This is a genomic window from Vibrio sp. R15-SG3-ISO1A (assembly GCF_059833955.1).
Genome location: NZ_JCBDGH010000083.1, coordinates 1 through 115,343, shown reverse-complemented (window position 1 = coordinate 115,343; position 115,343 = coordinate 1). Strand labels below are relative to the sequence as shown.

Annotated in this window: 99 protein-coding genes, 3 tRNA genes and 1 pseudogene; 56 read left to right on the top strand and 47 right to left on the bottom strand. The window is 49.0% G+C overall.

The window, feature by feature from the left end; genetic code table 11:
• The first annotated feature begins 116 nt into the window (after nucleotides 1-116).
• The 7 genes from AC6R0L_RS14300 to AC6R0L_RS14270 all read left to right on the top strand — a co-directional run bounded on the left by AC6R0L_RS14300 (nucleotide 117) and on the right by AC6R0L_RS14270 (nucleotide 8,624).
• Nucleotides 117-1,127 carry a putative 2-aminoethylphosphonate ABC transporter substrate-binding protein gene (locus AC6R0L_RS14300; protein WP_138955325.1) on the top strand — a complete coding sequence of 337 codons (1,011 nt, stop codon included), beginning with the start codon at nucleotides 117-119 and terminating at the stop codon, nucleotides 1,125-1,127.
• 325 nt (nucleotides 1,128-1,452) lie between these two features.
• Nucleotides 1,453-2,559, top strand: a complete 1,107-nt coding sequence (locus tag AC6R0L_RS14295) for a putative 2-aminoethylphosphonate ABC transporter ATP-binding protein (protein ID WP_500629533.1) — start codon at nucleotides 1,453-1,455, stop codon at nucleotides 2,557-2,559.
• Between the two features lie 8 nt (nucleotides 2,560-2,567).
• A complete protein-coding gene (locus tag AC6R0L_RS14290; protein ID WP_500629532.1) occupies nucleotides 2,568-4,292 on the top strand; it encodes a putative 2-aminoethylphosphonate ABC transporter permease subunit in 1,725 nt (574 codons plus the stop codon).
• A gap of 9 nt (nucleotides 4,293-4,301) precedes the next feature.
• Nucleotides 4,302-5,006: a phosphonate utilization transcriptional regulator PhnR gene (gene phnR, locus AC6R0L_RS14285; protein WP_500629531.1), complete on the top strand. Its 705-nt coding sequence runs from the start codon at nucleotides 4,302-4,304 to the stop codon at nucleotides 5,004-5,006.
• Between the two features lie 66 nt (nucleotides 5,007-5,072).
• Nucleotides 5,073-5,975 (top strand): EamA family transporter, encoded by a 903-nt coding sequence (locus AC6R0L_RS14280; protein ID WP_500629530.1) that lies wholly within the window; start codon nucleotides 5,073-5,075, stop codon nucleotides 5,973-5,975.
• A 16-nt stretch (nucleotides 5,976-5,991) separates the two neighbouring features.
• On the top strand, nucleotides 5,992-6,690 hold the full coding sequence (locus tag AC6R0L_RS14275; protein WP_500629529.1) for an HAD family hydrolase: 699 nt from the start codon (nucleotides 5,992-5,994) through the stop codon (nucleotides 6,688-6,690).
• A gap of 365 nt (nucleotides 6,691-7,055) precedes the next feature.
• Nucleotides 7,056-8,624, top strand: coding sequence for an ABC-F family ATP-binding cassette domain-containing protein (locus AC6R0L_RS14270; RefSeq protein WP_500629528.1), 1,569 nt, complete (start codon nucleotides 7,056-7,058; stop codon nucleotides 8,622-8,624).
• Nucleotides 8,625-8,671: 47 nt separating this feature from the next.
• Here the strand turns inward: AC6R0L_RS14270 and AC6R0L_RS14265 are convergent, their stop codons facing one another.
• Nucleotides 8,672-8,809, bottom strand: a complete 138-nt coding sequence (locus tag AC6R0L_RS14265; RefSeq protein WP_500629527.1) for a hypothetical protein — start codon at nucleotides 8,807-8,809, stop codon at nucleotides 8,672-8,674.
• A gap of 146 nt (nucleotides 8,810-8,955) precedes the next feature.
• Between AC6R0L_RS14265 and yjjG the strand changes: the two genes are divergently transcribed.
• Complete coding sequence (gene yjjG / locus AC6R0L_RS14260; RefSeq protein ID WP_500629526.1) at nucleotides 8,956-9,630, top strand: pyrimidine 5'-nucleotidase; 675 nt, start codon at nucleotides 8,956-8,958, stop codon at nucleotides 9,628-9,630.
• Between the two features lie 33 nt (nucleotides 9,631-9,663).
• On the opposite strand, the gene AC6R0L_RS14255 is transcribed toward yjjG, so the two are convergent.
• Nucleotides 9,664-11,031: an L-serine ammonia-lyase gene (locus tag AC6R0L_RS14255; RefSeq protein WP_500629525.1), complete on the bottom strand. Its 1,368-nt coding sequence runs from the start codon at nucleotides 11,029-11,031 to the stop codon at nucleotides 9,664-9,666.
• A gap of 220 nt (nucleotides 11,032-11,251) precedes the next feature.
• Between AC6R0L_RS14255 and AC6R0L_RS14250 the strand changes: the two genes are divergently transcribed.
• Nucleotides 11,252-12,124, top strand: coding sequence for a YdcF family protein (locus AC6R0L_RS14250; RefSeq protein ID WP_500629524.1), 873 nt, complete (start codon nucleotides 11,252-11,254; stop codon nucleotides 12,122-12,124).
• 86 nt (nucleotides 12,125-12,210) lie between these two features.
• Nucleotides 12,211-12,396: pseudogene (locus AC6R0L_RS14245) on the top strand (UTRA domain-containing protein); the annotation flags it as partial.
• A 44-nt stretch (nucleotides 12,397-12,440) separates the two neighbouring features.
• On the opposite strand, the gene AC6R0L_RS14240 reads toward AC6R0L_RS14245, so the two are convergent.
• The gene (locus tag AC6R0L_RS14240) at nucleotides 12,441-12,698 is read right to left on the bottom strand and encodes a putative hemolysin (RefSeq protein WP_500629523.1); all 258 of its coding nucleotides are present in this window, start codon (nucleotides 12,696-12,698) and stop codon (nucleotides 12,441-12,443) included.
• Between the two features lie 198 nt (nucleotides 12,699-12,896).
• Between AC6R0L_RS14240 and AC6R0L_RS14235 the strand changes: the two genes are divergently transcribed.
• Complete coding sequence (locus AC6R0L_RS14235) at nucleotides 12,897-13,829, top strand: exopolyphosphatase (RefSeq protein ID WP_500629522.1); 933 nt, start codon at nucleotides 12,897-12,899, stop codon at nucleotides 13,827-13,829.
• 152 nt (nucleotides 13,830-13,981) lie between these two features.
• On the opposite strand, the gene AC6R0L_RS14230 is transcribed toward AC6R0L_RS14235, so the two are convergent.
• The gene (locus tag AC6R0L_RS14230; protein ID WP_500629521.1) at nucleotides 13,982-14,998 is read right to left on the bottom strand and encodes a GGDEF domain-containing protein; all 1,017 of its coding nucleotides are present in this window, start codon (nucleotides 14,996-14,998) and stop codon (nucleotides 13,982-13,984) included.
• A 184-nt stretch (nucleotides 14,999-15,182) separates the two neighbouring features.
• Nucleotides 15,183-16,118, bottom strand: coding sequence for a chemotaxis protein (locus tag AC6R0L_RS14225; protein WP_500629520.1), 936 nt, complete (start codon nucleotides 16,116-16,118; stop codon nucleotides 15,183-15,185).
• A gap of 206 nt (nucleotides 16,119-16,324) precedes the next feature.
• On the opposite strand from AC6R0L_RS14225, the gene ppiC reads away from it, so the two are divergent.
• The 4 genes from ppiC to AC6R0L_RS14205 all read left to right on the top strand — a co-directional run bounded on the left by ppiC (nucleotide 16,325) and on the right by AC6R0L_RS14205 (nucleotide 19,643).
• A complete protein-coding gene (gene ppiC, locus AC6R0L_RS14220) occupies nucleotides 16,325-16,603 on the top strand; it encodes a peptidylprolyl isomerase PpiC (RefSeq protein ID WP_334552043.1) in 279 nt (92 codons plus the stop codon).
• Nucleotides 16,604-17,164: 561 nt separating this feature from the next.
• Nucleotides 17,165-17,710 carry a porin family protein gene (locus AC6R0L_RS14215; RefSeq protein ID WP_500629519.1) on the top strand — a complete coding sequence of 182 codons (546 nt, stop codon included), beginning with the start codon at nucleotides 17,165-17,167 and terminating at the stop codon, nucleotides 17,708-17,710.
• A gap of 61 nt (nucleotides 17,711-17,771) precedes the next feature.
• A complete protein-coding gene (locus AC6R0L_RS14210; RefSeq protein WP_500629518.1) occupies nucleotides 17,772-18,827 on the top strand; it encodes an Lcl C-terminal domain-containing protein in 1,056 nt (351 codons plus the stop codon).
• Nucleotides 18,828-18,959: 132 nt separating this feature from the next.
• Complete coding sequence (locus tag AC6R0L_RS14205) at nucleotides 18,960-19,643, top strand: hypothetical protein (protein ID WP_500629517.1); 684 nt, start codon at nucleotides 18,960-18,962, stop codon at nucleotides 19,641-19,643.
• Here the strand turns inward: AC6R0L_RS14205 and AC6R0L_RS14200 are convergent.
• Complete coding sequence (locus AC6R0L_RS14200) at nucleotides 19,636-20,580, bottom strand: LysR family transcriptional regulator (RefSeq protein ID WP_500629516.1); 945 nt, start codon at nucleotides 20,578-20,580, stop codon at nucleotides 19,636-19,638. The two genes, AC6R0L_RS14205 and AC6R0L_RS14200, sit on opposite strands and share 8 nt — an antisense overlap.
• Nucleotides 20,581-20,737: 157 nt before the next feature.
• On the opposite strand from AC6R0L_RS14200, the gene AC6R0L_RS14195 reads away from it, so the two are divergent.
• From AC6R0L_RS14195 to AC6R0L_RS14185, 3 genes are all read left to right on the top strand, one after another.
• Nucleotides 20,738-22,714: an alkyl sulfatase dimerization domain-containing protein gene (locus tag AC6R0L_RS14195; protein ID WP_500629515.1), complete on the top strand. Its 1,977-nt coding sequence runs from the start codon at nucleotides 20,738-20,740 to the stop codon at nucleotides 22,712-22,714.
• Between the two features lie 112 nt (nucleotides 22,715-22,826).
• Nucleotides 22,827-23,366, top strand: coding sequence for a hypothetical protein (locus AC6R0L_RS14190; RefSeq protein WP_500629514.1), 540 nt, complete (start codon nucleotides 22,827-22,829; stop codon nucleotides 23,364-23,366).
• A 64-nt stretch (nucleotides 23,367-23,430) separates the two neighbouring features.
• Nucleotides 23,431-24,114: a glutathione S-transferase family protein gene (locus AC6R0L_RS14185; protein WP_500629513.1), complete on the top strand. Its 684-nt coding sequence runs from the start codon at nucleotides 23,431-23,433 to the stop codon at nucleotides 24,112-24,114.
• A gap of 70 nt (nucleotides 24,115-24,184) precedes the next feature.
• Here the strand turns inward: AC6R0L_RS14185 and AC6R0L_RS14180 are convergent, their stop codons facing one another.
• On the bottom strand, nucleotides 24,185-24,778 hold the full coding sequence (locus tag AC6R0L_RS14180; protein WP_500629512.1) for a TetR/AcrR family transcriptional regulator: 594 nt from the start codon (nucleotides 24,776-24,778) through the stop codon (nucleotides 24,185-24,187).
• Between the two features lie 295 nt (nucleotides 24,779-25,073).
• Between AC6R0L_RS14180 and AC6R0L_RS14175 the strand changes: the two genes are divergently transcribed.
• The gene (locus tag AC6R0L_RS14175) at nucleotides 25,074-25,883 is read left to right on the top strand and encodes a LysR family transcriptional regulator (protein WP_334552034.1); all 810 of its coding nucleotides are present in this window, start codon (nucleotides 25,074-25,076) and stop codon (nucleotides 25,881-25,883) included.
• A gap of 74 nt (nucleotides 25,884-25,957) precedes the next feature.
• On the opposite strand, the gene AC6R0L_RS14170 is transcribed toward AC6R0L_RS14175, so the two are convergent.
• The 9 genes from AC6R0L_RS14170 to AC6R0L_RS14130 all read right to left on the bottom strand — a co-directional run bounded on the left by AC6R0L_RS14170 (nucleotide 25,958) and on the right by AC6R0L_RS14130 (nucleotide 34,029).
• A complete protein-coding gene (locus AC6R0L_RS14170) occupies nucleotides 25,958-26,989 on the bottom strand; it encodes an HlyD family secretion protein (RefSeq protein ID WP_487902282.1) in 1,032 nt (343 codons plus the stop codon).
• A gap of 3 nt (nucleotides 26,990-26,992) precedes the next feature.
• Entirely contained in the window at nucleotides 26,993-27,502 is a 510-nt protein-coding gene (locus AC6R0L_RS14165; protein ID WP_334552032.1) for a magnesium transporter, read from the bottom strand.
• A 160-nt stretch (nucleotides 27,503-27,662) separates the two neighbouring features.
• Nucleotides 27,663-28,295: an esterase/lipase family protein gene (locus AC6R0L_RS14160; protein WP_500629511.1), complete on the bottom strand. Its 633-nt coding sequence runs from the start codon at nucleotides 28,293-28,295 to the stop codon at nucleotides 27,663-27,665.
• A 228-nt stretch (nucleotides 28,296-28,523) separates the two neighbouring features.
• Entirely contained in the window at nucleotides 28,524-29,531 is a 1,008-nt protein-coding gene (proX, locus tag AC6R0L_RS14155) for a glycine betaine/L-proline ABC transporter substrate-binding protein ProX (RefSeq protein ID WP_500629510.1), read from the bottom strand.
• Entirely contained in the window at nucleotides 29,524-30,633 is a 1,110-nt protein-coding gene (gene proW / locus AC6R0L_RS14150) for a glycine betaine/L-proline ABC transporter permease ProW (protein ID WP_500629509.1), read from the bottom strand. The genes proX and proW overlap by 8 nt, the downstream gene beginning before the upstream one ends.
• A 4-nt stretch (nucleotides 30,634-30,637) precedes the next feature.
• Nucleotides 30,638-31,825, bottom strand: coding sequence for a glycine betaine/L-proline ABC transporter ATP-binding protein ProV (gene proV, locus AC6R0L_RS14145; RefSeq protein WP_500629508.1), 1,188 nt, complete (start codon nucleotides 31,823-31,825; stop codon nucleotides 30,638-30,640).
• A 235-nt stretch (nucleotides 31,826-32,060) separates the two neighbouring features.
• Nucleotides 32,061-32,396 carry a c-type cytochrome gene (locus AC6R0L_RS14140; RefSeq protein WP_500626670.1) on the bottom strand — a complete coding sequence of 112 codons (336 nt, stop codon included), beginning with the start codon at nucleotides 32,394-32,396 and terminating at the stop codon, nucleotides 32,061-32,063.
• A gap of 71 nt (nucleotides 32,397-32,467) precedes the next feature.
• Nucleotides 32,468-33,472: a low-specificity L-threonine aldolase gene (ltaE, locus tag AC6R0L_RS14135; RefSeq protein WP_500629507.1), complete on the bottom strand. Its 1,005-nt coding sequence runs from the start codon at nucleotides 33,470-33,472 to the stop codon at nucleotides 32,468-32,470.
• A gap of 32 nt (nucleotides 33,473-33,504) precedes the next feature.
• A complete protein-coding gene (locus AC6R0L_RS14130; RefSeq protein ID WP_500629506.1) occupies nucleotides 33,505-34,029 on the bottom strand; it encodes an NUDIX hydrolase in 525 nt (174 codons plus the stop codon).
• Between the two features lie 272 nt (nucleotides 34,030-34,301).
• On the opposite strand from AC6R0L_RS14130, the gene AC6R0L_RS14125 reads away from it, so the two are divergent.
• The 4 genes from AC6R0L_RS14125 to AC6R0L_RS14110 all read left to right on the top strand — a co-directional run bounded on the left by AC6R0L_RS14125 (nucleotide 34,302) and on the right by AC6R0L_RS14110 (nucleotide 41,020).
• Nucleotides 34,302-35,963 carry an ATPase RavA domain-containing protein gene (locus AC6R0L_RS14125; RefSeq protein WP_500629505.1) on the top strand — a complete coding sequence of 554 codons (1,662 nt, stop codon included), beginning with the start codon at nucleotides 34,302-34,304 and terminating at the stop codon, nucleotides 35,961-35,963.
• A gap of 11 nt (nucleotides 35,964-35,974) precedes the next feature.
• Entirely contained in the window at nucleotides 35,975-37,420 is a 1,446-nt protein-coding gene (gene viaA / locus AC6R0L_RS14120) for an ATPase RavA stimulator ViaA (protein ID WP_500629504.1), read from the top strand.
• 303 nt (nucleotides 37,421-37,723) lie between these two features.
• Nucleotides 37,724-39,778: an EAL domain-containing protein gene (locus tag AC6R0L_RS14115; protein ID WP_500629503.1), complete on the top strand. Its 2,055-nt coding sequence runs from the start codon at nucleotides 37,724-37,726 to the stop codon at nucleotides 39,776-39,778.
• 129 nt (nucleotides 39,779-39,907) lie between these two features.
• Nucleotides 39,908-41,020, top strand: a complete 1,113-nt coding sequence (locus AC6R0L_RS14110) for a GGDEF domain-containing protein (protein WP_500629502.1) — start codon at nucleotides 39,908-39,910, stop codon at nucleotides 41,018-41,020.
• 29 nt (nucleotides 41,021-41,049) lie between these two features.
• Here AC6R0L_RS14110 and AC6R0L_RS14105 read toward each other — a convergent pair whose 3' ends face one another.
• Nucleotides 41,050-42,000 (bottom strand): sensor domain-containing diguanylate cyclase, encoded by a 951-nt coding sequence (locus AC6R0L_RS14105; RefSeq protein WP_334552210.1) that lies wholly within the window; start codon nucleotides 41,998-42,000, stop codon nucleotides 41,050-41,052.
• Between the two features lie 11 nt (nucleotides 42,001-42,011).
• Nucleotides 42,012-42,992, bottom strand: a complete 981-nt coding sequence (locus AC6R0L_RS14100) for a response regulator (protein WP_500629501.1) — start codon at nucleotides 42,990-42,992, stop codon at nucleotides 42,012-42,014.
• A 336-nt stretch (nucleotides 42,993-43,328) separates the two neighbouring features.
• On the opposite strand from AC6R0L_RS14100, the gene AC6R0L_RS14095 reads away from it, so the two are divergent.
• Nucleotides 43,329-43,703, top strand: coding sequence for a HopJ type III effector protein (locus AC6R0L_RS14095; protein ID WP_500629500.1), 375 nt, complete (start codon nucleotides 43,329-43,331; stop codon nucleotides 43,701-43,703).
• A gap of 157 nt (nucleotides 43,704-43,860) precedes the next feature.
• Nucleotides 43,861-43,934: transfer RNA gene (locus tag AC6R0L_RS14090), tRNA-Cys, on the top strand.
• Nucleotides 43,935-43,950: 16 nt separating this feature from the next.
• On the opposite strand, the gene AC6R0L_RS14085 is transcribed toward AC6R0L_RS14090, so the two are convergent.
• The 3 genes from AC6R0L_RS14085 to AC6R0L_RS14075 all read right to left on the bottom strand — a co-directional run bounded on the left by AC6R0L_RS14085 (nucleotide 43,951) and on the right by AC6R0L_RS14075 (nucleotide 46,082).
• The gene (locus AC6R0L_RS14085; RefSeq protein ID WP_500629499.1) at nucleotides 43,951-44,940 is read right to left on the bottom strand and encodes an LLM class flavin-dependent oxidoreductase; all 990 of its coding nucleotides are present in this window, start codon (nucleotides 44,938-44,940) and stop codon (nucleotides 43,951-43,953) included.
• Nucleotides 44,941-45,051: 111 nt separating this feature from the next.
• On the bottom strand, nucleotides 45,052-45,360 hold the full coding sequence (locus AC6R0L_RS14080) for an AzlD family protein (RefSeq protein ID WP_500629498.1): 309 nt from the start codon (nucleotides 45,358-45,360) through the stop codon (nucleotides 45,052-45,054).
• Entirely contained in the window at nucleotides 45,357-46,082 is a 726-nt protein-coding gene (locus tag AC6R0L_RS14075; protein WP_334552013.1) for an AzlC family ABC transporter permease, read from the bottom strand. The genes AC6R0L_RS14080 and AC6R0L_RS14075 overlap by 4 nt, the downstream gene beginning before the upstream one ends.
• A gap of 254 nt (nucleotides 46,083-46,336) precedes the next feature.
• On the opposite strand from AC6R0L_RS14075, the gene AC6R0L_RS14070 reads away from it, so the two are divergent.
• Both AC6R0L_RS14070 and AC6R0L_RS14065 read left to right on the top strand, forming a co-directional pair.
• A tRNA-Leu gene (locus tag AC6R0L_RS14070) sits at nucleotides 46,337-46,423 on the top strand.
• A gap of 41 nt (nucleotides 46,424-46,464) precedes the next feature.
• A tRNA-Cys gene (locus AC6R0L_RS14065) sits at nucleotides 46,465-46,538 on the top strand.
• Nucleotides 46,539-46,760: 222 nt separating this feature from the next.
• On the opposite strand, the gene AC6R0L_RS14060 is transcribed toward AC6R0L_RS14065, so the two are convergent.
• Complete coding sequence (locus AC6R0L_RS14060) at nucleotides 46,761-47,801, bottom strand: alkene reductase (protein ID WP_500629497.1); 1,041 nt, start codon at nucleotides 47,799-47,801, stop codon at nucleotides 46,761-46,763.
• A gap of 129 nt (nucleotides 47,802-47,930) precedes the next feature.
• On the opposite strand from AC6R0L_RS14060, the gene AC6R0L_RS14055 reads away from it, so the two are divergent.
• Nucleotides 47,931-48,509: a TetR/AcrR family transcriptional regulator gene (locus AC6R0L_RS14055; RefSeq protein WP_500629496.1), complete on the top strand. Its 579-nt coding sequence runs from the start codon at nucleotides 47,931-47,933 to the stop codon at nucleotides 48,507-48,509.
• 76 nt (nucleotides 48,510-48,585) lie between these two features.
• On the opposite strand, the gene AC6R0L_RS14050 is transcribed toward AC6R0L_RS14055, so the two are convergent.
• Nucleotides 48,586-49,056: a NanQ anomerase/TabA/YiaL family protein gene (locus tag AC6R0L_RS14050; RefSeq protein ID WP_334552009.1), complete on the bottom strand. Its 471-nt coding sequence runs from the start codon at nucleotides 49,054-49,056 to the stop codon at nucleotides 48,586-48,588.
• Nucleotides 49,057-49,409: 353 nt separating this feature from the next.
• Between AC6R0L_RS14050 and AC6R0L_RS14045 the strand changes: the two genes are divergently transcribed.
• From AC6R0L_RS14045 to nirD, 9 genes are all read left to right on the top strand, one after another.
• On the top strand, nucleotides 49,410-52,106 hold the full coding sequence (locus AC6R0L_RS14045; protein WP_500629495.1) for a nitrate reductase: 2,697 nt from the start codon (nucleotides 49,410-49,412) through the stop codon (nucleotides 52,104-52,106).
• 5 nt (nucleotides 52,107-52,111) lie between these two features.
• Complete coding sequence (cobA, locus tag AC6R0L_RS14040; RefSeq protein ID WP_500629494.1) at nucleotides 52,112-53,005, top strand: uroporphyrinogen-III C-methyltransferase; 894 nt, start codon at nucleotides 52,112-52,114, stop codon at nucleotides 53,003-53,005.
• On the top strand, nucleotides 53,002-53,955 hold the full coding sequence (locus tag AC6R0L_RS14035; protein WP_500629493.1) for a glycosyl transferase family protein: 954 nt from the start codon (nucleotides 53,002-53,004) through the stop codon (nucleotides 53,953-53,955). Before cobA ends, AC6R0L_RS14035 begins: the two co-directional genes overlap by 4 nt.
• A 125-nt stretch (nucleotides 53,956-54,080) precedes the next feature.
• The gene (locus tag AC6R0L_RS14030; RefSeq protein ID WP_500627273.1) at nucleotides 54,081-54,665 is read left to right on the top strand and encodes an ANTAR domain-containing response regulator; all 585 of its coding nucleotides are present in this window, start codon (nucleotides 54,081-54,083) and stop codon (nucleotides 54,663-54,665) included.
• Nucleotides 54,666-54,966: 301 nt separating this feature from the next.
• Nucleotides 54,967-56,358 (top strand): CmpA/NrtA family ABC transporter substrate-binding protein, encoded by a 1,392-nt coding sequence (locus AC6R0L_RS14025; protein WP_500627272.1) that lies wholly within the window; start codon nucleotides 54,967-54,969, stop codon nucleotides 56,356-56,358.
• Nucleotides 56,359-56,478: 120 nt separating this feature from the next.
• A complete protein-coding gene (locus tag AC6R0L_RS14020; RefSeq protein WP_334552004.1) occupies nucleotides 56,479-57,447 on the top strand; it encodes an ABC transporter permease in 969 nt (322 codons plus the stop codon).
• 12 nt (nucleotides 57,448-57,459) lie between these two features.
• On the top strand, nucleotides 57,460-58,335 hold the full coding sequence (locus AC6R0L_RS14015; RefSeq protein WP_500629492.1) for an ABC transporter ATP-binding protein: 876 nt from the start codon (nucleotides 57,460-57,462) through the stop codon (nucleotides 58,333-58,335).
• Between the two features lie 10 nt (nucleotides 58,336-58,345).
• On the top strand, nucleotides 58,346-60,829 hold the full coding sequence (gene nirB / locus AC6R0L_RS14010) for a nitrite reductase large subunit NirB (RefSeq protein ID WP_500629491.1): 2,484 nt from the start codon (nucleotides 58,346-58,348) through the stop codon (nucleotides 60,827-60,829).
• Nucleotides 60,829-61,170, top strand: a complete 342-nt coding sequence (gene nirD / locus AC6R0L_RS14005; RefSeq protein WP_500627269.1) for a nitrite reductase small subunit NirD — start codon at nucleotides 60,829-60,831, stop codon at nucleotides 61,168-61,170. Before nirB ends, nirD begins: the two co-directional genes overlap by 1 nt.
• Before the next feature lie 119 nt (nucleotides 61,171-61,289).
• Here the strand turns inward: nirD and AC6R0L_RS14000 are convergent, their stop codons facing one another.
• Nucleotides 61,290-62,450, bottom strand: coding sequence for an MFS transporter (locus AC6R0L_RS14000; protein WP_500629490.1), 1,161 nt, complete (start codon nucleotides 62,448-62,450; stop codon nucleotides 61,290-61,292).
• 167 nt (nucleotides 62,451-62,617) lie between these two features.
• Nucleotides 62,618-63,052: a thioredoxin TrxC gene (trxC, locus tag AC6R0L_RS13995; RefSeq protein ID WP_487902254.1), complete on the bottom strand. Its 435-nt coding sequence runs from the start codon at nucleotides 63,050-63,052 to the stop codon at nucleotides 62,618-62,620.
• A 95-nt stretch (nucleotides 63,053-63,147) separates the two neighbouring features.
• Here trxC and AC6R0L_RS13990 point away from each other — a divergent pair, with 95 nt between their 5' ends.
• The 4 genes from AC6R0L_RS13990 to AC6R0L_RS13975 all read left to right on the top strand — a co-directional run bounded on the left by AC6R0L_RS13990 (nucleotide 63,148) and on the right by AC6R0L_RS13975 (nucleotide 70,801).
• Entirely contained in the window at nucleotides 63,148-64,233 is a 1,086-nt protein-coding gene (locus AC6R0L_RS13990) for a ketoacyl-ACP synthase III (protein WP_500629489.1), read from the top strand.
• 139 nt (nucleotides 64,234-64,372) lie between these two features.
• Nucleotides 64,373-65,548: an exonuclease SbcCD subunit D gene (locus AC6R0L_RS13985; protein ID WP_500629488.1), complete on the top strand. Its 1,176-nt coding sequence runs from the start codon at nucleotides 64,373-64,375 to the stop codon at nucleotides 65,546-65,548.
• A 9-nt stretch (nucleotides 65,549-65,557) separates the two neighbouring features.
• The gene (locus tag AC6R0L_RS13980; RefSeq protein WP_500629487.1) at nucleotides 65,558-68,608 is read left to right on the top strand and encodes an AAA family ATPase; all 3,051 of its coding nucleotides are present in this window, start codon (nucleotides 65,558-65,560) and stop codon (nucleotides 68,606-68,608) included.
• Between the two features lie 150 nt (nucleotides 68,609-68,758).
• The gene (locus AC6R0L_RS13975; RefSeq protein ID WP_334551995.1) at nucleotides 68,759-70,801 is read left to right on the top strand and encodes an ATP-binding response regulator; all 2,043 of its coding nucleotides are present in this window, start codon (nucleotides 68,759-68,761) and stop codon (nucleotides 70,799-70,801) included.
• Between the two features lie 80 nt (nucleotides 70,802-70,881).
• On the opposite strand, the gene cqsA is transcribed toward AC6R0L_RS13975, so the two are convergent.
• From cqsA to AC6R0L_RS13955, 4 genes are all read right to left on the bottom strand, one after another.
• Nucleotides 70,882-72,063, bottom strand: coding sequence for an alpha-hydroxyketone-type quorum-sensing autoinducer synthase (cqsA, locus tag AC6R0L_RS13970; RefSeq protein ID WP_500629486.1), 1,182 nt, complete (start codon nucleotides 72,061-72,063; stop codon nucleotides 70,882-70,884).
• Between the two features lie 233 nt (nucleotides 72,064-72,296).
• Nucleotides 72,297-73,259: a TDT family transporter gene (locus tag AC6R0L_RS13965; protein ID WP_500629485.1), complete on the bottom strand. Its 963-nt coding sequence runs from the start codon at nucleotides 73,257-73,259 to the stop codon at nucleotides 72,297-72,299.
• A gap of 625 nt (nucleotides 73,260-73,884) precedes the next feature.
• Complete coding sequence (locus AC6R0L_RS13960) at nucleotides 73,885-74,367, bottom strand: CYTH domain-containing protein (RefSeq protein WP_500629484.1); 483 nt, start codon at nucleotides 74,365-74,367, stop codon at nucleotides 73,885-73,887.
• A gap of 10 nt (nucleotides 74,368-74,377) precedes the next feature.
• On the bottom strand, nucleotides 74,378-75,016 hold the full coding sequence (locus AC6R0L_RS13955) for a hypothetical protein (protein WP_500629483.1): 639 nt from the start codon (nucleotides 75,014-75,016) through the stop codon (nucleotides 74,378-74,380).
• 353 nt (nucleotides 75,017-75,369) lie between these two features.
• Between AC6R0L_RS13955 and AC6R0L_RS13950 the strand changes: the two genes are divergently transcribed.
• From AC6R0L_RS13950 to AC6R0L_RS13940, 3 genes are all read left to right on the top strand, one after another.
• A complete protein-coding gene (locus AC6R0L_RS13950) occupies nucleotides 75,370-76,947 on the top strand; it encodes an SLC13 family permease (protein ID WP_500629482.1) in 1,578 nt (525 codons plus the stop codon).
• A 99-nt stretch (nucleotides 76,948-77,046) separates the two neighbouring features.
• Nucleotides 77,047-77,721, top strand: coding sequence for a DUF47 domain-containing protein (locus tag AC6R0L_RS13945; RefSeq protein WP_500629481.1), 675 nt, complete (start codon nucleotides 77,047-77,049; stop codon nucleotides 77,719-77,721).
• A gap of 8 nt (nucleotides 77,722-77,729) precedes the next feature.
• Complete coding sequence (locus tag AC6R0L_RS13940; protein ID WP_500629480.1) at nucleotides 77,730-79,208, top strand: inorganic phosphate transporter; 1,479 nt, start codon at nucleotides 77,730-77,732, stop codon at nucleotides 79,206-79,208.
• 57 nt (nucleotides 79,209-79,265) lie between these two features.
• Here AC6R0L_RS13940 and AC6R0L_RS13935 read toward each other — a convergent pair whose 3' ends face one another.
• From AC6R0L_RS13935 to AC6R0L_RS13915, 5 genes are all read right to left on the bottom strand, one after another.
• Nucleotides 79,266-80,282, bottom strand: a complete 1,017-nt coding sequence (locus AC6R0L_RS13935; protein ID WP_500629479.1) for a helix-turn-helix domain-containing protein — start codon at nucleotides 80,280-80,282, stop codon at nucleotides 79,266-79,268.
• A gap of 141 nt (nucleotides 80,283-80,423) precedes the next feature.
• Nucleotides 80,424-81,101 (bottom strand): adenylate kinase family protein, encoded by a 678-nt coding sequence (locus AC6R0L_RS13930; protein ID WP_500629478.1) that lies wholly within the window; start codon nucleotides 81,099-81,101, stop codon nucleotides 80,424-80,426.
• Between the two features lie 10 nt (nucleotides 81,102-81,111).
• Nucleotides 81,112-81,978, bottom strand: coding sequence for a hypothetical protein (locus AC6R0L_RS13925; RefSeq protein ID WP_500629477.1), 867 nt, complete (start codon nucleotides 81,976-81,978; stop codon nucleotides 81,112-81,114).
• A gap of 179 nt (nucleotides 81,979-82,157) precedes the next feature.
• On the bottom strand, nucleotides 82,158-82,724 hold the full coding sequence (locus AC6R0L_RS13920; RefSeq protein WP_500629476.1) for a mechanosensitive ion channel domain-containing protein: 567 nt from the start codon (nucleotides 82,722-82,724) through the stop codon (nucleotides 82,158-82,160).
• A 200-nt stretch (nucleotides 82,725-82,924) separates the two neighbouring features.
• Nucleotides 82,925-84,463 (bottom strand): GNAT family N-acetyltransferase, encoded by a 1,539-nt coding sequence (locus tag AC6R0L_RS13915; protein ID WP_487901412.1) that lies wholly within the window; start codon nucleotides 84,461-84,463, stop codon nucleotides 82,925-82,927.
• Between the two features lie 301 nt (nucleotides 84,464-84,764).
• On the opposite strand from AC6R0L_RS13915, the gene fusA reads away from it, so the two are divergent.
• Nucleotides 84,765-86,783 (top strand): elongation factor G, encoded by a 2,019-nt coding sequence (fusA, locus tag AC6R0L_RS13910; protein WP_500629475.1) that lies wholly within the window; start codon nucleotides 84,765-84,767, stop codon nucleotides 86,781-86,783.
• Between the two features lie 118 nt (nucleotides 86,784-86,901).
• On the opposite strand, the gene AC6R0L_RS13905 is transcribed toward fusA, so the two are convergent.
• Entirely contained in the window at nucleotides 86,902-87,606 is a 705-nt protein-coding gene (locus AC6R0L_RS13905) for a TetR/AcrR family transcriptional regulator (protein WP_487901414.1), read from the bottom strand.
• A 184-nt stretch (nucleotides 87,607-87,790) separates the two neighbouring features.
• On the opposite strand from AC6R0L_RS13905, the gene AC6R0L_RS13900 reads away from it, so the two are divergent.
• From AC6R0L_RS13900 to AC6R0L_RS13885, 4 genes are all read left to right on the top strand, one after another.
• A complete protein-coding gene (locus tag AC6R0L_RS13900) occupies nucleotides 87,791-88,867 on the top strand; it encodes an efflux RND transporter periplasmic adaptor subunit (RefSeq protein ID WP_500629474.1) in 1,077 nt (358 codons plus the stop codon).
• Nucleotides 88,867-89,922 carry an efflux RND transporter periplasmic adaptor subunit gene (locus AC6R0L_RS13895; protein ID WP_500629473.1) on the top strand — a complete coding sequence of 352 codons (1,056 nt, stop codon included), beginning with the start codon at nucleotides 88,867-88,869 and terminating at the stop codon, nucleotides 89,920-89,922. The genes AC6R0L_RS13900 and AC6R0L_RS13895 overlap by 1 nt, the downstream gene beginning before the upstream one ends.
• The gene (locus tag AC6R0L_RS13890) at nucleotides 89,919-92,978 is read left to right on the top strand and encodes an efflux RND transporter permease subunit (protein WP_500629472.1); all 3,060 of its coding nucleotides are present in this window, start codon (nucleotides 89,919-89,921) and stop codon (nucleotides 92,976-92,978) included. Before AC6R0L_RS13895 ends, AC6R0L_RS13890 begins: the two co-directional genes overlap by 4 nt.
• Nucleotides 92,979-93,147: 169 nt before the next feature.
• The gene (locus tag AC6R0L_RS13885) at nucleotides 93,148-93,852 is read left to right on the top strand and encodes an aspartate/glutamate racemase family protein (protein WP_500629471.1); all 705 of its coding nucleotides are present in this window, start codon (nucleotides 93,148-93,150) and stop codon (nucleotides 93,850-93,852) included.
• Nucleotides 93,853-93,910: 58 nt separating this feature from the next.
• Here AC6R0L_RS13885 and AC6R0L_RS13880 read toward each other — a convergent pair whose 3' ends face one another.
• Both AC6R0L_RS13880 and AC6R0L_RS13875 read right to left on the bottom strand, forming a co-directional pair.
• The gene (locus tag AC6R0L_RS13880) at nucleotides 93,911-95,710 is read right to left on the bottom strand and encodes a choice-of-anchor I family protein (RefSeq protein ID WP_500629470.1); all 1,800 of its coding nucleotides are present in this window, start codon (nucleotides 95,708-95,710) and stop codon (nucleotides 93,911-93,913) included.
• Nucleotides 95,711-95,845: 135 nt separating this feature from the next.
• Nucleotides 95,846-96,031: a hypothetical protein gene (locus AC6R0L_RS13875; protein WP_500629469.1), complete on the bottom strand. Its 186-nt coding sequence runs from the start codon at nucleotides 96,029-96,031 to the stop codon at nucleotides 95,846-95,848.
• Nucleotides 96,032-96,287: 256 nt separating this feature from the next.
• On the opposite strand from AC6R0L_RS13875, the gene AC6R0L_RS13870 reads away from it, so the two are divergent.
• Nucleotides 96,288-99,086: an EAL domain-containing protein gene (locus tag AC6R0L_RS13870; RefSeq protein WP_500629468.1), complete on the top strand. Its 2,799-nt coding sequence runs from the start codon at nucleotides 96,288-96,290 to the stop codon at nucleotides 99,084-99,086.
• Between the two features lie 83 nt (nucleotides 99,087-99,169).
• Here the strand turns inward: AC6R0L_RS13870 and AC6R0L_RS13865 are convergent, their stop codons facing one another.
• The 4 genes from AC6R0L_RS13865 to AC6R0L_RS13850 all read right to left on the bottom strand — a co-directional run bounded on the left by AC6R0L_RS13865 (nucleotide 99,170) and on the right by AC6R0L_RS13850 (nucleotide 103,134).
• Nucleotides 99,170-100,546 carry a nucleobase:cation symporter-2 family protein gene (locus AC6R0L_RS13865; protein WP_500629467.1) on the bottom strand — a complete coding sequence of 459 codons (1,377 nt, stop codon included), beginning with the start codon at nucleotides 100,544-100,546 and terminating at the stop codon, nucleotides 99,170-99,172.
• Nucleotides 100,547-100,770: 224 nt separating this feature from the next.
• Nucleotides 100,771-101,700, bottom strand: coding sequence for an allantoinase PuuE (gene puuE, locus AC6R0L_RS13860; protein ID WP_500629466.1), 930 nt, complete (start codon nucleotides 101,698-101,700; stop codon nucleotides 100,771-100,773).
• 18 nt (nucleotides 101,701-101,718) lie between these two features.
• The gene (locus tag AC6R0L_RS13855; RefSeq protein ID WP_500629465.1) at nucleotides 101,719-102,450 is read right to left on the bottom strand and encodes an aspartate/glutamate racemase family protein; all 732 of its coding nucleotides are present in this window, start codon (nucleotides 102,448-102,450) and stop codon (nucleotides 101,719-101,721) included.
• 9 nt (nucleotides 102,451-102,459) lie between these two features.
• On the bottom strand, nucleotides 102,460-103,134 hold the full coding sequence (locus AC6R0L_RS13850; protein WP_500629464.1) for a GntR family transcriptional regulator: 675 nt from the start codon (nucleotides 103,132-103,134) through the stop codon (nucleotides 102,460-102,462).
• A 274-nt stretch (nucleotides 103,135-103,408) separates the two neighbouring features.
• On the opposite strand from AC6R0L_RS13850, the gene AC6R0L_RS13845 reads away from it, so the two are divergent.
• The 6 genes from AC6R0L_RS13845 to AC6R0L_RS13820 are packed head-to-tail and all read left to right on the top strand — an operon-like array spanning nucleotide 103,409 to nucleotide 111,193.
• A complete protein-coding gene (locus AC6R0L_RS13845; RefSeq protein ID WP_500629463.1) occupies nucleotides 103,409-104,854 on the top strand; it encodes an NCS1 family nucleobase:cation symporter-1 in 1,446 nt (481 codons plus the stop codon).
• A gap of 26 nt (nucleotides 104,855-104,880) precedes the next feature.
• A complete protein-coding gene (locus AC6R0L_RS13840) occupies nucleotides 104,881-105,879 on the top strand; it encodes a bile acid:sodium symporter family protein (RefSeq protein WP_500629462.1) in 999 nt (332 codons plus the stop codon).
• Nucleotides 105,880-105,913: 34 nt separating this feature from the next.
• Complete coding sequence (locus tag AC6R0L_RS13835) at nucleotides 105,914-107,137, top strand: amidase (protein WP_500629461.1); 1,224 nt, start codon at nucleotides 105,914-105,916, stop codon at nucleotides 107,135-107,137.
• On the top strand, nucleotides 107,100-108,668 hold the full coding sequence (locus tag AC6R0L_RS13830) for a gamma-glutamyltransferase family protein (RefSeq protein ID WP_500629460.1): 1,569 nt from the start codon (nucleotides 107,100-107,102) through the stop codon (nucleotides 108,666-108,668). The genes AC6R0L_RS13835 and AC6R0L_RS13830 overlap by 38 nt, the downstream gene beginning before the upstream one ends.
• Nucleotides 108,668-109,918: a pyridoxal-phosphate-dependent aminotransferase family protein gene (locus AC6R0L_RS13825; protein WP_500629459.1), complete on the top strand. Its 1,251-nt coding sequence runs from the start codon at nucleotides 108,668-108,670 to the stop codon at nucleotides 109,916-109,918. Before AC6R0L_RS13830 ends, AC6R0L_RS13825 begins: the two co-directional genes overlap by 1 nt.
• Nucleotides 109,919-109,927: 9 nt before the next feature.
• Nucleotides 109,928-111,193 (top strand): allantoate amidohydrolase, encoded by a 1,266-nt coding sequence (locus tag AC6R0L_RS13820; protein ID WP_500629458.1) that lies wholly within the window; start codon nucleotides 109,928-109,930, stop codon nucleotides 111,191-111,193.
• A gap of 10 nt (nucleotides 111,194-111,203) precedes the next feature.
• Here the strand turns inward: AC6R0L_RS13820 and AC6R0L_RS13815 are convergent, their stop codons facing one another.
• The 6 genes from AC6R0L_RS13815 to AC6R0L_RS13790 form a co-directional block, all read right to left on the bottom strand.
• Entirely contained in the window at nucleotides 111,204-111,482 is a 279-nt protein-coding gene (locus AC6R0L_RS13815; RefSeq protein WP_500629457.1) for a putative quinol monooxygenase, read from the bottom strand.
• Between the two features lie 117 nt (nucleotides 111,483-111,599).
• Complete coding sequence (locus AC6R0L_RS13810) at nucleotides 111,600-111,860, bottom strand: EF-hand domain-containing protein (RefSeq protein WP_500629456.1); 261 nt, start codon at nucleotides 111,858-111,860, stop codon at nucleotides 111,600-111,602.
• 127 nt (nucleotides 111,861-111,987) lie between these two features.
• Nucleotides 111,988-113,289 carry a urate hydroxylase PuuD gene (locus AC6R0L_RS13805; RefSeq protein WP_500629455.1) on the bottom strand — a complete coding sequence of 434 codons (1,302 nt, stop codon included), beginning with the start codon at nucleotides 113,287-113,289 and terminating at the stop codon, nucleotides 111,988-111,990.
• Complete coding sequence (guaD, locus tag AC6R0L_RS13800) at nucleotides 113,235-114,602, bottom strand: guanine deaminase (RefSeq protein ID WP_500629454.1); 1,368 nt, start codon at nucleotides 114,600-114,602, stop codon at nucleotides 113,235-113,237. Before guaD ends, AC6R0L_RS13805 begins: the two co-directional genes overlap by 55 nt.
• 2 nt (nucleotides 114,603-114,604) lie before the next feature.
• A complete protein-coding gene (gene uraH / locus AC6R0L_RS13795; RefSeq protein ID WP_500627880.1) occupies nucleotides 114,605-114,928 on the bottom strand; it encodes a hydroxyisourate hydrolase in 324 nt (107 codons plus the stop codon).
• Entirely contained in the window at nucleotides 114,925-115,299 is a 375-nt protein-coding gene (locus AC6R0L_RS13790) for a 2-oxo-4-hydroxy-4-carboxy-5-ureidoimidazoline decarboxylase (RefSeq protein ID WP_500629558.1), read from the bottom strand. The genes uraH and AC6R0L_RS13790 overlap by 4 nt, the downstream gene beginning before the upstream one ends.
• Nucleotides 115,300-115,343 lie beyond the last annotated feature (44 nt).

The following is a 115,343-nucleotide window of genomic DNA, read 5'->3' as shown; positions in this document are numbered from 1 at the left end:
ATAATTTTCGCAAAACTGCCATTTAATGGTCATGAATTCGTCACAAAGGCTCAGTAGGGTGGTTATCGTCAACTGGTACAGACCAAATTAAAACTTAGCCAAATTAACTGGAGAAAATGATGAAAAACCGTTTGATGAAAGGATCGCTGGCTGCACTTGTCTCTCTGCTAGCTACGAATGCAATGGCAGCACAGGAAGTCACGGTTTACACCGCTTTCGAAACTGACATTCTTGCTAAATACAAGTCTGCGTTTGAGAAAGATAACCCAGATATCAAGATTAAGTGGGTTCGCGATTCAACCGGTATCATGACGGCGAAATTGCTGGCAGAAAAGAACAACCCTCAAGCGGAAGTGGTTTGGGGTCTGGCTGGCTCGTCAATGGCACTTCTTAAAGATGAAGGTCTTCTTAAGCCTTACACACCAAAAGGTTTGGAAGAGCTACATGCGAACCTAAACGACCCTCAATCAAACCAAGCTTGGTTTGGTAACGATGCGTTCTTTAACGCAGTTTGTTTCAATGAAGCGGTAGCGAAACAACTTAACCTGCCTAAGCCAACGTCTTGGGAAGACCTAACAAAGCCGGTTTACAAAGGTCACATTGCAATGCCGAACCCAGCTTCTTCTGGCACTGGCTACATGCAGGTTTCTGCTTGGCTACAAAACATGGGTGAAGATCAGGCATGGAACTACATGCGTGACTTAGACAAGAATATTGCACACTACACGCACTCTGGCTCTAAGCCATGTGTTCAAGCGGGTATGGGTGAAGTGGCTATCGGTATTTCGATGGCGAGCCGCGGCGCGAAGCTAAAAACACAAGGCGCACCACTAGCGGTTATCACACCAAAAGGCATCGGCTGGGAATCAGAAGCCGTTGGTCTAGTAAAAGAGTCTGATGCAGCGAAGCGCGTTGTCGACTGGTCAATCTCTAAAGTAGCAAACGAGCTTTACGTAGAAATGTACCCAGTGGTTGCACATAAAGAAGTTAAAGCGACTGTGTCTAACTTCCCTAATGTTCAAGAGAACATGGCGAAGATGGACTTCGCGCAAATGGGCAGCAAGCGTGCAGAAATCCTAGCTGCATGGTCTGAGAAGTTTGACGCGAAATCAGAGCCAAAGTCTTAATTGAATTTGCTTTGAGTTGAATATTGAAGTCCACCTCGGTTGAGGTGGATTTTTTGTTTTCCCTGTTATTTTAGAGTTTGCGGCAAGTAGATTCCTAGTCTCATCTAGGTTTGCTGGAATGACGGACTTAAGAAAGTTGGGATCTTCTATCCGTACTCATAACGTCATTCTCGAGAGCGACGGAGGAGCGAGTCGGGAATCTCTAATTACCACTTGAACAAACCTCATCGCCCTTCATCTATTTGTCATCTTCTGGCTATAAATTTGTCATTGGAACGTAACAATCCAAAACTAAAGTTGGTATATACCATTTGGAGCGTGTGTTATGTCAACTAACCAACATTACCTAAATATTGAAAATGTAGTGAAGCAGTTCGGACAGTTCACTGCATTAAAGAAAATCTCGCTAGCGATCGAAAAGGGCGAGTTCGTTTGTTTTCTTGGTCCTTCTGGCTGCGGTAAAACCACTCTATTACGTGCCATTGCAGGCTTAGACCTACCAACATCTGGTGCAATCTTTCAAAACGGTCAAGAGACCACATTCCTACCACCAGAGAAGCGCGATTTCGGCATCGTATTCCAATCTTACGCGCTGTTTCCGAACCTAACTGTGCAAGAGAACATTGCAGTGGGTTTGAAGAACCAAGGCATGTCGACCAAAGAAGCGTTAGAGAAGGTGGATTACTGGTTAGAAACCATTGGTCTTCCAACCTCTGGCGAGAAATTCCCCAACCAACTTTCTGGTGGTCAGCAGCAGCGTGTCGCTTTGGCTCGGGCGTTGGCGCTGTCACCTGGTCTACTGTTACTTGACGAGCCGCTGTCAGCGCTGGATGCAAAAGTACGTGTTCACTTACGTGACGAGATTTGTAAGTTGCAACGCAAGCTGGGCATCACCACCATCATGGTTACGCACGATCAGGATGAAGCGTTGTCGATGGCGGATCGTATTGTGGTAATGAACCATGGTGTGATTGAGCAAGTCGGTACGCCTCAAGAGATCTACCAGCAACCAGCCACGCGCTTTGTCGCTGAGTTTGTCGGCAGCATGAACTTTATTGAAACCTCAGTAGCAACGGACTCCCAATTACGAATTGCAGAAACCCTAATGCCAGCGCCAAGCTTGACCAATCGTAAGATACAACGTGGTGACCGCTTTGACCTTGCGGTGCGTCCTGAAAGCATCAAGTTCGTTGAAAACTACAACAACTCTTTACCTGTGCGAGTTACGGCAACCGAGTTTCTAGGGGCGTTTTTCCGCATTGATTGCGTATTGCAAAACGACAGCTCAACGAAAACCATCGTCGTGGATGTGCCTGTAGAAACGCTTCAAAAACTCAATATCAAGGCGGGCGATGTACGTTACATCCAGTTTGCTGAAGAAGGACTGCATGGTTACGCCGTGCCCTCGGTTGATAAAGCGCTAGCAGCGTAGGTGTAAACATGGATGCGAAGACAATGACGATGAATAGCCTGACCACTCAAGACAAAGCAAAATCCCTACTCGGACGTGTCAGCCGCGACAACCTAGTGTTGTTTGGTTTGCTCGCTGGCTTGTCGACCATGATGGTGCTGTTCATCTTAATGCCGCTTTGGGCAATGTTGACCAAGAGTGTGCAAAATGCCAATGGCGAATTTGTTGGATTGGCAAACTTTGCGACGTACTTTTCCTCTTCAAGCTTGTGGGTGTCGGTGGGAAACACCTTCACTTTGGGCGTGATTGTAACCTCGGTGGTGGGTGTACTTGCGTTTGGTTATGCCTACGCGCTGACTCGTTCATGCATGCCGTTTAAAGGTTTGTTCCAAATCTTAGGTACTGCGCCAATCCTTGCGCCTTCGTTGTTACCGGCGATCAGTTTGATCTTCCTTTTCGGTAATCAAGGCATTGCCAAAGAGATGTTGTTAGGAAACTCAGTTTACGGCGTGATTGGTATCTCGATGGGTTTGATTTTCTGGACCTTCCCTCATGCATTGATGATCTTAACCACTTCGCTGCGCACTTCAGATGCCCGTTTGTATGAAGCAGCCCGCGCACTTAAAACCTCACCCATCAAAACCTTCTTTATGGTGACGTTACCTGCGGCGAAATTCGGTTTGATCAGTACGCTTATCGTCGTCTTTACGCTGGTTATCACGGACTTTGGTGTGCCGAAAGTGATTGGGGGCAGCTACAACGTTCTGGCGACTGACATCTTCAAGCAAGTGGTGGGACAGCAAAACTTTGCTATGGGTGCGGTGACCAGCATTATGCTGTTATTCCCAGCGGTAATGGCGTTCGGTGCAGACCGTTGGGTACAGAAAAAACAGAAGAGCTTATTTGACACTCGCTCGGTGCCTTATCAGCCAGAACCCAACAAAGCGCGCGACAGCATTTGTTTGGTTTACTGCAGCATCATTTCTATCGCAGTGTTGGCTGTGCTTGGCATGGCAGTGTATGGCTCGTTAGTTACGTTCTGGCCTTGGAACAAAGCGCTGACGCTAAACAACTACAACTTTGCTGAAATGAGCACTTACGGTTGGAGCCCATTCTTCAACTCGCTAACGCTGGCAGGTTGGACGGCAGTGATCGGCACAGCTATCATCTTTGTCGGTGCATACTGCATTGAGAAAGGGCGTGCGTTTGGTCCAATTCGTCAGGTGATGCAAATGCTTAGCGTGGTGCCAATGGCAGTTCCGGGTATGGTGCTTGGCTTGGGCTACATCTTTTACTTCAATGACGCGAACAATCCCCTGAACGTGCTTTATGGCACCATGGCATTCTTAGTGATTAACACGGTAGTGCATTACTACACAGTGGGTCACATGACTGCACTGACAGCGCTAAAGCAGTTGCCATCGGAGATTGAGGCCACGGCGGCATCGGTGAAGCTTCCTCAATACAAGTTGTTCTTTAAAGTGACATTACCTGTGTGTTTACCTGCGATTTTGGACATTGCGACTTACTTGTTTGTTAATGCATTGACCACCACTTCTGCGGTAGTATTCCTTTACTCAACCGATACGATTCCGGCTTCGGTCTCGATTCTGAATATGGACGATGCAGGTCAAACTGGCGCTGCAGCAGCGATGGCTGTGATGATCATGATGGCTGCCGCAATTGCGAAGATTGTTCAGATGACTTTGGGTAAATTGTTAGAGAATCGCACACAAGCTTGGCGCAAAAGATAAGGACACTTCGTGCAATACGTAAAAATTAAAGATTCGATTGTTGAACAGATTGAAGCGGGCATGCTATCGCCGCGTCAAAAACTGCCAGCAGAGCGTAAGTTGGCGGAGTCGTTCGATACTACACGCGTCACTCTGCGTGAAGCTTTATCACTGCTGGAAGCAGAAGGTCGAATCTATCGCGAAGATCGCCGAGGTTGGTTTATCTCACCCGAGCCATTGCGTTACGACCCAACCCAAACTCTGAACTTCGCGAACATGGCGAAAGCGCAAAATCGCGTGCCAAAAACGGAGTTGGTCGTAGCAAAAGGAACGTTGGCAAACAAACAAGCGGCACGCTTGTTGGACTTGCAACCTTTCACGGACGTGTATCGAGTCGACCGTGTGCGATACCTTGAAGATAGACCTGTAGTATTCGTAACAAACTATATTCGCCCAGAGCTGTTTCCGAATCTGCTGGACTATGATTTGTCAAACTCACTGACGGACATTTACCGCGAGCATTATGGCGTGACGTATCAAAAGATTCGCTACCGCATTTCAACCAGCACTTTGTTGGGTGAAATGGCTCAGGCACTGCGCGCGACAGCCGGTACGCCAGCGATGGTGGTGGAGCGCATCAACTATAACCAGCACGGTGAGTTGATTGATTGCGATATCGAATATTGGCGACACGATGCCATCAGCATTGAATCTCTGGCGGAACTCAATCGTTAAGTGGATTTTCTCATTATCTAAGGCTCCATCTCGGGGCCTTTATTTTATTCAGACAGGAACATTGAAATGGATTTGTTGGCGATTGGTCTCGTCGTTTTTTCTGCTGTTCTCCATGCGGGCTGGAATATCCTTGGTAAAAGTAACTCAGGTTCTGGACTTGCGTTTACGATGGCGGCCAGCTTTTCTGCCTGTGCCATTCTTACCCCTTATCTGATTTGGTATTTGGCGACCATTGGCTGGACATCATTGCAGAGTGAATTTTGGGGATTGCTGTTCATTAGCGGCATTTCACAAATGGTCTATCTGGTCGGTTTGATTGTCGCTTATAAGCACGCAGACGTGGGTGTGGTTTATCCGATTGCTCGGGCACTGCCTGTGATGATGGTCGGCGCAATCAGTGTGGCATTGGGGCATGAATTATCTAGTCAGCAGTGGCTCGGATTCTTGCTGATTACCTTTGGTTGTATGCTGGTACCACTGACAAACTTTCGCCAAATGACGCTGGGCTCTTATTTGAACGTTGGTGTGTTCTGGGCATTGATTGCCGCAATAGGCACAACGGGTTACTCGGTGGTCGACAAAGAAGCGCTGAGTTTACTCACAGAACAAGCATCAGAGATTTTGAATGATCAGTACAGTGCGATCTTTTACTTAGGCGTGCAGTTTTGGGCGATAGGTATTCCTGCCCTTGTGTGGTGCTTGGTTACAGGCAAGCCAGATGAGATTAAGACAGCGTGGCAGATCCGAAAAACAGCCAGCATGGCAGGGGTAATGATGGCATCCACCTACGGCTTGGTGTTGTTTGCGATGACCATGACAGACAATGTGAGTTTAGTGGTGGCACTGAGGCAAATCAGCATTGTGTTTGGACTGTTTATGGGGATCTATATCTTGGGAGAGAGGTGGTATCGAACTCGTTCTGTAGGAATCGTCCTAGTGATAACAGGTTTGATTCATGCTCTGAAATGACTAATTGGAGAAAGAAATGTCTAAACCTTTGTATGTATTTGATTTGGATGAAACTCTCATCAATGCCGACTGCTCTATGATTTGGAACGAGTTTTTAGTCGAGAAAGGTATTGTAACGGATCATAACTTTATTGACGAAGACAAGCGTTTAATGAATCTATATGCGAAAGGAGAGTTAGATATGCAGTGTTACTTAGATTTTTCTTTAGCACCGCTTACGGCTATTCCAAAAGCGCAAGTTAGTGATTGGGTTGAAGAGTGTGTACAACGCTATATTCTTCCCAAGCAGTTTACGCAATCTAAGGTACTAATTGAGAAACTAGTACGCGAACACGCAGAGTTGATCATTATTTCAGCTAGTGTCACTTTTCTAGTCGAAGTTATAGCGCGTTACTTAGGTATTAAAACTGCTCTGGGTATTGATTTGGTAGAGCAGCACGCTTGCTACAGTGCACAAATAAACGGCATAGCGACGTATCGCGAGGGTAAGGTCGCTCGACTAGAGCAGTGGGTGAAGGAAACGAAACAGTCTTTTTCGGAGATTCACTTTTTTACAGACTCCATAAATGACTTGCCATTGTGTGAGTATGCGGACTACACCTACCTTGTTAATCCATGCCCTAAACTAAGAATCATAGGGGCAGAGCGCAATTGGCCCATATTGTGTTGGGGGAGCCAATATGGGCGTAATACTTATGGTGTGGTTGCCAAATAATCGATGAGCGGCTGTAAGCATGCCGCTCATCGAATGGAGAAAAGCGAACCTACTACTCGCTTATTCTCAGTGGTGGCTCACGACTCTTCCAGTGGCTCATTCACAAGGCTTGACCCAACTTTAGTCATTGGGCTACTCTTCCCACATCACTTCTATCGGAGATTGCGCCGCGATGAACAACTAAACCTGCTTCCATATCACATCGGTTTTTTGGATTCACAGGGTTAGTCGGCGTAGCTCACTATCAACTATTTGCTGTTCGTGTCGTTTAGGATTTCTATCCTCAAAGAACGAATTCGCTTATTGCACACATTCGGTTATCTATTGCTGCGGCGAAGGCCCCTGTTACAACAGGAGGCATTGCTATGCCATTTTTACGAGCAAGTTCAGTGAGTTACCAATTTGAAAATGGTGAGCGACTGTTTGATTCTTTAACTTTTTCGATGACCAAATCCCGCGTTGGGCTTGTCGGGCGTAATGGGGTCGGAAAATCCATGTTAGCCTCAATTCTGTTAGGTGAGGTAGCGCCTAGCTCTGGCCATGTGATGTCTCCGCAAAAGACAGCAATCTATCGTCAACACGCGGGCGGACTAGTGAGCGGGGAGCTTACCATTGCCCAATTTTTGGGTAAGCACGCCATTCTCGAGGCGCTTGAGCGGATTGAAAATGGCGAGTGCGACGCACAGTGGTTTGAACAAGTCGGTGAGGAGTGGGACTTGCCGCAGCGCCTATCTGAGCAACTGGTTCTATTGGGCTTGCCACCTAAGCCACAGATGTTATGTGCCCAGCTTAGTGGTGGTCAATTGGCTCGTCTTCAGCTTTGGCAACTTTTTGAATCACAAGCGGAGTTATTGATCCTCGATGAGCCCTCAAATCACCTCGATATCAAGGCAAAGCGATGGCTAATTGAGCAAATCAGGCAGTATTCAGGGGCGGTATTCGTCATCAGTCATGACCGATCGTTATTGCGGGAGATGGATGAAATATGGGCGTTATCAAGCCTAGGGATGAACATCTATGGCGGTAATTACGATCACTATGCCGAGCAGCAACGCGTTGAACAAAGTGCGGTTGAGCGGCAATTAGCCCATCTCAAAAAGCAGCAAAAACAGCTCAAGGAGGAGGCGCAACGTAACCGGGAGAAAGCGGAGCAAAGAGCCGCACAAGGCAATCGGCTTCGCCGCAATGGCAGTCAACCTAAGATTTTGCTCGACGGTAAAAAGGACAAAGCGACGGCGCGCGCCTCCAATCGCAATAAAAATGAGCAGCAGCGACAAACCAATCTCAATAAGACGCAGCAAGCGCTAACTTCAAGGTATGAGGAAAACCGAGCGCAGACATTTTATCTCACCGAGAGAAAGGTTCGCGATAAATCGGTCGTGATGATGGAAAATGGCGTCTTAGTGTATGGTCGCTCAGAGCCGATGACACTGCGCTTAACCGCTAACAATAAGGTGCGGCTAGTTGGCGACAATGGCAGCGGCAAATCAACCTTGCTCAAAACCCTACTCGGTGAGTACGCACTGCGTGAAGGGCAGATTAGAATCAATACTGAGTTCTATTATCTAGACCAGCACTTTGCGGCGTTAAAAGGCGATCGCTCTATGCTTGATAACCTGTTAACACAGTGCCAAGGTATGACGGAAATGGAGGCGCGCACTCTGTTGGCTGGTGTCGGCTTTCGGCGTGACACTGTCTTTCGATTGGCGGATGTATTAAGCGGCGGCGAGAAAATGAAGCTGGCGATGTTAATTGTCAGTCACCAACTTAATCAGCCCTTTCTTCTGCTTGATGAACCTGATAACCATCTTGATCTCGACTCGAAACAAGACTTATCGCGTGCACTCAATGAGTATCCCGGGGGATTTTTATTGGTGACTCACGATGACGATTTTGCTTCGGACGCAGGGGTTGAATGGCAGATTGGTGAGTAGCGCGCCAAGTCAGAGAGCAGCGTCAACTTAACATAGAGGGATGAACGTTAGTCGCTTTCCTCTTTTTGTTCTTCTTGGTTTGTGTTCTCCAGATGGGCGAGGTTTTGATCCTCCTCTTCTTGTGGTTCATAGTATTTAACAACAAACGGAGTAAGCATAACACTGGATGGGAGAAAATGTTTCATACTAGCTGCTCATTTTAATAAAAGGATAGGTCGAGTGTTTACCACACTGAAGGGCGGGGTATTGAGCTAAGTCATAGAAGTCAATTTAGCTGCTGCATTTATGCCAAAGCAATCTACACTAGCGGCCAACGAGAGAGGAGAGAAGAATGAAATACGATTGGATCTTGTTTGATGCCGATGACACCTTGTTCCACTTTGATGCCTTCAAAGGCATGCAGTTGATGTTTTCACGTAAGGGCGTGGTGTTTACCGAGCAGGATTATGACCACTACCAAGCCATCAATAAGCCGCTTTGGGTCAAGTACCAAGAGGGGCAAATTAACGCTGATGAGCTGAAACACAAACGATTTGTTGAGTGGGCGCAAAAGCTGAACACCACTACCGCAGAGCTTAACCGTGCGTTTCTTGAAGCGATGGCAGATATCTGCACATTACTTCCCGGCGCAAAAGAGTTGATGGAAGCGCTGAATGGGCGCGCAAAGCTTGGCATCATCACCAACGGCTTTACCGAGTTGCAAGCGATTCGACTTGAGCGCACTGGCATGAGTGAATACTTTGAACACGTGATCATCTCGGAAGAAGTCGGCGTAGCCAAACCTGATCTGGCGATCTTTGCGCACGCCCATGAAAAAATGGCGCAGCCGTGTAAAAGCAAAGTCCTTATGGTGGGCGATAACCCTCATTCAGACATCTTGGGCGGAATCAATTTTGGTATTGAGACTTGTTGGCTCAACACACATCGCTTACCAAGCGTAGAAGGCATTACGCCAAACTATACCGTAGAGTCTCTGTTTGATCTCAAAGCGATACTGTTGGCGTAATAGGGCGTTCAGAGTAGTGACTTAGTCTTGGGATTATTCACACGGCGCCATGTGAATCACAGCCAAACCACCGAGTGAGGTTTCGCGATATTTACGATTCATGTCTTTACCGGTTTGATACATGGTCGCAATCACCTTATCCAGAGAAATCAGGCATTTGCTGGTTCGCTTGAGCGCCATTCTGGAAGCGTTAATGGCCTTCATTGCGCCCATAGCGTTGCGCTCGATACAAGGGACTTGCACCAAACCGCCAATCGGGTCGCAGGTCATACCCAAGGAGTGTTCCATCGCTATTTCGGCCGCAATGCAAATCTGTTCATTACTGCCTCCTCGAAGTGCGGTCAAGCCCGCTGCCGCCATGGACGACGATACGCCGACTTCACCTTGGCAGCCCACTTCTGCACCTGAAATGGACGCATTGGTTTTATACAAAATGCCGATAGCGCCGGACACCGCCAAGAAGTCTTTGATCTGTTTAAGGTTTAGTTCCTTGATAAAACGGTGGTAGTACATGAGTACGGCGGGAATGACGCCTGCTGCGCCGTTTGTTGGCGATGTCACCACTTGGCCACCGGCGGCGTTTTCTTCACTGACAGCGAAGGCAAACAAGTTGATCCAATCCATGATTTCCATTGGGTCATTTTCCACGGCGGCGTTGGCTTCCAGCTTTTTAAGCAAGTTTGGCGCGCGTCGCGTTACGTTCAGGCCACCTTCAAGGATGCCTTCGGTATCAAAGCCTCGTTGCATGCACAGTGTCATCACTTTCCAAATTTGCTCGGCTTTTTCGTCAATCTCTTGCCCAGAGAAGAAGCACAACTCATTTTGCAGCACCATTCCACCGAGACTCAATCCATGTTGCTCCGCCATCTGGAGCATTTGGTCGGCGCTCTTGAAAGGAAACGGCACGGTAACGGGGGTTGTTTTGCTGCCGTTGGTCAGTTCATCTTCCGTTGCGATAAAGCCACCGCCTATCGAGTAGTAAGTCTCTTTAAGCAGTATGGCGCCCGTTTCATCGAAAGCAGAGATGGTCATGCCATTTTCATGTAAAGGCAGACTGTCATCGTGGAACAGAATATCCCCTTGGTAATGAAACGCGATGGTTTGACGACCCGCAAGTAATAGCTGATCCTCGTCCATCGCTTGTTGCAACAAGGCTTTGGCGCTGGTCATTTTTATGGTGTCGGGGCGGTTACCCAATAAGCCGAGAATGACGGCCTTATCCGTGTGGTGGCCTTTCCCCGTCAGTGATAGTGAGCCATATAAGTCCACTTGCACTCGAGAGGTGTGGTTGAGCTGCTCGTCTAACGCCTGGGTAAATTGATATCCCGCGAGCATGGGGCCGTTGGTGTGTGAGCTCGATGGGCCCACGCCGATTTTAAATATGTCGAAAATTGACAGCATGTTCATCACTTCCTATTGACCTGTGGTTTCAGGCTCTCTTATTGTTGTACTCGTTGTGCCACGTTCTCCAGCGGTGCGCCGTGAGCAAGCTGTACGAGTATCACTGATCTTTACTTATTCTAGCTACTTTTAGAATAGTCTGCTTTACGCTACGTAATGAGCGAAACTTTGTACAGAGATTATTAATATCTAGAATAAAAAGTTGAGAAGTTAACGATTGATGAATATATCTCATGCCGTCATTGTGTTGGGAAAACGCTTGGTCAACAATCAGTTGACGCTCGAAGGGCAATCAAGAGTCGATGCGTTGATCAATCAGGCAGAACGATTGAACCTTGCGCAGAGTGTCGTGGTGCTCTGTGGCGGTCGAACGTCAGGGCAAACGGTCTCAGAGGCGAGCGCGATGTGCGAAGCACTCGGTCAGCGTGCGCCCGATTCGTTTTGGGCCTGCCTACCTAAAGATCGGCTCTTGGTTGAGGACACATCCACCAATACCATCGAAAATGTTGCCAATGCCGCGAACACCTTGGTAAAAAGTGGCTTAGTAGGGGGAAGTACTCCTCTCAACATTTTATTTGTCTCCACCGATTATCACCTCAAGCGAATTTTTGAGATTGAGCACTGGCTCCCTGAGCAGGGTCTGCTAGGCATGATGACGCGAGAGTGTGCTCGGCAAGGACTAAGCATCACTATTTGCCCGCAAGCGGACACTCATGTCTTGGCACCTTACCCATACCCAACACAAGGCATCGGTTTTTTGCTCTGTGATGCGTTGACGACCTACCGTGTTTACTTAGAGGCGGTAGTGGCAGGCAAGATTGATTTTCATCCTTCTCCAAGGCGCCAATATTGTGAGCATCAGGCGCATCACGCGCTCGAACAGCTCCAATCGTTGACGCGAGACAGAGTTGGGGCAGCGCTGTTATCTCAGTTAGAGGAGGCGCTGCGCTTCACGAGAGAGGCGATCTCTATTTTACAGCTTAATGGTGCGTTAAATTGCTTTGATCAGTCCCTTAAAGCGCTCAATCGCCATTGGGATCCAGAACAATCACATGACTTTGGCAAGCTTTCTTTCCCAGACAAGGGCGCGTAAACTGACAGCGAAACGAAGAGGAAGAGGGAGAAGGGAGAGAAAGTGCAGTACGCAACCATTAAGCAGGCGATTGTCCAGCAGGCAGAGAAAGCTACGCCATTCGTATGAGCGCGTTGCATGGTGAGATAGCTCAAGCCCTACGCGCAACGGTTGGTACGTCCGCGTTGGTGTTAGAGAAGGTTTATCTGAATAGTGCAGGAGAGCCGGTTTTCACTGATATTGAGTATTGGCGTCATGATGCGATTGCGATTGAGTCTAGCTTGCCCTATTAAAATAAAAGAGCGCCTAATCTAGCGCTCTTCTCCTAAGGAGGCGTTTACTGGTTTTGCTGTTGCTGACTCTCTCGATAGTATTCCCATTGCTCTTGTCGACTGCCATCTGGCAACACACAGTAGGTAACGCGTTTGTCGTTTTCGCTCACGGTATCTAGTTCACCTTGCTGCTGAACACAGTAGACAGCGGCTGGATTTGCGATGGATGTGTACTCTTTCACTTCATATTCGTCGGGTTCATTGGCACAACCGGTGAGCACAGCGGCGCCAAGCAATGTCAAAAGCAAAGCGGCATTTCTCATTTAATATCTCCAAATTTCAATTAGATGCATATCGAGTATAGAAGATTACCTAAAGAAACGTGTCTTAACTTTGCCAAAAGGATGTTTTACTCCAAATTTTATTGAGTTAACGGTTTTCAACCTTGCTCTGTTGGTACTAAAGTTTAAGAAGCAGCAGGGAAGGTCTTCCCATTTAGACAGTAGGCAAAGGAAACCAAGATGTCCGAACAAACATATCGACTTGTTACTCGCAGTGATTTTGATGGTCTAGTATGCGCGGTGTTATTGAAGCAGCTTAATTTGATTGATGATATCAAGTTCGTACACCCTAAAGACATGCAAGATGGTCTTGTTGAAATAACTCCAAACGATATTGTGACGAACTTGCCCTATGTGGCAGACGCTCATTTGATTTTTGACCACCACTTGTCCGAGACGATTCGCAACGCGGGCGAGCGCCCCAATCACATTATTGACCCTAATGCGCCTTCCGCCGCGCGAGTGGTTTGGGATTACTACGGTGGGGAGGCGGTCTTCCCATCACACTGGACAGATATGATGGAAGCCGTCGATAAGGGTGATTCCGCTCAATTCAATCGAGATGAGGTGTTAGATTCGACCGGATGGAACTTGCTCAATTTCCTCATGGATGCCCGCACGGGCTTAGGCCGTTTTCGCGAGTTTCGCATTTCCAATTACAACCTAATGATGGATCTGATCGAATACTGTAAAAATCACACTATTGAAGACATTCTTGCGCTGCCTGATGTCAAAGAGCGTATTGATTTGTATCGCGAGCACGAAGCCCTGTTCAAAGAGCAGATCATGCGCTGCGCCACGGTTTACGACAACTTGGTGCTGCTTGACCTCACCAATGAAGAGACCATCTATGCGGGCAACCGCTTTATGATTTATGCGCTATTCCCACAATGCAACATCTCGATTCACAAGATGTGGGGATTCAAAAAACAAAACACCGTCTTCGCGACGGGCAAGTCCATTTTTGACCGCAGCTCTAAAACCAATGTCGGTGAACTGATGCTGAAATACGGCGGTGGTGGCCACAAAGCGGCTGGAACTTGCCAAATCGACAACGACAAAGCCGATCAAGTCGAACAGGCACTGATCGCGGCGATCACCGCAGACGGTTAGGGTTAAAGGTTGATCACGATAGGTAGATAATACAAGCCCCGCTACGTAGAGCGGGGCTTGTCATTAGGCGTTGCGTGTTATCGAAAACCCGTTACCAACAAGATGAACAGTGTCAATCAGAAGAAGGGATACGCACACTGATCATCCAGCGCTTAAAGCGGCATCACACGGTTGCGTCCGAGCTGTTTTGCTTCGTAGAGCAGCCCATCGGCTCGGCCAATTAGCGATTCTGCACTTTCACCCACTTCAAACTCTGCAACGCCGAGTGACATGGTAATGTTGCCCACCGGTTTGTTAGAGCGCTTGTCACGGATAGAGAGCTTTTCTACCGCTCGGCGTAGGCTATCGGCGAACTGTCTGGCGATCCTCAGTGACTTATTGGGGACAATCAGGGCAAACTCTTCACCGCCAAAGCGATAGGCATGGATCCCCTCGCGGCAGCTTAATTGGATGCGCTTTGCGATACCTTTGATGACCGTGTCCCCAAACAAGTGGCCGTAGGTGTCGTTATAGCCCTTAAAATGGTCAATATCAGCCAGAATGAGACACATGTTCTGCTCGGAGCGAATAAGGGTACGAAGGTCATTATCAAATGCGCGACGGTTGTAGAGGCTAGTGAGCGAGTCAAACAGGGCGTCTTGCTGAACTTCGGCCAATTGCGCCTTGAGCAAATTGATTTCAGCGGTCGCTGTCTCAAGTTGGCTGTTTAAAAAACGGGTTGAATGACGAATTTCATGGGAGTCCGACACCAGTTGGTGCACCACTTTCATCACTTCGTCGATGGTCATCGAGTTACCATCGACTCGCTCTAAGCTCTCAAAACTTTTATCTATCATCTGCGAGAATTGAGAGGTGTCAGTGAGCGTATCGCTGACTGAGCTCGCTACCTCATTGACCAATATTTCGATGTTGGCTCGCAGGTTGCTCATGTCGGTTTCGACTTGGCCTGCCACATGGGTTTTGTAGAGTTGCTCGCAGGTAGCGGGTGGGCAGATGCCATAGTTTTCTAGCACGGCATCGAGTTCACGATTCAATCTGGGAATCGCATTATCTACATAAGTGTACCAAAGCGCATAGTTTGAGGGCGTGGCCGCAACATGATGTTTCATCATCAGGGGCACCGCTTTTTTCAAATTCGCCGTCGACTTTTTGAAATCTTCGTCTGTCATCGTTGTTGTATAGTTCTTAGCCGTAACAGGAGTCTTAAAATAAGATTAGTGGATATTAACGAATGATGCCTAAATTTATTAAAATTAACGAGTTTTTATTTAGGCCATTCATGCAAATGCGTGATGTATACCGGGTAAAAATAACAGCCGAATTGAGCGCTTGGCGCTTAAAAAATCACTTTGCTCATATGCTGACCGCATCGGAGTTGCGCACGTTTCCTTCTTCCAGTTTGGCCGCCCCGCGCAGCATCGCCTTAATCAGGTCTGCGGCATTGAACTTCTCTAACGCTTCATGGGCGCCGACTTGATGCGCTCTGTCGACACAAATTTCACTCGATAAAGAGGTATGTAAAATGATATACACTCGGCTAAGCTGCTGTTCGCTTTGAGTTTCAAACGCCAGTTCGTAGCCATCTAGGCCCGGCATTTCAATGTCGCTTACCAAGAGTTCAATCGGTTTGCCGCGCGCGGCCTCTTCACGCATCAACTGCAATGCATCAAGTCCATTGTTACAAATCTTGTAAGGGATATTTATGCTGTCGAGCGCATCCCCCAGTTGCTTACGTGCAATGGAAGAGTCATCCACCAACAAAATATTGAGCGCTTTCAGGCGCTCGCGCTCAATGTCTGTGAGCATTGGAATTTTGGTTGATTCGTACTGCGGGTAAATCTTGGCGAGCAGCAGCTCAACATCCAACATCTGCACAATTTTGTCTTGATGGCGTGTGATCCCCGTGACGAACACATTGTTGCCGGCACTTTTGGGTGCCGATTCGATCGCTTTCCAGTCACATTCGATAATTTTTTCAATCGAGCGCACCATAAACGCCACGACAGTACGCAGACAATCGGTCACGATCAGGTAGCAATCGTTGTATTCCTCCGGCTGAATAGGACGAAAGCCAATCGCGGCCGGCATATTAATCACAGGTATGGTCTTGTCGCGAATGGTCACAGTGCCAATCACATGATGATGCGAGTAGGGTATTTGAGTGGTTGGCTGAAAAGGTACGATTTCGCGTACTTTCAGTGTGCCGATCGCAAACAGTTGTTTGTTGCTGGTCAACGTGAACATCAACATGCCTTGTGACTGATTTGCTTTACTCGGAGTTTTCGCCATTTACTTCATACTCTCGTTGGGTCTCTATCTATATTAAAGGGTAATGGATCTTGAGGTAGGTTCAATGATATCGGGCAAATTTAGTCTTACTTGAATGGCATTCGCAGCATTAATGACACTCAAGCTTCAAACATGGGGTGAAGATCTCACTTTGTTTGGTTACAATCACGCTCCGTTGAAATCTACCTAACATTGAGGTTTGTACTATGGCCAACACTGCCGCCGCACTCCATATTCTGGTTAAGCACAAAGAGCAAGCCGAAGACATCATTAAACAGTTGAAAAAAGGCGCGAAATTCCAGACTCTGGCAAAGAAATACTCCACCTGTCCATCTGGCAAACGCGGCGGTGATCTCGGTGAATTCCGTCGCGGTCAGATGGTGCCCCAGTTTGACAAAGTCTGTTTTCAGGGTGAGACACTAGTCCCGCATCTAGTGAAAACCAAGTTTGGTTGGCATGTGGTGAAAGTGCTGTATCGGACTTGATAAAGCTGTTCTGCGAATTATACAACGACCTATCAAGTAAAACGGGCTTTGAGCTCGTTTTTTTAGCTTTGCTATTTGGTGAGTAAAGCCTCATTCAGACACATCAGTTGTTCAGATAAGTTTTTACGCGACGAAACTCTTGCATTATTAGTCAATGTATTCTTGTTGACAGGAATGCTATGGTCCTTGTGAAGGATAACTATTTATTTTCTGGGCGTATTGGAAATGATAGAAAAGCTGTGAATATTCAGTCTTTCATGATCTTCAATATACCGCCTTGCTAAATGTAATTTTAGATCGATTTTTCATTAGTGCGTGACATCGTTCGAAAATAAATAAAATCATCTGGTTTTATTCGTGTAAGTATTTCTCAGTTTACCTAGTAATATTGGGCCTACTCTTAATTCAGGGAATAAAAACAATCAAAATGTGAGCTAATGTCTGTTTTTGTTAATAGTGTGTGTATTTTGGAGGTGATCTGTTGCATTGTTATATTGCGTCTACCACAGCTAAAACGTTGTTAATGATGAGTATATTGTTAATCAGGGAAAGGATAGAGACATGAATAAACTATGGGTGTTAGTGGCGTGCGTGACATTCAATGCTTACGCTGAGGAAGAACGTTCTCAAGATCTCAAACCAGTACTAACAATCAAAACAGGTTACCAGTTCGCAGATGATGACAACTACAGATACATTGACCCAAGAGGTGCAGTATTTGGGGTAAGTGCAGGTCTACAATTTAGTCCGAATTGGAGTGCTGATATAGGTTATCAATACCAAAACGACCTTTATGCAAACAAAACGGGTGTAAACGTCAAGACCTGGTTGGCTGAGGTAGCGGTAAGGTATGACTATGAGGTTAGCAATGATACGACTCTTTTCACTCGCTTTGGTGTCGCTCATTGGGATATGGATAAGTCGTATCGTTCTGAGATGTTTTCGGCGACAGGCCTCTCACCATTAGGTGAGGTCGGTATCGCATATAAACTGACGAGAAATGTTTGGCTATCCACTTCGTATCAGTATGTGTATGAAATCGGAAATACTCACACAGGCGAATACAATAGCCATATGGCGTTATTGTCCGCATCCTATGTTTTTTAACATGACGAGTATCGGTGAATAAATTCTTTGTGAAACGATAACAAGATGTAAGGGATATACTATGTTAGCGAAGCGCCTATTAATTCTACCTTTGGCAATAATTTCAATTTTCATTTCCGGTTGTAAATCTGAACACGCATTTTCTAGCAAAGAAGACGAAGTGGTTTTGGTCCGAATCGAAGTTCAAGCAAGAGAGCCCATCGGGGTGAACACGCTCTCGGCAGCCCCTCTTGCCCTGAAAATTTTCAACGAACAAACGGTTATGGCAATTGGCCACTATAGTGATGGTTCGTCTCGAGATCTCACCGAAGAGGTGTCTTGGCAAATGCTGGACACAGACATAGCTACAATCACAACGGCTTCTTTAGTCCAAGCCGGCATTGTAGGAGAAACGCAATTGATCGCTACACACAACGTGAGTGGATTAAAAAGCGATGACTACCCGGTAATCATAGAAGGCAACTCTCGTGTGTGTGGTAATATTCCCGGCAAAGTACTGAGTACCGAATCTGGTGGCGGCATCAATGACACAGGCGATAACGCCGAAGGGAACTGTATGAAGATAGTAGAGATCATCGATCCAGATGATGGCTATCGGAAGTGGATCACCAACTCACCCTCACAAGCTGTTCTTGATGCATATGGTTACACTCAAGACAACAGCGCGTCCAATACGGGACGTACTTATTCAGTTCTTGGAGCGTCATTGAAACCTGGTGTTCAAATAGCCCGCTTTAATCAAACAGGGCTGGGCGTGGTATTACCGGGTGCTGGTGATGACGCCAATGCTGGGGTGAATGGGCAATATGATCGTTGGTGCCAAGAATTAAATACTGAGGCATTTGGAACAAAGCGCAGTTGGCGCAGAGCAACTCAAGCTGAACTTGGAAATTTAGCGCGATATAACAACCCAAACAACGATACTATGTTTGATAGGTTTGGCTGGTTAGATTCGGGCATCAGTTGGACGAGTACAATTGGTACACTAGGGTTTTCTTCGAATAGATACTTTTACGTAAATCTTAGTATACAACCTTTTCAACCTATTAATGACAACAGTTATACAAGCGAAGCTGGAGGCGAGTCTATGGCTAATTGCGTTTTTGTATTCCAATAAAAGAAAGGAATAAGCCTTATTCCTAAGTGACAATGCGAAGCGAATAGAATACTGCCTATAAGAGGTATGATGAGTGCTCGACAGGACTTTGAGTTGCCCATTATCAGTTCTAGCAACTTACATGAGATGTTTATGCGCAAGTTTTCGTTTTTATTCGCTTCTGTTCTTCTTTCGACCGGGCTTTCTGCTCAAGAGAAGCACCATGAAGATCCAACCAAAATTGTCACCAAAGCTGGTTTTGCCTACAGTGAAGGGCTGAAGTTCTCTGGTTCGATTGGCCTTGATGATGCGCGCATGATCAATGGGCGTATCAACGCGGATGGCGATGAGTGGCGCGTCGGGGGCTCTTGGTTGTTGCCGATGGGTATTCTCAACTTCAACTTTAGCCGTACCGAATTTGATGATGATGCGTACAAAAACAACTACAGTATCGGCACGTTTGTTCCTTTGAGCTATTTTGATATCGAACCAATGGGCTGGCAGATATTCCCAATGGCGGGTTATAGCTACAACGACGGTGAATTTGCCGTGCGTGATGAGAGCGACATTGAGAACGACTACGTCTTAATGCCAGCTTCGAGCCATGGTGGCTACATCGGTGCGTTTGCCCTCAAGCCGTTGACTCAGAAATGGTCGATGATGACGTTTGGCGGTGCATCACGCGGTTCGGACAGTTACTCGGGCTATTGGGGCGGTGCAGGTGCGAGCTACAAAATTTCTGAGGCGCAGTCGTTCAACTTCTTCGGCATCATCGCAGACGATGATTTTGGTAAAACCAACAAACTCGGCGCGTCGTACACTTACGAGTTTAAATAACGCCCGAGCCCATATTCGGGTTAATCAGCTGCTTGGTGTTGTCTAAGCTTTGCATTACTTGTTGGCGAAACCATTGATGCGCCGGGTCTTTACTGTGCTTCTTATTCCATATCAGATAGTTCGACATCTGAGTGTGGGAGAAGGGCGGGTTGATCACTTGCAGTTGCAAACGCGCTTTAAACTGCAAAGCGACCGACAGCGGGACGATGGTGATGATGTCTGACTGGCTGCACAGCATCATATTGTTAAACAACGAACGACCGTGATAGACCACCTTACGTCGAGAAATGTCTATGTTGGTGTAGTGGCCTAAGCTGTAGGTTTGATTACGCGTGCGCTCTAAGACGGCATGGCTCTCTCCAAAATATTGCTCTTGAGTCATGCTGCCTTGAATTCGCGGATGCTGCTCGCGGCAAACAATCACAAAGCGCCCATCGAAAAGGTGGGCGCTTTCAATACTGGGTGACTCAGAAACTAAGATGTCGATCATCGCATCAAACTTTTGCGTCACTAACCCTTCATAACTCTTATCGTCATTATCCGGTTGATCGTAGATCTCAAGGGTCACTTGTGTGTCGCTCAACTTAGAGAAACCATCAAGCAAAACCCACTGCAAGTGCTCTGGCGCGGCCAAGACAAATTTACGCTGTGAGGTGCGTGGATTAAACTGTTCGAGCGCATTAAACACCCCACCGAGTTGCTGGATGGGGTCTCGTACTTGTTCGTAGAGGCTTAACGCATAAGTGGTCGGTACCACCCCTCGACCTTGACGGATAAACAGCTCTTGCCCGAGTTCTTGTTTAAGCCTTGCAATCGCCGTACTGATGGTGGATTGGTTGGTGCTTAAATGATCCGCTGCTCGGCTCAGTGAGCCATGCTCTATCACGGTGGCGAATACAGCCAGCAGGTTGAAATTAGGGATGTCGTTGTTTTTCATGAGCTTACTTACCTATCGTATCCGCCGATTCTACTTTTAATTATATATCGTAATTTCGATGGATTGAAATCGTATTGCTCTGTGTTTGCGATGGGTATCAAGTCATACAATCACTGCGAAAGATTAAATGTTACCTGACAAAATTAAGGTCGTGAAAATGGCAATGACATTGAAAAAACTCGCGCTCCCACTGGCTATCGCAAGTGCGCTCTTCGCAACGGGCTGTGCGACGGAATCTAACACGCCAACCGTTGAAGCAACGTCAACGGTTGGTAGTGAGCTTCGCACTTCTCAAGCGGCTCAATACCAAAATATTGACTTACTGGCTCGCTACAGCAGCGATGTACTTTTTGAACACGAGTCGAACATGTTCTGGGGGCCAGGTGAGCGTATTCAAGTGTTGTCAAAAACGGGTGAATCTTTGGCGTTTACCCAGGAGTCTGACCATGTTCACCCAAGCCTCACCAAGCACGGCCTGAAAATGGACCAAGCCATTATCCAAGTGGATCACAACATCTACCTAGGTTACGGCTTTGGTCTTGATACACCAGTGATGATTGAAGGTGATGACGGCATCATCGTGATCGATCCAGGCGAATCGGTACAAATGGCACAATCAGTGAAAGAGCAATTTGAAGCTATCACAGATAAGCCAGTGAAAGCGATCATCTACACACACAACCACATTGACCATATTGCCGGCGTTCGCGCTTGGGTAACCGACGAGCAAGTGGCGTCTGGTGAAGTAAAAATCATCGCACAAGAAACCCTGACTGCGGCAGTGGCAAACTGGTCATCAAACCTAGGTCCACTGTTTGGTCACCGCACATCTTACACTGGCGCAAAACACGTTCCTGAAGGTGAGTTCGGTACTGTTAATGACGGCCTAGGTCCACGCTTTATGCAAGGCGACATCTCATTCATCGAGCCAAACCTTGAGTTTAAAGATCGTCTAGACATCACGATTGCGGGCGTCAAGCTTGAAATCGTTCACGTACCATCTGAAACGGCGGATGAGCTGGTCGTTTACCTACCAGAGCAAAAAGTGCTGCACGCAGCAGAAGTATTGCAAGGTGAAAACTTCCCTAACCTGCATACGATTCGTGGTACCAAATTCCGTGACCCATCGGTATGGTTCAAAGGCATCGACATCATGCGTCAGTTCGACACTGAAGTCATGATTAACTCTCACGGTCGTCCTGTGGAAGGCAAAGAAGCGGTTTCGAATGTCTTGACGGCTTACCGCGATGCGATTCAATACGTGCACGACCAAACCATTCGCAACATGAACAAAGGCCTAACACCTGATGAGCTTGTTGAAGCAGTGAAATTGCCAGCACACTTGGCTGGACACCCTTGGCTTGGTGAGCACTACGGTACCGTTGCACACTCAGTTCGTCAGATTTACGTGGGTTACAACGGTTTCTTCGAAGGTGACCCGTGGCAGCTAGAGCCAATGGCGTACGAGCAACGCGCGAAAGCGTTTGTTGAAATCATGGGTGGCCGAGACAACATCATGCACACAGCGCAAGCGGCTATCGATGCAGGTAACCACACCTTCGCAGCAGAAATTTTGTCTTACCCAATCACGGTCAACAAAGACGACATGGGTGCGCGTGAACTAAAAGCGAGCGCTTACAAAGCGTGGGCTGCTGAGCAGGTCAACATCAACTGGCGTAACTGGGCGCTAAACGCGGCGGCTGAACTTGAGGGTACGCGTGACTTCTCTAACATGATCAGCTTCGCATCGGTTGACGTATTGACGGCGCTACCAAGCAAGCAAATTTTTGACATGATGACGGCGACACTGATTGCGGAAAACACGCTTGATGTGAATATGGCGATGACGTACCGCTTTAGCGATACCAAGGAAGCGTTCACCATCGAAATCCGCAACGGTATTGCTCAGTTGCACACTAAAGCGCTTGATACCGCGGACGTGCAGATTGACACCACTCGTGCCGTATTGAACGAGATTCTTCTTGCGGGACCAAATGCACAACAAGCGATTGGTAAAAATCTGCAAGCTGGTAAATTTGCCTTCGCAGCGGGTGATATTCAAGGGTTTGGTCAGTTCATGAGCTACTTTGATAAGCCAACAGCGCCGCAAGACTTGATGCTGATTGTTCGCTAAGTCGTACATAACGTAGAGTTCATTCATCACTCTACTCAAGGACATCATTGACGACAAAGGGACCTTCACGGTCCCTTTTTGTTAATAGAGTAATGGTTTAATGAGGAATCTTATGCGTACCAAGACGTTCACGCTTTACTGCGCCACGCTCGCCAAACGCGGTTTTAGTCTGGTGTTATTGATGCTGTCACCGACGCTACTGGCGTGCGGTTTGCACCAAGCGGCGGGGTTTAACTTTGTCTCAGAGCCAGGCTCGCTTGGAGTGTTTGATAAGGTGATCACCGCACGCCAATCCAACCAGTTCGCCAATCAAGCGAAACCGGAGCAGTTTTACCTGTTTGCGTTTACTCAAGCGTTATCGAAATCGGCGGATTCACCGATCCCATTCTCCCTCTTTGAAGCGGTCAAAGGCCACTACAGTGAGGTCGTGTTGGGCGAAAAAGTGTCAATGAAAGGCCGTGATACGCTACCAAGCGAAGATGACCTTTTGTTGGTGACCGAGCTGGATGTGCTGGATGCGTTAGCAACAGGCGTGATCGATTGGCCGCAAGCCAAATCCCAGGGTTGGGTCGTCATCAATGGACAGCCGGCAGAGGTGAAGCAGTTAGATGATTGGTTTACTGCTCTCTTTAAGGGTCAAAAAACAAATTGATGGATTAAGTTGAACGATCGTTCTTGTTGTGCTTGAATAAGTGTTCAAACAAGGAGAGCGAGTCATGCTGACATTCTATTTTCACCACACGCCAAACCCGATGAAGGTGGCGCTATTTCTGCAAGAAGCGGGGCTAGATTTTGAACTGGCGCCCGTTGATACCCTCAAAGGCGAACAACACACTCCAGAGTTTCGTCTCATTAACCCCAATGGCAAGACCCCAGCGTTGCAAGACGATGGCCAACGTGTGTTTGATTCCAACGCGATTTTGCTCTATCTGTCGGAGAAAACCGGTCAATTTGGCGGTGAAGCGAACGATCGCGCGGAACTGCTCTCTTGGCTGATGTTTATCGCTTCTGGTCTTGGTCCGTTCTCGGGTCAGTCGGTGCACTTTAAACGCGCAGCACCTGCAGGCAACGATTACTCAGCAAACCGTTATCACCGTGAAGCGCAGCGTCATTATCAAGTGTTGGATTCACAACTTGAAGGGCGTGATTTCATTGTCGGCGATAGCTACACCATCGTTGATATGGCGGCGTGGGGTTGGATTGATAAAGCGCCGATTGTGTTAGGTGACGACGCTGCCTTAGACTCATACCCGAATCTGAAGCGCTGGTTCAACGCGATCAATGCCAGACCGGCGGTAGAGAAGGCACGCGCGATAGCAAAAACGTGTGAGTTTAAAACTGAGGTGGACGATGTGGCGCGCCGAGCGCTATTTCCGTCTAACTTTCCTAAAGAGGATTAATTCGTTTTAGGCGCGTAATGAAAAACACGGCATCGAGCGCCGTGTTTTTTAGTTTTGGATCAATGGTGGCTTACGTTCGTATCGGTGACTGGCTAAATACCGAGTTAATCATGTTTTCTATCAACAAGCGGTCGTCACAGGCGCGCGCGTAAGTGCGCAGGCCAATGATTTGCACTTGTAAATAGCGAGCCAGTTCCGCTGGATCTTGCGCCTCGCTCAGTTCACCTTGCGCTTTGGCGTCAATGAGCACCTGCTCAATCGCACTTTCTACCCGTCGAAGCAGCGTTTTCGCTTCAGCGAGCAGCTCAGGATTATCGGACTCGGTCAATTCAGCGACAGATTTTACGATCATACACATCGCGCTTGGCGCGCTGTCTCGGCTATCAATGATTAGGGCGCGCACAAATTGTTTTAGCCCCGCAAGAGGAGTATCGCTTTGCGCGACGCAGCGCTGTAGACGTTCACGACCCAACTCTGCATAGCGGTGCAACGCTTCACTAAAGAGCTTGTCTTTGCTGCCAAATGTGGCGTAGATGCTTCCAGGGCGCATATCAATGGCCTCTTGCAGCGCACGCATGGAGGTGCCGTGATAGCCCTTTTCCCAATAGAGGTCTTTGGCTTTGTCAATGACATCATCACGATTGAATTTGGCTCGGCTTGGCATAGGGATCCTTGATGTTGACGAATGCGAGTTTGCTTTAGTATAGCGAAGGGAGTAACGATCGTTCAACTTGAGTGATTATGCGCCATGTCGCCGTGCAGAATCTTTCCTTGGTTTACTGAATCAATCAGGCGGTTTGTGTTAGCTTAGTCATATATGAGCTACAATTTGTTTATAACTTTCTTCAACTTGCTGATAAACAACAGAAACATGTGGCGATAATGCGAAGCGCACACTAGACATAGGCTAGGATACTGTTTATCTTTCGTTACAGTTAAAACCAGATGGGTCATTTTTAATGAGAGACTACAACTCACTCCAAGTTTTTCTCGTGTTGATGCAGACACATTCCACCCAATCGGCGGCGCGTAAACTTGGACGTTCTCAATCCTATGTGTCGAAAGTGTTGGCGCAGCTGCGTGAAGACCTCGATGACCCTCTGTTTATTCGCAGCGCAGACGGCCTCACCCCCACTTCCTATGCGATGAGCATTGAGCCCAAACTGCGCAACGCCTTTGCGCAAGTCAAGCAGGCGCTCAATCCAGAAGAGTTTGACCCTAAAAACGTCCAGAAAGTCGTGATCCATATGGTGGAGCCATATGTGGTGCAAGCGGGCAAAGAGATCATTATGGCGATTCGAGAACAAACCGACGCCATCATCGAATTACGCGTTTGGAATAAACTCAGCGAATCCATGATCGAAGAGGGTGAAGTCGATATTGGTCTGCACATGCTCAATGACAAACCCCAAGTGTTCTATCAAAAGCGTATTCAGAGTGTGACGGGCGAATTTTCAGGCAATGTCGCTGGCGAATACGTCAAGTTTTTGGTCTCTGGCATCAACGACTACCACAACTACTTTCAGCGCCTTGACCCAAGCATCGAAGCGAGCATTTTTGTCGACAACTATGATTTAATGAATCAATTGATGGATCGTTGTTACACGGTTCGCTATCGACCTGTAAGACCTGATGACGGCCACGCCAAAGTGACGTTGGAAGCGGCGTTGATCACCAAATCATCACGTCGCAATTCGGCTAAAACCAAATGGTTGATGAACATCATTGAGCCCATCATTCTTAATCAAGCGTTGAACTGGCAGCAGTAACGTGTCAATCAAATAGAAAGCAATAAAAAAAGCGCGCTGTGATTCACAGCGCGCTTTTTTACGTCAAGAAATCATTACAAAGCAGAGAGGTAAGCTTTGTATGCTTTCAAACGTACGGTTGCACCACCAATGATGTCCATGAAACCGAGCATCTGGTGCGGCTTTTTCGCCGATACCCAACCTGAACCGGTTGCACCGATTGGGATGTTGTAACCTTCTGGTTCTACAAATTCGATGACAATGGTACGGCCGTGTGAGCCCATATTGTTCCCGACGTGCTGACGAACATGTTGGGAACCGTTGAAGACAGACACTTGCGCTTCACCGGTACCGGTTGTGATGCTGTGTACGCGGCCACGGAAGATTTCACCTGGGTAAGCATCGACGTAAAACTCAGCAAACTGACCAATTTCGATGCCGCTGTATGTTTGATCGGCGATACGCATTTCAACAAACTTTTTGCTGGTATCGTACAGGTGCATGTTACCAATGCGTGTACCTTGAACGATGTTGGTGATGCCTAGCTGACCATCAAACGGCGCGCGGATTTCACGGCGATCGTTTTGCCAATCAGCGGTGGCGATCTGTGCTTCAATATTAAGGATTTGCGCATTCACCGAGGCGATCTTCGCTTCCGTGGTCTCAATGCGAGTACGGGTGTCGTCGCGCTGCGCTTCGTTAGCAAAATCTTTCAGTTTATTGAGACGGTCGAGCGTTTTACGATCGTTGTCCATCTGGCGCACCAGTGCGAGAATTTCCGCTTCCGCCGCTGATTTTTGCGCGTTTAGGCTTTTCATTTGAGACACGGTATCTTCGGTTCTCAGCGTGTAAATCAAGTCGCCTTTTTTCACGTGTTGGTTGTGCGTGACATACACTTGATCGATCTCTTGACCAAGCAGTGGGCTAAGTACCGCGTGCGGCGCTTTAACTGTGGTACTGTCAGTCAGGTCCGCAGGCGACCAGAAGCGGTGAGCGGTAAACAGCGCGATCGCGATGAAAAAGCCTGTCCCGATCATGATAGCCGCGTTGCGTAGTGTCCATTGCACCACACCCGCCTTCACCAAGATCCAACAGATCAGAACGTAAGGTAGCATAATTTCTTTCATGGATTAGTCCTCGACGCGTGCTTGGCTTTCAGGCTTGCGGCCATTGCGAATAATGTTAGAGATTTCGTTGGCTAACACGTCCCAACGAGCGAATGCGATGATGATGGCAAGAACCCACCATGTTTTGTCGATGAACAGGCCACAAAGAGACAATGCAAAAACGATTTGAGTGTGCGCGCTCGACATCTCCGCCGCTTTGTGAACCGCGACTTCGTGAAGTTGCCAAAGTAGGTAGGCGACATAGACGATCAACGCGACGGTAACAAAGAAAACGAAGCCCATGAAGATTTCAGAATCGAGTAGGCGCAAAATGGTGGGATAACCGCCAGAAAAGTACTCTTCAGGGAGTGATTTACCGTGAATGCGACCCAGCTTTGAGAGAGCAAGCGAGGAGCCAACAAGGACGGAAATGGCGACCACAGCTTTGATAATGAACAAAGCTATGTACTTGACGATCCTAATGAATTTTGCACCCGCTCCTTGATTGGATGCTTCGCTTTTTGATGGATTCATGAGCTATATTGCCTTGGTAATTATTCCATCAGCGATAATACAAGAATCTTATGTGCGATTCGGAATAACGGATATTCTGAATCTATATCACAGAATAACACATTGTTTTCACCTCACATACACAGCGATATTTATGAAATACATCTCTATTGGTTATGTTTTAGCGCACAGCAGTATGGTCAAAATGGTCATGGCGAATGAAATGATCGATTTGCTGGGTCACAAAGCGGCTGAATATTAAACTGGTGTGACTGTAATCTTTGGCAATGTGATCAGTCATACCATCGATTTTGGTCTCTTCGAGCGTCACCGTACCATCGGAGGCGACGCTATTGTCCATCATCAACAAGGGGCGTGCGCCGACGGGCAAGGTACCGGCGATGCTGCCTAGTTTTTGTGGTACTCGCCAGACACTCTCCTCATGTTGAGTGAGCCCAAATTCAGGTGCGTTGCCTAAAATGGCGCCGATACCGAGCTTCTGTATTCGCGTTGCGATAGAGGCGCCTTGAAGCGGCGAGCCAATGGCGACAACGTGTGAGATCTCATCTGTGCTCGGTTGGGTCGATTCTAGGTAGTGTTTGACAATCAATCCTCCTAAGCTGTGACCGACCAACACATTTGGTTGACGGCGGCTGAGCGCTGAACTAATGTCAGAAAACACAACTTGCTCATTGATCGCCACACTGTTGTAGCTGACCGTCTTTGTGTCATAGCCAAGGTCTCGTAACCGCTGACTGAGTGGCAGCATTGCCAGGCCATGCATATAGAGTCCATGTAATATCACGATGTTCACAACTGCCTCCCAAGAGAAATCCGCGAAATAAAATGAAGAGTAAAAAGTGGGCGGAAAACAAAATGATGGCCAAGGACTATGATGACGCGCCCGGCCGCCAGAGACAAGAGTGAGCGGCAATGAATGTGTGTTGAGTGATTAATTAGCGAGTGGTTTGCTTGATGGTCATATCGTTGCGCTTACTTGATCCAATCAAAAAGCCCCTTGCGAAGCAAGGGGCGGAAGCGGTTATTTGGCGGCTTTTTTAGCTTGCTCAACCCAAGAGTCAAACAGCGAGCGGTTGGCTTTTATCCAACCTTCAACGTGGGCCTCTATGTCCGCTGAGCTGTTTTTACCTTTGCTCATCATCATATTTTGTGCACTGATATGATTGATATCGAGTTTCATGATTTCAAACAGCTTGGCCGCAGCAGGATTTTGATTGGCGAACGTCTTGTTGGCGACGATTTTCATCGAGTTCATCTCGAACCCGTAGTTTTTGCCATTCGGCAGTGAGGTGTCGACGTCTTTGCGCTCGCCGGGTAAGGCAGAGAAAGGGACTTCCAGCCAAACGACATCTTTGCCTGGGACCAGAACGCCACTTACCCAATACGGTGTCCAAGTGTAATATAGGATTGGCTCACCTTTGTTATAGCGTGAGATGGTGTCGGCAATAATGGCAGCGTAGTTACCTTGGTTGTGCGTCACCGTATCACGGAGTTTATAGGCGTCGAGTTGCGCTTCGACCACCATTTCACAGCCCCAGCCTGGGTTACAGCCAGTAAGGTCAGCCTTGCCGTCACCATTAGCATCAAACAGCTTAGCAATTTTCGGATCTTGCAGCTGGCCGATGTTGGAGATATTGAACTGTTCCGCGGTCTTCTTATCAATCAAATAACCTTGAGCCGCACCACTGACGTATTCGCCTTGACGGTAGAACACGTCATCGCCGCCCGCCATGGTGTATTTATCGGCATGTAGAGGGAACCAACCGACGGCAAGAAATGTGGCATCGCCTTTTGCTACCGAGGTGTAAGCGACGTTGTAATCCACCTCTTTTGGTTCAGCCACTTCGTAGCCAAGCTCTTCGAGGGCACGGCTGACAACCAGTGTTTGAAAGGTCTCTTCTGCGACGGTGGATTGCACCGGTTGTACCGCGATCCCTTCGCCCGGTAGCGATGCAGCAAAAGCAGCACCTGATAATACCAAGGCCGAGGCCGATGTCAGTTTGAATGTCTGTTTCCATAGATTATTCATTATTGTTTCTCCCTAAGTGAAGTTCCTTGTTTTTGACTGCGTGGGCTGAGTGACTGCCTCGAGCAAGCTTGATCACTGCGCCAACAGGACCAGTGTGATACCAACGGCGCTTGGTATTACCTGCGTTTTCGCCCAGTGCTTGGGTAATGCGATCAAGCAGTATGGCAAGAATGACGATGCCCAATCCGCCTACGGCGGCTAAGCCCATATCTAAGCGACCAATTCCGCGCAGCACCATCTGACCTAGACCGCCGACTGCGATCATCGATGCAATCACCACCATAGAGAGTGACAGCATTAAGGTTTGGTTTACGCCGGCCATAATCGTAGGCAGCGCTAGCGGCAGTTGGATGCGATACAGCATTTGCTTCTTGTTGGCACCAAAGGCATGCCCCGCTTCAATCAAGTCTTTGGGCACTTGAACGATACCGAGTATGGTGAGCCTGACCACAGGTGGCAGCGCGAATATGATCGTCACCACAACGCCGGGCACATTACCGATACCAAAGAGCATGACAATCGGCACCAAGTAGACAAAGGCTGGGGTGGTTTGCATCGCGTCGAGCAGTGGCCTGACGACTTTCGCGGCAGTTGGGTTACGCGCCAATGCGATGCCTAAAGGTAACCCTATGAGCAAACAGAAAAAGACTGAAGTGAGCACCAAGGCCAAGGTGGTCATGGCTTGGCTCCACGCACCAATCAGACCGATAGTGAGCAGCGAAACCAAGGTCGCTACGCCCAGACGCCAATTTGAAAACTGCCATGCCAAAAGAAACAAGGCGAGTATCATGAATGGGGCGGGAGTGGAGACAAGCGCCAGTTCGAATGAGCTCAGGATCAGGTCGATGGGAACGCGGATCGCCTGGAAAAGCGGGCGACCGTGTTCGACCAGCCAGTTAAGGCCTGTCTCAACCCAAGCATCGACGGGCAAGAGCGCTTCGTTGAAGGGGTGCATTAAATCGAGCGCTTGAGTTTGCGTCACTTCGGATGTCAGCCAGTCTGCGCCCTCGTCGGATGTCGCCGTTGCCCAAGGATCCGATGGTGTTGTGTTATCTGCCGTGGTTTGCGACCACGGGTCCGTTTGAGAAGTTTCTTCTGACACCGCGTTACTCCTTATCTAGCGTCTGTAATAGGCGAGATTTGGTGATGACTCCATAGTAGTGGCCGTCTTCTCCAATGACCGGCACGGCATACGGTGCACCGGCAACGATACCAAGAATGTCATTGATGGATTGTTCGGATGACAATGTCACCTCGTCATCTATCTGAGCACTGGTTAAAGATCGCTTCTCTTTGTGCGCTTGGCGCAGCGAGTCGAGAGAGACGATGCCGGAGTAGCGGCTGGCACGATCGACCACAATGCCAAATTCGCGGTCGTGATTCATCAGCATTTGCAGCGCTGAGCCGGGACCATCGTGCTCAGATTTTTTAAACACGGCGGTCGGCTGTTTTCGGGCGATGTCTTTCGCTGTGAGAACGCTGGCCACATTGACGCCTTTGAAGAAGGCTTCAACGTAATCATTGGCAGGGTTGTTGAGAATATCATCTGGTGTGCCGACTTGGACCACTTGTCCGTCTTGCATGATGGCAATGCGATCACCAATTCGCATCGCTTCATCAAGATCGTGCGATATAAATACGATGGTGCGTTTATCATCGTTTTGAAGACGAATCAGTTCGTCCTGCATTTCGCTACGGATCAGCGGGTCAAGGGCGGAGAAGGCTTCGTCCATCAACAGAATATCAGGGTCACAAGCTAGCGCCCGTGCCAGTCCGACACGCTGCTGCATACCGCCAGAGAGCTCATCGGGGAAGGAATCCGCATGGCTCTCTAAGCCGACGCGCTCTAGTGCCGATAGAGCACAGCGATTTCGCTCTTCCAAACTAATACCAGCGAGTTCTAGGCCAAAAGCGGCGTTCTCAACCACAGTCATGTGAGGCATTAGGGCGAAGTTTTGAAACACCATGGAGATGTTGTGGCGACGGACTTCTCGCAGTGCCTGCTCTGAAATCGAAGCAATGTCATTGCCTTTAAACAGAACACTGCCACGTGTTGGCTCAATCAATCGATTGAGCAGTCGCACTAAGGTGGACTTGCCAGAGCCCGATAGACCCATGATGACGAAGATCTCGCCTTCATTGATCGTGAGTGAGACATCATTGACCCCGACAGTGAGGCCAGTTTTGTCGAAGATAGTGTCTTTATCCAACCCTTTTTCCAACAGGTCGAATGCGTGATTGGGTTCATCACCAAACACTTTGTACAGTCCCTTTACTTCCAGTATGGGATCCATCAAAGATTTCCTTTTTTGCTTAAAAACGTTAGTACACTAAACAATATTTAATGGAATTTCAAATCGGAGGTGATAAAAATCACATAACCAAATCGGTCTGTTAATAAGTTTTTTGTCACTATATGTCGTTTTTTTTGCTTATTTTGTGATGATTGATAGGTTGTGAATAGGGCCGTACGCCAGTGTTGAATAGCGATGTACAACCTTTGAGAAGCGGTTTTTATTTGAGGTGTAATTAATCTTCTTGGGCAGCGTAAAACGCAGCAATATCGCGCAAGTCTTGTTCGTTGAGTTTGGAAAGTTGCGCTTTCATCATCTGCGCGAGTGGGCCAGTTCGCTCATCTCGTTGATAGGCACGCATCGCGTTGAACAGGTAAGTGGCATCTTGACCGTTGAGGTGAGGGTAATTGGGATTGGCGCTTTGGCCGGTGCTGCCGTGACAAAAAACGCAACTGGGTGATTTGACTTGTCCAAGCTGCGCGTCGCCGAAAGGTTTCGCATGTGCCCCGCTAGCGAGTGTTAACGCTGTGCTAGTGGCCAGCAGGCATACGTGGCGTATCCATCGATTCATTTGTACTCTCAATGTCGGTGTGTGTGGACTGAGAATAAAGCTTCCCCTAGGGGGAAGCTCAATGGGCGAGATCAAAGCACACGTTGAATGTGCGCGCAGAGTGTGGAAATGTCGTCTTGGGTCACATCTTTGTGAGTAACAAAGCGGATGGGATTGGATGGTGTGATGAGAATATTCTCTTTGGCCAACGCTTCTGCGATGGCCTCTATATCAAGGTGTTTCTCTAGTTTGGCAAAGACGATATTGGTTTGCACGAATTCTGGATTGACGGAAAAACCGGGCAATGTATTTAGGGTATGCGCGAGCTGTTTGGCGTTGGCGTGGTCAATAGAAAGCTGAGCTACCTGCTCAGTCAGCGCTAATTTACCTGCAGCGGCTAATATGCCGGCTTGACGCATGCCGCCACCGAGCATTTTTCGGATGCGTCGTGCTTTAGCAATGTAGGTGCGACTGCCGAGCAGTAAAGAGCCCACCGGCGCTGCGAGACCTTTAGAAAGACATACGGTCATGGAGTCGAAGTGACGTGCGATCTCAGTGACATCAACATCCAACGCGACGGCGGCGTTGTATACGCGAGCCCCGTCTAAATGCAGGCTTAAGCCGTGTCGGTCGACAAATTCTCGCGCTTGTGCCAGGTAATCGAGTGGCAGAACTTTACCATTAATGGTGTTTTCCAAGCTCAGTAAACGGGTTTTAGCAAAGTGACAATCATCGGGCTTGATGGCGGCTCGAAGTTTGTCGAAATCGAGAGTGCCATCCGGGTTGTTTTCAATCGGCTGGGGCTGAATTGAGCCAAGCACCGCAGCGCCACCTGCCTCATAGCGATAGTTGTGCGCTTGTTGTCCACATAAGTACTCGTCGCCACGTTCACAGTGTGCCATCAACGCTAGTAGGTTGGCTTGCGTGCCAGATGTGGTAAAAAGTGCCGCCTCAAACCCATGACGCTTGGCCGCGAAGGACTCAAGTTCGTTGACGGTCGGGTCATCGCCGTATACATCATCACCAACAGCGGCGTGGGCCATCGCTTCGCGCATGGCTGGAGTGGGTTGAGTCACGGTGTCAGAGCGAAAATCCATAACCTATCCTTATTAATGAGGGAAAACGAAATTCAAGAGAGATAGCCGCACAGTTTCGCTTTGCTGATGCATGCGATGGTTTTGGCGTCGGTGATCTCACCAGAAATGATGCGTTGTTCGATGTCGCGCAGCGATAAAGTCAGTACCTCAATCACTTCATCATCATCGCACGTTAAGTGTTTAGAAGCTGTGAGACCTTTGGCCACAAAAAGGTATTGAATCTCATCACAAAAACCTGCGAGCGGTGTGACTTGCCCTAAAGAAATCCACTCTGAGGCGCGATAGCCCGTTTCTTCTTCCAATTCACGTGAAGCGCAGTCGACAATGGCTTCGTTCGCTTCTAGTGTGCCTGCTGGGAGTTCAAGTAGCCACTTTTTAAGCGACGGCCGATATTGGTTCAGCATGACGATATCACCATTGTCATCGATAGGCAGCATAACCGCCGCGCCCGGGTGAGATATCGTGGTATGGGTAATCTGTTGACCATTGGGTAAGGTCACGGGTTCTTCAATAAGAGCAATCCGTTTCCAGGTGTGAATCGTGGTTTGTTTGTCCATTGGGTATGTGGTGTCCCTAGCATGTTGACCCTACCTTACCCATTTCGGCACCCGATGAAAAGTAATGAAGAGCGATGCGTTGGAATGGATTAATAACTCGGTGTGATGAATCGCGCAAATATGCAAACATTGATTACAGAAAATTAAGTAAAAAGCGAATCTGATATAACAAAGGGCTGATTATAATAAACTATACTTGTAACAAAGTAATAACAAATGTATAAAGCACGTTATACATTACGCTCGCTTAGCGCCCCGAGGATCGCCCAATAATGTTCAGTCAAAATAGAGTCCCCCACTCGCAGAAAGCGTTACTGTCGGAACGAATCAATAAGTTGGCTCACGCCCTATCTGACGGTGTCTACGAACGTGAAGATACCATCAAAATGTGTTTACTTGCGGCCCTGGCCGGTGAAAGCGTTTTTCTACTGGGCCCTCCAGGCATAGCAAAAAGTTTGATTGCTAAGCGCTTGATTCAAGCGTTTGATAACTCGTCCTATTTTGAATATTTGATGACACGTTTTTCTACACCAGAAGAGGTGTTTGGCCCGCTAAGCATACAAGAGCTGAAAGACAATGGCCGCTACGTGCGTCTGACCAATGGATATTTACCTACCGCGCAAGTCGTCTTTCTCGATGAGATATGGAAAGCCGGCCCCGCCATTCTCAATACACTCTTGACCGTGGTGAACGAGAAAACATTTAAAAATGGCAGTGATATTGAGAAAGTGCCCATGCGTCTTTTAGTGTCGGCATCAAACGAATTGCCCGATGAGGACAGTGGTCTAGAGGCACTCTATGATCGCATGCTGGTGCGTTTGTTTGTTAATCGAATTCAAAATAAGCAAAACTTCAAATCCATGCTCACCGTTGGCACGAAGCAAGAAGCCAAAATTCCAGAAGGCTTGGCGATTACCGATGAAGAATACCACCTCTGGCAGCAAGAGCTTGATACGCTTGAGCTGAGCGATGATGTGTTTGAAAAGCTGTTTGAACTCAAAAGCTTACTTGAGAAAGAGACTGGCGAAGTGCCCGGTTCGAGCGTGGATAAGGACATGTATGTGTCTGATAGACGCTGGAAAAAAGCCGTTAAGCTGTTGAAAGCCAGCGCCTACTTTAATGGCCGCGATGCGATCAACGCATTGGATCTGTTGCTGCTACAAGATTGCTTATGGAACAGCCCTGAATCTCGTGATGTGGTGCGCCGCGTCATTCGTCAGTTTGCGCTCAATTACGCGTTTGATCAGCAAGAGGTAGAGCAACAAATTACCCTCTGCCGTGAAACGCTACAAGACGTTCAAGAAGAACTCGAAGAGACGTTTGCTATCCAGCTCTCTCTTGAATCTTCAACAGGATTACTGAAGAAGCAGGTTCAGTCGTACGATTTCTCCGATGCACGTTTGTATAAAGTGGGTGTGACTCCGGGTCTTATCAAGTTGGTCCTGCTTCAGGCCAATATGTCGGTGTCTGAATCCGAAAAAGGTGACAGTCGCTGTGTGTTCGTCAGTAAACCCGATCTCGAAAAACTGGTTCGTGATGGCCACGGCGAAGTGAGTGGTTATGTCAATCAATCTACGGCGATTTGTCGTCTTCGTTTTGATGTGGATGCAGCCAATAACTTAGTCATTAAAGACATTGCGAATCGCGCAGTATTGTTGACCCCTGTCACGAGTGAAGGGCTAGACCACGACCGCTTCCAAAATTGGTTAACGCGTTCAGAGCAGGCGTTGAAATCGTTAGAAGAAGCAGAGCACCGCTTGCGTAAAGCGCGCTCCAGTTTCCACGCCGCACTGCCACACAACTTTATCGACGAGGCGATCCCTCGTGAGATGGAAGCTGGGCTACAAGGCTTAACCCAGGCATTGGAAGCGGCCAAATCAGAGAGCGAAAAAGCGCTTTATCGATTGCAAACTTTGCCACCGGTTTTTGAGTAAGGGGAAACGTTGTGCTGGGTGCAGATGGACTTAATTTAGCATTAATGATCGCCGATTCGGGCATCGTTGAAAGCGCGATGAACGATATTATTGCGCGCTCACAAGTGATGATCATGGCTGAGAACCGAGGAATGAAATCCTCGGTGAAAAATCATCTGTTGAAATGGCGCGGCAGTGTCAAAAAGCGCATCACTAAGGTGTGTGAAACGGAACGTTTTCAACAAGAGCTCGCGCTGTACCAAGAAGTCATTTATTGGGACGAAGCCAAGTTTCACGCTCAATTGCCTGAGGTCATTAAAAAGTTGGAGTGGCACTCGGCCTTCTACATGCAGGCGAGACGTCTTGTAGAGAAGAATAAAGGGGTTAAGAACCCAATGTTCGCCCACTATTTCTGCGATCAATGGTACAAAAGCTTGGTAGATGCGATAAAAACTGCCCAGTTAAGTGAGCTAGAAGCGAGTAAAGAAAAAGCCCTCAAAGATCTCTATCAACGCATGGAAACCATGAAAAACATGGATAACGTTGCGAAAGAGGGAGACGAAGCGAGTATTGGGCGTCTGTGGGATATGGCTGCGGCGAAGCTGAGCAAAACCGATCTCGGCACCATGAAAAAACATGCGGAGTTTTTGAAAAAGAACAGCGGGCTACAAAAAATTGCAGAGCAACTCGGTCGTATGGCGGGGCAAGTCAATGATCCTGATTTAAACCAAGCGCCAGTGGAAGCGATTGAAGTCGTGGAAGAGAAAACCGACGAAGCGACAGATGACATTGTCGGTATCCACGAAAGTGATGATCTCAACAAGCTACTGCCCAACGAGACGATGTTTTTGGCATACCCAGAGCTTGAGGTGGTTTTTTACAAGCACCTAGCGGATAAGCGTTTGATGAATTATCGCGTGCAAGGGAAAAATCGCACGTTGCGTAAAGTAACGGCTCAACAGCCTGACAGTAAAAGTATTGAGATTGAAAAAGGACCTTTTATCGTCTGTGTGGATGCCTCTGGCTCTATGAAAGGGGCGCCAGAGCAATGTGCCAAAGCGATGGCCTACGCCTTAATGCAAATCGCGCTGGCGGATGATCGCGATTGCTTTGTTATTCTGTTTTCTACGGAGCAGATTACCTACGAACTGACACGTCAAGATGGTTTGCGTGAAGCGAGTGATTTCTTGTCGTACAGCTTTCACGGCGGCACGGATCTCGAGCCTGTGATTCTTAAATCGATTGATTTGATGAGCAGTGAAAAGTACAAAAACGCCGATATGGTGGTGATTTCGGACTTTATTGCCCCGAAACAGTCACAAGAGGTACTGGATAAGGTCGCGGGCTTAAAAGAGAACAAAAACCGCTTCCACGCCTTGAGCGTGTCAAAGTATGGAAACCCAGAGCTGATGAGCATGTTTGATCATTGTTGGTCTTACCATCCAAATCTAGTCGGTAGATTGATGAAGAAATGGTAACGCCATAGTCTGCCCCAGATCATTATCCAAGTTGATTGAACAATGCCTCGCTTTCGCGGGGCATTGTCGTTTTATGACTTGCTAATTTATATGTGTATGGAAAATTCCGCGCGGCGATCCATTTGTGATATAAATCAATTTATGTGCAATTTAGCGGACTACTTCTCGCCAAGGCAATGATAAGTTTGTATATTTATCAGATAATTATTCGCTGAATGTCACATTTTTTTGCCTTTTTATGCTACCAAGGGGAAATGAGACCACTCAGTACGTTTGACGTATTTTCCTTGCGTGGTTTTTCACATGGACAGTAAAGAAAAAAAAGTAGTTAAACATTACCTGTTCTTCTTTTTAGCCAGTTTATCGTTTGCGCTTGTGACTTTTGCCATCATTCGCTCACCGCTAAATCAAGCCTCTTTCCAGGTACTAGGCCACGCAAATATTGCGCCGCTTACCGCAGGAAACAATGACGCGGGTGCTAAGTTACTCAATGTCTCTGAACGAGGTGTGTCGATACGTTGTAGTGATGCACCTCAAGCAGAGCTTGACATGTGCGGCATCGTATTCCCATTACCTCATGACGTACAAAATGGCCATTTTTTGTCCCTCAGTACCAAAGCAACGCTGAATGTGGAGGTTGAGTCGCTTTGGTCGGGTACCACAGAGCAGCCGGGGGTCACGATCTTTGCTAAATCCTTATTAACCAATGAGAAATCCGAGCATTACGCTGTCAAAGATACCAAATATCAAGCTGTACGGTTTGAACCTAAAAGCACCCAGTCTATCCCTTTGAGTCGATTTCGGGTCGAAACGTGGTGGGAGGAGCTGTTTGATATCCCTTATGAGCAAGCCGATTTAGATTTTAGCCGACTCGTTGCACTTGAGTTCTACACTGGAGGTGTTCCTGTCAAAGCGGACGGAGAGTGGGGGATGACGATTAAAAGCCTCTCGTTTAGTTGGCAAATCCACAATGAATCAACGTTTGTTAAAGTGATGTTTTTTTATTGGCCGCTTCTTCTCGTGGGCTGTTTGGCACATTACCTTTTTTATACTAAGTCACTCCTGATCCTTGCCAAGGATAATGTTTATAGAGACAAGAAAACAGGCTTTTACACGGTAGAGCACTTTGTCAAAAATTATTCAGCTCTAGCCCAATACAATGAACCCGTGAGACTGTATTTGGTCAAGATCAGTAACTATCACGCCTTAAACCACCATTTTGGTAATCCCGCGGTCATCAAAGTTATGGAACGAATGTGGCAAAAAATGGTGCGAGAATTACCTAATCATAAGCTGACGATTTATCGGGTGACAGAAGATGAATTGTTGATCGAGTGTGTGGGTGAGAATTTAACTTCTCAGCAGTCTCAGTATTTACTTGATTTGAATGATTTAGGTGTCAATCTTGATGGGATTGGTCATCTAATGCTGGAAATCGTCATTGGCTACGTATCCAGTGACTTTTTACCTGAAACGGGCGTCAAAGCATTAGAGCGAGCGCGCTTTGCTGTCAATATTGCCAAGCGAAATGAGCAGCGATCCGCCGAATTCAACTTCGACACTATGATGGCTCATGAAGAAGAGTATCAAATTGCAGACAGTGTGCGTATGGCGCTACAGAGTGAGCAGTTCTACTTGCTGTTTATGCCGATATACGATGCCGAGAGAGAGCAAATTGTTGGCGCGGAAGCACTGTTGAGGTGCCATTCGGAGAGTTTACGTCAACTCTCACCTGAGGTGTATATTACGGTCGCAGAACAATATGGATTGATTCGTGACATTGATCTTTGGGTTGTTGAAGCGTGCTTTAAAACATATCAAACCTACCGTGATAAATTGCCGGATGATTTTCGGTTGTCTATCAACATTTCATCACGAGAACTTCTGGATAAACAATTTATCAACGATTTTAAACGCCTACTTCGCCAGTATCGTGTACCAGAGCATTTAGTTTGTTTAGAAATCACGGAAACCTTCTTTGTTCAGATGAAAGATTTCCATCTCAAAAGTATTGAGATTCTGCGTGAACTTGGCTGTCATGTTTCTCTGGATGATTTTGGTACCGGTTACACCTCTTACAACCATCTAGTCAATATCCCAGTTGATGAAATTAAAATTGATCGTAGTTTTGTCAATCAAATGGACACTGTCCAAGGTAAGGCCATTATCGAATCCATGATAAAGATAGCAGACTCGTTCAAATATGATGCTGTTGCGGAAGGTATTGAAACACAGAAACAATTTACTGAACTTCGAGCCATGGGATGTCGTTACTATCAAGGTTACTGGTTCTCGAAGCCGATCTCGATTGACGCGCTATGTTGTTTTGTAGATAAACCGGTTCACCTCACTTCTTAAATGGCCTATACCCATAACTCTTATATGGTTAATGGCTATGTAATTCATTGAATTAACGAATGAAAAAACTACTATGCATTGGGTTTTATAGTCTAAACTAAAGCATGAGTTGGCTATGGAAGCAAAGCAATGAGAATTACAGATAAATCCTTGGTTGAGCAACAACAGATCTCAGAATCTGAGCTCAAACAACGGCTTCAGTTATTTCGCCTAACGTCGAGTGAGCTAGTGGAGCTACGTTCACTGAAAGGCGTAATAGTTCGCCAATTAGATTTAATCGTTGCAGGCTTTTATGAGCATCAGACGAACACCCCTGATGTAGAGACTTTAATTGGCGATGCCGGCACTTTGCAACGCCTCATGAGCGCTCTGCGTCAGTATGTGATTGATTTGTTCTCTAAAGAAGTCGATCTCGACTACGTTGAACATAGATTGAGAATCGGGTTGGTACACAAACGAATTGGCGTTGACCCAAAACTCTACTTGTCTGCCGTCAGTTACCTCAAAGAAGTGCTATCATCGACGATCCGCTCGAATATTTCTGATACCACCATAGCCAATTATCAATGTGAAATTTTAAGCCGTTTGATGGACTTTGATGTCTCTTATGTCTTTGATACTTACATAAAAAGCATGATGAATGAAATCGAGATGGAGCGGAATAAATCCTACCAATACGTCAATGAATTGGAGGAGATGGTCAGGGAAAGGACCAAGCACATTGAACTGATGGCAAGCCAAGATCCTCTCACCAATTTATACAATAAACGCGCATTTGAAGAAGTGGCAGAAAAGCTCTTCACCGAGTGTCATGCACACGGTGACAGTATTACGGTGCTCTATATGGATATTGACAGTTTCAAGGCGTTTAACGATAACTTTGGTCATGAGGAGGGGGATAACGTTTTGATCGCGGTGGCGGATGCCATTCGAGGGATTTCTAGGGGCATTGACAAAAGTTTCCGCTTTGGCGGCGATGAGTTCGTTGTGTTGATGCCAAGCTGTAAAAAGCAAGATGCGCAGAAGACCTATGTGCCACGTCTGATTGAACGTCTGGCGGAAATCCGCGATGACGTCTCGATCAGTATTGGTGTCTCTGAATCAACGGCGAAGCACCCAGTGTCGATGCGAGACGCGGTCAGACTCGCCGATCAACAAATGTATCGTGATAAAAAAAAGCACAGTGAGTCAGCCAAATCGCAGGTCATCACCAGTATTGTCAGTAAGCAAAAGTCAACATAACAGAGGCGTTCACTGAATGGCGAGTCGCGCTATTTCACAAACGACATATCGAACTCGGTTGAACGGTTTCGTCCGGATTCTTTGGAATAGTAGAGCGCTTTGTCTGCATGTTGTAACCAGGTTAGGTGGTTGGGTTGTTGTTCAGTCAACTCACACACCCCGAGGCTGATGGTGTAGCGAACAGAGTACCCTTCGCATTCGACAATCGACTGTTCGACACGTTTTCTAAGGCGCTCGGTAAAATAGAGCGCTTGCTCAGAGCACGTACCTGGTAAGATAACCGTAAACTCTTCACCGCCGTAGCGGCCACAAATATCACTGCCACGAGAAGCTTTGATGAGCTCTTTTGCCGTGTGGCGGATCACCATGTCCCCGACAGTATGACCATAGTTATCATTAACTCGCTTGAAGTGATCAATATCGAAAATAACCAGTGACGCTGGTTTCCCGGTCACTTTAGCGTGATCAAACTCTTGCTGAAGACAACTTTCCCAGTAGGCACGATTGTAGAGTTGAGTTAAGCCGTCTGTGCGACTGAGATCCGACAGTTTTTGATTGGAATCGATGAGGTGGGTTTTGTTTTTCGCTACGTCCGTGACGTCATTGATGATAAGACTGACATGAGAGACTTCGCCGTTCACTGACGTTAAAGGGGAGAAGGTGATGTTTTGGCGCATCTCCGGTAAGCCGTTGGAGATTGGGCTGAAGTTTTTGAATTTGAACAGGTAAGGGCGGTCTTCCCAGCAAGAGAATCCACGGCTGTTCAAACGAAACGAGGTGTCGACTTTATTACGCAGCCAAGTTTCAGGTAAGTCTTGCATAACGTCAAACAACACTTTGCCAATGATCGCTTCGGCGCGAATGCCACTGTACGATTGCATAAAGGAATTCCACGCCAAGACTCGGTAGTGCTTATCCAAGACGATAAGCCCTGCATCCAGCTCGCCGATGATCTGCATCGCCCAGTGAAAATCCCCCATATCATGCTTGATCACATTACACACTCCAATACGGATTCGATGGACTTCATTGAGTCATTGTCCATAAGGAAAATCACGTCACAGGCGACATCGAGATTTTCGGCGTGATAAACAAACTCAATGGTAAAAATCTCTTGCTCGTAGCCGTTTAAAAACTGAGAGCAGCTTAGCGCTCGTTGTAGCGGCTCTTTTTCCAGCACGATGGGCTGGCGCAAAGAGATAGCAATGTCGAGCTGCTTGCTAAATGACACCAAAAACGAGGAGACTAATAAGTTAGCAATATCTAAGATCGCTTCGTTGGTTTCGGCATGAAAGTTGTCAACCGTAACAGCCGAAAATTGATCAATGCCTTGCCCGTGTAAGCAGACGAGCGCCTCACCATTGATGCCATTGCCAACAAAGCGCTGTGAGACGGCGCGATATTCTGCATTGTTGACGATGTCTTGAATCGTCATTTTGAGTTCCGATTGATGCAAGGAGGCAACGTTAGGCAAAGGCATTTCAATAAATCGCCCGGTTTGTTCTGCGATGAGTGAGGCACTGGCACCGAGAGCGATGTTGCTGATCTCTTTGATGTTATTGAGTAGCTCGTGAGCGGAGAGCTGCCGTGTGGGCTGTGTGTGCACCGAAGGGCACACTGGGATTCCATAGCGTTCAAATACCGCGTGAAGATCCATCGAGCTGAACGGCTTCTCAATGAAGTCGTGGGCGCCGAGTTCCCGGCAGCGCTGTTTTGCCTGATTTTGAATATCCCCTGATACCACGATAACCTGGGTCGGGTGCGCATGGACAGGTAGCGAGGCAAGCACTTCGAAACCATCCATGACAGGCATGGTCAAATCGAGGAACAGGACGTCGATAGGCTCAGATGCAAGGCGCTCTAAAGCGCTCTTTCCATTTTCTGCTTGGTAAAGAGTGATTGCCTGTGTATCAATGTTCGATAAAATCGCTTTGCGCGCGATTTTAGAGTCATCACAAACCAGAATCTTCATAAGATGATGGTTGACCCAGTCGTCGTTGCCATAAAATCAAACCCTCTCGGCTTGCATTGGTATCAATAATGAGACATTGCTTCAAAATTGCTGCGGGTTAGTAAACCCTTTTGCTATTGATTTTTCGAGTTATTTTTTTCTATCAGTAAAAGAAATTAGACTTTACGCACATATTACACTTGCATAAGTGTTTGGTTGGTTATGGTTTTTGTGTGTTTGATGTGCCACATGAATCGTGTCTACATTGAAATACTGAGTGATTGGTTCATCTTCTCCTTTTGCCATCGAGGACGATCCCGTAGACTTGGCCCTTTATGACATAAGGAGCTTAACCAAATGGAACTCACCACCTTCATCCACACCCTTGAACACTCTCCGGAGACGATAGAGTTTGATCAGACCATGGCAATCATTGAGCGTTACTACACGTTTACGCCCACCGCGTTCACCAATGGTGACACCTTTAATGAGGTGAATCAGAACAATGGGTCGTGCAAGATTTTTGCGTTTGGCCAAAAGAATCAACTGTCAGAGTCACAAACCCTCGCTTGCTTTGGGCGTTATTATCGTGAAGATGTCCTCAACCATCCAGCAGGGGATGATCACGCGAACATCCGCAATTTTATGCAAACCGGTTGGCAAGGTGTGAAATTTGAAGGTCAAGCATTAGCAGATAAGGGGTATGCGTCGTCAAAGACAGGCGAGAGGTAGACGACTATATTGGACGACCATTTCGAACAATGTCTGCTCTAATTGGCGCATTTGTCAGCGAACACGCCTAAAATAGGGATTTTTGTTTGACTCCTCGTGCTGAATACGTAAAGTAATCGCCGAACACAGCACTGAGACTCAGTGCTGTTCTAAAAAAGGCGCGTTGGCAGAGTGGCTATGCAGCGGATTGCAAATCCGTGGACCTCGGTTCGACTCCGGGACGCGCCTCCATTCTTTCTCTATCTTGTTATTCCATCAATTCAGACAGTAGCTGATAAGAACGCAGTTTTTCGCTCTGATCATACACCATTGCGTTGACCATAATCTCATCGGCACCAGTCCGTTCCACCAGTGATTCAATGGCGTGTTTAACATGAGCTTTGTCACCATGAATCGACTCTCGCAACTGGGTTTCAACGTGCAATTTTTCTTGCGCCGACCAAAGCGGTGCCATGCTGTGTACCGGAGCGGGCAGCTTTTCACGACGGCCGCGTACCATTTTCAAAAACTTCTGTTTTTCTGTCGTCGCCAAATACTCTGCGTGCGATTGGCTCTCTGCCACAATGACGTTAGCACCAATCATCACGTAAGGTTTTGCTAAGTGCTGCGACGGAACAAACTCATCACGATAATAAGCTAACGCTCGAGACATCGCGTCTGGTGCGAAGTGTGCGGCGAACGCAAAGGGCAGTCCTTTCTGCGCGGCCAAACGAGCGCTGTACGTACTCGATCCCAGCAACCAAATCGGTATTGACGTGTTGTTACCAGGATAAGCCGCAACGGGTTGGTTTTGGGATACGGGACCGAGAAAAAACGTCAACTCTTCTAGCAGCTCTGCGAAGTCGGGATCCATACGCTCTGGATCGCGCCTTAGCGCATGCATTGTCGGATAGTCGGTGCCAGGCGCTCGTCCCAGCCCAAGATCGATCCGCCCTGGGTAGAGCGCGTCCAATGTGCCAAATTGCTCTGCAATAACAAGGGGCGCATGGTTGGGCAACATAACGCCACCGGAGCCTAAACGGATCGAGTGGGTGTGAGCGCCGATATGGCTGAGCAACACACTGGTGGCGGCACTGGCAATATCAGGCATATTATGGTGTTCCGCCATCCAAAAACGGTGATAGCCCCAAGATTCGACGGCTTGCGCCAATTCGACTGAACGTTGAAAAGTCTGAGAGAAGTCTGTGCCGTCAGAAACGGGCGCCAAATCAAGAACGGATAAGCGTGGGAAAGACATAGATGAGTATGGCCTGTTGATGAATGTTATCTAACACATGGTGTCGAGTGCGTGGGTTTAAAAGGGCAAATTTGCCCTTTCACTGTGGACAAATTTGTCCTTAATCTCCGCTTAGATAAGACGCGTGAGCGCTGCTGCGGCAATACCTGCTGCGATTGCTGGCAACGGTTTTTTGGTGGTAAAGCTCACGATGGCAGTGACCAAAAGTGCAACGCGAGCCCCCATATCACCTTCCACCGCCAAGGGTGCCAATAGCGCGATTAACACCGACCCTGACATAGCGGTGATAAATTGCTGCACTCGATAGCTAATTGGCACAAACGACATGACGAACACGCCACCCCAGCGTGTGAGCAGGGTGACCAGTGCCATGGCGATAATAATGATTAACGTGCCTTGCCAATCGGTTGAGATCATCATGCTTGTTTCTCCGTCCAAAAGGCGCCGAGCAACCCTCCTGCGAGCGCGCCAACCACAACATGGCTATTGTCGGGCAAATAATAATAGGCCAGCAAGGATGCGCATGCGGCCACGCCCCAAATAACGAACATACGCAGGCTCTTAGGGCCAATCGCTACCATAGAGAGTAAAAAGCAGCCCATCACCATATCGAGCCCTAAACTGATCGGGTCACTGATCAAGTTGCCAAACGCATAGCCAAGCCAGGTGCCTAGCATCCAAAAAGACCACAACGCCACGCCGCCACCGAGCAGAAGGCCGAGTCCTCTCTGATGGCGGCCAAAGGCATTCATTGACATCGCCCAGTTGGCGTCTGAGGCAAATAGCATGACGCCATAGCGTTTGCTAGCCGGAAGGTGGCGTAGCCAAGGGTAAAGGGTCGCCCCCATTAACAAATGACGCGCATTAATGGCAAAGACGGTCACTAAAACGGGAATCAACGCGACCTCTTGTCCCCACATCTCCAACGTCGCGAACTGTGACGCCCCTGCGAAAACTAATCCGCTCATTAGCATAATGGATAACGGTTCCAAGCCGACTTGGACCGCAGCGACACCAAACGCAATACCGAAGATAATCACAAAGAATGACAGCGGAACCAGTTCTCGAAAACCGTTCCAAACATCATAACGAGTAAAATGGTGCAGCTCAGTGCTGTCCACTTGTTGAGTTTGAGTAAGCATGACTTTTCCTAGCCAGTGTGCAGTAAAGTGATTTGCCACTGATTTATTATAAGAGCGTCTATCAGTACCATGAATGTGTGCTAGACGCAAAAGGGTTGTGACGATGATTATTTGCACGGATTGATGGCTTTTTATCTAAACGGTTCAGCGAGTTACAGTTTTTTGTTGACCGCTTCGCTCAATTCGTTAAAGTACGCCTCGTTCTCACGGCAATCGCCGAAGAGAAATGGTGTAACCTTCGCATCTATTGCGTTGCCCTGGTGGTGGAATTGGTAGACACAAGGGATTTAAAATCCCTCGGCGTTCGCGCTGTGCCGGTTCAAGTCCGGCCCGGGGCACCATTAACTCAAGCAGAACAGGCTTATCAAGTCGTAGATACAAAGGCGCGTTGGCAGAGTGGCTATGCAGCGGATTGCAAATCCGTGGACCTCGGTTCGACTCCGGGACGCGCCTCCATTGTTTTATATCAGTAAATTCCCTTCTAAAGCTGGCGCAAAAATCGGCTTGTTGCGACTCTATTTTCTAATATTTTTCTTTGTGATTGATTTTTGAGTCACATACTCTTGTCGATCAACGTCTTAATCGTAACGTTATCTCAAACAGATAAATGGAAAAAGCGCCGAGAGTGTCGGCGCTTTTGTCTTATTCTCAGTAATCTAAAGGCTGCTGATGCGCGCCTTACACTAGTGAGGTCAGCATCTCTTCACTGTACGGAGTGAGCGCTTGGCCCGATTTTACTTTTTCAACGTAATCTGGGTTGGCAATCAGAGGACGGCCAATCGCAAGTAAATCAAACTTGCCTGCTTCAATCGCCTCATTGCCGGTTTGAGCATCAAAACCACCCACGCCGATCAAGGTTTTCGAGTATTGAGCGCGCATGTATTGCGAGGCGGTGCCGCCTAGGTGCTCAAATGTCATAGCGTCATCGAAAATGCCCACATGTAAGTAGGCCAAATCACGTACTTCGAGTTGCTTGAGCAAGTAATCGAACACGTCGCGATCACGTGGGTCGGCCTCGACGTTAAAGTAGGCGCCAGGGGAGAGACGCAGACCAACGCGATCCGCACCGATCGCTTCCACAACAGCGTCCATCACTTCTAGCGCAAAACGAGACATATTTTCCGCTGTTTGGCCATACTCATCATCACGTTGGTTGCTGCTGTAGTGAAGGAATTGGTCGATGAGATAGCCGTTTGCACCGTGGATCTCCACACCATCAAAGCCTGCTTCGATGGCGTTTTGAGAGGCCTTGGCAAAATCGGCGACTAAGCGCTGAATCTCTTCTTTGCTGGCTGGGGTTGGCGTTAGATAGGTGAGATGGCGCATGCGTGGCACGGTGCCTTCAACACCAATCGCAGAAGGGGCAATCACTTTATCGCCACCAAAAAACGACGGGTGCGCAACGCGGCCGGTGTGCCATAGCTGAGCGAAGATCTTTCCGCCATTTTGATGCACACGCTGAGTGACTTTTTTCCAGCCCTCAATCTGCTTATCAGTAAAGAGCCCAGGGGTGTTAGGGTAGCCTTGACCGTCAGCACTGATTAAGGTCGCTTCAGTAATGATCAAGCCTGTGTCGGCGCGGCGGCCATAGTATTCCACCATTGCATCCGTTGGCACCAGATCCTCGTCAGACATGCAGCGAGTTAGGGGAGCCATCACAATGCGGTTGTTGAGCGTTAGCGTCTCATTGAGCTTGAACGGTTGAAATAGGGTATTCATCGACGTGTCCTTCGAGAGTATTTGAATGCCTATTCAAGTTAGAATATTTTGAATGTCCATTCAAGTATTTTTTGAATGCACATTCAACATCAGTTACTATGTGGGTATTCCAACCTTAAGAGTGATGTTATGCGCAGCGCAGAATTTGACCGCCAAGTGGTATTAAGGCAAGCAATGGCGAAGTTTGTCGAGAAAGGCTATGGCAAAACCAGTATGCAAGATCTTAAGTTGGCAACCGGGCTACATCCTGGGTCGATTTATTGTGCGTTTGACAACAAGCGTGGTCTATTGATCGCCGCATTGGAGCAGTATCAACTCGATAGACACCAAGCGATGGAAGCGCTGTTTGCGTCTTACTCAACGGTGTTTGAAGGGATTGAAGCCTATATGGAGTCGGTGCTCGAAGAGTGTGAACAAGAGCAGATTAAAGATTGCTTGCTGCAAAAAGCGCTGAGCGAGCTGGCTCACCAAGATGAACAAGTTGAGGCTTTGATCAGCGACATGTTGCGCCGTTGGCAGCAATGGCTGGTGGACAAGATAGCCGTTATGATGGAGCTTGGGGAAATTGCCAATAATCGCTCGCCTGAGCTGGTGGCACAGTTTTTAGTGATGGGGATTTATGGCATGCGTACCTTGTCACACACTCAGCCCGATTCTGGCGTACTTCGCGCACTGAACGACGAGCTATTGCGCTACATCAAGGGCTAGTTGCTAAACCTGTACAACATCAATATGCGCGGCGTCTAAGCCGCGCTATGGTTAAATGTCGAAGACGTCGGTCAGTTTACTCAAACAGACTCTTTTCAATCTTGATCACGACTTTGCGCACCGGCGCTGGCTGGTTGTTGACAGCAACCAATGGACGGTGAGGTTGGCCCGGGTAGAACACCACAAATTCACCGGCTTTAATGGTGACAAATTGCTCTTGTTGTAGCTGCTCACTGAACGCCAAATCTTTATCCGCTAGGTAATCTTCATCCAACCCCGTATACGGCAGTAGGCTGTAGCCAAACGTCTCTTCACCTTCGAGCAGCAATTGCACGTCAAGGTAACGTTGGTGGCACTCTGACTTACGCTGTTCAAGTGGTTGAGTGTTGTCATCCATCACCAAGAAAAAGGCGCTGTCACCTTCCAGATCATGACGGCCATTTTCGATAGGTTGAGCAGTTTGTTCCATTACGCGTTCAATCAGCTCGATGAGTTTAGGCTGTAGGAAGCGGGCAAAGGAGAGCTCTGCAGTGCTAGCAGTAAACATAGTGAATCCTTAATATTTGTATGACAATAATACCTGAAATATAAAATAGCTTTTCAAAAACAACAATCACTATTTATGAGAGTGTGATTGAGTGCGCGTTCGTTAACCGTTCAGTGAGCGAAGTGGAGATGCGCACTGTGAGGATCCTGCTGCGCACATAATTGGTGCAATTTAGGGTGTTAAAAATATTTAATGTTCTGATTTTATTGATTTTTCTATTTGGCATCTTCATTGCTTTACCCTAAGTGACCTAAGTGAGTTCGTGCTCAGTCACACAATACAATAACAACGTCAACGGCAAAGGAGCCTCTTCCCAACAGGAAGAGGCTTTGTTGTTTTTAGAGGAAGGAATCATGGCAAAGGAATGTATCAAATCGGCCTGTCCGTACTGCGGCGTCGGCTGCGGAGTCGAAATTAGCCCACTCGGTATTGTTGGGGACAAAGCCCACCCAGCCAACCAAGGCGCACTGTGTGTTAAAGGCGCCGCGCTTGCAGAGAGCATGAAAATGCCGTCGCGCCTGCTCTACCCCAAATTTCAGGGCAAGGAAGTGAGCTGGGATGAAGCGGCAGAGCGCATTGCTGGTGCGATGGCGGAGGCGATCCACACGCAAGGCGCGGATTCGGTCGCCATGTACGTTTCAGGGCAACTGTTGACAGAAGATTATTACGTTGCCAATAAGCTGATGAAAGGCTTTGTTGGCAGTGCCAACATCGACACCAATTCACGTTTGTGTATGTCTTCAGCGGTGGTGGCGCACAATCGCGCGTTTGGCGAAGATGTAGTGCCGGTCAATTATGACGACCTTAATCATGCCAATCTGATTGTCATTTGTGGAGCGAATACCGCGTGGACGCACCCTGTGTTGTTTCGTCGAATCCAACAAGCGCGCGATAAGAATCCAGAGATGAAGCTGGTCGTGATTGATCCACGCGAAACCGTCACCGCGAGCCAAGCGGACTTGCATATTCCTATTGCCAATGACGGCGATGTGGCGCTGTTTCACGGACTGATTCGCTATTTACATCAACATGATGCGCTTGACCATGACTTTATTACCAACCACACAGAAGGCTTTGAGGCATTGTTGACTGAAGTGAACGCTAGCCAATATCAGTTGGATGCGATTGCGGAACGTATCAAGGTCGAGCCGGCGAAAATTGCGACCTTCTATCGCTGGTTTGCGCAAGAGCGCAAGGCGATCACGCTGTTTTGCCAAGGCGTTAACCAATCGCAAAGTGGTGCAGACAAAGGCAATGCCATCATCAACGCGCATTTAGCCAAGGGGGCGATTGGCTACCAAGGCGCAGGGCCGTTTTCTATCACAGGGCAACCGAATGCGATGGGCGGACGCGAAGTTGGCGGGCTCGCCAATCAATTGGCTGTCCATCGCGGCTTCGATGATGAGTCCATCGCACTGGTCGAAGATTTTTGGCAAGCGCCTAATATCGCCAGAAAGCCTGGCTTAAAAGCGGTCGAGATGTTTGAAGCGGTTGAGCGCAACGAGATCAAAGTGATTTGGATCATGGCAACCAATCCAGTGGTCTCGATGCCAGATAACCACTACGTGCGCCGCGCACTTGAAGCCTGTCCTTTGGTTATCGTGTCAGACATCACCGCCGATTCAGATATCGCTCAATACGCAGATCTGCTGTTGCCCGCCGCAGGTTGGGGAGAAAAGCAGGGCATGGTGACCAACTCAGAGCGCACCATGTCGCGCCAAAGACAGTTCACGCCACCACCGGGGCAGGCTTTGCCCGATTGGCGTGCGATTAGCGTTGTTGGCGCGCTTTTGTGTGAAAAACTCGGGGTGAGCAACGGATTTGATTTTCAAAGTGAAGCGGACGTGTTTCGTGAGTATGCAGCCATGACGGGCATCAATGCAACGTCTCCACGTTTACTGGATATAAGCCAATATGCTGAGCTGACGGATGAGGAGTATCGTCAATGGCAACCTAAACAATGGGGCGGGGAGAGACCTTACGCCGAGCTGCGTTTTAGTTTCGCCGACGGTAAAGCGCGTTTCATTGCCGCGAAAGAGGGCGCATTGCAACGAGGCTGGTGGCTCAATACCGGTCGTCAGCGCGATCAATGGCACACCATGACGCGCACAGGGCATGTGGTTCATCTTGCCGCCTCAGAAACGGAGCCGACGGTGTACATGAACGCGCTATCGGCAAGCCATTTGGGTATTGAGGCCGGCCAACTTATACGTGTCTCACCTGCCAAACTTGCATCGGCGCAAGGGCCGCACGCCACTGTTGTGGCGAAAGTGGGCATGGATGAGACCTTGAGTTACAAACAGCTCTTTATGTCGATGCATTGGGCGGCGGCGTATGGCGGAAAGTCACAAGTGAACGCCGTCGTGAGTCGAGATGCCGACCCCCATTCTGGTCAGCCCGCGTTTAAGTCAAGCGAGGTCGAGCTTCTGCCAGTATCGGTTAAGACTTATGGCCTCTACATTGGCAGCCAATTTGACCCCGACGATTGCCTGTATCACTCCTTTCAAGTGGAGAATCGTGTCGGAATTTGGCGCTTTGCCCATGATAAGCCCGCAGATAAGCAGACGTTGTGTGTGGGTGACAGACCTAGCCGCCTCAGCCATATCAAAACCCGCCGAGTCGTCCTTGATACCTCTTCTGGATGGTTAGCGGTGGATTTTGATGAGGTTGGAGATGAGCGCATTGTCCGCGCTTTATTGATCACGTCAGAGCAACCTATCCACTCCGACTACACCAAATTAGTGGAGTTGGTCGGCAAGGCGCTCAATTTCAGCCGTCTTATTTCTCTTGCAGCGCAAGAAGGTCAGAGCGAGCTTATTTGCAGTTGCTTTAGAGTGACCGATGAGCAGATTTTACAATCGCTCAGCGAAGGGGAGTGTTCGAGCGTAGCGCAGTTACAAACCAGATTGAAGTGCGGCACCAACTGCGGCTCTTGTTTACCACAAGTCGCACGTTTGGTGGAAGAGTTCGAGCAAACGCGGGTTTCGCCTGACACAACGACACAAAGCATCACAGTAGTAGATACGTCGCCGAACGCGACAATGAGGTAAGTGCTATGGATAAGTTACCGTATCAACACAACGACACATACCGACTTCGAGAAGGGGCTGGGAAAAGCCTATCCAGCGCTGGATTTATCGACCACGATGCCCAGCGTGGCGCATCGCTGAAATTGGCGACCCCAAAAACCGGCACGGGTCGCGTCTTTTTGACGGGCGCAGGGCCCAATGATCCGGAATTGCTGACCGTCAAAGCGATGAAGGCTATTCAGAAAGCGGACGCGATCGTCTACGACCGATTAGTGAACGTCGATATCTTGGATTTGGCTAAGCCGAGCGCGACACTCATCTACGTGGGCAAACGCTGCGGAAAACCGAGTCTAAAACAGGAAGAGATCAGTCAAATCTTAGTGGATTTGGCGATGCAGGGATTAGAGGTTGTGCGCTTGAAAGGGGGAGACCCTTTTATCTTCGGCCGCGGCGGTGAAGAAGGGTTGCGACTTGCCGAGCAAGGCATTGAGTATGAGGTGATCCCGGGCATCACCGCAGCCATTGGCTGCGCAGCGAGCAGCTTTATTCCCCTCACGCACCGAGAGGTCGCGCGCAGTGTAACCTTCGTGACGGGGCAAGTGGTGTCGGGCGCACTGCCGACCTGGGCACATTTGGTCGGACAGGGTCAGACATTGGTGTTTTATATGGGACTTGAGAAATCCGCCGACATACAACAAGGGCTGATGGCCAATGGGTTGGCGGCAGATTTCCCGCTTGCGATCGTGACGCACGGTTGCAGTCGTCAGCAGCAAGTCCATATCTCAACACTCGGGGCGCTGTGCGAGATGGCTCAAGCGTTAAAAGGCGTGAGCCCAACGTTGATTATCTTAGGTGAAGTGGTCAAACTACGAGAACAATTAACGAAGACCATAGCGTCTGTGGCTTATGAGGCTGTATGAGCACAATAAAGGAATGTATTCGCACGGTTGGGCGTGGGGAGAGGGGGCGCAAACCTCTGAGTTTTGAGCAAGCCTATCAGGTAATGGATGAATATCTCGATGGGCAGGGCGAGGATGATCAAATGGCCATGCTGCTGATGCTGATTCGCGTGCAAAATGAGACCAAGCAAGAGATTGCCGGTTTCGTCAAAGCGTTTCAGTCACGCATGCCACAGCTTGGTGCCGACATCGATTGGCCTTGTTACGCCGGTAAACGCCCAGCCAGTGGCAAGCCGTGGCATGGACTAGCGGCCAAAATTCTTGCCAACGCCGGGCACAAGGTGCTGCTGCATGGCTATCATGACCTTGCCGCGGGGCGAGAGCATGTTGAGGATTATTTGACCGAGCTTGGCATCGAGATGGCGCAAACGCCAGAACAGGCCAAAACATTGCTCGAGCAGCACGGTATCGCATATTTGCCACTGCGCCATTTTGCGCCCAAAGCGCAAGAGATGATCGGTTGGAAAAATCGCTATGGGCTCAGAACGCCGATCAATACGGTGGTTCGCGCCCTGAACCCAAGTGGCGCAGCGATCGGTATTCGCGGCAGTTTCCACCCAGGTTTTCAGCAGTTGCATGCAGAGGTAGAGCATGAAATTGGCTTGACCAAACATGCGGTGGTCTCTTTCAAAGGCCAATCGGGAGAATCAGAATACAACCCCAAGGTAAGCCAAACGGTCTGGATGAGCTCAGAAAACGGCGTGACCTCCCACTACCAGGCAGAGCAGCTGCTCACCGATGTGCCACTACCGAAGGCATGCCCTTTAGAGACGCCGCAAAGTGATTGGAACATGATGGCGAACACCATTATCGCGACCATGGCGACGGTGTTGTTCCCGCTGCACAACGATTACAGTCAAGCGTTTGCGTCGGCCTATCAGCTTTGGGAGGACTACTGCGCCACTGCTTGAAGCTGAAATATCTAGAAAATTCACCGATTTTCAACTAGATAGAGGCTACTTCCTTTCTATCTGACAACCTTGGCACATTCCTTGTTTTGAAAAGCTTAGCTGGAGTAATAAAACAAGGAATGTCTATGTACCAAGCCATGTCGAAAATTCCGATCATCGTCTGTTGCGATTCACTCAAAGAGCAAAGCCGAATCAGTGCAATACTCGCCCAAGATTTTGATGCAATTTTAGGCTGCCAACTGGCGCAATTTGACGCGCTTATCACGCAGCACCCCAACTCATTTGTGGTGGTCGGCTGGCGACAACCGTGCGCTGAGCTCACCTTGCTGATTGAACGTTGCCGCGAGAAAAAGTTGCCACTTCTGGTGATTGTTCAGTCATTGAGTTCTATGGATATCAATCGCTTACCTAAAAAAATGGATTATGTGCTACTCCCAAGCGATAGTGGTTGTTCGCTGGCGCCTTGGGCACTGCACGCCGCTTCCGTTCGCCAGTCGATGTTAGATATGGAACAGGAAATGGCCGAACTTGCCAGCAAATTGGAAGAGCGGAAATGGATAGAAAAAGCCAAAGGGTTATTGATGAAGCACCACGGTGTGGACGAGTCTGCCGCCTATAAAGCGATGCGCCAATCGGCGATGCAATCGAGTCAATCGATGGTTCAAGTCGCGAAAAACGTACTGATCACCTTAGAGACGTTAAAAGGTTAGGCTACCACTTTGGGGTTACAAGAAAAATTCCAACTCGGTGCGAAGCGCACTAAGGCAAAGCAGAACCAATAGGAATAGTAAGTAAAATCAACTTAATTTATTGAATTTTAAGCATTAAATAAGTTGGCATGCTACTTGGAATAAGAATAACTAAGGTTAGAATCGTGATTCATTACGACTTTGCGCAACCACACAATTTGTTCAATTGTACTTAAGGTTTATCAACGGCGGTAAATCGTTAAGTCAGCATCGGCGCTACTGCTCATCACGAGCAGTAGCGCTTTTTTATTGGAGAAAGAGTATGAAATGGAAATCAACCCTTAACACTGCTGGATTGCTTAAAAGCACGGCGTTAGCCGTCACGCTATCACTGTCTGCCTACGCGCCGATGAGTGCTGCCGAGGTCGGTGAGCCTGAACTGGAAGATCTCAAGTTTGGCTTCATCAAACTGACCGATATGGCACCGCTCGCGATTGCATATGAAAAAGGCTTTTTTGAGGACGAAGGCTTGTACGTCACGCTTGAGGCGCAGGCCAACTGGAAAGTGCTTCTCGACCGAGTGATAGATGGTGAGTTAGATGGCGCGCATATGCTATCAGGTCAGCCGCTCGGTGCCACCATTGGTATAGGTACACAGGCGGAAGTGATCACCGCATTCAGTATGGATCTCAATGGCAACGCGATTACTGTCTCCAACGACACATGGGCAGAAATGAAACAGTACGTGCCTAAGCAAGATGATGGCCTTCCTGTTCACCCGATCAAGGCGGATGCGCTCAAGCCTGTGGTTGAGGGTTATCTTGACCAAGGCAAGCCATTCAATATGGGCATGGTATTCCCTGTGTCCACTCACAACTATGAACTGCGCTATTGGCTTGCCGCAGGGGGCATTCACCCTGGCTATTATGCGCCAGAAGCGGGAGATAACAGTGGCCAGCAAAGCGCGGATGTGTTGTTGAGCGTCACTCCGCCACCGCAAATGCCCGCCACAATGGAAGCCGGCACGATCAAAGGTTATTGCGTCGGCGAACCGTGGAACCAGCAAGCGGTGTTTAAAGGGATAGGTGTGCCTGTGGTCACCGATTACGAAATCTGGAAAAACAACCCAGAAAAAGTATTTGGCGTCTCAAAAGAGTGGGCAGAGAAGTACCCGAATACGCACATTCGCGTCGTGAAAGCGCTGATTCGCGCGGCCCACTGGCTTGATGAGAACAACAACGCCAACCGTGAGGAAGCGGTTAAGTTGCTGGCGAAAAGTGAATATGTCGGCGCTGACTACGAAGTGATCGCCAACTCCATGACCGGCACATTCGAGTATGAAAAGGGTGACAAACGTGAAGTGCCTGATTTCAATGTTTTCTTCCGCTACAACGCGACTTACCCCTACTACAGTGATGCGATCTGGTATTTAACCCAGATGCGCCGCTGGGGACAAATCGCTGAAGGCAAGTCAGACGACTGGTACATGGACGTGGCGAAGAAAGTCTACCGCCCTGATATCTACCAACAAGCGGCACAAGCCCTCGTCGAAGATGGTGTTCTGACGCAAGGTGACTTCCCTGATTTTGGCCAAGAAGATGGTTTCCGTGCGCCGCAGACGCATTTCATCGATGACATCGTTTACGACGGTCGTCAGCCTAATGCCTACCTAGAAAAATTCAATATTGGTCTAAAAGGCAGCGACAAAGTGTAACGCCCAAGATTGGGTCAAATCGGGGGGGAGGTGGCTCCCCCCACATTAGGAAAGCCCGATTGAGCGCTGCGCTCAATCACACAGTCAACAAGACGTAACAAGGATGTAATAGGAGTGCTTATGTCGAGTAATGTCATTTCCCTGATACCGAGTAAATCGGTGGTAGCGAACAAAAGCAAAATCGTTCTGCTACCGCTTATCGGCATATTGATGTTTTTGATGATGTGGCATTTAAGTGCACGTCAGGTCGAAACGTCATTAGGCACCTTGCCTGGCCCGGTGCAAACGTTCGAGCAATTTAGCAACTTAGTGGACGATCATTGGAATGAGCGCCAAAAAGAACAAGCCTTCATTGAACGCCAAGAAAAGCGCAATGCGAAGAAGCTCGCCAAAGATCCCAACGCCGAGGTCAAAATTCGCCCCTACACAGGCAAACCGACGTTTTTTGATCAGATTGTCACCAGCTTAGTGACGGTGGCAAGTGGCTTTATTCTCGCCACGGTGATCGCCGTACCTCTGGGTATTGTCCTTGGGCTAAACCACGGTTTGTATCAAGCCTTTAACCCAATTATTCAACTGCTTAAGCCCGTTTCGCCCCTTGCTTGGTTGCCTATTGTGACCATGGTGGTGAGTGCAACCTACGTCAGTGATGACCCGCTTTTTGCTAAATCTTTTGTCAACTCACTGCTTACCGTTGCGCTATGTAGCTTGTGGCCCACCTTGATCAACACGGCGGTTGGCGTGACAAGTGTGGACAAAGACCTGATTAACGTCAGTAAAGTGCTGCAGCTTTCTTGGTGGCAACACATTCGCATTATTGTCCTGCCGTCGGCGATCCCTATGATCTTTACAGGGCTTCGTTTGTCGCTCGGTATTGCGTGGATGGTACTGATTGCCGCTGAAATGTTGGCGCAAAACCCCGGTCTTGGCAAGTTCGTTTGGGATGAGTTTCAAAACGGCAGTTCCGCCTCACTTGGGCGCATTATGGTCGCCGTTATTGCCATCGGTTTTATTGGTTTGTTGCTTGATCGCGGCATGTTACAGCTACAGAAGTGGCTCTCATGGAACAAACAGCAAGCATTGCGTTAATAGGAGTTCATCATGTCTAAACCGTTACTCGATCTTACTCAACTTGGCATGCGATTTCCGACGCCCAACGGTGAATTTATCGCGCTCAAGAATGTTAATTTACAAATCCAACGTGGTGAGTTTATCTCCCTGATTGGTCACTCGGGCTGTGGTAAATCGACCGTGCTCAATTTGGTTGCGGGTTTACACATGCCCACCGATGGCGGCGTGATTGTCGATGGGCGCGAAGTCAGTGGCCCTGGCCCCGAGCGCGCAGTGGTATTCCAAAATCACTCGTTGCTGCCTTGGCTAACCGTGCACGAAAACGTGGAAATTGCCGTTAAACAGGTGGCCGCAGGGCAGAGCAAAGCATGGATCAAACAGCAAACCGAGCACTATTTGGAATTGATTCACATGTCTCACGCGGCAGACAAAAAGCCAGATGAAATCTCCGGTGGCATGAAGCAGCGTGTCGGTATTGCGAGAGCGCTGGCGTTACAACCGAAAGTGCTGTTGATGGATGAGCCGTTCGGCGCGCTCGATGCGTTAACCCGCGCGCACTTGCAAGACTCCTTGATGGAAATCCAAGCTGACTTGAATAACACCGTCATCATGATCACGCACGATGTGGACGAAGCGGTGTTGCTCTCAGACAAAATCGTCATGATGACCAACGGACCGGCAGCCACGATCGGCGAAGTGCTTGAGATTGATCTGCCAAGACCCCGTGACCGAGTGGCGTTGGCAGATAACCCGCAGTATCAAAAATATCGCCAGTCAGTGTTGAGATTCCTCTATGAAAAACAGGCCAAACCTGAGCCTACGGCATCAAAAACCAAGACAGCGTTAAGAGCAAGCGCGAGCTCGTCCACCCAAGACGATGCGAAATCAGCGGCAAAGACCGCCTAAGGAAGTGAACATGGAACGGATAGTAATTGTTGGCAATGGCATGGTCGGCCACCATCTGGTGGCTCAATTGGTCGAGCGCGGCGCGCATCTCGAAAAACGCATTACCGTGATTGGCGAAGAGCGCTTTATCGCTTATGACCGAGTTCAGCTCTCGGCACTGTTTTCGGGCAAATCCCATCAAGATCTAATGCTGAGCAGCGAAGAGTGGTATCAAAAACATGGCATCGAGTTGGTGCTCGGTGCCAAGGTGACCGCTCTAATGCCAGAGCTTAAACGTATAGAGCTCGATGGTGAAACCGTGATGGGGTATGACCAATTAGTGCTCGCCACCGGTTCTTACCCATTTGTGCCGCCGATTGAGGGGCATGATCGTGAGCAAATTTTTGTCTATCGCACCCTTGATGATCTCTCTGAAATCAAAACCGCCTGCCAAGGGGCGAAAACCGGCGCGGTGATCGGCGGTGGTCTGCTCGGGCTTGAAGCCGCGAACGCCTTGCGTTTGCTCGGGGTGGAAACTCACGTAGTCGAATTCGCCCCAAGGCTCATGCCAGTGCAGCTCGATGACGGCGCAGGCACCGTACTGAAAGAGAAAATAGAACAGCTTGGTTTATCGGTGCATACCTCGACGGCAACGGAGCGCATTTGTGATGGCGAGAGCGCAAAGCATCGCATGGTCTTCAAAGATGAGGATCCGCTTGAAGTGGACGTGATCGTCTTTTCCGCCGGGATACGTCCACAAGATGCCTTAGCGCGCGGAGCCGGGCTGACTATTGGCGAGCGCGGCGGGATTGTGATTGATGATCGCTGCATGACCAGTGACGACTCCATTTTTGCCATTGGCGAATGCGCCCTTTGGCAAGAGCGCATTTTTGGCCTGGTTGCGCCTGGCTATACGATGGCGCGTGTCGTGGCTGACGTTCTGACCCATCGTGACACCCAGGGGTTCACCGGTGCAGACATGAGCACCAAACTGAAACTGCTTGGTGTGGATGTCGCATCAATCGGTGATGCGCATAAAGCAACCCCAGGCGCGCAAGAGATGGTTTTGCAAGACGCGGTCACAGGCGTCTACAAAAAGCTGGTGGTCGATGCGACGGGCACCCAACTGCTTGGCGCTATCTTGGTCGGCGACAACAGTGACTACGACGCCTTACTGCAATGTTACTTAAACCAAACCATGCTGCCCGATCACGCTGCAAATCTCCTGTTTGACACCAGTATGCTCGATGGAGAAATGAATGACACTGCGGTGATTTGCTCCTGTCACAACGTCACCAAAGGCGATTTGGTGGCAGCGATTCAAGCGGGCGCGCAAGATTTGGACTCTCTTAAAGCGAAGACGAAAGCGGGCACCGGCTGTGGTGGTTGTAGCAACATGGTCAAATCGGTGCTCGATGCTGAATTGGTAGCGATGGGCGTTGAAGTCAACAACCATGTCTGTGAACACTTTGCGCTCTCACGCCAAGAGTTGTTCCATATTTGCCAAGTCGAAGCGATCAAGGATTTTGACACCTTAATCGCTCGTCACGGCCAAGGGTTGGGGTGCGATCTGTGTAAACCGACCGCCAGTTCGATCTTCGCCTCGCTGTGGAATGAACACATCATGGAGCCTCAACACAGCCGTTTACAAGATTCCAATGATGCCTTTATGGCGAATCTGCAAAAAGATGGCTCTTATTCGGTCGTACCTCGTGTTGCCGGCGGCGAGATCACACCAGACAAGCTGATTGTCTTAGGAGAAGTAGCCAAGAAATACGATCTCTACACCAAAATTACGGGTGGGCAGCGAGTCGATCTGTTTGGCGCACAAGTTGAGCAGTTACCGGATATCTGGCGCACGCTGATCGACGCGGGCTTTGAAACCGGCCATGCTTACGGAAAATCGGTCCGAACAGTGAAATCTTGCGTGGGCTCAACCTGGTGCCGCTACGGTGTCGATGATTCGGTTGGCCTCGCCATCGAACTTGAAAACCGCTACAAAGGGCTACGTTCGCCACACAAACTGAAGTTTGCGGTGTCAGGCTGTACCCGAGAGTGCGCTGAAGCGCAAAGTAAAGACATCGGCGTCATCGCCACGGAAAACGGCTGGAACCTCTACGTGTGTGGGAATGGTGGCATGCGCCCGCGTCACGCGGATCTGTTTGCCTCCGATCTCAGCAAACATGAATTGATCACTCTGATTGACCGCGTGTTGATGTTCTACGTTCGCACCGCAGACAAATTGCAACGCACCTCAGTGTGGATGGATAACCTAGAAGGTGGGTTGGCGTACCTAAAACAAGTGGTGATAGAGGACTCTCTCGGCCTTTGCGAGTCATTGGAGACGCAAATGCAGCACGTGGTGGATACCTACCAGTGTGAATGGAAGAGCACGTTGGATAACCCTGCCAAGCTCACTAAGTTCCGTCCATTCATTAATTCAGGTGAATCCAGTCAAGCGTTGCCTTACCAACGCATTCGTGGCCAACGTATTCCAGTTAAGGAGGAGAATTGATGGACGTACTCGAGAAAATCAAGGTGTGCGACTTAAGCGCACTGTGCGCCTACGAAGGGCGAGTCGCCTTGGTGGAAGGCCAACAAGTTGCGCTGTTTCTCATCCCTAATCAAGGTGTGTTTGCGGTGCAGAACTGGGATCCTATCGGCAAAGCTTTTGTGCTTAGCCGCGGCATTGTCGGAGATGTTAAGGGCAAGTTGTGTGTCGCTTCCCCTTTGTACAAACAGCATTTTTGCCTGCGCTCAGGCGAGTGCTTAGAAAACAGCGACGTGCGTTTAGCTCATTGGCCCGTGTTGCTGGAAAACGATGAAGTGTTTCTTGAATGGCACGCGAAGGCGTAACAAGGTTTTCGCGAGTGACTCGTGTTTCACCCTAGCCCTATCCTTCCAGGGGGCAAATACCAACCTGTTGATCAGGTTGGTATTTTTTTGTGCGATGCTTTAATTAACGCGGTACTAATTTATTCACCGATCGCTGCTTTGCGTTTACCCCGTATCGAGGCAAGCAACATATAGATGCTAGTAGCAAGCAGCGCCGCGAACAAATAGCCCATCAAGCCTTGAGGGCCAGAAAGAAACCCATCTGCTACCACAGGTCCCACTACAGAACCGACACTGTAACTGAACAGCATCACTTGTGTTGCGCAGACGATGTATTGGGCGTTCAAGCCATCACAGCCTAAGTTGATCGCAATGGGGTAGAGTGCGAAGGTCGCCATACCAAGTACAAATAGCCCGGCACCCAGAGCTCGCAGACCCGGCACCATAGAGGTAAAGGCAATCGCAGCCACGCCCACCAAGCACAATAGCGCCATTAAAGGTGTGCGACCGAACACTTTCGCCAATGCTGGCACTAATGGCTGAATCGCCATACCGCCCAAAACGATCAGAGCCATTAAGCCGCCAATGTCATCATGGGCAATGCCACGTTGACTCAATTCGACAGGCATCAGGCCGTACACTGCGCCGAGGGTGAGACCAGACACGATACAGCCAATGATTGCAGCATGGCTTAATTTGCTCATCTGTTTAAAAGAGAGTGAGGCACTCTCTCCGTGCTCGGGTTGATCAGAGTCACCAAACATCAGCACGATGATGGCGAGCAATAAAAGGGTAGTGATAGTAATAAAAGGCACACCACCCGATACGCCAATGACACCAATACCCAATTGGCCTAGCGCCGCGCCGCCATACAGCGCGCCCATGTAAAGACCAAGGCGTTTAGCGCGTGACTGTTCGTCACCGTGCAGCAACCAAGATTCGACCACAACAAAGACGCCTGCAACCGCCGCGCCCGCGACAAAGCGTGCGATCAACCAGCTACTTGCATACGGCATTAATGGCAAGGCCACAATCGTGAGTAGAAATAGCGCTAAACACCAGACAAACGCGGCTTTGTGCCCTAATCGGCGCACCAAAGGCTCTACACCCATCGCGCCAATCAATAGACCTGCGTAAAATACGCTCGCAAGCCAACTGGCGAGTGAGGTATGCAGATCGTAGTGAGGCAGCATCAGCGGAATCAAACTCATCAAATAGCCCGATGCAACGGCGTATAGCGCCAATGCAATCACAGGAACCGTGACACGGATAGTGCGGGTAGGAATAAGAGTGTTGTCCAACGTCGTCGCCTCAAAACGGACAATCCTTGGCCATAAGGGATCAAGGATTGAGAAATTAACCAGTGAGTTTTCGCGCGAATATGGACTGAATAGTTTTGTGGGTAAAACGAAAAGAATTAATCGACTCGACAAGAGATTTTTGTCGAGTCGTTAGTGGGAACTCAAGGTTATTTATTGATGGCTTGAGTTAGCCATTGGCTAAATTGCGAGCGAGGAAGCGCACCGTTAATCACATCCACGCGCTGGCCATTTTTGAATACCATCACAGTTGGAATACTGCGGATCTGAAACTGAGCGGCCAACGCTTGCTCAACTTCGGTGTTGATTTTGACAAATCGTACTTCGCCCTGTCTGGCGGCGGCTTCGTCTTCAAAGACAGGTGCAAAGCCCACACAAGGGTTGCACCAAGGCGCCCAAAAATCGACCACCACAGGTTGGCTGCTTTGCAACAGGGCATTAAAGTTCAGCGACGTGCCTTCTATCGGTTGGCCATCGAGCAACGCAGATTGGCATTTACCACATTTAGGGCTTTCCGATACGCGCTCGAGCGGCACGCGGTTGACACCAGAACATGATGGGCATCGTGTATTGAAGGTAGACATGACTTTTCTCTTTATTAATTATTTCAACTCAATGACACACTAGTTATACTCTGAAAACGCCAAGTGACTCAAATAAGAATGTAAAAAGGCACATAATGACCAGCTATTACGCAGAAATTACCGGTTGGGGTAAATGCCTACCGCCAGCCACGCTCTCCAACGATGACCTCAGCACTTTTCTAGATACTTCCGATGAATGGATTAAGACGCGCACTGGTATAGAGCAGCGCCGCATCAGCCATGTGAATACGTCAGATCTTGCAACCGTTGCCGCCAAACACGCGCTCGCGTGTGCCAATGTCAGTGTTGATGAGGTGGATCTCATTATTGTTGCGACCTGCTCACCTGACTCGCTGATTCCCAATACCGCGTCTAAAGTCGCCCAAAACCTCGGCGTTCAAGCCGCCGCAGCGTTTGACTTGAACGCAGCGTGTACTGGCTTTGTTTACGGATTAGAAACGGCGACTCGTCTTATTCAATCAGGCAATTACCGCCATGCAATCGTGATCGGCGCAGAGCGCCTCTCTTTCTTTATCGATTGGACCCAGCGTGATACGGCGGTGTTATTTGGTGATGGCGCAGGCGCAGCGGTGTTGAGCTGCACAACGGAAAAAGTGGGCTTGCAACAGGCGCAGCTTGGCTGTGATTCGGCTGGGCGTGATATTTTGGCGGTGCCCAAGTTCGGTACCTCAATGGATCGTTTCGCTGCGGACAACGGCTACTGGGCGTTTGATTTTGTCGGCAAAGAGATCTTTAAGCGTGCAGTGAAAGGCATGGGCGCAGCCGCTCAATCGGTGCTGGCGCGCAGCGAACTGTCCACTGACGATGTTGATGTGGTGATCCCGCACCAAGCTAACATCCGCATCATTCAAACCTTGTGTGATCTTTCCGGGATTGCTCAAGATAAAGCGTTTGTTAACATCCAGAACTATGGCAACACCTCTGCGGCCACTGTGCCGATTGCCTTGTGTGAAGCGCTGGAACAAGGCTTTATTAAGCCCGGTGACAACCTACTGCTCGCCGCCTTTGGCGCAGGTTTAACTTGGGGCGCAGGCCACATAAAATGGGGTGAGCGAGTTACGCCATTAGGCCAAAGCGATGCCACACTTCCTCCAGTAGAGGCGTCTGCGCTTGAGTTATTGGAACAAGCGATCGCGTTTTGTAAAACACACGCAGAGTAAACAGGCCTAAATTTACGAGGCAATACAAGCCTCAACAAATACGCTTAGGCCTATACAATGAGAAGTCGCGAATTGTCGCGACTTTTTTCATGATGGTCGATGATTGGCTGGCAGTATCACATAAGGACAACGACGTAAGATGAAATTTCTTCACACCTCGGATTGGCATTTAGGACGACAGTTTCACAATGTGTCGCTGATTGACGATCAGCGTGTGGTGCTCGACCAGATGGTGGAGTACATGGCGCAGCATCCCGTCGATGCACTGGTGATCGCTGGTGACATTTATGATCGCTCGGTGCCGCCGACCGCGGCGATTGAACTGCTCAATGAAACGCTAAATCGTGTTTGCCAGGAGTTAAACACGCCCGTCATTTTGATTCCGGGTAATCACGATGGCGCACAGCGCCTCGGGTTTGGATCTGCACACATGAAAGGCGCTGGGCTGCACATTATCAGCGATTTTCAGCAGATGCTCGAACCGGTTGTGTTGTGCAGTGACCAAGCCGGAGAGGTGGCATTTTATGGCATGCCGTTTAACGATCCGGAGACAGTGCGCCACTACTTTAATCACACCTTTCAACAGCAAGATGAAGCAAAGCCTGAGGCGCAAAAGCCGATTGCTACTCACGATGACGCTCATGCTGCGTTGGTTGGTTTGATCACGCCTCATCTTAATTCTTCACAACGTCATGTGTTGATTAGCCACTGCTTTGTTGATGGTGCGATCAGCTCAGAGTCGGAGCGTCCACTCTCGATTGGTGGCTCCGAATGTGTCAGTCATGAGCATTTCGTCCATTTTGACTATGTCGCCCTCGGCCATCTTCACCAGCCGCAATACAAAGGCGAAGCCCATATTCGCTACAGTGGCTCATTGATGAAATACAGCTTTTCAGAGCAGCACCATAAAAAAGGTATGACCTTAGTTGAGCTTGATCGCAGCGGTTTGGTTGCGACCACGCACATTCCGCTGCAAGCGCCACATGAAATGCGAATCATCGAAGGGGAGCTGGAAGCGATCCTCGCGGCGGGTAAAACTGATCCTTGCGCCCACGACTATTTGTTGGTGCGATTAACCGACCAACACGCCATTCTCAATCCGATGGAGAAGCTGCGTACTGTCTACCCAAATGTGTTGCATTTGGAGAAGCCCGGCATGTTAGTGGGGGTAGAGCAGTCGATGGCGCAAGCGACGCTATCGCGCAGCGAAGTCGATATGTTCCGCGACTTTTTCAAAGAAGCGCAAGGCAATGAGCTGACTCAAGCGCAAGAGAGCGCGGTTTCGGCGATTATCAAACAACTGAGCCAGCAGTAAGGGGCGCTCATGAAACCCATCACCTTAGTTATGCAGGCCTTTGGGCCGTTTTCGGGCACCGAATCGATTGATTTTCGTCAACTGGGCAGCAATCCGCTGTTTTTGATCAATGGCCCAACGGGTTCAGGAAAAACGACGCTGCTTGATGCGATCTGCTTTGCGCTTTATGGCGAAACCACCAGTAATGAGCGACTCGGCGCACAGATGCGCAGTGATAGCGCTAAGTTGGATGTGCCGACAGAGGTGACGTTCGAATTCAGCTTGCACGACAAACGCTATCGCGTAACGCGCTCCCCGGAGCAAGAAGCGCCAAAAGCGCGCGGGGAAGGCACAACGACACGTAAACACAGCGCTGCGCTCTATCAGTTGGGTGACGAAGAGGTACTTTTGACCAGCAAAACGGCTCAGGTAAAAACGTTGGTCACCGAACTGATTGGTCTTAATGAGACCCAATTTCGTCAAGTCATGGTCCTGCCACAGGGTAAGTTTCGTGAATTGCTGCTTGCCAGCTCGAAAGAGCGCGAAGAGATTTTCGGCCAACTGTTCCAAACCGATATCTACAAAAAAATTGAGTACGCGCTCAAAGACAAAGCCGCCTCGATCAGCAAAAGCAAAGATGAGTTTGACAACCAAATTCGCGGCGCGCTTGAGGTGGGCAATGTCGCTAGCATCGAAGAGCTTAATACCCGCTACGACTCCGCGTGTGTCGCTCTTGAACAGCGAAAACAGGAAGAAGCCACAGCGCAAACAGCGCTTAGTGCATCGACCTTAGCGCTTCAGCAAGGGCAGAAAATACGCGATGATTTCGCCAAGTTGTCTCAGGCCAAGCAATCTTTCACGCAGCATCAAGCGGCAAAGTCTCAGATAGCGGAGACTCAAGTCCGTTTGCAGCGTGCAAAGCAGGCGGCGAGTATTGAACTGCCTTATCAAAATCAATGGCAGAGCGCACAAGACGTCATTCGTTTTGAAACCAAGTTGACCGAACTGCAGCAGAGCAAACAGGCGCTAGATAACGACTTAGCAGCAGCGAAAATCGCGCATGAAGAGGCAGAAAAAGCAGCGGCACAGTTGCCGGCACTCAATGATGAGTGTTACAAGCTCGAGACCATCAAACAAAAATGGTTGGAAAGACAAACGCTCATCTCACGCCAGAAAGAGGCGCAGCAGCACAGTAGGGTACTTGACGAGAAGCTCGCTCAGTACCTCTCTCATAAAGAGAAACTCCAGCGTGATTTAACGCGTGCGAAAAACGATCACAAGCAAGCCAGTGAACAGCGACTAGAGCAATCTAAGCTTCTGCAACAAAAGTCGGAATTGACGCGCGCGGTGAGCGATCTGCGCAAACTGACCCAAATGGAGCAAGACGCGGTCAATCAGGCTGCAGAGCTTAAATTGGCACAGGCGGCATTGGACAAAGTCACTCAAGCGTTTGAACAACAACAGCAGGCGGCGAACCGTGTTGAACTGCGCTGGCACCAAGCGCAAGCGGCCATTTTGGCGCAAACACTCGTAGAGGGGGAGCCTTGTCCGGTTTGTGGCAGCGAGGCGCACCCGAACATTGCGCAAATTGACGGCGAGTCGGTCAGTAAAGAGCAGGTGACTCAGGCACGAAGTGAAGAGACGCAGGCGCACTCACAGTGGGTGAAAGCTCAGGCGCACGTTTCACATCTTAATCAGGCGTTAAGCCAAAGCCAGCAAGCGGTGGAAGCGTTTAAAGACGAGTTAGGTGAGGTCGCCGTTCAGGGGCTGTCGGCAACACAAGCGAACCTAAGTGCGGTTGAGGAACGCTTAAAGGCGCTGATGTCATTGGATGTGACGGCGCTTGAAGCGCAGGTGAATGAACTGACGCAGCGCTGTGAAACCGGCGAGCAAAAAATCAATGAGATAAAACAGCAGATAGCGGCCAATCACAATACCGTAAGTTCCCTCGCGGCGAGCATTGAAGTGATGACGCAACAACTTGGCGGCGCAACGCGAGACATAGAAGAAATAGAGGCCGCTCGCTCGGCGTTATCAAGCCAAATCGAAGCGATAGAGAAAGAGCAGCAGCGGGCAAACCATCATTATCAAGCTAGCACGCTCAAGCAGTCTCAATGCGCTTCTGAAGTCGGCACCCACCAATCGTTGTTGCAAGAGGCCAAAGTGCGATCCGAGCAAGCGAACGCACAGTGGCAACAGGCCTTAGAGCAAAGTGAACTGGCAACGCTTGACGCCTTTATTAGCGCGAAAGCCACAGCCGAGCAAATGGCGAAGTGGCAAAGTGAATTGGACGACTATAACCAAGCAACGATTCGTCTTGAGCAAACCATTCAAGACATCACCACCGCGTTGGAAGGGCAGTCTACGCCGGATCTTGAAGCGCTGCAAAACGAACTCAATCACCATCAGCAACATCATGCGCAGGTGAGAGAGCAACTTGATGGCGAGCGAGCGACAGTTGAAACGTTGCAGAACGTGCAGCGCAAGATCGAGCGTCTAAAAGAGAAAAATGCCGAATTGGAAAAAGAGTATCAGGTGTTCGGCACCTTGTACGATGTTGCCAGCGGTAAAACCGGCAGCCGCGTCAGTTTGCATCGCTTTGTGCTCGGCGTCTTGCTTGATGATGTCCTGATTCAAGCGTCACAACGTCTGGCACTGATGAGTAAAGGGCGTTACATACTGACGCGTAAAACGCACGGCTTTCGCGGCGCAGCCGGTAGAGGCTTGGATTTGATGGTTGAAGATGGCTACACAGGCAAAGCGCGCGATGTCGCGACCTTATCCGGCGGGGAATCTTTTATGGCTGCGCTCTCGTTGGCGCTTGGTCTATCTGATGTAGTGCAGTCTTACAGCGGTGGGATTCGACTCGACACCTTATTTATTGATGAAGGCTTTGGCAGCCTTGATCCTGAATCGTTGGATTTGGCGGTGCAAACGTTAATCGACTTGCAACAAACGGGTCGCACAGTGGGGGTCATTTCACACGTCAGTGAGTTAAAAGAGCAAATGTCTCACAGAATAGACGTGGTCAGTGCAAAAACGGGGAGCACGATTCGCGTTGTTGGCCCAATGTTGAGCTAAACTTAAGTTGTGCAATTGGTTTCTTCTTTCACTGTAGTAGGATGTTTTGTATGATCATTGTACTCGTTGATGGTTTCATAGTGACCAATTGAGTAAGTAGCACGATAGTGAAGAGTGAAGACAACACGACATTGGATGTGACGACACGATATGGATGCGGTTAAAAAGGTCTACCAGTATGCAGAGCCCAATCTCTCCCTTGTTGGGTGGATGGGGGCGATTGGTTTTCCTCTCTACTATCTGATTTGGCAATACATTTATCCTCAGCCTTATGAAGACCTGTTGCTGAGAAGTGTCTGCTCCGTGATGCTGCTCGTACTCGCTTTGCGCGAGTTTCTTCCGGCGACATTGCAGCGCTATATGCCCTATTACTATTTAGGCTGTGTGGCGGTCTGTTTACCGTTTTTCTTCTCCTACATGCTGTTTAAGAACCACTGGTCAACGGTGTGGGCGATGTCGTTTATGGCCTCGATTTTTTTGCATGTCTTACTGGTACACGAAACAAGGGTCATGTTGGCGCAAGCGTTTGTCGCTGTCGGCTTTGCCTATTTGTTCGCCGGGGACTTGAACATGGTTAACTACAACCCCGCACCGGATGTGGTTTGGCCATACATTCCCATCTTTTTGTTCACTTATGTCTTTGGCAACCTGTTCTATTTTCGTAATCAGGTCGAACATGAAGCGAAAGTGGCGATTGCGAAGTCGTTTGGTGCTGGGATTGCTCATGAGATGCGTAATCCGCTCAGTGCGCTGAAAGCCTCCGTGGATGTGGTGAACTCCTCTTTACCGGATGTCAGTCATCAAGATGAAGAGGTCAAGATGTCAAAACAGAATGTTCAAGTTATCAAAGAGATCCTGAACAACGCTGACGTCATCATCAATAACGGCAATGAAGCGATCGATCTGTTGCTCACCTCCATTGATCAAAATCGTGTCTCTCGCTCTACCTTTGTGCGCCATAGCGCCGCTGAAGTGGTAGAGGACACTCTGGAGAGTTTCTCTTACCCCGGCGTGCACTCCAAGAATCTCGTCTCGCTCCATATTGAGCACGATTTTGACTACTTTGGTAGTGACGTATTGCTCAAATATGCCTTGTATAACCTATTGAAAAACGCCTTTTACTATCAAAATAGCGAAGATTTTTCGATCACCGTGACGCTCGCCGTTCATCACGATGTCAACACCATTACTGTGAGAGATACCGGGGTCGGGATAGAGCCGAAGAAGCTTCAGCATATTTTTAAAGATTTTTACACCTCAGGGAAGAGCTCCAGTCATGGGCTAGGCTTGCCGTTTTGTAAACGGGTAATGCACTCATTTGGAGGCAGCATCAGTTGCCAATCCGAGTATGGCGAATGGACGGAATTCACGCTGTTTTTCCCAAACTACGTCTCTGAGCAAGTCAGTCATATCAAACACGATCTGATGAAAGACAAAGCGATTGTCTACATTGGCGAAGACGCCAAAATCATGCGCAAACTGAACGAGGACGCTTTCTACTCCGGTTTCAAAATGATCCGATGGTCGTACAGCGAAGCCAGCGCGCGTGAAGAGTTCGAGTTTGAGTACGATCTGATTTTCGTCGATCTGGATGGTTTAAACGAAGCGCAGTTTAAGCACTTGGAATCCAAGTTGCACTTTACCGAAGCCAAACTGGTGTATCTGTTTGAACCTAATCGCGTCTATCATGACGCGTTTAATCGCTACCTCACTTTTTATCCTCTGGAAAAGCAGCGGGTGATCTCAGAGGGCATCGCGCTCATCGATGAAGTGATTTTTGATTCAAGAGAAGGGAATCGCAACCTCATTCCTCGCAAGCGACCTACGGCAGCGAAGCGGATTATGATTGCTGATGACAACAGTTCGCTACGCTCGCTCACCGCGATTTTGTTGAGCAAACAAGGTTATCAAGTCATTGAAGCGCAAGACGGTAATGATGTGTTGGAGAAACTCGACCAAGAGCCGGTTGATTTGGTCATCATGGATATTGAAATGCCCAAGTTAGATGGCTTTGATACCACGCAGAAGATTCGTCACTCTCAGCAGTCTTACGCCAATGTGCCGATCGTCGGCCATACCGGTGATAATCGTAAAGAAACCATGGCGCGCATAAAAGAGGTGGGTATGAATGACTACCTCATTAAACCGGCCGATAAAGAACACTTATTTGATAAAATATCTGAGTACCTATAAGAATAAAAATAGGGCGAATTTATCGCCCTATTTTTTATCCGAAATGACACCTTTCCTTGTTTAATTTGAATAAATACTGTTTAGATAAAACGTAAATTTTTATCGTGAAATGCCGATTCAGCCACTAACGCAATTTTGTGCAACTCCTCTGCTGTTAATGCACTGTGCAGCGACAGGCGCAAAATATTTTTATTGTCGGGCGTTGCTGGCGTACAGAATACCGATCCGAACACGCCACGTTGCTCAAAATAATCACGAACTTTGCGGGTATTGGTCTTATCTCCGGTTTCTAAGCCGATGATCTGTGATTCGCTACGAATATCAAATCCGACATCTGCCAGCGCTCGGCGCATCCAGGCCGCATTTTGATGCAACTGTTTACGCGCTGGATCACTTCCCTTGATCACCGCGAGGGTTGCATCGATTCTGTCGAGTTCACACGCCATCATCGCCGAACTAAATATCGATGGGAACGAGACATAGGGCATCACTTCGCCCGTGTTGTTGTTACACCAAACGGCTCCAGCGCGGTAGGCAAAGGTTTTGGCAAGGCTGGCAGTGAGAAAGTCAACCTGCTGCGTTAAACCGAGTGAAGCCACCAACCCTGCGCCTTTCGGGCCATGTGTACCCAATGAATGGGATTCATCGACAACAATGGCGCAACCCATACTTTTCGCGGTCTCAACCAGTTCTGTAAGTGGGGCAATAGTGCCAAGGGTGCTGTAAATGGAGTCTATCAGGACGATGCCTGGACCGTGTCGTTTGATTAAGCGCTTAAGGTGTCTCACATTGTTGTGCATGAAAGGATGGATATCAGCACCGGCGATTCTCGCGCCCTCCCAAAGCGACATATGGGCGAAAAAGTCGATATAGACCTTGGTATCTGAATCACATAGGGTCTGCAATAGACCGATATTCGCGATCCAACCAGAGGGGGCGATGGTGCAGTGTTCAAAACCGGTATAATCCGCCATTCTCTGCTGCACCGTTTTGTCGAGTGCATCACTATGAAGAAAGACGTTCGACATAAACGCGCTCTCTTGCCCCTGTCTGAGGGAATTGATTTGCGCGTCAATAATCTTAGGGTGATTGGCGAGTGATAAATAATCGTTGGATTGGAGAAGAATATCTCCTTGTTTAGGCTTCTTACCCAGCACCAAATTACGACCATTATCTTTTGTTTTAATTAGGTCATCAACATAGTGCGAAATACGTTCATTAACGAACGTCGGAAGTGGCGAACACTTATCAAGTGTAAACATAATCATATCCTTTTCTCAAAACAATTGAATGGCCAGCTGACAAGGATATGTATGAACCTAATGGATTATTCCGTCTAGTAAAATAGTTTGTTTTTTGAGCGTATTAGCAAACAAAAAAAGTGTGTAATGACTATTAATTAATATTTATTACCCTTTTGGGGTCTAACTCATGCAAAATCATCAAACGTTAGCGTATCTCAGTCTCTATATTTAGGTGGCGCTTGAGAGTAAATTCAAGATTGTGAGGTGTGATTGCGATCCAGTTCTGGCCAATACATCTTGATGTAGCCGATGCAAACCCAAATCACCAATACGGTCGCAATGGTGAGCTCAAACAGACCAAAGTTATGCAGCCAGTGCCAGTGTGGGTGAGCCTGTTCAAAGAATGACGTTAAGCGGTGCATGGCGATGGCGCTGATGACAGAAGGGAAGGTGACCGCAGCGATAGAAGGTTGGAACTTGAGCCTGAGCAAACGGATGTAGCATAGGTAGATAAGCAGGGTCATGGTGATGGCAATCCCCGCTAGCGCGCCGGTGAGGATCGGGTCTGGCTCGCTGAAATTGACCAAATACGTGGCTAAGGTGAGGTTGATAGGCGCAGCCATAATTGCCAATGTGGGCCTGGCTCGGCGCGGTAACATCCCCTCGAACACTAGGCGATAGAGCACGAGCGGCAGCATAAAAAAGTAGATGGTGATACAGATGGCAACAATGGTTTCAGAAAATAGCGTTAAACCAAATTGGGAACCTGCGAGCGAGCTACTGATCACGCCAACAGGATAGAGAAACCAACTCGGCACAATGTTGGACATTTTAAAGTTGCGAAGTTGAAAGCCAAAGAACAGCACCATCATGGTTAAGTGCAGCATTAACGCTGCGAACCAAAGCGGGTAGGCGATAATAGGAGAGATGATCGCCAGATAGTCACACAAGATGAGCAACGCCATACTCATCGGTGCCATTAGACTGCCACTAAGAGGGTGGCGAATGTCATTCATGAAGGCATGGTAGTTCGAATACTTGATCAGAACGGGAGTCAGTAGCAGTGCGCCGGCAAACGCAAAATAGGGCCTAAGTATGTCACCAACGTCGGGCATATAGAGTGCCCATGCTTGCCCAAGGCCTATCATGCCAAGTGCCAAAGAAGACTGAGAAGGAGGGACGTTGTGAAATTGTGTTAGGCGTTTCCAGTTCACCGGATTTCCGTTTCTATTGTGCGTGAGTATTGCGGATTGATTGAGGGCGAATGGTATCAAGCCAAACGGTTGCCAAGCAAGTGTTGACGAACGTTAGCGTGATTTCGCCGCACAAGTGGTCATTATACCTGTGGTTAGCGTTAGCCCAATCGATAATCGTGCAAAGTTGAATTGCACTTTTGTGAGAAAAGTTCAACTTTTAATCGATACACGAGAAAATAGTGCCGCATAAAACTTGCGAACTGGCCGAAATCGACCATAGTTAAAGTGTAAGGCAAATGACCCGACCCGCATGGAGGAAAATACCGCCTTACCTACAATTTGGATGGATTCAACAAGTCAATTCAGTAGCCTCGTTTTTAGATCTCGAAGCAGACATAGACTTCAAGATTCGCAGACTCACGATTGAGTAACGAGGGATAGGGCGCACAACCAAGTGCGCCTTTTGTCGTTTAGGAACCCGTTAAACGAATGTTCTCGTCGATTCTAGTGGGGTATTGCTAGAAACCGCCAATCGTTTGTGTTTATGATCACAGAGATTCTTGGGATTGATAAAAAACGCCAACCTTGATCAGGTTGGCGAGGGGCGATTGACGTTGCTAGATGTTAGAAGTGGCGAGAGCGACTAGACCGTCTCTTTCTCCCAGCTCTTAAACGGCTGCTTCATTAGCATCGAATTATAGTACCGGCTCTGGCCGGTGACTTCGTCGCCGAGCCAGACAGGTTTGTCGAAGGATTCGTCTTCAGAGCCGAGTTCGACTTCTGCTACGGTGAGCCCTTCGTTGTCGCCATAAAACTCATCGACTTCAAAGGTGTGTTGCCCTGCGCTGACCAAGTAGCGGGTTTTGTCTATTACACCAGGCTCACAGATGGCGAGGAGGGCGTTTGCTTCTTCAACGCTGATTTCACGTTCCCACTCAAAACGGCTAGCACCGCTGTCACTGCCGATCCCTTTGACGGTCAAAAATCCTTTGTCGCCTTTTACGCGAACTCGCACAGTACGTTCAGGAACGGAACAGAGATAGCCTTGGATGATGCGTGTTGCTCTATGGGCATCTTTTCGGTATTGGTCACTTTGGACCAGAAATTTTCTTTCGATTTCAATCATGCTAGGGCTCCTAGTTCGCCAACGGTTTGTTGATCATGCCAATCACGCGTTTGATCGCTTGAAGGTAGTTGATGTTTTCCACTTGAGTCAGACCGACATCGCTCAAGGTTTGCTTAATGTCTTCTATTTCAGTGGATTCTGAGTTGATGGTACAGATTTTTGCGCCATTGACGAGCACTTCACCGTATTCACAAATGGTGTCATTGACCATGTAGCCAAAGCGGTGTTTGACCACATTGACCGCTTGAAGGTCTGGATGTGCATCGATAATTGCGAGGAACTCATCCAACGTATAAGTCTCTTGTTTAAGAGTGGGCATCTCAACTTTAAACGCAGGGAATACTTCGGTCTCAAGCTGCGCGGCGGGGATAGGGAACTCACCTTTCATTAGAGGATTCCACTGCTCCAAGCCATCGACCGTTTGTACATAGGTTTTGATATCCATCTTGCCGTCGCGAATTTTGGTGTTATTGACGTCGTTGGTGCGAGACAAAATATAGATTTCGGCGCTGGTGCGCTCCCACACCTTTTCAGGTACAGGGACAGAGAGCCTTGCCATACGTGCTGCAGGCGCTGCAAAGTCTTGCCCAAAAGAGCGAAATTCAAAACGGGGTTTAGACACTTCACCAATGACCATTTTATCACTCATTCGATTTCTCCTTGATGTTCGATAGTGTGTTCGTGTCTTTTTAGACTAGCGCCACTGTGGCAAGAAAAACTGTGATCGAAATAGTAAAAGAACGAAATTAATCTGACACATATTTGTTTTTGACATGTCAGTTGTTAACTAATAAGTCCTAACCTTCTGTTTAATAAGGGTTGAGGTGATTAGTCTCTCCGTTACTGAAAAGTTAAATTCGTGATCGGAGATAAAATTGTCATATTTAGTTGGGTCTCAAAAGTTTGAAATTGATTTCGATCAATATTTATCCGCTGTGCTGGTGAGATTCTATGAGGGAAGAAATAACGATAATAAAATGACCGAAACAAAAGGATCTCGATATGGAAAAAATTCAGCATTGGCATCCAGGAAAAGATGCCGACCTACCCGACGAACCTGTAGTGGATAACACCCCATCGACACCGGTTCACGATCCGTTAGACATGTCACAATACAAAATGGGCAAAGTGGTCGAGCGTCCGCCAACGAAGGCTGGCCTTGCGATGAAGAAGTGGGGGCTACCCGCTGCCGTTATCAGTTTTGTGCTGTTTAGCTTTGTGTTTAATTTTGAGTCTTTGGACCAAAAAGCGCAGTACATGCTAGGGCTGTTTGTCGCCTGTATCGTATTGTGGATTTCAGAGTCTATCCCCAATTACTTAACGTCGATCGCCTTGATTGTCAGTGTGATTTTGTTAGAAATAGTGCCGCAAAAGGCTGCGCTCGCGGTACTTGGTCACCAAATTATCTGGCTTAATATTGCGGCATTTATTCTCGCCTCGGCCTTGGTCAAAACCAAGTTGGCAGAGCGGGTCGCGCTGCTGTTTATCGTTAAGTATGGTAAGAATGCAGGGTCGATATTCCTCAGTTTTATTGCGGTGAACTTGATTCTCAGTGCTTTTATCAATGCGACGGCGGCCAAAGCGGCGCTACTGATGCCGATCTTTATGGTGGTCTCGGCGGTGTATGGCGCCACGGGTGAGAAGAGCAACAACTTCGCGCGTAACTTGATTCTGCATAACTTGCTGATGATCAATGCCGGTTGTAACGCCTTCTTAACCGGTTCTGGTGCAAACCTAGTTGCGGCGGGCATGATGGTCGGTGCTGGTGCGTCACTCTACTATTTCGATTGGTTGCTGGCGGGTTTGCCGATCACTATCGCACTGGGCATCTTTACCTACATTATTGGTGTGAAATTTATTTTCCCACTGACGAAGGAAGACGAAACACCGAAGCTTGAAGGCGGAATGGAGTCCATCCAGAACGCGCTTGAGAAACTGGGTAAAGTGCATTGGGATGAGATCAAAGCCGCTGCTATCTTCTTAACCGTATTGGCATTTTGGGCGACCGACAAACTGCACGGCATTCACCCAACGATGGTGGCTTTGATTGGTTCTATCATCATGCTAGCCCCTCAAACCAAGCTGATTACTTGGAACGACGTTGATTTACCTTGGCACTTGTTGATCTTCTCCGCAGGCGCGTACGCGATTGGTGCTGGTCTTTCGGCCACTAAAATCATGGAGATTGCGATCTCAAACATGATGGACGCACTGGGTATGGAGAGCATGAGTTACTTTGCGCTCTACAGTATCCTCACGGGCATCTTTATCGCCTCACACTGGATTTTCCAGAGTAAAACCATGCGCACGGTGATATTTATCCCGATTGTTATTGGTATTGCGCAGGCGATGAACTACGACATCCTTTCGCTTGCGCTACCTGTCGCTCTGTGCATCAACGTGTGCTGGACGTTTCCGTTCAACTCTAAGCCAGCGGCGCTGTTGTACGGCACCAACAAGTACACTATGGGCGAAACGTGGCGTTATGGCTTGTGGACCAGTATCTTCACTTGGCTATTAATGCTAGTGGCTGGACAAACTTGGCTGATGTGGATCGGCATCTCTCCGGGCTTTTTCTAACCTTTTCCCTCTGACTGAGCGCGCGTCAGGCGCGCTCATCCCCTTATAAGATTCTATTCCAGGCCACTGGAAGGGCCGCCCTCGGCCCGAGGAGACATAATGAAAACAAAATTTAGCTTTATGAACACCACCCATCAGCTCAAACGCAACATTGACGCCTTTTACGATTTACTCGGCGATTCTACCGATGTGTTTCGCATCATCCTCAAACTCTATCTCGCCAATAGCGTTGCACCGAGCAAAGATAATGAAACCCAAATCGAGCTGCGTTTTGAGCAGTTGAGTCGAATCGAAATTTCAGCCGATAACCTGCGCCGTGATGTTGAAAGCATTCTGTATGAGAAAACGTTAGTCCCAGATCTTCGCAGTGATTTGCTCAAACTGATTGAAGGGGTCGATGTGTTGATTAACTTGCAACAAGCATCGGCGTTTAACCTTATCAATGAAAGACCCACGATTCCCCAAGCCTACCATGATGATTTTCTGGAACTGCAAACCACAGTGGCCCAGTGCTGCGAACATCTGATCCAGGCGTGCCGCGCGTTTATGCGCGATCAGAATCAGGTCAGAGACCATGTCCACAAGGTGATATTTGTTGAAAGTGAGGCGGACAAACTGAGTACACGCATGAAACAAAAGGTTTTTTCCTCCGAACTGGAATTAGCACAGAAGATCCACATTCGCTACTTTATCGAGCGAATTGATAATGTCGCAAATTTTGCAGAGGACATTGCTGACTCCCTGGTAATTTACGCCATTAAACGCTCATTGTAGGGGGCGCTATGGATATCCTCATTCTGATTTTTCTATCAAGCGGCCTATTTTTAGGTTGGGCATTAGGGGCAAACGATGCTGCTAATGTCTTTGGCACCGCCGTTGGCAGTCGAATGGTGAAGTTTTCCACTGCCGCGATCGTAGCGTCCATCTTTGTGATTCTTGGTGCCACCATTAGCGGTTCGGGAGCGGCGCATACGCTGGGTAAGCTTGGCGAAGTCAACGCACTTGGTGGTGCTTTTGTGGTGTCACTTTCTGCGGCTTTAACCGTGTTAGTCATGACTAAATGTGAACTGCCCGTCTCCACAGGGCAAGCGGTAGTGGGTGCGATCATTGGCTGGAACGTGTTTGTTGGGATTGATACTGACACCCAAGTTCTGATGAACATCTTATTTACCTGGGTATTGTGCCCGGTCTTGTCTGCCCTGATGTCGGTGGTGATTTATTTAGCTGTGAAAGGGTTTCTTAAACATGTAAAGCCGCATATTTTGACGCTGGACTGGTCTTCACGAGCGGCACTGATCATCGCAGGTGCGTTTGGCTCTTATAGCTTGGGTGCGAACAATATCGCCAATGTGATGGGCGTGTTCGTCAATGCGGTATCGCTCGATGAGATCACGCTGGCTTCCATCACCTTTGGCACGGCCGAACAGCTTTTTCTAATTGGTGCGATTGCCATTGCGATCGGTATCTTTACCTACTCTAAGCGCGTGATGCTGACCGTCGGCAATAGTATGATGCCGCTTACGCCGATTACCGCGGGTATTGTCGTGATGTCGCACTCCGTCGTGTTGTTTCTATTTGCCTCCGAAGGGTTAGAATACGCGTTGGCCAGTCGCGGTTTACCAACCATTCCTCTGGTCCCGGTGTCGAGCTCTCAAGCGGTGGTGGGGGCGATCATCGGTATTGGTTTGCTCAAAGGTGGGCAAGAACTTGATTGGAAAGTGCTCGGTAGAATTGCAACGGGGTGGGTCACCACGCCTCCTATTGCGATGGTGAGTAGTGTACTGCTGCTGTTTTGCTTGCAAAATATTTTCAGTCTCACTGTTTACTCCCCACTGCATTATCGCGTGAGCCCACATGTGGCTGAGGAGCTAAGTCAGCGCAGCGCGCAGGAGTGGGATTTGAGCGAGCTCTATGGTACGACTTACACCGACATTCGCTCGTTCAAAGCGGCGCTTGAGCCGTTATCTTTGAGTGAATCAGCGCAGCAGGCGGTAATTGAACTCGCCCTGCTAGAACCTATCAAAGTGGATGTATCTCTGCTGCCACACGCTTGGACAGAGAGTCTAAGCCCCGCTAGGCTTGAAGCATTGCATACCTTGGGTGCGCGAGAGTATCAACACTCATGGCAACTGCTTAAAGCGCTCACCCACACCAGCAGCGATTGGCGCGGCGCAGAAGATACGGTATTGAATAAGCAATACAACCGTCAATTGAAGCAAGATTACGCGACCTTGATTCGCTACTCGCATCAAGCCTATTGATGGGTTCTGGCAGAAGAAAAGAGGCATCCAGTGATGACATTGGCTGCCTCTTTTTACTTACGTGTCTAGGTCACTGTGGCAGGTGAGTGTCTCGAAGTGCGTTTTGCCAAAGCAGTAGGCGCTGGTGTCTTCACGTTGGTGATTGTCGTTATCTAACCATTGCTGGAATACATGGCTTAAGTCATCAAGGCTATTGATGGTGTGTTGACGCGCAGCCGGAGTGCAAAAATAGCGAATAATGTGCTGCATGTACTCAAAGCATAAGCCATTAATTTTGGAGCTGTTGTAGGCTTTGATTTTAACGTGTTCGATTGCGTGTTGGTTGAGGTATTGCTGGAAAGAGGTGTTGTCGTTAGGGGCAAAGAACTCGGCGCCTCGGTCAGTGAGCACGCGTTGTACGCTTATGCCATACTTCGCAAGAAAAGGCATGACGGTGTCCGATAGCAATGCGGTGGCGCCGTCGCTGTCACTGCTGAGCGAAAAGCGCGCAAAGGCGAAGCGGCTAAAGCTATCAATCGCCAGATGCAGGTAGACGGTGCCCAATTGGGGGAAGTAGTCGAACTTAATACTGTCTTGCACCAGAAGATCGCCCGGACATTGTGTATCGAGTTGGCCTGACGCGTTTTTTAAGCTGTTGGCTTGAATATTAAGCGCCGCAATTTGCTTTTCAGATAGGGTGACTTGGCCGCTTTCCGCTTTGACCTTAAGTGCGGTAAGACGTTTCTGTTTGGTTTCCAGATCATAACGCAGCCAAACAGAACGCACACCGTTGGGCGATATGGCGTAACCTTGTTCGCTGAGCGCTTGCGCGACTTTTTTTTGCCCTAGCTCTGGGTGTTCAAAGGTGTACTCAATCAACTTACTTTGAATCTCTTTTGCCACGCGGTTGCGTAGCAGAGGCTTGGCGCGGACCTGCTCAACGAGCGCGGCTTCTCCGCCTTGCTCATAGAGCTTTTTCAAGCGGTAATAACTGTCTCGGCTGTAGCCATAAATTTTGCACGCTTTAGATACGTTACCTAGCTCATCGGCCAGACGTAAAAACGCCAATTTAGAACGTACTGAATCATCTTTCATAGACGAGAAAAGCCCTTGTATCAATCCTTTATCGACCCGGTCAGAGCGACAAATAGTCTGTTTGATAGTAACGTTATAAGCAAAAAAAAGCAGTCAATAATCGACATTGACTGCTGCAATCTATGTTTTCAATCACAGAGTTTACGCTGGGAGAGACCTTTCACTCGCTGGGCTGAGCTGCTCAAAGATGAGGGCGCTGACATCCTCTTTAAGCATCCAATCTTGCACATCGATTTGGATAAGCCTTGTCTGTTGGCTAAATACCGACTGTTGGTAATAGCTCAGTACTTGTGAGGTAATGTGTTGATAAACGGCTAAGCGTTTCACGACGGTGTTGGGATTGTCATCACTGCGCTGCTCAAGTGGTTCGCCGGTGATATCGTCAACTCCGCTACGTTTTGGTGGATTATAGATAAGGTGATAACTGCGCCCGGACGCAGGGTGAATTCGCCGACCGCTGAGTCTTTCAATAATGCACGCATCTGGCACATTGAGCACCACGATCTTATCGATGTTTATGCCAGCTTGATGAAGCGCTTGTGCTTGCTCAACGGTGCGAGGGAAGCCATCCAAAAGATAGCCTGATTGGCAATCTGGTTGGGCTAATCGCTTGGCAAGTAATGACAAGACGATATCGTCATCAATCAGTTTGCCTTTCGCAATGGTCTCTCTAATGGCTTTTGCTTGCGGTGTTGGTTGCTGACACTCAGCTCGCAATAAATCCCCGGTTGAAATTTGCGTAATGCCTAAAGTGTGCTCAATCACTTGCGCTTGTGTGCCCTTTCCAGAGCCGGGAGGGCCGATGATGATCATCTTCATGGGAGGCCTCCTACTTGCCACAAAAGGTGGGATCAAAGTTATAGACATACGCGGTTTTGGTGATGGAATCGGGGGCGACCCACTGCTTCATCCCTTGCATGGCTTCAAACAGCGCCTTGGAGCGGTGGACCACTTTTCGGCTGTAGCTTGCACTGTTATCTTCGTAGCTAAATGAAATTTCAGCGACGACAGGTTTCTCGTTTTTACCAGGTTGATTGAGATACCATAATGTCAGATCAAATTCGGCATCTAATTTGCCTAGATCCACTTCAAGACCACTATAGACACGCTCATAAATGGTCAGGTTACCCACTTTTTTAAGGGGTAGGGCATCACTTAGCGCATAGCGATCAGCAAAGCCACTAAAGCGTTGGTTAATGTGCCCGAGTGAGTCGATGACATCATGGTTAGTAAACTTAGTTGAGGCGCTATAGATGGCGCGAAATGTATTGTGACGATTGGCGCTGACGTCGAGCTCCATTTTGGATTTGGCGCTAGGCTCGCTGGACGTCACGTCGTCAAAGCCGACAATGTACCGGTCAGGGCTACGAAATTTTAATGATACGGACGATTTACTATCCACGCGCTCTCGATATGAGTAGCCGTTTGCGTTGAGCATACATTCGCCCGGCACGTCATAAAAAGAGACACTTCGCTGCTTTTTTAGTGTCATGGCGTCGGATGTTGGTCTGTCGATAGAGGTGCGAATCACCGACTCTAATTCTTGAACAAAACGCGCGACATCTTCTGCTTCACTGGAAAACTGAAAGCGTTGATGCTCAAGCATTAACTTGTATTCACGGGAGGTAACCTCAGGATTTGCAAGGGCAGCAGCGCTCGCGAATAGGCTTAACAATCCAAGAGTGTGGAGTTTCATAACGCCTCCTTGTTGGCGATGGTAGGATTGCAGACTATGTTAGAAAAATATGCAGAGTAAAAACTGGATCTAAATAATAAATCCGAACTTAATCTGACATTTGTGTCTATTTTGTGACCGCGATACGTTGTGCGCTATCTGTTTTCGCTAAGGTCTCTCATTGTGTCTTCCACTGCGAATCATTTTTTAATCCGCGTATACAAACGGGGCTTTTTAGTTACTTTGGGTTTTGGCGGCAGTTTAAGGACGCCTTTTTGCAAAATCAGGTTGTTGGGGTAGGTGATGATGTGGCCCTTTTCGTGTTTGATGTGGACATGAAAAGTGGTGATGTCGACAATCACTCCGGTGACGTCCTCATCTTTATCGATCACTTTGACCAAATCGCCGACGCGGTATGGGAAGACAAAGAAAATCAAAAAGCTGGCAGTGACGTTACTGAGTATCGACCACTGAGCAAACAAGGCGACGCCGAGCACAGCGAAAATCGACGAGAGAAACAGCGAGACATCGCCATATCCAATCCCTGAGGCAATCAAAAACAGCGAAATAAACACAAAGTAGAGGGCAATGTTCAAGCCGCGAATGATAAAAAAGGTGCGATTATTTTTCGCCTGCTTTTTACGCGCCATGGCGTGAATGGTTTTCACTAGGATGTGTTTGATGAGCTTTAAGGCGATGAATAGAAGGAAGGCGAACAGAAGTTTACCAAGAAGCGATTCAGAGACGTTGAAGCCGAAAATTTGCATAGTGTCAGTAATGTCGTTGGGTTAAGCCGTGAGCACAGTGGAGCCATGATGTGGCAATCCGGTCTCCTTGTCTAGCGATACGGGTTTGGCTCACAAACGCCGAATAAATAGAGCAGAACGGATGTTCAAGGTTGCTATCACTGAGCGCGGAGGAGGCATGCGCTCAGTGATGGGCAAAAGAGGTGATTCTTAGCGAAATATCACGACTCGTTGTCGGGTTTAATGAATGTGCCGTAAATATCACTGCGGCGATGTTTGAGGTTGGTGACTGAACCTTCGGTGTTGAGCTGCTTGAGCTTGGTCAAATCGACATCGGCGAAGATGATCATCTCGGTGTTGGCGCTCGCTTCGGTTAAGGTCGCGTCGTGAGGGAAATAGATGTCGGACGGCGAGAAGACCGCAGACTGAGCATATTGAATATCGACATTATCGACTCTTGGCAAGTTGCCGACACTGCCGCCAATGGCGACATAACATTCATTTTCAATCGCTCGAGCTTGAGAGCAGATCCGCACTCGCTGGTAGCCGTTTTTGGTGTCGGTCCAGAAAGGCACAAAGATGATTTGCACGCCTTGTTCGGCCATCATTCGGCCCAGCTCTGGGAATTCACTGTCATAGCAGATCAAAATGCCGACTCGACCAGCATCGGTGTCGAACACTTTCACATTGTCGCCACCATCAATCACCCAGTCTTTTTGCTCGTGCGGGGTGATGTGAATTTTGTATTGCGCGTCAATGTCGCCATCACGGTGCAGCAGATAGGAGACATTGTAGAGCTGATCGTCTTCCACCACTGGCACACTGCCGGCAATGATATTGATGTTGTACGTGACGGCCATTTGTGAGAAGCGGTTTTTGATCTCTTCACTGAAACTGGCGAGAAAACGAATCGCTTCGACGGAGTTTTGGCCAGTCTGCAAGCCCATTAACGGGGCATTAAAAAACTCTGGGAACAGCGCGAAGTCCGCTTTGTAGTTAGAGAGAGAGCTGACAAAGTATTCGGCCTGGTCCATCAAATCGTCGAGATCGCGCATGGCGCGCATTTGCCACTGAATCACGCCGATGCGGACTAAGGTTTTTTCAATGTCGTGAACAGAGATGATGTCCTCTTCATAGAAGAAGTTGTCCCACTCAAGCAGGGTAGCGTAGCCTTTCGATGCGTCATCTTCAGGCAGATAATTACGCATCAAGCGCTTTACATCAAAATCGTTGGCCAGCTGGAACGAGAGAATTGGGTCGTGCAGTTTGCGACGTTTGACCTGATCGATGTACTCGGGCACGGTCATTTTGTCGGCGTATTTGTGATAGTTGGGGATACGTCCCCCCGCCAAAATCGCCTTGAAATTCTTGTTTCGGCACAGTTCTTTGCGCGCGTCATAGAGGCGGCGTCCTAAACGTAGGCCGCGATAATCTGGGTGGACAAATACATCCAGCCCGTACATGGCATCACCCGAGGACTGGTTTTGAATCACGTTTTGCTCGGTAATGATGTCTGTGTAGGTGTGCGGCAGAGAGAAGCGGTTGTAATCGACTTTGATCGTCAGCGCAGCGCCAACAATTTTATCGTTATCAACAATACAGATTTGCCCATCAGGAAATTGGTGAATCAGGTCCATGATGGTCATTCGTGGCCATGCGCCACCCACATCGGGAAAGACGAGGTCCATCAGCTCTGCAAGCTGAGGATAATCACCCGATTCAATTGTACGTAAAGAGAGTCTTGGAGTAGTGCTATCCATTTAATCATGTCCTTGTTACCACAACGAAATCAGCATGCCACAAGCGCGAGTTAACATAAACATAACTGATGCAAAAAGTCCCTTTAACGTTTTGAAATAAGTCACATAAAAAATATGGTTATTACGGCATGCTGAATCGGTATCCCAGTTGAAGTCCCGATGTATTTGCCCTTAGGTGGTCCTATGCAGAGCGTTATTCGAAAACTCACATGGAAGACGATTCGGCGGTAATCCCGCCCACACTCCCACGCCGATGACCCCATCTAGGGGATATGACCACGTACAGAAGCTAGGAGGCGTTATGCCACTTAATAAGATACGCAATATTGCATTTGTCGGTCAGGCAGGTAGCGGTAAAACCACGCTGATCGAAAAACTGCTCTTCACCTGCGATGCCACCACACATCTTGGCAGCGTTGAAAAAGGCGATACTGTCACTGATTTCGACGCTCAATCGATCCAATATCAACACAGCATTGAAGCGACCCCTGTTGCCCTCAGTTGGCAGCAGCACAGACTCAATATTATCGACACCCCGGGACAAGCAGAGCTGCTCGGGCGCACATTCAGTGTCTACCCTGCGGTTGAAACCACGGCGCTAGTGATTGACCCGCAGATGCCCATCAACCAAACCGCTGACCGTCTCTACGCCTTTGCTAAGGCGCAGAAAAAATGTCAGATGATCATCATCAACAAGCTGGATAATCATGGTGATAGGCTTGAGCAAGTGATGGAGATGATAATAGAACATTTCGGTGATTACTGTTTGCCGATTAACCTGCCTTCCCGTGATGGTAAGACAGTCGTCGATTGCTATTTTGAGCCCAACTATGAACAATCAACACTGCTTACCGATGTCGAAGCGGCGCACGAAACCTTGATTGATCAAGTGATCGAAGTCGATGAAGAGCTGATGGAACTCTACCTTGAGCAAGGTTCAGAGTTGACGGCGGGTCAACTGCATGACCCTTTTGAAGAGGCATTGCGTACCGGGCACGTTATCCCGATCTGTTTTGTTTCTGCTCAAACCGGAGCTGGTGTGGAATTGCTGCTGCGTACGCTCAGTGAAATTATGCCCATGCCAAACGAAGGTAACCCGCCGCTGCTCGTCAAACAAGGTAAACAAGTGCGCGTCGATTGTGAGACCTTGTCGCACAGCGTGGCACACGTCTACAAAGTGAGCGTTGACCCTTATATGGGCAAACTGGCCTATTTACGAGTGTTCCAAGGTGAAATTAATGCCGGAAGCCAACTCTTTATAGGCGATGGTAATAAACCGTTCAAAGTTGGGCATCTCTATCAGTTGCAAGGCAAAGAGCGGCGCGAGATTTCAAAAGCGTTAGCAGGGGATTTCTGCGTGCTCGCGAAAGTCGATGAGCTGGAGTTTGATGCGATTGTTCATGACTCTCATGATGAAGATGGCGTGAGCCTAAAAACGCTCGATTTCCCTGACTCTATGTACTCTCTGTGCCTCAAACCGACCAAGCGTGGCGACGAGCAAAAACTGGGTGACGTACTGAGCAAAATCGCCAGTGAAGATCCCTCTCTGCGGATTGAGCACCGCGCCCGCACCAATGAGACCATCATCAGCGGTCAAGGCGAGTTCCACCTTAAAGTTGCGCTGGAGAAAATGGAGAGCGTCTACAAACTGCAAGTGGAAACCAGTCAACCTAGCGTTGAGTACTTTGAAACCATCACCAAGCCAGCGCAAGGCCATTACCGACACAAAAAACAGAGTGGTGGCGCGGGGCAATTTGGTGAGGTAAGTTTGTCGGTTCGACCGCTGCCGCGCGGCGCGGGCTTTGCCTTTGTCAATAAAGTGGTTGGCGGCGCGATTCCTACCTCGTTGATCCCTGCGGTTGAAAAGGGTATCCGTCAAGCGCTAGAAGAGGGTGCGATCTCAGGCAATCCTATTCGTGATATCGAAGTGACTGTGCACGATGGAAAATATCACTCGGTGGACTCCAAAGAGATCGCGTTTGTCATCGCAGGGAAAAAGGCGTTTCTTGATGCTGTCAATCAAGCGGATCCGATTGTGCTTGAGCCTATCGTCCAGATGGAGTTGCAAATTCCTACTCAAAACGTCGGCGATGTGTCGGGCGACCTGTCGGGTAATCGCGGTTTGATTGAGGGGACGGTGCCAATTGACGGTAACTTCACGCGCTTGCAAGCCAAGTCACCGGTTAATGAGCTGCAAGATTACGCGCGCCGTCTACGCGCCCTCACCGGAGGCGAAGGCAGCTTTAGCATGACGCTCAGCCACTACGAGCCAGCGCCGGTTCAAGTGCAGCAGCAGGTATGCCAATCGTCGAACGCCTAAATGGGTGGAGTTCAAGTTGAAACGAGCGCCAACCTGAGTTGGCGCTTTTTTTGATTCTGAAGTTTTGGCTCTGAAGTGAATGCGGTTACCGACAAGCCCTTGGGTTGGCTAGGCGTGATTACTCACACGGCACATCGAAAATCAGCGCTTCCACGCTGGTGGGGTGGAGTATGTCTTGTGGATCCACATGGAACTTACGCGACATCATGGTATTGAACATGCGCCAGTGATTGAGTAAACACTGCTGATAATCACTGGTTTCATCTGCCCAAGTTTCTTTCATAAATGGGGTCAGGCTAGCGGCGCCGTGGGCAAACATCATCATCAGCCACTTCATTTCCAAAATCTTAATGGGTGCCTCAGGGTGCGCTTGGTTGTACTCGGTTTCGAGCGATTTGACGATGTTCTCAATTTCACCACTGTTATCGATAAAGTAATCAAACAGCGCATCTTCTTGGCGCACGGCGTCTGCGATCAGTTGGATCGGTTGCTTGAAGTGCAACATATTTGCCAACAAGTGGACCGCAAAACGATAGAGCTGCACATTCGGCGGTGCCCCTTCGGGCATGTTGTCCAAGATGGCACGCATGTACTTTTCCATGTAACGGTGCAGGCCGTCGCTGATGGCGTACCAAATTTGTTCTTTGCTGCCGAAATGATGGCGGATCAGGCTATGAGACACGCCAGCTTTTTCACTGATATTACGTAGCGACACGCGTTCGTACCCCAGCTCACAAAACAGCTCAGTGGCGATGTTCATGATTTCACATTTGGTTTGCTCAGCGTCTTGTGCGCTGCGTCTACCTTGTTTTCTTTCTGTCATCGTTTTCTTTCATACATCTGCAACAGTGCAGTTTTACCAGATCTTAGTTCATCTTTCATTAAGCGGCGTGCCAAACCGCGACACTATAACAAATTTTATATTGTACGTGTGGAAAATAAATATTGATCCCGCCAATAAAACTCATATACTGCACGGGTGTGTAATAAATCGTGATGTGATAATAATGGATACATCGATACAGTCTATGCCTACCTTGGCAAAGTTCGCGCTTGTCGCTGCGGTGAGTTCGTGGATAGCCGGGTGCAATCCCGCTAATTCAGAGGTCACCAACCCCGTGGTCAAACCCGTTAAACTTCTGGAAGTGCCTGATTTGGACAAAAAGCGTTTTGACTCGTTTATTGCCAATATTGATGCCACTGACCGCGCGGAGTTGTCCTTTCAAGTCGCCGGTGAAATTGACACCTTGGCAGTACGTATGGGCAGTGAAGTGAAAAAAGGCCAGGTATTGGCCGAGCTTGATGACACCGATTACCGATTGGCCTACGACGCGAAACTGGCCCAGTACCAGTTGGCCAAAACCGCTTACTTGCGCGCCAAACAACTGCACGAGAAGAAGCTCATCAGTGTGGATACGTTTGATCAAAGTGAGACAGAATACAAAGCCGCCTCCGCCGCCCTAGAGCAGGCAAAGACAGATCTTGAATACACGAAGATCGTCGCCCCTTTTGACGGGGTGGTGTCGCTCACGTTCAGCAAAGAGAATCAAGTGGTTGCGGCGAATCAAGTGGTCCTCAATGTCATCAATAACGATGTGCTGGATGTGGTGTTCACCATTCCTGTGAGCTACGCCGAGCGCTATGGTTTGTCTCATATTGGTTCTTCTGACTTTGTGTTAGTGATGGATAGTCACCGTGACGTGATGATTCCTGCCCAATTCAAAGAGATTTCGACCGAGCCAGACAGCGACACCAACAGTTACCGCGCAAGCCTGACATTCACTCGCCCTGAAACGCTTAATTTGCTGCCGGGGATGACGGGTCAGGTGAAACTGCACAACGCGAAGTTGCAAGGTCAGTTTGCTATTGATGACAGTGCCTGGGTGAGCCGCGATCAGCATCATGGTGAGTTATATCGTTTTGATGACCAAACCCAAACGTTGGAAACTGTGCAAGTGTTGGTGGATGCGCAAGGCCATATTACCTCGGGTCTTAACCAAGGAGACTTGATTGTGCAAGCCGGAGTGGAACGCTTGATGCCCGGTCAACAAGTCAAAGCGTGGACCAAAGAGGGAGGTATCTGATGAAGTTTTCTCATCTTTCATTGGTAGTGATGGCGGCCAGTCTGACGGCAGCATGCACGCCAGACAATGCGCATCGTCCGCGCCATGATCTGTTGGTAGAGACGTACGAAGTGAACCACTCCGTCGAGAGTCAATTTCGCAATTTCAATGGCCAAGTGATGCCCGCAGAACTGACACCACTCTCTTTTCGTTTAGATGGCGAAATCAGTGCCATGTTGGTGAAAGAGGGTGACAGTGTCACTAAAGGTCAGGTGGTTGCGCTGCTCGATGATTCGAAAGAGAAGCAAGCCTTGATTGATGCTCAAGTTCGCTACGAGTTGGCGCTTAAACAGCAAAAACGCGGTGAGAACCTGCGCCAAGAGAACATGATTTCGAGCGCGGAGCTTGATCAATTGAGCGCCAACTTACAACTGGCGCAGGCAAACTTGGGCTTGGCAAAGGCACAAATGCACTATACACGCTTGAAAGCGCCGTTTGATGGTGTGATTGCGTCGGTTGAGAAGAAGAAGTTTGAAAACGTCACGCCGGGCGAGTCGGTGGTGTCACTGTATCAGTCGGATAATGTCTACGTGAAAATCGAAGTGTCCGATTCTGTGCTCGCCATGCTAAATCCGACCGTGAATGCTAAGCAATATCAACCTGTCGCGACCTTTTCTGGCTTAAGTGGCAGTTATCCGATGCGTTATCTTGAGCACACCAGTGAGCTTCACCCGCAAACACAAACTTACCAATTATGGCTGAGCATGCCCGCGTTGGATCAGCGGTTACTTCCGGGCACCAGCGCCAAAATTTCCGTCGATTTGGTCAAAGCGGGTTTGAGTCAAATCAACGCGTACCAAGTACCGATGACGGCCATTGATGCCGGGCGCGATCAGCAAGCCTTTTATGTCTGGAAACTGGAAGATGGCAAGGCGCATCGCTACGCCATCAATGTGGACCAAATTACAGGACAAGGCGCGCTGGTGGCCAGTGGTATTGAGCAAGGCGATGTATTAATCAACTCCAACCTACGCAAATTACGAGAAGGCATGGACATTTCAGGAGCGCAGCTGTGAGTATTGCCGAATATTCAATCAAGAACAAAGTGATCAGTTGGTTGTTCCTGATCATCTTAGCCGTGGGTGGCTACACCTCTTTCATGGATTTAGGCCGCTTGGAAGACCCGGCTTTTACGATCAAAGACGCCATGATTATCTCCACCTATCCGGGCGCGACGTCACAAGAAGTCGAAGAGGAGCTGACGTATCCGCTGGAGAAAGAGATTCGTCAACTGCCGTATATCGATAAAATCACCTCGACCTCGTCCAATGGCATGTCACAAATCACCGTGAGCATGGAAATGGAATACGGACCGGATGAATTACCGCAAATCTGGGATGAAATGCGTCGCAAGATCAATGATTTGAAGCCCAATCTGCCCAGTGGCGTCACTTCTGTTCAGATCATTGATGATTTTGGTGATGTCTACGGTGTCATGTTGATGTTGACCGGTCAGGATTACGACTACATCGAACTGAAACGTTACGCCGATTATTTACGCCGCGAACTGGAGTTGGTGTCTGGGGTGGGCAAAGTTGCGATCAGTGGTGATCAGCAAGAGCAACTGTTTGTTGAGATTTCTTTGGAGCGATTGGCGGCATTGAATCTTGATTTGAACTCCGTGGTGAGCTTGCTCGACCAGCAAAACAGCGTGCAATCGGCGGGGGAAATCATGGTCAATGGTCAAGTGCTGACCATTCGACCGAACGGTTCATTGACCTCTGAGCAAGAACTGCAAGATTTGATCATTCATGGCCGAGATACGGGGAATCTGATCCGTCTCAAGGATGTCGCGACCATTAGTCGTGGCATTGAGGAGAAACCGACCAATGTGCTGACCTTCAATGGTGAACCTGCGATCAACCTAGCCATCTCTTTTGGCGCGGGCGTCAATGTTGTCGAAGTAGGCAAAGCCTTGCAGGCGGAGTTGTCAGCGCTTGAAACCATCAAACCTGCGGGTGTGGATATCCACTATTTCTACAATCAAGCGGCGGAAGTAGAAAAGTCCGTCGATGACTTTATTGTCAGCTTAGGCCAAGCCGTGGCGATTGTGATCGTGGTACTGCTATTTGCGATGGGGCTGCGTAGCGGGTTGATTATTGGCGCTGTGCTGCTGCTGACCGTGCTCGGCACCTTCATTATGATGAAGCAAAATGACGTTGAGTTGCACCGAATTTCGCTAGGGGCACTGATCATTGCGCTCGGTATGCTGGTGGACAACGCTATCGTGGTGGTTGAGGGGATTTTGGTCGGTCTCAAGCGCGGTAAATCTAAGCTTGAAGCGGCCACCGACATTGTCAAACAAACCCAGTGGCCATTGCTTGGTGCGACGGTCATTGCGATTACCGCGTTTGCTCCGATTGGATTGTCCGAAGATGCAACAGGCGAGTTTATGGGTTCTCTATTTTGGGTACTCTGCTATTCGCTGTTCTTAAGTTGGGTGACGGCCTTGACCCTCACGCCATTCTTGGCTGACTTGTTGCTCAAAGAAGCGCCGCAAAGTGACGACAAGGACGCTGACCCATACCAAGGGGTATTGTTTGCCATCTTTGGTGCGAGCCTTAAATTCGCCCTGCGTTTTCGTTGGTTGACTGTCGCCAGCATGATTGGTCTGTTGGTGGTCGCGGTCGGAGGCTTTGGCCTGGTTAAACAGCAGTTTTTCCCACCGTCCAACACGCCGATGTTTTACGTCGATATGTGGATGCCGGAAGGCACCGACATTCGTGAAACCTTGCAAGAGACGCAGAAAGTTGAGCAGTTTATTCGCTCAAAAGAGAACGTCGAGTTTGTCTCGACCACGACGGGTCAAGGCTTGCAACGTTTCGCGTTGACCTACCAGCCTGAGAAAAGCTATGAAGCGTATTCTCAGCTGCAAGTGCGCACCCACGATCGCGAGTCGATGTTCACCTTGCTGGAAGAGTTAGATCAGACTCTGGCTGTGAGTTTCAACAAGCCGACATTCCAGTTTAAGCTGATGGAATTTGGGCCATCGCCTGCTTCAAAAATTGAAGCGCGTATTACCGGCCCAGATCCTCAAGTATTGCGTGATATTGCGCTGCAAGTGGAAGACGTACTGCTCCAAGATGAAGGGGCACGAAATGTGCGTCATGATTGGCGTGAACGCTCCAAGCAGTTGGTGCCGCAGTTCAACGAATCGAAGGCGCGCCGATTAGGTATCTCGAAACAAGACCTTTCCGATACGTTGCAAATGGCATTTGGCGGGAAAGCCATCGGCCTATTGCGGGATGGCACGCATATGCTGCCGATCTTGGCTCGTTTGCCCGAGCAAGAGCGCATTGATTTTGAATCGTTAGCCAATGTCAAAATTTACAGCCCCACGTTGCAAACTTACGTGCCAGTGGAGCAGGTGATTGACGGTGTTGCATTGGATTGGCAAGAGCCGCTCATCCAGCGTCGAGACAGAAAACGCACCTTGACCGTACTCGCCGATCACGATGTGTTGGGTCATGAAACACCGGCCAGCCTTTTTGCCCGCATACAACCGAAAGTGGAAGCACTGCCGTTGCCACAGGGTTATGAGATCTCTTGGGGCGGCGAGTATGAGTCATCAAAAGATGCCCAGCAGGCCTTGTTTGGTTCGTTGCCGATGGGCTACTTATTGATGTTCATCATCACTATGCTGCTGTTTAATTCGCTGCGTAAGCCATTGGTGATCTGGTTTACCGTGCCGCTCTCGATTATCGGGGTGTCGATTGGCTTACTGGCGACGGATATGCCGTTCAGTTTCACCGCGTTTCTTGGGTTACTGAGTTTGAGTGGCATGATTTTGAAAAACGGCATTGTGTTGCTCGACCAAATCAACATAGAACTGTCGGCAGGCAAAGATCCTTATCAAGCGGTGTTTGACAGTGCCATTTCCCGTGTGCGCCCGGTCAGTATGGCGGCATTAACCACCATTCTTGGCATGATTCCACTGGTGTTTGACGCCTTCTTTGGCTCAATGGCTATCACCATTATGGCAGGGCTTGGCTTTGCGACGGTACTCACGTTAATTGTAGTACCGGTACTTTTTGCCCTCTTATATCGAATTAAACCATCCACTGCCGGATAGTGAACCATACCTTGATTCGATAGTTAGGCAGCCCGGGGTTAAGCCGGGCTTTTTTACGCACTTAGAATGGGTTGGCCTGGCATTCGACCAACCCAACGGGTGCTTGCGAGCGATCTATGCCTGCTATAGAGTGGGCTAAGAGCATGATTCGAATTCACAAGGACAGAGTATGAAAACCATAGGCGTGATTGGCGGCATGAGTTGGGAGTCAACGGCAACCTACTACGCGCAGCTCAACCAGGGAGTGAAAGCCGCGCTTGGTGGTTTGCACTCCGCAAAAGTGATTATCCACAGTGTCGACTTTGCACAAATTGAAGCGTTGCAACACCAAGGTGAGTGGGAGGCAACGGGGGGGATATTGGCGCAGGCAGCGCAATCGCTCGAACGTGCTGGCGCCGATTTTTTCATCATAGCGACCAACACGATGCACAAGGTGGCGGAGCAGGTTGAGCGCGCCGTGTCGATTCCTCTCTTACACATTGCCGATGCAACGGGGCGTGCACTTCAGGCGCAAGGTATCGAAAAAGTGGGATTACTCGGCACCGCATTTACGATGGAACAAGCGTTCTACAAACAAAGGTTAACGGATAAATTTGGTATTGAGGTGTTGGTGCCCAACGGCGTGCAGCGCCGATTGGTACATGACGTGATTTATCAAGAGCTCTGCTTGGGAACGCTCAATCCACGCTCGAAAAACGATTATCACACCATTATTGATGAGTTAGCGGCAGCCGGCGCACAAGGGGTGATTCTGGGCTGCACCGAAATAGGATTGTTGGTCAAACAGCAAGACACCTCAGTGGCTTTATTCGACACCGTCGCCATTCACGCGGCAGAAGCGGTGGCAATGGCGCTTGAGGAAGGCTCGCTTTAGACAGCGAATTCTTGAGGCTAAGTAGGCCGTCTGTTACGACGGCCTCAATTGAGCAGAGTTACAAATCAATGTGAAAAATCGAGGTTGTGCCGCTGACTTCATTGCCGACCGCGATAAAGTGCTCGCCAGCTCGAGTGAAATAATGAATCGACTCAGGGCCTAAATCACCGGCTTTAGGGTTGTAGGTCTCGTTGTCACATTCTCCCTCATCGACTTTGGTGCAGACAGGTTGGTTAAAATCACGCGGGTTCACATAGTGAAGGAACATCGCATCGTTAGGGTCCGTGACGTCATACACCATGATACCGCCTTGACGTTCTAAGCCAATAAACGCGTAGTGACGGTCGTTAATCTGAGCCACTTCGATCGCTTCAGGTTCGACGCCCTTATCATCACTGCGGTCGTCTGCACTGTCGTTGTTGTCATTGGTGCTGTTGAAGTGCTCCGGCTGCGTGGCGAAGACAATCTGTGCAAATTGATCGCCACTATCGTAAACGCGTTCGCCTTGCTCATTCCAAATAGAAAACGATCGCGCGCCAAACGCCTCGACAACCTCATCTTTCTGTAACGTCTTACCTGGGTCGATCACCTTTAATCGTGCGAGCTGCTGATTATCTTTTAACGCGAGAGTCAGAGGATGATCGTCACTCACCTTGAGTTTTTTGCCTCGTAATTCATCGCTATACGCGATACAAAAATCGACTTTTGAACCATAATCAGCGGTGCCAGAGTAATCGTCGCCATCCCATTGGTAGCCCTTGGTATCGCATTGCTGTTGAGTGCTATCGAAACCATACTCGCGGCCATCCCCTTCGTTCGCCGTGATGATATAGCTGACGCCATCGACTGAATAGGTGGCAATGGAGTCGGGCATATAAAGGCCAACCAACTGTGGGTAGGATTGAAAATAACCGAGCCTTTTATCTTTATTTGAAGCATCAAGAGTGGCAGTAGACCATGATTTGCCGCCCAGTCCATAAATGGCCTCAACTCGGCGTGTGGTTACATCAATTTTAGCGAGGGCGTTGTTCTCTTGCAGCGCCACAAATAGCTGACCTCTGTCATCAAAGGCAAGGTATTCCGGCTCGAGATCTTGGGGCACGCTGGCACCCGGAGCGGAGAGTCGAACATCGCTACCCAATTCGTCGTGACGGACGCCACCTTCATTGAAATCGGTAAAGCCAATTTGCGTGACAATCGCATTGTGATAACCCGTTGAAAGGTCGATGAGGGTGACACTGCCTTCTGGATCGACGCTGTAATCGCTGTTGGGTTCTCCCTCGTTGGCGGCCGCGATATATCGACCGTCTTTGGAGAAACTCACCATATCTGGCAGTGCGCCAGCAGGGTAGGTGGTCAGCAGCTCAAAGGTATCACCGCGGTAGAGCGCGATGATGCCCGCTTCTTGCTTGATGCTGTTTTCAATCGCGACCGCGACCCATCCCTGATGCGTTGAGACACTATTGGCTGCGCCAATCTCAATGCCTGCGTGTGTCGCCGCTTGCTGAAGATCGAGTTGTGTCTTCAAACTGGGGGCATGATCATGACTAAGCGTGAGTACATCGACTTTCTTGGCCTGTGCGTTAACAACAAATAGTTGGTCAGTGCAGGCATCGTATTTGACGATTTCAGCGGCCGAGGTGGCAAACGGCGCATCGGCCGCGTATCGACCCACAAGCGTTAAACCTGCAATAGAAGTCTCACTTTGCGAAGGTGCGACAGTTGCTGTACAACTCAGCGCAGGAACAAGCGTACTGTTTTGTTCTGTAGGTGATGAGCAAGCGGAAAGGGCGGTCAACACGCCGGTGATCGCCAATGTACGAAGAGCAAAAGGCGCGGTATGAGATTGAAAAGACAAAGTAAATCCTCCTTGATGAATGTGGCTCTAGTCTAAGGAGGACTTATGAACAAACCGTGTCGCTTTTGTCTCATCAATGTGAAAGAAAAGTTGATATAGACGGATAAACCAAAGAGTGAGAGCGACTTCTAAAAACTAACTTTGTTGTTGAGTAATTAAGTGCACAAGCTCATCTTCGGTAGAGGGGGTTTTGGCAAGCTCCAGCTCGCACTCTGCACCGCCCTTAAGCATGTAGACTCGAGTCGTGCAGTGATCGTGGTGAAACCAACGACCGTCGATACACACGTCTGTATAGCAGCGAGGATCTTTTTTGAGTTCCATATGTTTCGTCCCTGTTTGGTTGTTGTTACAATTTTCAACCTAACTTGGGTTTTCTACAGAAAAAATGACCTGGCTCAAGCTTAGGGGAAATGTGGCAGACTCGCGCCGCTTGCGTTGCGAAAATGAAGGTTATAGGCTATTCATTTATTGAGGAAATCGCATAAATTGCGTAGATTCATTGCAAAAATGAAATACGCTAAACATCAAATGCTGAGTGACGGATGATAAAGGATAACGCGCAAAACTGGAGTAATGGATGAATCTAGGCCGTGGACGCTTCACTTGCTGGTGTGTACTGATGTGCCTAGTGGTCTCACTGAAAAGTTTAGCCAGTGACATAGATCATGCTCGCATTCTTGTGATCAAATCCTACGATCCCAACTTTCCTACCTACGCCGATATCTCTTATGGCTTAAACGAAGTGTTAGACCGAGATTCAGTCCTTCTCGATGTCTCTTATATGCACAGTAAACTCGTTTATGATGTCGTCAGTGTCGCCAATTATAAAAGAGCGATCTCCTACCAATTTCTCAACAGCCAGAAATACGACATGGTGATCACGGTGGACGACAATGCGCTAAGATTTGCACTCTCTGAGCGGCAAGGTCTGTTTCGTGATCTGCCGATTGTGTTTTTGGGTGTCAACAATGTCGAGCTTGCCTTATCTCTCAAAGGAGACAAGCAGGTATCAGGCGTGATTGAAGCTGTGTCATTTGATGAAAATATACAGTTTATTCACGAGGCAATGCCCCACGTGGAGAACATTCATCTGTTAGTGGATGGTACTACCACAGGGCGTGCCGACTTTGAGAAACTGTCTCGCACTATCGCAGACTACCCCGATTTTAATTGGAAGACACTCGATTTAGCGACGCTTGCTTGGGGTGAATTGATAGAGGACATGGCGTCGATTGATGCACACAACAGTGTGGTCCTGCTGATTTCGGCTTATCGAGACAAGAACAACGTGGCCCTCTCTTTTGATGAGTCGGTGCATCTTATCACTGATGCTACCACTGCGCCGATCGTCCATCCTTATCAACACGGTATTGGTCAAGGGTTACTGGGTGGATTAGTGGTGGATCACCGCGCTCATGCGGTACTGGCGGGAGAGCTTGCTCACCGATACTTTCATCGCGGCTATTTTATTGAAGAGGACATGGTGGTTCAGCCGCCTACTAAGGCGCTGTTTGATTATGCTCAGCTCACACGTTTTGGTATTAAAGAGCGTGATTTGCCCTCAGGCAGCCACATATTGGGCAAACCCGAGCCGATATTAAGTCGCTACTATGTCGAAGTCATAACGCTGTTTGGCTTGGTATTTATCATCTTAACGACCTTGGCGCTGCTTGCATGGGTGAAAAAGCGCACCGCAGAGCAAGATGAAGACAAATTAAAGTCGATATTGAACAGCTTAGACTCCTACATCTACCTCAAGGATGAGCATGGTAGATATCTGTTTGCGAATAAAAAAATGTGCCAAAACCTTTCTTTGGACGAAGACGAGGTGCTGGGCAAAGACGACTATGACTTATTTGATGAAAACGTCGCAACGCGTATTTCAAGCGTCGATCAGTTGGTGGTCAATTCGAAAAAGCCCTACAGCAGTGAAGAAACCTATTGGCATGAAGATGTCGGCAAGAAGATGATCGTGCATACGCGTAAAGTCCCTTTGATGAATGACAAGGGTGAAATCTACGCCATCTGTGGTTCATCCATCGACATCACCCGAAGTAAAACTCAAGAGCGCATCATCGAGCAGATTGCTTATCAAGATCCGACTAACGGTTTGGGAAATCGCGTCAAACTCTTTACTTATTTGACGGATGTGATGTCCAAAAGCGAGTTTGTCGGCGGTCAAACTGCGGTCGGCTTTTTTGATATCGATAATTTCCGCTACATCAACGAGACCTATGGCCACACTGCTGGGGATCACTGTATTGACATCGTGTTGGATAAATTGAAGCGTCTGGTGGGCGAGTCCGGTCAAGCGCTGCGTTTGGGGGGCGATGAATTTTACTTGGTCGTCTATGGTGAGACACACGCTAGCCAAACCATCCGAGACATTCAGCGCCAGTTGCCAGAAACGGTCAATATTTTAGGCAATACGATACCGCTAAGTGTCAGTGTCGGGATCTCACTCTACCCAGCAGAAGGGGTGACGGAGCCGGAGCAGCTTTTGCGCCGTGCGGAACTGTCATCCTATGAAGCAAAAATGCGAGGCGGGAACCAAGCGGTATGCCTTGATAATAGTCAGGATCAAAAAGCGTCCGACAATGAGTTTATCACTGAGGTAATCGGCGCGATGCACCGCAATGAGTTGGAGCTCTACTTCCAACCCAAAGCCAGCTCTAAGCAGAAGAAAATCGTCGGCGCTGAAGCCCTTATTCGCTGGAATCATCCGGTCAAAGGCTTTTTAACCCCCAATATGTTCTTGCCAGAAGTGCATCGTTTAGGCCTCTTTAAACAGATCGATGATTGGGTGATTGACCGCGCTATGGAGACGCTAGATGCGTGGTGTGAAGCCGGGTTAGCACTTAATTTGAGCATCAACCTCAGCCACGAATATTTCAGCCAAACCGACCTGTTTGAGATATTACAAGACAAATTGGCTCGTTACCCAAACATCAAACAAGGTTTGCTTGAAATCGAGATCCTAGAGACGCACGCGCTTGAAGATTTGAATCACGTGTCGAACATGATTAAGAAGTGCCGTTTGTTGGGTATTCGTTTCTCGATAGATGATTTCGGGACTGGCTATTCGTCATTGACCTACTTACAGCGTTTGCCGGTCGATACCCTAAAAGTCGACCAAAGTTTTGTGCGCCACGGGCTAAGTGAAGTGGACATCGGGATACTGAAAGGAATTTTGGTGTTTTGTCATGCACTGCACATCACCCCGATTGTTGAAGGGGTCGAGACAGTGCAAGAGTTGGAGCGCTTGAATGAGGTGGGCTTTGATTACATTCAAGGCTATTTGATTTCAAAACCAGTGACAGAGAATGCCTTTATCGCGCGAGTGAAAGCGCAACCGGCTAATCTTTCCAGTGCTTGAATGCCACTGCATAAGGTCTTGTATTGGCACAATTAAAAACGCCCGCCTCTAAAAAAGAGGCGGGCGTTTGAGTTCAAATGTCGTTAAGCGACCGACTTAGCTTCGGTAGAGGGCGTAGCTTCCGCCTTTGGCTGAGTGGGGAGGACCAACGTCATAATGATCGCCGCAATACCGCTGGTTGTGACGGGAGAGCCGAACACGCTTTGCACCAGTTTAGGCATTTGGCCCAAGATGTCTGGCACGAGCATGACACCGAGACCAAAGCCAAACGAGACAGCCAAAATCATCAAGTTGCGACGATCTAATTTCTCGCGCGCGATGATTTTAATCCCAGCCGCTGCCACCGTGCCAAACATGACCAGCGTTGCGCCGCCGATGACGGGTTTCGGTATGGTGGTTAACACGCCACCAATGATGGGGAACAGACCCAGTACCACCAAAATCAGGGCCACAAAATAACCCACGTAACGACTGGCGATACCCGTTAAGTGAATGACGCTATTGTTTTGGCTAAAGGTGGTATTTGGGAAGGTGTTGAAAATCGCCGCCAGCATAGAGTTGACCCCATCCCCTAGAATCCCTGCTTTAATGCGCTTCAAATAGCCTTCACCAGAGACCGGTTGGTTGGTGATCAAGCAATTGGCGGTAATGTCACCTGTCGATTCTATCGCGGTAATTGCGTAGATAACGGCAACGGGAATAAAGGCATACCAATCGAAATCGAAGCCGTATTTGAACGGTTGAGGGATGCTAAGTAGCGGCTGATTAAAGGCATTGTCGAAATTGACCATACCCATCGACGCGGCGGCGAGATAACCGACTACCATACCCACCAATATGGACGATAAACGCACCATCAGGTTTTTTGAACGGTTAAGCGCAATGATAGTGACAAGAACCAGTGCGCCGAGCACTAAGTTGTGCCAATCGCCAAAGTTGGGCGCTTTGACGCCACCGGCTAAATCTGTCATGCCGACTTTAATCAATGAGATGCCGATAGTGGTGACGACGATCCCTGTGACCACAGGAGTAATGATACGTTGCAGTTTGTCGATGAACTGAGATAACGCAATTTCAATAAACGCACCGACAAAACAGACACCGAAGATCATCGCGAGAATCTCTTCTGGGCCACCCCCTTGAGATTTAGCAATGAACCCGGCCGCGAGTACGGAGCTAAGAAACGCAAAGCTGGTCCCTTGGACACAGATCATGCCAGCGCCAATCGGCCCGATGCGACGGGCCTGAATAAAGGTACCGACACCCGAAACAATCAGCGCCATACTAATGAGATAGGGAATATGCTGGCCAAGGCCGAGCACGCCACCAATGATGAGCGTTGGAGTAATAATACCGACGAAACTCGCCAGTACGTGTTGCAGACCTGCATAGAGCGCTTGACCCGTTGCGGGGCGATCTTCCAGTGCATAAATCAGGTCACTGTTTTCCTTGTGAGACATGTTGATTTCCTTGTATACAATATTGTTGACATTGTATTGATCAAGTTAGCAACCATTGTGCCATTCATAAATTAGAGCGATAAGTGAATAAATACAGTGGCTTATGTCAGAATGGTCAAGAGACGAATTCGCTAAGTTGCATATCGTTGGTGCAGTTGACCCGTTTGGGGGTAGAGAAAGAAAAAACCGCCGGGTAGGAAGGCACCGCAGCGGCAAAACAGAAATTAGGTTGGCGGATGATGCTCTATCCAGTGACGGGCGATTTGCTCTCGCGTGGCGATCCACACATCCGAATGGGATTGCACGTAGTCGAGGAACTTTTTCAGTGCCATAAAGCGACTAGGTTTGCCTATGATGCGACAATGCAGGCCAATTGACATCATTTTCGGTTTGATTTGCCCTTCTTGATAGAGGCAATCGAAGTTGTCCTTGAGGTATTGATAAAACTCTTCCCCATGACTGAATCCATAAGGGGAAGCAAATCGCATGTCATTGGTATCCAGTGTGTACGGCACAATCAGATGAGGCCGCGTCTGTCTGGGCTTTTGTGCATCGGGTACTTGCGTCCAAAACGGCAGGTCATCCCCATAATAGTCAGAGTCGTAGAGGAGGTGGTCATGCTCGGTCACGAGAGCGCGCGTATTGGGGGAGTCACGTCCTGTGTACCAGCCGATCGGTTTTTTTCCTGTGAGCGTCTCAATGATTTGGAGCGCTTGCACCATATCCTCACGTTCTTTCTCAATCGGTGCGTCTTGATAGTGAATCCATTTCAAGCCGTGACAGGCAATTTCATGGCCATCGTCTAGTAATGCCTTGGCCACATCTGGGTTTCTTTGCAAGGCTGTCGCTACGGCAAAGGCGGTGAGAGGAAGACCTCGCGCTTTGAACTCATCGAGAATTCGCCACACGCCGACCCGAGAGCCGTATTCGTACAAGGATTCCATACTCATGTGTCTATCAGGGTAAGCGCTCGCGCCAGCGATTTCGGACAAGAAGGTTTCCGAATGCGCGTCGCCATGCAATACGCAGTTCTCGCCGCCTTCTTCGTAGTTTAAGACGAATTGCAGCGCAATCTTTGCCCCATTTGGCCACTTAGCATCAGGGACGTTATCGCGTCCATAGCCTGTATAATTTCTTGGATTATCCTTATCCATTTGTATCCCTTAAGTTTTTTATTGACTCCAGTGCTGATAGCGGCCGTGAAAGGCTTTCCCTATCGGCGCGCCATAATGACCGCACTTGGCCGTGTTAAGTTGTAAGCTGTACAAAGACTCCGCAAGCTTGACCGCGGCAGTGACGCCATCAATCACTGGAACTTGGAGATCTTGACTCAGTTCCGCCGCAAGATCCGACATGCCCGCACAGCCCAATACGATGGCTTCAGCCCCATCTTGCGAAAGCGCTTGCCGGCACTCTTGGCGCAACTGTTCATACAGCGAGGTATGCACGGATTCCAGGGCAAGCACGGGAATGTCGGCTGCGCGCACACCGGTACAGAGATGCGCGTAGCCGTAGCGCTGCAACAGATGGTGGGCGGTGGGGACGGTGCGAGAGAGGGTGGTGACCACACCAAATCGATGCGAGACCAAACTGGCGATTTGAAAAGCTGCACCGGCGATGCCGATGACAGGCGCTTGCGCTATTTCGCGCGCAGCATCAAGCGCGGGATCGCCAAAGCACGCAATGATATGTGCATCGACGCCTTTTTTCTCCCCGTCAGTGATGAGATCGAGTAAGGCCGCAGAGGCGATGGTTTCATCCAACGCACATTCAATGCTATCAGGGCCGTGCTCAGGACAGCGAGCGAGGATGTCGCTGGAGGGCAGCGCGACAGTCAAAGCCGATTGGGCAATTTTATCTGTCATGGCAACGCTGGTGTTTGGGTTAATCAGTTGGATTTTCATAGCACACCTTTACGAGTCCATGTTGGCAAACAGCTGAGTGAAATCAACGTGGGCATCTTTTTTCCCTGTTAATGAAATCGAGCGCTTAATATGGAGCAAATGGTGTCGCATCCACTGCTGCGCCTTGTCGACTTGATGGTTGTCGAGCAAATCAATCAGCTCAAGATGATCGCCACAATCACAACTCACGCTCTCTCTGGTACCGTAGGCGGCGATAACCAAGGATGAGCGGTAGCATAACTGCTCGATAAACTCAGCCAAGACCGAGTTGTTGCCCATATGAGCAAGCTCATAATGGAACTTCGCCGTCAATTGAATGGATCGGGCTAAATCTCCATCTTGTTCGGCTTGCTTCTCTTGCGCTACCATATCGCGAAAACGCTGCGACACTTTGAGATCCCAATTGTCCGAAATGTCACCGAGCAACAGAGGCTCTAATGTAATGCGGCTATCCAATACTTCTTCCGCCTCTTGACGACTCGGACGACTGACCTGTGCGCCTTTATTCGGCTGAATCACGACAAAACGTTCAATCGCGAGGCGCTGTAGCACTTTGCGTATCCCGGTACGGCTCACCCCAAACGCTTCCGATAACTTGTCTTCGGGCAAACGCTCACCGGGCGGAAGCTGATGCTCGACAATGGCTTTGAGCATCTTTTGATAAATCTTTTCGTCGTTCGACATGATGACTCTCTATCTGTTTGTATACAATTATACCTAGCAACATGTATACCATGTTTGTGCGAATAAAACGTCGCATAATCACGCATTCTGAGGTGTATTGCTGAATTATCGGGGCCTTTAACGCACTCTTATGAGGCAGGTGTGCGAGAAATTGGTGCGAAGAACGCTTAATTCTAGTGATTACTCAGCGTTCAGCTCCCATAGAGAGGGGGTCAACAACTTGGCACAGTCTTTGTATTTGGAATTGTATACAATGTTAAACAAGGAAGTGACCATGATGGAAAAGGATTTACCGATTAGTTCACGTCTGGCCAATGATGATCTATTACCAGACAGAGAACAAAAGTGGGGCTGGTACAGCATCTTTGCGTTTTGGATGTCAGATGTTCACAGCGTGGGCGGCTATGTTTTTGCAGCAAGTTTATTTGCACTTGGACTCAATGGTATTCAAGTGTTTATCAGTTTGCTTGTTGGCATCTCTATTGTATTGGTGTTTGCCAACCTGATGGGCAAACCAGGGCAAAAAGCGGGAGTCCCATTTCCCGTAGTGGCGAGAATGTCATTTGGTGTGTTTGGCGCGAATATTCCTGCGGTAATACGAGGATTGATCGCGGTGGTCTGGTACGGCATTCAAACCTTTTTGGCGTCCAGTTCGTTCATCATTCTACTGCTTTACTTTGTGCCTTCGATGGAAGCGCTCGCAGAACCCAGTTTCTTAGGTCTCTCGTATTTGGGCTGGATAGGATTTACGGCCATGTGGATCATTCAGGGCATCGTCTTTATGTTTGGTATGGATATGATCCGTAAAGTGATCGATTGGTCTGGCCCTGCTATCTATATCGCCATGTTTGCGCTTTGTCTCTACATGATCGATTTAGCCGGGTGGGAGAACATTCAATTCAATTTGAGTTCGCAAAAACTGGAAGGTTTGGATGCAATCATGACGATGATCGTCGCATCAGCGTTGGTCGCGGGATACTTTGCTGGCCCTACGCTCAATTTCAGTGATTTTTCTCGTTACTGTGGCAGTTATAAACAGCTCAAGTTCGGTAATTTGCTCGGACTACCTGTGAACTTTTTACTCTTTTCAATTTTCAGCGTAGTGATCGTTTCTGCATCGATTCCTGTGTTTGGTGAGATGATCACCGACCCGGTTGAGACAGTAAAACGACTAGACTCAGGACTTATTACGGTGCTTGGTGCGCTGACCTTTATTTTTGCAACGGTCGGTATCAATATCGTCGCAAACTTTGTCGCACCGGCGTTTGACTTCTCCAATGTGTCTCCACAAAAAATCAGTTTTAAGGCGGGCGGATTTATTGCTGCGTTCGGTTCCGTATTGTTGACTCCGTGGAACCTATTTAATAACCCAGAGGTGATTCACTACACGGTGGACGTGTTAGCCGCGATGATTGGCCCTCTCTACGGCATCATCGTTGTGGACTACTACTTTGTGAAAAAGGGTAAGATAGATGTACCGTCACTCTATACCGAATCACCCAAAGGTCTGTACTGGTATCAAAATGGTGTCAACATGCGCAGTGTTTATGCACTTGGTATTGCCAGTGTGTGCGCTATAGTGGCGACTTTTATCATTCCTCAACTGGCCAACTATGCGTTGTTTATTGGTGGTGGAGTGTCAGCGTTGGCTTATCGCTATTTAATGTCCGCAGCGTCTTTCAATATCGTCGCAGCACGAGCATTAAAGAGTAAAGCGTAATTTTAGAGAAGAACCTGAGTAACAAAATGAATCTATTAGCAAAACTTAAGAAAGAGTGGTTTTTGGTCGGCATGGTGATCGCGATAGCGCTTGCGACGATCACGGCAGAGATTGGACGCTCCGGCGGACCGATTCACTTGGACCAATTGACGGCGGTGGGGGTTGCCATTGTCTTCTTTCTTCATGGTCTAGGGTTATCGCCACAAGCGATTAAAGCGGGGTTGACCAATTGGCGCCTGCACATTTACATCCAGGTGGCGACGTTTGTGGCATACCCAATTTTATGGGTAGTGTTTGGCGATCTCTTTATCGCAACCATGCCAGCGGCTCTAGCGTTTGGGTTTTGTTATCTCTTGGTTCTGCCGAGCACCATCTCGTCATCGGTTGCGATGACGAGTGTCGGTAAGGGAAACGTGCCGGGGGCGATCTTTAACGCGTCGCTATCGAGCATTATTGGTGTGGTGATCACCCCAGCTTTGATTCAGCTCTTTATGGGCTTTGAAGGGGTGTCACTCAATCTGCTCGACTCCGTGTTGTCGATCGCTAAGTTACTTTTGGTTCCGATGATTTTAGGCCAGCTCCTTCGTCCTTACCTGCTGGCTTGGACGGAGAAACACAAAGCGGTGGTCAATAAAGTTGATAAGTATGTGATTCTTTTGATCGTTTACAACGCCTTTTGTGATTCTGTTATTAACGGTATCTGGAGTGAGTTCTCTGCGGGGTTGCTGTTGACGGCGATTGCGCTGTGTGTGGTGATTTTGTTGGTGATGGTCCACTCCATTCAGTGGGGAGCAAGAAAAGCCGGTTTCGATCTTCCTGATGAAGTGGCGGCGGTATTCTGTGGCACCAAAAAGACATTAGCGGCAGGGATCCCGATGGCGAAAGTCATTTTTGGAACCGACCCAACGCTCGGTATGTTGCTACTGCCGATCATGTTGTATCACCCAATCCAGATTTTCTATTGCGCCGTGCTGGCTAACCGTTACGCCAAGCAGAGCGAAGGGGTAAAAGCCGCCGCGCTTTAAGCGTGCTAATCGGTGCAACCATTAAGGAAAGATGATGAGTAAGGATACTCGAATTTATTGCGCGCAAGGGCCACACTCTTTGGCGCCGACAAAAAAAGGCCGACTGAGTGGCACTCGGTTTGTCTTTAAAGATCTGTTTGATGTAAAAGGCTACCGAACTGGGGCAGGCAATCCACAGTGGTTAGCCACTCATGATGTTGCTAGCCAGACATCGCCGCTCATTACCACTTTGCTTGAGAGTGGTGCAGAGTGTGTTGGGCGAGTACAGACCGATGAGCTGGCGTATAGCTTAAACGGTCAAAATATCCATTACGGCACGCCAGTGAACCCCAAAGCGCCTGATGCGATTCCAGGTGGTTCATCGAGCGGCAGTGCGGTGGCGGTAGCAAGTGGCGATTGCGATTTTTCAATTGGTACGGATACCGGTGGTTCAGTACGTGTCCCAGCCAGTTATTGTGGGCTTTATGGGTTGAGGCCGACGCATGGTGCCTTGAGCCTTCAACATTGCTTTGAACTGGCGGCTCGCTTTGACACTGCCGGTATTTTCACCAGAGATTTGGCGATGATGGAGCGAGTGTGGACGAGTTTGTCGACTGACCACGGTGCAGCACCTCACCAACGGTCCTTCTATCTTGATGAGCAGTGCCGTGCTCTTATGAGTGCCGATCACACCGAGCAGTTAACGCGCCTCAAAGCATCGGGTGTAAAGATTCAACAAGGTGACTATCTTGCGCGTGCGGGATGGACGCTCGATCAGTTAAGTCACCTGTTTCGTACCCTGCAAGGTTTCGAGATCATTCGCCAACACGGTGAGTGGTTAGCACGCTATGGGGAGAGCTTGGACCCGGCGATTGCAACGCGCGTCGAGTGGGCAAGAACCTTGACCGAGTTGGAGTATACAGCGGCTTGTGATGAGCAACAGAGATTCAAACAGGCGTTAGTGGAGCATATGGAAGACCATGCGTTATGGTGGCTACTGCCTACCACGCCCGCCGGAGCGCCGAAACTGACCATGCCAGCTAATGAATTGGCTGTTTATCGCAGCCAGCTTATGGGGTTGACGAGTCTTGCTGGGCTCTCTGGCTTACCGCAATTGCACCTCCCTAACGCCGCCGCAGCGATGCCGTGCGGACTCTCGTTTCTTGGTAGTGCTCACAGTGAATGTGCCCTTATCCAGACTGCCATGCAACTCAACCTAGACACGAGCCAAGGAGTGGCCGATGAAGCATCAAACCGCGTTTACCGCCCCACATCATAAAGCAGCCGAAGTTGGCCAAGCGATTTTAGACGCCGGTGGCACGGCCAGTGAAGCGATGGTTGCTGCCGCTGCGATGATATCAGTGCAATACCCCCATATGAATAGCATCGGAGGGGATGGATTTTGGTTGATTGCGAAACAAGGCCAAGCCCCAGTCGCGATTGATGGTAGCGGCGATGCGGCGGCGCAGGTGGATGTTAACGCTTACCGAGCACTGGGTGACGAATTGCCCGATCATGGCGCGCTTTCGGCCATCACGATGGCGGGCACGGTCGCAGGTTGGCAAGCAGCGCTTGAGTATGATCATGGCAATATGACACTGGATAGATTACTTACCCCCGCGATCCATGCCGCGCGCGACGGGATCACCGCGACGCAGAGCTTGGTCAATGCCAGTGAAAAAACCTATCAGCGACTGGCTTCGCTAGACGGGTTTGCCGATATTTATCTCAATCAAGGTGAGACGCTCAAGGTCGGCGATCGTATCTGCAATCCGGCGCTGGCTGATACACTATCGATGCTGGCAGAAAAAGGACTAGAGGATTTTTATCGCGGTGATTTGGCGCAGTCGATGGCCGATGATCTAGCCGCGATGGGTAGCCCTATCCGTCTTGAAGATTTTCATCAATTTCGCGCTAAAGTGATGCAGCCACTGCATGTCACGACCTCCAAAGGCACACTGTATAACTTTGGTGCGCCAACCCAAGGGGTGGCGTCACTGCTGATTTTGGCAATCTACGATCGTTTAGCGGTCAACGCTCAGACCGAAGTGGAGCACATGCACTGCCTCGTTGAAGCGACTAAACAAGCGTTTTTGATTCGTGATCTAGAGGTGTGTGATGAGGCGTCATTGCGTGAGCCTTTGCAGCATTGGCTCAGTGACGACGAGGTGACTAAATGTACTGCTGCCGTAAATCCTAACCGCGCCCTAGCTTGGCCTCACCAAGCCAAACCCGGCGATACGATCTGGATGGGGGCCAGTGATCAATACGGCACCATGGTCAGCTTTATTCAAAGCATTTACTGGGAGTTTGGGTCCGGTGTTGTGCTGCCAAAGACCGGAGTGTTATGGAATATCCGCTCCAAGAGTTTTTCTCTGGATGCACTGCATCACAATGTATTGGCACCCAACAAGAAGCCTTTCCATACCCTCAACCCTGCTTATGCTGAGCTCAGTGATGGCCGCAGAATGAGCTACGGCACGATGGGCGGTGAAGGTCAGCCTCAAACGCAAGCGTGCCTATTTAGCCGCTACCACTATCAATCTTACCCCTTGGATAAGGCGATCTCAGAGCCACGCTGGCTGTTGGGGCGCACGTGGGGCGATGCCACACACAACTTACGCTTAGAGCGCTCACTTGACCAACGCTGCGGCGCTGAATTGGTAGCGCTCGGTCACGACGTCACCACCGTCGACGATAATAACGAGCTGATGGGCCATGCTGGCGCCATTGTGCTGGATGAACAAGGAAGAGCCATCGCCAGTAGCGATCCGCGTAGCGATGGCCAAAGTTTTGTAGGAGAACAATAATGTCACAGGCCAATGAGCTATTTGAAACACTTAACCCACCGCAACGCCTTTTGATGGGGCCGGGGCCAATCAACGCTTATCCTCGCGTGCATCAGGCCATCGCTCAGTCACTGATTGGTCAGTATGACCCTGTGATGACCGGTTACATGAACCAAGTACAGTCACTTTATCGCGGCGTTTTTCACACCCAAAACCCGCAGACGATGCTGGTGGATGGCACTGCGCGCGCGGGGATTGAAGCGGTGTTAGTGTCGGTGTTAAAACCGGGCGACAAAGTGCTGATCCCCGTCATTGGTCGCTTTGGTCACTTATTGTGCGAAATTGCTACGCGGGTTGGCGCTGTGGTGAAAACCATCGATGTTGAGTGGGGTGAAGTGTGCGCGCCAGAGCAAATTGAACAGGCGATCAAAACCTTTCAGCCAACATTGCTCGCCACTGTTCAAGGAGACACCTCCACGACCATGAACCAACCGTTGGCTGAAATGGGCGAGCTGTGTCAGCGCTATGGTGTGCTGTTCTATTGTGATGCCACTGCGTCGATTGCCGGTAATGAGTTGTATGTCGATGATTGGCACCTCGATGCGGTGTCAGCAGGGCTGCAGAAATGTTTAGGCGGGCCTTCGGGCTCAGCGCCGATTACGCTGAGCGAGCGTTGCGCTGCGCTAATCAACAGTCGTAAACACGTCGAAGCGGGCATTCGTGCCGCTCACCACGTTGATGGTGAAGAAGCACCAATCCAATCGAACTACTTTGATTTAGCCATGGTGATGGATTATTGGGGGCCAGAGCGCCTTAACCACCATACTGAAGCGACCAGCATGCTTTATGCCGCACGCGAGTGTGCAAGACTGTTCCTTGAAGAAGGCCCAGAGCAGGTCATCGCGCGTCACAAGCAAGCGGGAGACGCGATGGCATCGGGGCTTCGCGCGATGGGGCTAGAGCTATTTGGCAATCAAAATTACAAAATGAATAACGTGGTCGGTGTGGCAATACCGAGCGTTAAAAAAGCGGCGGGTACGGTCGATGGCGATGCGGTGCGTCTTGAGCTGCTGCACCGGTTTGGTATCGAGATTGGTACCTCGTTTGGCCCACTGCATGGCAAGATCTGGCGCATCGGTACTATGGGGTTCAACGCGAGACAAGAGTGCGTATTGACCACCTTGGCGGCGCTGGAAGCGGTACTGATCAAACACCAAGCGGACATCATTTCCGGTCAGGCAGTTCTGGCGGCTATGGCGCATTATCAATAAGGAGCAGCCATGAGTGTAGATACAGTGGATGATAAGAGGCACCACGCGATGAGCATCGGTGCTGAGCGCATTATGGCTCAAGCCGACCAACTCGCTCAGTGCAGCGAGGAACGGGGTGCGCTGACACGCGGATACCTGACCAAAGAGCATCGAAGTGCCCACGATCTGATCGCGAAATGGATGCGCGATGCGGGACTAGAAACCTGGCAAGACAGTGTAGGCAACCAGTGGGGGCGAAAAGTAGGCAGCGACCCTGAGGCGAAAGCATTGGTGCTGGGTTCTCACAGTGACACGGTAAGAAATGCAGGTAAATACGATGGCAACCTCGGTATTATTCTCGCGATTGAAGCACTGTTGCAACTAAAAGAGTGCCGCTTTCCGTTCCACATCGATGTGGTGGCATTTGCAGACGAAGAAGGGATGCGTTTTAACACCACGCTCATTGGATCGAGCAGTGTCGCAGGGCAGTTTGATCCCAACTGGCTCGATATCGCGGATGCCGATGGTATGACCATGGCAGACGCCATGCGCCAGTTTGGACTAGCGCCGAGTCTCGCAGGAAACGACGCACGTAACGATCTGCTCGCCTACTTGGAAGTGCATATTGAGCAAGGCCCAGTGCTAGAAGCGGAGTCATTGCCCGTCGGTATCGTGACCGGTATTGCCGGGGCAAAACGTTTTACCTGCAAGGTAGAGGGCATGGCGGGACACGCAGGCACAGTGCCGATAGATTTGCGTCAGGATGCGCTGTGCGGCGCGGCTGAAATGGTGAGTTTTATTGAACGTTTTGCCAGAGAGCAAGAGATTGTCGCGACGGTGGGTAAACTATCCGTCGCACCGGGTGCGGTGAACGTGATCCCAGGTGCAGTCGAGTTTACTTTGGACATTCGCTCGCTCAATCAGCCGACGCTGGAGGCGTGTTGTGAGGTCGTCATCAACGAGTTGAACTTGATTGCGAAAAAACGTCGCCTACATTTCGACAGCGACAAGGTATATCAAGCGAAAGCGGTCCTCTGTGATGCCGCCTTGCAGCAGCAATGGACCTCAGTCGTTGAGTCGGTGACCGCTCAAACGGCGCGCTGTTTACCGAGTGGCGCAGGCCATGATGCCATGGTGATGGCGAACGTGACCGACATCGCGATGTTGTTTGTCCGCTGTGAGAAAGGCATTAGCCACCATCCTAAAGAACAAGTGAATCAAGACGATGTCGCGGTGGCACTGGAGTGCTTGATAGGCATGATTGATTCAATGAACCTCAAGGCAAAGTCGCCTTAACGCCCTCTAACTAGGATTCAGTGATGTCGTAATATCTTGCGACATTCTGAGTCACTTTTCCCCACTGTGACTCTTGCACTCGTCGTTGATGCTGCAGAAATGCTTCATGATCGACAAACTCTTCATACACATCAAATCGATGGGTGTCGTCAGGATTTTGCGTGACCTCAAAGCACAGGCAGCCCGGCTCATTTCGAGTGAGTCTACAGTGTGTCTCCAGTTCGGCCAGTACGATACTACGATCTTTGAAGGGAATAATGATATGGCCGGAGAGTGTGACTTTGTTCATTGTGCGTCCTTGGTAGAAAGTGCCTTCAGCATACCGTGCCCATAGGTGAAATCATAGGGATGATAGCGATTAAAAAAACGCCCACCAAGAGCGCGTCTTAAGTGGGCGTTAAACTCGTTAGTCGCGAGCCGGTGGACGGTGCTCACTCATAAATTGCGAGAATTCCGCCTCGGTGATTTTTCCATCGCCATCGGCATCAATAGAGCTAAAATCACGGGCTAACGGCCCTTTGGTTTCGTCAGTGGTGATGTAGCCATCGCTATTTGAATCGATATCGCTAAAACTTGGCGGCGGGCCCTTGCGATCCCCGTCATTTGCACAAGCGGTGGTGATTAACAGAGCGCCGAGTAGCGCGGTACTAATGGTGAGAGTTTTCATAGTATTTTCCTTGTTAACAATGATTGACACACAGCATTGGAGCCGTTGCGTGGGATTTGGTTCGTGGCTTTACATTTTCTTACATTTGACGCTCCCACCAGTGTGAACTGGCGGGAGGGGGAAAAGATTAATGGCTGTGACTAAGGGCCTCTTTAAGTTGCTGACGTTCTTGGTCTGTCATATTGGTTTTGTTGAGAAAGGGCATATCGGTCGACTCGACCGTACGCGCTAGAATCCGCGGGCTCCAGCGCTCAATATCTTGCCAAGAGTCGAAGATTGCGCCACTAGGTGCGACGGTGAACACATCGTCAGTCGGTGTGGCGCTGTGACATTGAGTGCAGCGCTGCTCAATGATCTGCGTCGCTATTTCGATATAGTGAGTACGATTGATATCATCAGCAAGGCCGGAAGTGTCTCCTTCCGACACGCTCTGTTGATGCAGGGCTGAGTCCTGGGAAGTGGTCGTTTGCGTGGCCACACTGCTTGCGGTTGCCGTTGCGCGCGAGGCTTTATTCGCTTGAACGGATCCCCAACTGACGAAAACCGCGAGAAGCAGCATGGCTATCGAGCTTGAAATGAGTACGCTTGGCTTCGATTTTCCCGCATGCTTAAGGTTAAAGTAATGGCGTAAATACGCGCTGATCACCAAAATCAGCATCCCCACTAACCAACTCAGCGAGTGTTGGTAGATCATCGGGTAGTGATTACTGATCATGAGAAAAATCACGGGCAGGGTGAAATAGTTATTATGGATAGAGCGGCGTTTACCCTCCAGTCCGGGAGCCGGATCGACCGCTTCACCCGCCGCTACTTGCGCCACCATTTTACGCTGGCCGGGAATGATTTTATGGAACACGTTGTTGACCATGATGGTACCCATCAATGCACCCATATGGATAAAGGCACCCCGACCACTAAAGACGTGGGTAAATCCATAGAAGAACAGCGCGCCAAGCGCGATGAGTGCGCCGCAAAATAGCCCAGCGTGACGCGAGAGGGGGGAGCGCATCAATGCTTCATAGACGACAACGCCAAGAGCAATGCCACCCAAGCCCAAACTTACGGCTTGGAGGCTAGTTAAACTCATGACTCTGGGATCAATGAGGTAGGCGGCGGCGTTAAAATAGTACATCCAAATCATTAACGCGGTGCCAGTGATCCATGTCGTGTAGGCTTCCCATTTAAACCAGTGCAAGTTGGTCGGCATGCTTTGAGGTCCAACCTGGTATTTTGCTACTTCGTAAAAACCGCCACCATGCACGGCCCATAAGTCGCCTTTGATACCTTTATCTTTCTTCCATTGCGGTGGATTTTCTAGGCTATTGTCGAGCCAAGTGAAATAGAAACTGGCGCCAATCCAGGCCACCCCACAGATTACATGAAACCATTTGATAAAGAGCGCAAACCATTCGTAGAGTTGTGGCCACATACTGATACATCCTTTTGATAAACTAAATTTCCGTGAACATAAGTGCGTTCGATGACACGCTCATCACCTAAGGTGACAAGGGCGAAGAGTTGCTCATTCAAATCCTGACAGCGCGCTGTACGCTGCTTGAGCATGGGAAACGCGTTGAGATCTAACTCAACAAAATCGGCTTCCGTGCCGACATTGAAGTTGCCAATACAGTGATCCAGCCCCATCGCGACGGCGGCGCCTTGGGTACACAAATATAAGGATTCAAACGCATCGAGACTGATGCCTTGTAATTGACAGATTTTGTAGGCGTCACTTTGGTTTTTAAGCAAGCTCAAACTGGTTCCGCCGCCGACATCACTGGCAATAGAGATGGGAATACCTGCCTCTTTTGCTTGCTGATAGGGAAACAAACCGCTGCCCAAAAACAGGTTCGATGAAGGACAAAATGAGATTGACGCGCCACTGCTCGCCAGCGCGTGTTGTTCCCGCTCGCTAAGATGAATCGCGTGACCAAATAGGGCTCTATCGCGAACCAAATGGTTGCGCTCATAGACGCTAAGGTAATCGCTGTCGTCTGGGTAAAGTGATTGAACCCAAGCGACTTCGTTAATGTTTTCGCTTAAATGAGTTTGAATGAAGGTATCTGGGTGCTCATTGGCCAGTTGTCCAGCCTTCGCTAACTGCTCCGGTGTGCTGGTCGGCGCAAAACGCGGCGTGATGGCATAAAGAGCACGGCCATTTTTGTGCCAGCGCTCAATCAAGGCTTTGCTATCACGATAGCTGCTCTCAGGCGTGTCTTGCAGTGCGTCTGGACAGAATCGGTCCATCATCACCTTGCCACAGACCATGCGCGCATCGTAGTCTTGCGCGGCGCTGAAAAAAGCGTTGACCGACTGCGGATGAACTGTGGCATAGACACTGGCTGTGGTGGTGCCGTGGGCAAACAACTGTTGCAGAAAAAAGTCGGCTTGCTGCTTGGCGTAGTGGGCATCGCTAAAACGAAGCTCAGTGGGAAAGGTGTAGGTGTTGAGCCAATCTAACAGCTGTTTTCCATAACTGGCGATGATCTCAATCTGAGGGAAATGGACATGAGAGTCAATCATGCCAGGAATCAATAAACCGGAGTGAACCTTGACTCGTCCCTGTGTGAGAAGCTCTTGGTTGACAGAGTGGGCGAAGAAGGCGTTGGCATCACCCAGATGAACGATTTTGCCCTCTTCGATGACCAATACGCCATCGCGCCAATACTCATAGTGCTTTTGGGGCTCAGATGTCGCTGTTGGAAAGTGCAACAAGCTGCCACGGTGAATCTGTCTAGCCATGATTAACTGCCTCGATAACTGGAGTAAGCGTAAGGAGAGAGCAGCAGCGGAATGTGGATATGACGCGTGTCTGAAACGCTAAAGTGCACGTCCACATAGGGGAAAAAGGCGTTGGAAAATACGCGTTGGCAGTAGGGGGCGACTAAAAATCGCAGGGTATAACTGCCTGCTGCTAATGTGGTGTTATCAAAACGGGCGCGGCCATCATCGTCGGTGTACATGCGGGCGATGGCATCCTGTGCGCCAAGTGGATAGAGTTCCACTTCAATGTTTGCTGCGGGGTGACCACTGGCGGTGTCGAGGATATGGCAACTGAGCGTGTTCATAAATAAGCTTCCATTCTAATTTGACTGATTTTGATCTGTTCTTGCGCGGCTTCGCGCAGTTCCACTTCTCGGCTTCGACCAATCCGGGATTTAAGCAGTGCGAGCATCTCTTTGGCACTTTTGTTGGTCGCGCAGACGATGAAAATGAAGCCGAATTTCTCTCGGTAGCGCTGATTGAGCGTGAGCAATCGCTCTAGGGTCTCTCTATCGGCGCTGGCCACGTGGCTCTGCTCTTTTTCACTGAGTGCTCGGCCTTGCGCGTATTTCTTTTCTAGACTGGCGAGATCGCCGATCATTGGATGCCCGGCAAAGGCCTCAAGCCAATCTTTCTCTTCAAGCTGCTGGAAGGCTCGGCTTGCGCTATGGCGCAGTGCTAGGTGCTGGAGGGTTCTGTCATCCTGTTTCTTTTAACCTT

Coding starts and splice junctions, on each gene's coding strand:
- AC6R0L_RS14300 (WP_138955325.1), top strand. CDS start 117: ATGATGAAAAACCGTTTGATGAAAGGATCGCTGGCTGCACTTGTCTCT.
- AC6R0L_RS14295 (WP_500629533.1), top strand. CDS start 1,453: ATGTCAACTAACCAACATTACCTAAATATTGAAAATGTAGTGAAGCAG.
- AC6R0L_RS14290 (WP_500629532.1), top strand. CDS start 2,568: ATGGATGCGAAGACAATGACGATGAATAGCCTGACCACTCAAGACAAA.
- AC6R0L_RS14280 (WP_500629530.1), top strand. CDS start 5,073: ATGGATTTGTTGGCGATTGGTCTCGTCGTTTTTTCTGCTGTTCTCCAT.
- AC6R0L_RS14275 (WP_500629529.1), top strand. CDS start 5,992: ATGTCTAAACCTTTGTATGTATTTGATTTGGATGAAACTCTCATCAAT.
- AC6R0L_RS14270 (WP_500629528.1), top strand. CDS start 7,056: ATGCCATTTTTACGAGCAAGTTCAGTGAGTTACCAATTTGAAAATGGT.
- AC6R0L_RS14265 (WP_500629527.1), bottom strand. CDS start 8,809: ATGAAACATTTTCTCCCATCCAGTGTTATGCTTACTCCGTTTGTTGTT.
- yjjG (WP_500629526.1), top strand. CDS start 8,956: ATGAAATACGATTGGATCTTGTTTGATGCCGATGACACCTTGTTCCAC.
- AC6R0L_RS14255 (WP_500629525.1), bottom strand. CDS start 11,031: ATGCTGTCAATTTTCGACATATTTAAAATCGGCGTGGGCCCATCGAGC.
- AC6R0L_RS14250 (WP_500629524.1), top strand. CDS start 11,252: ATGAATATATCTCATGCCGTCATTGTGTTGGGAAAACGCTTGGTCAAC.
- AC6R0L_RS14240 (WP_500629523.1), bottom strand. CDS start 12,698: ATGAGAAATGCCGCTTTGCTTTTGACATTGCTTGGCGCCGCTGTGCTC.
- AC6R0L_RS14235 (WP_500629522.1), top strand. CDS start 12,897: ATGTCCGAACAAACATATCGACTTGTTACTCGCAGTGATTTTGATGGT.
- AC6R0L_RS14230 (WP_500629521.1), bottom strand. CDS start 14,998: ATGACAGACGAAGATTTCAAAAAGTCGACGGCGAATTTGAAAAAAGCG.
- AC6R0L_RS14225 (WP_500629520.1), bottom strand. CDS start 16,118: ATGGCGAAAACTCCGAGTAAAGCAAATCAGTCACAAGGCATGTTGATG.
- ppiC (WP_334552043.1), top strand. CDS start 16,325: ATGGCCAACACTGCCGCCGCACTCCATATTCTGGTTAAGCACAAAGAG.
- AC6R0L_RS14215 (WP_500629519.1), top strand. CDS start 17,165: ATGAATAAACTATGGGTGTTAGTGGCGTGCGTGACATTCAATGCTTAC.
- AC6R0L_RS14210 (WP_500629518.1), top strand. CDS start 17,772: ATGTTAGCGAAGCGCCTATTAATTCTACCTTTGGCAATAATTTCAATT.
- AC6R0L_RS14205 (WP_500629517.1), top strand. CDS start 18,960: ATGCGCAAGTTTTCGTTTTTATTCGCTTCTGTTCTTCTTTCGACCGGG.
- AC6R0L_RS14200 (WP_500629516.1), bottom strand. CDS start 20,580: ATGAAAAACAACGACATCCCTAATTTCAACCTGCTGGCTGTATTCGCC.
- AC6R0L_RS14195 (WP_500629515.1), top strand. CDS start 20,738: ATGGCAATGACATTGAAAAAACTCGCGCTCCCACTGGCTATCGCAAGT.
- AC6R0L_RS14190 (WP_500629514.1), top strand. CDS start 22,827: ATGCGTACCAAGACGTTCACGCTTTACTGCGCCACGCTCGCCAAACGC.
- AC6R0L_RS14185 (WP_500629513.1), top strand. CDS start 23,431: ATGCTGACATTCTATTTTCACCACACGCCAAACCCGATGAAGGTGGCG.
- AC6R0L_RS14180 (WP_500629512.1), bottom strand. CDS start 24,778: ATGCCAAGCCGAGCCAAATTCAATCGTGATGATGTCATTGACAAAGCC.
- AC6R0L_RS14175 (WP_334552034.1), top strand. CDS start 25,074: ATGAGAGACTACAACTCACTCCAAGTTTTTCTCGTGTTGATGCAGACA.
- AC6R0L_RS14170 (WP_487902282.1), bottom strand. CDS start 26,989: ATGAAAGAAATTATGCTACCTTACGTTCTGATCTGTTGGATCTTGGTG.
- AC6R0L_RS14165 (WP_334552032.1), bottom strand. CDS start 27,502: ATGAATCCATCAAAAAGCGAAGCATCCAATCAAGGAGCGGGTGCAAAA.
- proX (WP_500629510.1), bottom strand. CDS start 29,531: ATGAATAATCTATGGAAACAGACATTCAAACTGACATCGGCCTCGGCC.
- proV (WP_500629508.1), bottom strand. CDS start 31,825: ATGGATCCCATACTGGAAGTAAAGGGACTGTACAAAGTGTTTGGTGAT.
- AC6R0L_RS14140 (WP_500626670.1), bottom strand. CDS start 32,396: ATGAATCGATGGATACGCCACGTATGCCTGCTGGCCACTAGCACAGCG.
- ltaE (WP_500629507.1), bottom strand. CDS start 33,472: ATGGATTTTCGCTCTGACACCGTGACTCAACCCACTCCAGCCATGCGC.
- AC6R0L_RS14130 (WP_500629506.1), bottom strand. CDS start 34,029: ATGGACAAACAAACCACGATTCACACCTGGAAACGGATTGCTCTTATT.
- AC6R0L_RS14125 (WP_500629505.1), top strand. CDS start 34,302: ATGTTCAGTCAAAATAGAGTCCCCCACTCGCAGAAAGCGTTACTGTCG.
- AC6R0L_RS14115 (WP_500629503.1), top strand. CDS start 37,724: ATGGACAGTAAAGAAAAAAAAGTAGTTAAACATTACCTGTTCTTCTTT.
- AC6R0L_RS14110 (WP_500629502.1), top strand. CDS start 39,908: ATGAGAATTACAGATAAATCCTTGGTTGAGCAACAACAGATCTCAGAA.
- AC6R0L_RS14105 (WP_334552210.1), bottom strand. CDS start 42,000: ATGGGGGATTTTCACTGGGCGATGCAGATCATCGGCGAGCTGGATGCA.
- AC6R0L_RS14100 (WP_500629501.1), bottom strand. CDS start 42,992: ATGAAGATTCTGGTTTGTGATGACTCTAAAATCGCGCGCAAAGCGATT.
- AC6R0L_RS14095 (WP_500629500.1), top strand. CDS start 43,329: ATGGAACTCACCACCTTCATCCACACCCTTGAACACTCTCCGGAGACG.
- AC6R0L_RS14085 (WP_500629499.1), bottom strand. CDS start 44,940: ATGTCTTTCCCACGCTTATCCGTTCTTGATTTGGCGCCCGTTTCTGAC.
- AC6R0L_RS14080 (WP_500629498.1), bottom strand. CDS start 45,360: ATGATGATCTCAACCGATTGGCAAGGCACGTTAATCATTATTATCGCC.
- AC6R0L_RS14075 (WP_334552013.1), bottom strand. CDS start 46,082: ATGCTTACTCAAACTCAACAAGTGGACAGCACTGAGCTGCACCATTTT.
- AC6R0L_RS14060 (WP_500629497.1), bottom strand. CDS start 47,801: ATGAATACCCTATTTCAACCGTTCAAGCTCAATGAGACGCTAACGCTC.
- AC6R0L_RS14055 (WP_500629496.1), top strand. CDS start 47,931: ATGCGCAGCGCAGAATTTGACCGCCAAGTGGTATTAAGGCAAGCAATG.
- AC6R0L_RS14050 (WP_334552009.1), bottom strand. CDS start 49,056: ATGTTTACTGCTAGCACTGCAGAGCTCTCCTTTGCCCGCTTCCTACAG.
- AC6R0L_RS14045 (WP_500629495.1), top strand. CDS start 49,410: ATGGCAAAGGAATGTATCAAATCGGCCTGTCCGTACTGCGGCGTCGGC.
- cobA (WP_500629494.1), top strand. CDS start 52,112: ATGGATAAGTTACCGTATCAACACAACGACACATACCGACTTCGAGAA.
- AC6R0L_RS14035 (WP_500629493.1), top strand. CDS start 53,002: ATGAGCACAATAAAGGAATGTATTCGCACGGTTGGGCGTGGGGAGAGG.
- AC6R0L_RS14030 (WP_500627273.1), top strand. CDS start 54,081: ATGTACCAAGCCATGTCGAAAATTCCGATCATCGTCTGTTGCGATTCA.
- AC6R0L_RS14025 (WP_500627272.1), top strand. CDS start 54,967: ATGAAATGGAAATCAACCCTTAACACTGCTGGATTGCTTAAAAGCACG.
- AC6R0L_RS14020 (WP_334552004.1), top strand. CDS start 56,479: ATGTCGAGTAATGTCATTTCCCTGATACCGAGTAAATCGGTGGTAGCG.
- AC6R0L_RS14015 (WP_500629492.1), top strand. CDS start 57,460: ATGTCTAAACCGTTACTCGATCTTACTCAACTTGGCATGCGATTTCCG.
- nirB (WP_500629491.1), top strand. CDS start 58,346: ATGGAACGGATAGTAATTGTTGGCAATGGCATGGTCGGCCACCATCTG.
- nirD (WP_500627269.1), top strand. CDS start 60,829: ATGGACGTACTCGAGAAAATCAAGGTGTGCGACTTAAGCGCACTGTGC.
- trxC (WP_487902254.1), bottom strand. CDS start 63,052: ATGTCTACCTTCAATACACGATGCCCATCATGTTCTGGTGTCAACCGC.
- AC6R0L_RS13990 (WP_500629489.1), top strand. CDS start 63,148: ATGACCAGCTATTACGCAGAAATTACCGGTTGGGGTAAATGCCTACCG.
- AC6R0L_RS13985 (WP_500629488.1), top strand. CDS start 64,373: ATGAAATTTCTTCACACCTCGGATTGGCATTTAGGACGACAGTTTCAC.
- AC6R0L_RS13980 (WP_500629487.1), top strand. CDS start 65,558: ATGAAACCCATCACCTTAGTTATGCAGGCCTTTGGGCCGTTTTCGGGC.
- AC6R0L_RS13975 (WP_334551995.1), top strand. CDS start 68,759: ATGGATGCGGTTAAAAAGGTCTACCAGTATGCAGAGCCCAATCTCTCC.
- cqsA (WP_500629486.1), bottom strand. CDS start 72,063: ATGTTTACACTTGATAAGTGTTCGCCACTTCCGACGTTCGTTAATGAA.
- AC6R0L_RS13960 (WP_500629484.1), bottom strand. CDS start 74,367: ATGATTGAAATCGAAAGAAAATTTCTGGTCCAAAGTGACCAATACCGA.
- AC6R0L_RS13955 (WP_500629483.1), bottom strand. CDS start 75,016: ATGAGTGATAAAATGGTCATTGGTGAAGTGTCTAAACCCCGTTTTGAA.
- AC6R0L_RS13950 (WP_500629482.1), top strand. CDS start 75,370: ATGGAAAAAATTCAGCATTGGCATCCAGGAAAAGATGCCGACCTACCC.
- AC6R0L_RS13945 (WP_500629481.1), top strand. CDS start 77,047: ATGAAAACAAAATTTAGCTTTATGAACACCACCCATCAGCTCAAACGC.
- AC6R0L_RS13940 (WP_500629480.1), top strand. CDS start 77,730: ATGGATATCCTCATTCTGATTTTTCTATCAAGCGGCCTATTTTTAGGT.
- AC6R0L_RS13935 (WP_500629479.1), bottom strand. CDS start 80,282: ATGAAAGATGATTCAGTACGTTCTAAATTGGCGTTTTTACGTCTGGCC.
- AC6R0L_RS13930 (WP_500629478.1), bottom strand. CDS start 81,101: ATGAAGATGATCATCATCGGCCCTCCCGGCTCTGGAAAGGGCACACAA.
- AC6R0L_RS13925 (WP_500629477.1), bottom strand. CDS start 81,978: ATGAAACTCCACACTCTTGGATTGTTAAGCCTATTCGCGAGCGCTGCT.
- AC6R0L_RS13920 (WP_500629476.1), bottom strand. CDS start 82,724: ATGCAAATTTTCGGCTTCAACGTCTCTGAATCGCTTCTTGGTAAACTT.
- AC6R0L_RS13915 (WP_487901412.1), bottom strand. CDS start 84,463: ATGGATAGCACTACTCCAAGACTCTCTTTACGTACAATTGAATCGGGT.
- fusA (WP_500629475.1), top strand. CDS start 84,765: ATGCCACTTAATAAGATACGCAATATTGCATTTGTCGGTCAGGCAGGT.
- AC6R0L_RS13905 (WP_487901414.1), bottom strand. CDS start 87,606: ATGACAGAAAGAAAACAAGGTAGACGCAGCGCACAAGACGCTGAGCAA.
- AC6R0L_RS13900 (WP_500629474.1), top strand. CDS start 87,791: ATGGATACATCGATACAGTCTATGCCTACCTTGGCAAAGTTCGCGCTT.
- AC6R0L_RS13895 (WP_500629473.1), top strand. CDS start 88,867: ATGAAGTTTTCTCATCTTTCATTGGTAGTGATGGCGGCCAGTCTGACG.
- AC6R0L_RS13885 (WP_500629471.1), top strand. CDS start 93,148: ATGAAAACCATAGGCGTGATTGGCGGCATGAGTTGGGAGTCAACGGCA.
- AC6R0L_RS13875 (WP_500629469.1), bottom strand. CDS start 96,031: ATGGAACTCAAAAAAGATCCTCGCTGCTATACAGACGTGTGTATCGAC.
- AC6R0L_RS13870 (WP_500629468.1), top strand. CDS start 96,288: ATGAATCTAGGCCGTGGACGCTTCACTTGCTGGTGTGTACTGATGTGC.
- AC6R0L_RS13865 (WP_500629467.1), bottom strand. CDS start 100,546: ATGTCTCACAAGGAAAACAGTGACCTGATTTATGCACTGGAAGATCGC.
- puuE (WP_500629466.1), bottom strand. CDS start 101,700: ATGGATAAGGATAATCCAAGAAATTATACAGGCTATGGACGCGATAAC.
- AC6R0L_RS13855 (WP_500629465.1), bottom strand. CDS start 102,450: ATGAAAATCCAACTGATTAACCCAAACACCAGCGTTGCCATGACAGAT.
- AC6R0L_RS13850 (WP_500629464.1), bottom strand. CDS start 103,134: ATGTCGAACGACGAAAAGATTTATCAAAAGATGCTCAAAGCCATTGTC.
- AC6R0L_RS13845 (WP_500629463.1), top strand. CDS start 103,409: ATGATGGAAAAGGATTTACCGATTAGTTCACGTCTGGCCAATGATGAT.
- AC6R0L_RS13840 (WP_500629462.1), top strand. CDS start 104,881: ATGAATCTATTAGCAAAACTTAAGAAAGAGTGGTTTTTGGTCGGCATG.
- AC6R0L_RS13835 (WP_500629461.1), top strand. CDS start 105,914: ATGAGTAAGGATACTCGAATTTATTGCGCGCAAGGGCCACACTCTTTG.
- AC6R0L_RS13830 (WP_500629460.1), top strand. CDS start 107,100: ATGAAGCATCAAACCGCGTTTACCGCCCCACATCATAAAGCAGCCGAA.
- AC6R0L_RS13825 (WP_500629459.1), top strand. CDS start 108,668: ATGTCACAGGCCAATGAGCTATTTGAAACACTTAACCCACCGCAACGC.
- AC6R0L_RS13820 (WP_500629458.1), top strand. CDS start 109,928: ATGAGTGTAGATACAGTGGATGATAAGAGGCACCACGCGATGAGCATC.
- AC6R0L_RS13815 (WP_500629457.1), bottom strand. CDS start 111,482: ATGAACAAAGTCACACTCTCCGGCCATATCATTATTCCCTTCAAAGAT.
- AC6R0L_RS13810 (WP_500629456.1), bottom strand. CDS start 111,860: ATGAAAACTCTCACCATTAGTACCGCGCTACTCGGCGCTCTGTTAATC.
- AC6R0L_RS13805 (WP_500629455.1), bottom strand. CDS start 113,289: ATGTGGCCACAACTCTACGAATGGTTTGCGCTCTTTATCAAATGGTTT.
- guaD (WP_500629454.1), bottom strand. CDS start 114,602: ATGGCTAGACAGATTCACCGTGGCAGCTTGTTGCACTTTCCAACAGCG.
- uraH (WP_500627880.1), bottom strand. CDS start 114,928: ATGAACACGCTCAGTTGCCATATCCTCGACACCGCCAGTGGTCACCCC.